The organism is Streptomyces sp. NPDC000345, from assembly GCF_042898825.1.
Taxonomy (GTDB): domain Bacteria; phylum Actinomycetota; class Actinomycetes; order Streptomycetales; family Streptomycetaceae; genus Streptomyces.
On the sequence record NZ_JBIAZE010000007.1, the window covers coordinates 318,577 to 432,471 of the forward strand.

Sequence of the window (113,895 nt, forward strand, 5' to 3'; positions counted from 1 at the left end):
ACCCGGTGCCGCCGGGCCACCCGCTCGACGCCCCGGATGATCTCGACCGCCCACATGTGCTCGAGCTCGCGGAAGACGAGTTCCACGACGTTGCTCCGGTTGGCCCCCGTGGGCTTGCGGTAGCCGTACTCCTCGACCAGCGCCTCGACCCGTGCGCGGGTGTCCGCGGAGACCCCCGACCTACCGTTGATCACCTTGGACACGGTGGGGACGGAGACGCCCGCCGACTCGGCGATGAAAGCGATGGTGACCGGCCGGGACGTGTCGCCCTGCCCGCCGTCCCGGTCCGCCGGCCCGTCCGCCGCGTGTTCCGCCAAGGTCGCCATCCCGATCGTCGAACCGCCCGTGCGCCCGGCCATTCTGGCACCTCTTGCCGACACGCCTGTGGCCTCTGACACGGCTTCATGTTAATTTCTCCGCCGCGTACAGCGAAAGTTTCCTTCACCAAGAGGCCGTTCACGGCCTGCGCCGCCCGCCCCCCATCCGGAAGGTGCACGTGATGACGAGGAGACTCGTACGGTTCCTCCCGCGACGACGCCGTTCGCCGCGCGCCCCGCGCAGACTGACGGCGCTGCTCCTGGCGGTCGTCCTGCTCCCGTTGCTCCCCGCCACCGCGCGGGCCGACGATCCGCCCGTCCCGCCGCCGAGCTCCCCCGCCGCCCGCGGCACGGTCGCGGCCATGCAGCCCGGCTGGAACCTCGGCAACACCTACGACGCCATCCCCGACGAGACGTCCTGGGGCAACCCGCCGGTGACCAGGGCACTGCTGAAGAAGGTCAGATCGCAGGGCTTCAAGAGCATCCGCCTGCCCGTCACCTGGGGCGTCCACGAGGGCGCCGCGCCCGGTCACACGATCGACCCGGTCTGGATGGCGAAGGTGCGGCAGGTCGTGGACTGGGCCCTGGACGAGGACCTGTACGTGCTGCTCAACATGCACCACGACTCGTGGATGTGGGTCGACGACCTGCCCACGGACCACGATGCCGTGTTCGCCCGGTACAGCGCCACCTGGACCCAGATCGCGGCGGAGTTCCGTGACGAGCCGTCGAGGCTGGTCTTCGAGAGCATCAACGAGCCCACGTTCAGCGGCACTTCGGGCGACGAGGAGAACTACCGGCTGCTGGCCGAGCTCAACCGCGTGTTCCACCGGATCGTGCGGGAGTCCGGCGGCGCGAACGCCACGCGCCTGCTGGTGCTGCCCACCCTGTACACGAACGCCGACCAGGGCCGGCTGGACGCGCTGGCCACCGAACTGAGCTCCCTGCGCGATCCCATGGTCGCCACCACGGTCCACTTCTACGGCTGGTGGCCGTTCAGTGTGAACATCGCCGGCTACACCCGGTTCGACGCCACCTCCGAGCAGGATCTCACCGGCACGTTCGACCGCGTGTACCACGCCTTCGTCGACCGGGGCATCCCGGTCGTCGTCGGCGAGTACGCCCTGCTCGCCCACGACCACACCCGTCCCGGCATCATCGAGCGGGGCGAGGTGCGCAAGTACTTCGAGTTCCTCGGCGACTACGCCCGCCGCCGCAGGCTCACCACGATGCTGTGGGACGCCGGGCAGTTCCTGAACCGCGACACCCTGCAGTGGCGGGACCCCGAACTGTTCGCCCAGATCAGGTCGAGCTGGACCACACGGTCGGGTACGGCCTCCAGCGACATGGTGTTCCTGCCCAAGTCCCGTCCCGTCACCGGCCAGACGCTCACACTGAATTTCCACGGCACCGACTTCCAGAGCCTGCGCCACGGTTCGCGCACCCTGGTGAAGGACAGGGACTACACGGTCTCCGGCGACCGGCTCACGCTGACGGCCGCCACGCTCACCGAGTTGGCGGGCGACCGGGCCTACGGGGTCGACGCAACCCTGGAAGCCCGATTCTCGCGCGGCGTCCCGTGGCGGATCGACGTGATCACCTACGACACCCCGGTCCTGTCGAGCGGCTCGGGGAGCACCAGCGGCCTGACCATCCCCACCGAGTTCCGCGGGGACCTGCTCGCGACCATGGAGGCCAGGTACGACGACGGGAGCAACGCGGGCCCGGCGAGCTGGACTCCGTACCAGCAGTGGGACACGGCCTTCTCGGCGTACACCGGCGACTCGATCAAGCTGACCGCCGAGTTCTTCACCTCGTTGAAGGACGACGCCCGGGTGACGCTCACCTTCCACTTCTGGAGCGGCGCCTCGGTGACCTACCACGTCACCAAGACGGGCGGCACCGTCACCGGCACAGCGGCCTGACCTCGCCCTCTGCGATCGCGACCGGGCCACCTGCCGGGCTCCGCCACCCGCGGGTTCGGCAGGGCCCACGCCGCCGCGGACGGTGTCCCGCCGTCCCCCACCGGCCACGTGTGATCGGTACGGTGGTGACCGGGACGGCGAAGGGAACGGCGCGGACTTGAGCGAGCAGGCAGGTATCAGGACGGCGAAGGAGGCCGCCGACCACGGACTCATCCTGGCGTTCGGGCGGCTCCAAGGGGCGGCCAACCGGCTGGAGTACATCCTCGGACGGGCGCTCGAGGAGGAGTGCGGCATCAGCCATCTGACGTTCGAGGTGCTGCTGATCCTCGGGCGGGCGGGCGAGCCGGGGCTGTCGATGCGGGCCATCGCCCAGGAGCAGGTGCTCACCACCGGCGGGGCCACCCGGCTGGTGGACCGCATGGAGGCGGCCGGGCTCGTGACGCGCGGGGAGTCCCCTGCCGACCGGCGCGCAAAGCTGGTGCGGCTGACCCCGCTGGGCGAGGAGACGACGGTCCGCGCGTCCGCCATCCATGTGGAGAACATCCGACGCTTCTTCGTGGACCCGCTCCCGGAGGCGGACCGTGAGCGGTTCGCGGAGGATCTTCGCATCCTCAGCCATACGGCCCGGGACGTCCTCCCCCGGCTGCCCTGACCCGTGCGCCGACGCGCACGCTGACGCATCGCCCCCGCCACACCTGTGGGGTGCGCTTCACACACACAGGAAAATATCTGACTAGTCAGTTACTGTCTTGTCAGGTGACAGCTCGGCACCCTTCTTCGTCTCGACCCGCCCCCCAAGGAGTCCCGCATGAGCACCGCTCTCTCCTTCAAGGTCCTCGACCTCGACTTCCCGGCCGCCAGCAAGAACAAGACCGCCACGCTCGTCACCGGTGAGCGGGAGGCGCTGCTGGTCGACGCCGGCTTCACCCGAGCCGACGGCCACCGGCTGGCCGCTGAGATCCTCGACTCCGGCAAGACGCTGACCACGGTCTTCGTGAGCCACGGCGACCCGGACTTCTACTTCGGTGCCGAGGTCATCGCCGACACCTTCCCGGACGCCGACTTCGTGGCCACGCCACTCGTCATCGAACACATCCGGCACTCCTACGAGGGCAAACTCAAGGCGTGGGCCGCGCTCGGCCCGAACCTCCCCACCCGCCTGGTCGACCTGACCCCGGCCACCGGTGACCTCGTCCTCGAAGGCCACCGCTTCGAGCTCAGGGGCGGCCCGGCCGCGCTGCCGGACCGCCACTACCTGTGGCAGGCCGAGCACCGCGCCCTCCTCGGCGGCGTCCTGCTCTTCCAGCAGGAGCACGTCTGGGTCGCCGACACCCCCGCCCCCGGCGCCCGCGCCGCCTGGATCGACCTGCTCGACCAGATGGCCGCCCTCCGGCCCGAGCTGGTCGTCCCCGGCCACCGTCTGCCCGACACCGCGGCCGACGCCTCCGCCATCACCGCCACCCGCGACTACCTGCTCGCCTTCGAGGAGGATCTGGCCAAGGCGGCCGACGGCGCCGCGCTCACCGAAGCCCTGGTCCGGCGCTACCCGGAGAACGGCATGCTGATCGCCGCCCGGATCGGCGCGAAGGTCGCCAAGGGTGAAATGAAGTGGGGCTGACATGAACGACTTCGCCACCTCCACCGCCCCCGCCGACGTCGTACGCCGTCAGTACCTCGCCTCGGCCGCCGGCGACCTGGAAGCCCTGCGCGCCACCCTCGCCCCCGATGTCGAGTGGACGGAGATGGCCGGCTTCCCCCTCGCCGGCACCTACCGCACCCCCCACGGCGTCACGGCGAACGTGATGGAGAGGCTCGGCCAGGACTGGGACGACTGGACCGCCCACGACGACACCTACGTCGTCGACGGCGAGAACGTCGTGGTCCTCGCCCGCTACACCGCCGTCAACAAGGCGACGGGGAAACCGCTCGGCGTCCGCGTCGCCCACCACTTCGTGGTACGCGGCGGGCTCGTCGTCCGCTTCGAGCAGTTCGTCGACACCGCCCTCGTGCGCCGGGCCGCGGGCGACTGACGCGGGCGCGGCCAGGGTCGCGGACTCCCGGGCGCACGCGGGGCTTCACCGGCGTCATTCTCCGTTCTCCTCTCCGTTCTCCTCTCCGTTCTCCTCTCCGGTCTCCGGCCGGCCGACGGCCGTCATGCCGCCGCCCCGGACCCGGCCGGGGAGCCGGTTTCGTCGCCGGTGCCGCCCTTCCCGGGGACGGCGGCCACCTCGCCCGGAGTCGCACCAAAACCTGCTCGTGTACCCCTGTTCAGCGGGGGCATGCACGATCCGCCCCGTCTGATTTCCCTCGGTTCCCGACTTGGCCCCACACTTTGTTCCGCGCTCCGGACCTGGGTTAGCCTGCGGCGTATTTCTTCATCGCGCAGATCCGTGAACTGCGGAAATGCAAGCACAGCAACCGGGCCGCCGACGTGGTCCGGGGGGGTTCCGAGTCCTCGGTAGGGAGGACTCCTGGGGAGCGGAACGAGGGTGCGCATGACCAGCAACAGCACCGGTGTCGTGGAAGCGGTGCCGGGCGATCAAGAGTTGCGGCGGCTCCTGGCGGGCCTGACAGCCGTACGGGACGGGGACTTCGGTACCCGCCTGCCGGACGACGCCGACGGCCTCATGGGCGACATCGCCAAGGTCTTCAACGGCATGGTGGACCAGCTGTCCGTGTTCACCTCCGAGGTCACCCGCGTGGCCCGTGAGGTGGGCACCGAGGGCACGCTCGGCGGACAGGCGGAGGTGCCGGGCGTCTCGGGCACCTGGGCCGATCTGACGGACTCGGTCAACGCCATGGCGGGCAACCTCACCACCCAGGTCCGCGACATCGCCCAGGTGGCCACGGCGGTGGCCAAGGGCGATCTCTCCCAGAAGATCGACGTGCCCGCCCGCGGCGAGATCCTGCAGCTGAAGGAGACCGTCAACACGATGGTCGACCAGCTCTCCGCCTTCGCCGACGAGGTCACCCGCGTCGCCCGCGAGGTCGGCAGCGAGGGACGCCTCGGCGGACAGGCCCAGGTGCCGGGTGTGGCCGGTGTCTGGCGCGACCTCACCGACTCCGTGAACCACATGGCGGGCAACCTCACGAGCCAGGTCCGCTCCATCGCCCAGGTGACCACGGCGGTGGCGCAGGGCGACCTCTCCCAGAAGATCACCGTCGACGCCCGCGGCGAGATCCTCGAACTGAAGAGCACCATCAACACGATGGTCGACCAGCTCTCCGCCTTCGCCGACGAGGTCACCCGCGTCGCCCGCGAGGTCGGCACCGAAGGACGCCTCGGCGGACAGGCGGACGTGAAGGGCGTCAAGGGAACCTGGCGCGACCTCACCGACTCGGTGAACTTCATGGCCGGCAACCTCACCGGCCAGGTGCGCAACATCGCCCTGGTGGCGACCGCCGTGGCCAAGGGCGACCTCTCCCAGAAGATCACCGTCGACGCCCGCGGCGAGATCCTCGAACTGAAGAACACCATCAACACGATGGTCGACCAGCTCTCCGCCTTCGCCGACGAGGTCACCCGCGTCGCCCGCGAGGTCGGCACCGAAGGACGCCTCGGCGGACAGGCCCAGGTGCGCGGTGTGTCGGGAACCTGGAAGGACCTCACCGACAACGTCAACGTGATGGCGTCCAACCTGACCGGCCAGGTCCGTTCCATCGCCCAGGTCGCCACCGCCGTGGCGCGCGGCGACCTGTCGCAGCGCATCACGGTCGAGGCCAAGGGCGAGGTGGCGGCGCTGGCCGAGGTCATCAACACGATGGTCGACACGCTCTCCGCCTTCGCCGACGAGGTCACCCGCGTCGCCCGCGAGGTCGGCACCGAGGGACAGCTCGGCGGACAGGCCCATGTCCCCAACGTCGCCGGCACGTGGAAGGACCTCACCGACAACGTCAACTCGATGGCCAACAACCTCACCGGCCAGGTGCGCAACATCGCGCTGGTGACGACCGCGGTGGCCAGGGGCGACCTGTCGAAGAAGATCGACGTGGACGCGCGCGGCGAGATCCTGGAGCTCAAGACGACCATCAACACGATGGTCGACCAGCTCTCCGCCTTCGCCGACGAGGTCACCCGCGTCGCCCGCGAGGTCGGCACCGAAGGACGCCTCGGCGGACAGGCCGAGGTGGAGGGCGTCTCGGGCACCTGGAAGCGTCTGACGGAGAACGTGAACGAGCTGGCGGGCAACCTGACCCGGCAGGTCCGCGCGATCGCCGAGGTCGCGAGCGCGGTCGCCGAGGGCGACCTGACCCGTTCGATCACCGTGGAGGCGTCCGGCGAGGTCGCCGAGCTCAAGGACAACATCAACTCCATGGTGGAGTCCCTGCGGGAGACCACCCGCGCCAACCAGGAGCAGGACTGGCTCAAGACCAACCTCGCCAGGATCTCGAGCCTGATGCAGGGCCACCGCGACCTGCCCGTGGTCGCCGAGCTGATCATGGACGAGCTGGTTCCCCTGGTGTCGGCGCAGTACGGCGCCTTCTACCTGGCCGAGGACGGCGACGGCGGGCCCGAACTGCGGCTCGTCGGCTCCTACGGCTACCCCGACGAGGCCGGCCGGCCCACGCGCATCGCCTTCGGCCGCACCCTGGTCGGCCAGGCGGCCCGCAGCCGGCGCACCATCGTGGTGGACGAACTGCCGCCCGGCTACGTGACCATCTCCTCGGGGCTCGGCCAGGTGGTGCCCAGCGCGCTGGTGCTGCTGCCGATCGTGGTCGAGGGCCAGGTCCTCGGCGTCATCGAGCTGGCCTCGGTCACTTCCTTCACCCAGATCCACCAGGACTTCCTGGCGCAGCTGATGGAGACCATCGGCGTCAACGTCAACACGATCGTGGCCAACGCCCGTACCGACGAGCTGCTGGTCGAGTCGCAGCGTCTGACGGGTGAACTCCAGTCCCGTTCGGCCGAGTTGCAGGTGCAGCAGGAGGAACTCCAGCGGTCCAACGCGGAGCTGGAGGAGAAGGCCTCGCTGCTGGTGGCCCAGAACCGGGACATCGAGGCGAAGAACCTCCAGATCGAGCAGGCGCGACAGGAACTGGAGACGCGCGCCCAGCAGCTGTCGCTGGCCTCGAAGTACAAGTCGGAGTTCCTGGCGAACATGAGCCACGAGCTGCGCACCCCGCTCAACAGCCTGCTCATCCTCGCCCAGTTGCTGGCGCAGAACCCCTCCCGCAACCTCACGCCCAAGCAGGTGGAGTACGCGCAGATCATCCACTCCGCCGGTTCGGACCTGCTCCAGCTCATCAACGACATCCTCGACCTGTCGAAGGTCGAGGCCGGGAAGATGGACGTCACGCCCGAACGGGTGGCACTGCGGCAGCTGATCGAGTACGTCGAGGCCACCTTCCGGCCGATGACGACGCAGAACGGCCTGGACTTCACGGTGACGACGGCTCCCGGGGCGCCCGCGGACCTGCTCACGGACGACTCCCGGCTGCGCCAGGTGCTGCGCAACCTCCTGTCGAACGCCGTGAAGTTCACCGAGCAGGGCGGCGTGGAGCTGAGCATCGAACCGGCGGCGGACGACGAGGTGCCCGAGGGGGTGATCCGGGGCGGGGCCGTGGTGGCCTTCCGGGTGAAGGACACCGGCATCGGCATCCCGGAGCAGCACCTGGAGACGATCTTCGGCGCCTTCCAGCAGGCGGACGGCACGACGAGCCGGAAGTACGGCGGCACCGGTCTCGGTCTGTCCATCACCCGGGAGATCGCCCATCTGCTCGGCGGTGCCGTGACGGTGGACAGCACGCCCGGCCAGGGCAGCACGTTCACCCTCTTCCTGCCCGTGGCCCGCCCCGACTTCGAGGAACTGATCAACCACGGCCGGACCTTGGACCGGGCCTCCGAAGAGCCTCTGCCCGAGGGATCGTCCCGGCCGGCGCCGGTGCCCCGGATCGGGCCCGGGCCGCGCCCGCGGCGGCTGCTCGTCGTGGAGGAGCGGCCGAGAGGGCTGCTGACGCTGGTCGCGGAGAGCGTCGTCGCCGATCTGACGCACGGCCGCGACGACGGCGGGCAGCGGCCCGCGGTCGACATCATCACCGCCGTCGGCGCGCAGGAGGCGGCCGGCGCCCTCGCGGCCGATCCGTGCCACTGCGTCGTCCTGGAGCGGGGCATGCGGGACGGCGAGACCTCCCGTTTCCTTCAGGCGCTGGAGGGTGACTCGGCGCTGGCCAGTGTTCCCGTGCTGGTGCACAGCGGCCACCGCACGGACGCACCGCTGGAGGAGACGCTGCGGAACCGCTCGGCGGGCGGGGCGCTGGAGGTCCTGTCCAGTCTCGACGAACTGCGCGAGCGCATCGCGCTGCACCTGTCCGCCGAGGAACCCGGGGACGTGCTGTCCCTGGTCCGGCCCGAGGAGCCGCAGCCTCTTGCGCCGCCGCTCATGGAGGAGGTGCCGGCGGGCCGCACCGTCCTCGTCGTCGACGACGACGCGCGGAACCTCTTCGCGCTCAGCGGGATCCTGGAGCTGCACGGCTTCCGGGTCCTGCACGCCGAGAACGGGCGCAAGGGCATCGAGACGCTGGTGAACAACCCGGACGTCGCGCTCGTGCTGATGGACGTGATGATGCCGGAGATGGACGGCTACACGGCGACGGCAGAGATCCGCAGGATGCCGCAGTACGCCGAGCTGCCCATCATCGCCGTCACCGCGAAGGCGATGCCCGGCGACCGGGAGAAGAGCCTCGCCTCGGGCGCCAGCGACTACGTCACCAAGCCCGTCGACACGCACGACCTCATCGCCTGCGTCCGAAGCTGGCTGCCCGCATGAGGGCACCGGTGCCCGTCCCGCCCACCGGCGGGCCGGGCGCCCCGCAGCGCCTTCCGTACCGCACCCCAGGGCCCTCCAGCCGAGGAGCATCCACGCCGTGAGCATGTCCGAGCATCAGCGTGAACCGGGTCAGGCGGGCGAGCCGCGGCTCGAGTCCGCCGCCCCGGCGCCGTCCTCCGTCCCGTCGGTCACTCCGGAGGGGCCGTCGGTGACTGCCGACGACCAGTCGGTGGCCCCGGGCGGGCCGTCGGCGACTGCCGACGAACCGTCGGTCGTCCCGGACGGGCCGTCGGCGGCCGACGAACCGTGGGAGATCCCGGGCGGACTGTCGGAGCTTCCGGACGGGCCGTCGATCACCGCCGAAGAGCTGGCGATGGCTGCCGACGTGCTGTCGGTGATTCCGGACGGGCCGCCCGCGGGTCCGCCGGGTGCCTCGCCCGCCTCTCCGGTCGGCAGGCTGGCGGCCGTCGTGGAGCGGCTCAGCCGCGAGGTGCGGGCCGCCCAGGCGGAGGCCGAGGGCCGTGCCCTGATCGAGCTCGCCAAGGGCATCCTGGTCGAACGGCTGCAGTGCGGGCCGCCGCAGGCAGCCCGCCAGCTGGCCGAGTTGGCCGAGCAGGCCCAGGTCACCCTGCTGGAACTCGCGGTCGACGTCATCAACCAGGCCGCCCGGGACCGTATGTCCGAGGTGACGGACGCGTTCATCGCCGCGACCAGGGTCTCCGAGGAAGCGGAGTCCGAGTCGGCCGCCGTACGCCTGCGTGCGGCCGAGAGCGGGGCGCTGGCCGCGAACGACACCCAGGCCGTCGCCGACGCCCTGCTGGAGCAGGCGCTGCGCCCGCTCGGCGCGGTGGCCGTGGCCATCTGGGCCGCGGGTTCCGACGGTTCGCTGTCCCTCGCGGGCAGCGCCGGGTTCTCACCGGCCGAGGCCGCGCGCTGGCGTTACGTCCCACCGGACGTGGTGACGGTGGCGCGGCGCGGTCTCACCGAGCGCGAGGGACAGTGGATCACCACCCTCGGGCAGACCGGACTGCCCAGCATCGGCCTGCACCAGCATCCGGACGGCGGCAGGGCGGCCCTGCCCGCCGGCACCGGAGGACGCATCCACGGCGTGCTGGAGATCGCCTGGCCCACTCCCCTGGCGCCGCAGCCGCCGCAGATCGTCCGTCAGGTGGAGGCCCTGGCCGAGCTGTGCGCCCACACGCTGGAGACGCGTACGCAGCCGCGGGACGAGGCCCTGGAACCGCGCATCCTGCCGGACGCCGCCGAGCTGATGGACCTGGCCGACGGGCTGCACGATCCCGCGCTGGTCCTGGTGCCCTACCTGGACGGTGGCGGACACCTGGTGGACTTCCGCATCCAGCACGTGAACAACCGTTTCCTGGACCCGGCCGGCCGGCCGCGGGCGGTCGTCAACGGCGCGCTGCTCCTCGAGGCCTATCCGATGGCCGCCGGGGACAGCGAGCTGTTCCAGCGCATCGAGCGCGTCTACGCCACCGGCGAGCCGTTCAGGACCCGCCGGATGAACCTCACCGCCCTCGTCGACCAGGTCGCCCTCTCGGCGGTCGCGGACATCAGCATCAGCCGGCACGGCAGCGCCGTACTCCTCATCTGGCGTATCGAGGACGAGACGGCGCGGCTGGCGAGCCTGCTCCAGCACGCCCAGCGGCTCGGCCGTATCGGCGGGTTCGAGGAGAACCTGCTGACCGGTGAGATCACCTGGAACGGGCAGCTGTTCGACCTCTACGGGCGTCCGCGGTCGAGCGTCCCGGTGCCGCTGGAGGAGCTGCCGGCCCATGCGCACCCGGACGACAGCGTCTCGATCCGTCGTTTCCTGCGTACGCTGCTGCACCATCGGCGGCCCGCGGCCGCGGCCTTCCGGCTGCAGCGGCCGGACGGGGTGACCCGCCACATCAGGATCGTCGCCGAACCGGTGCTCGACCCCGGCGGCCGGCTGCTGCTGCTCCGCGGCGCCTGCCAGGACATCTCGGCCCAGCACTGGACCGAGGTGGCGCTCGCCGCCACCCGTGACCAGCTGGCGCACACGGAACAGCAGGCCACCGAACGCAACCGGCTGACCCTGCAGTTGCAGCACGCCATCATGCCCCCCACCCAGGCGCCGCTGCAGGTGCCCGACCTCCAGGTGGCCGTCCGCTACCGGCCCGCGGAGACCGAACAGCTGGTGGGCGGCGACTGGTACGACGCCGTCGTCCTGCCGACCCGCATGGTGCTGCTGTGCGTGGGAGACGTGGCCGGCCACGGCATCGAGGCCGCCACCAGCATGGTCGTCCTGCGCAACGCGCTGCGCGGCCTGGCGGTGACCGGGGCCGGTCCGGGCCAGCTGCTGTCGTGGCTCAACATCGTGGCGCACCATCTGACCGGCGCCGTCACCGCGACGGCGGTGTGCGGCCTGTACGACCCCGAGCGGCGGACGCTGCGCTGGGCCCGGGCGGGCCATCTGCCGCCGGTGCTCGTCCGGGACACCGAGGCGGCCCCCCTGCCCCTGCTGAAGGGCATGCTGCTCGGGGCGGTACCCGAAGCCGGATACGAGGAGTCCGAGATCCAACTGGCTCCCGAGGACACTCTGTTGATGTACACGGACGGCCTGATCGAACGCCGCGACCGGTCCGTGGAGGAGTCGCTGACACATCTGCTGACCACCGCCAGTACGGCGCCCAGCACACTCGACCACCAGCTGGACCGCCTGCTGACCTACAGCAAGTCGGACACCGACGACGACACCTGCATCGTGGGCATACGGGTGGGGTGAGTGGCGTCCCGCGCCGGCACCGGCGCGGTGACCGGCCGCCCCGCGGGCCGAAGTCAGGAGCCGCCGGCGGGAGACGGCGGCAGCGCTGGATGACGACCGGGCTCCGCCGATCGTTCTCTCTGGAGGGCGCTGTCGCGGTCGTCTCCGTGGCGCGCTCGATCCTGCGGGCCCTGGACTGTCCGCGGCCACCGACGCCGCCACGGCAAGGGGCGCCGCACGCGAGGCCCGCCTGCTCGACGGGGTGACCGTCCCGCACCCGGAGTCGGCCCGACGACCGGCGTGACACCGCCCGGAGCGGCGGCGTACGGCAGGTCACCGGCACCGGCACCGGCACCAGCACCAGCACCAGCACCAGCACCAGCACCACATTTCGCGGGACACGTGGCTTTCCCTCACAGTGGGTGGTGGGGGAAGGACGCCGGCCGGCCCTGTGGGAGGCACGGCGGGACGGCTGGGAGCCGTACGCCCGTTGCGGCTCTTCGTGAGGAGGCCGGCATGGGTGAACAGAAGCCCCTCGCCCCCGGCGAGGCATGGCGGTCCGTGGCCGCGTGCGTCCTGTCCACCTTCGGGCTGCTCGCGCGGCAGTGGGTCCGTCTGTCGGGTGAACGGCTGGGGACGCGCCTCCGCTTCGCCGACGGCACGTCGGCCCGGGTGTACCGGGAGACCCGCCTCGGCAGCGGCCTGGCGAAGGATCCCTGCACGCTGGTCGTCACCTTCCGGCTGCGCCTGGTCCGCGGACGCGCGCACGCCCTGTTCCGTGCGGAGAGCCTGCTGAACACCCTGCTGTTCGTCGGTTTCCCCGGCTTCACCTCGAAGCTGTGGCTGGCCCATGACGAGCGCGCGCGCTACCGCGGGGTGTACGAGTGGGACGGCCCGGAGCGCGCCGAACACTACGCGCGGTCCCTGTGGCGGGTGCTGGCGCTGGTCAGCGTGCCCGGGTCGATCGGCTACACCGTCCTGCCCGGGCTGCGCCGCGACGACTTCCTCGCAGCGGCGGGGCCGGCCGGCACCCTCGCCCCGGACGAGTCCGCGGCATGGTGGCGCACCCGGGGCACGGCCTGATGGCAGCGGTGGACGTCCTCGTGGTCGGGGCCGGTCCGACCGGCCTCGCTCTCGCCCTGCAGGCACATGACCACGGGGCACGGGTCAGGATCGTCGAACGGCGCCCCGAGGCGTTCCGGCCCTCCCGAGCGCTCATCCTGCACCCCCGCACCCTGGAGGTCCTGCGTCCCCTCGGCGTCACGGACGCCCTGCTGGCGAAGGCGGACACCGCCCCGAGTGCCGTCCTCCACCTCGGCCGTCGCGCCGTCCGAGCCGGTCTCGCCGACCTCGCGCTGCCCGACACGGCGTTCCCCCACCTGTCGCTCCTGCGGCAGATGGACGTCGAGACGGTGCTGGCACGGGCGCTCGCCGACCGGGGGGTGCCCGTGGAACGGGGTACGGAGCTGGTCACCGTCCGTGATGACGGGCCCAGTGCGCGGGCCGTACTGCGCACCCCGAAGGGCGTGCAGGAGATCCGCTGTCCCTTCGTCGGGGGCTGCGACGGCCCGGCCAGTGTCGTGCGGACCTGCGCGGGTGTCGGGTGGGACGGCCGGCCTTACCCCGAAGAGGTGGTCCTGGCCGACCTCGAACTCGACCGCGACCCGGAGGGCTCCGGCGCCGAGGTGTTCCCCGGGCGGCGGGGGCTGCTGCTTCTCTTCCCGCTGGGGGAACAGGCCACCTGGCGGCTTCTGGCCACGCGGGCGTCTCCCGGCGGGTCCGGTCCGGAGTTCGGCCAGCCCGGACCCGCCGTCCCCCAGGCCGAGCTGCAGCGGCTGCTGAGCGACGCCGGGCTGGACGCACGGATCGAGCGGCTCGCCTGGTCTGCGCGGGTACCGTTGCAGTACCGCCTGGCCCGGCGCTTCCGCCAGGGGCGGCTCTTCCTCGCCGGAGACGCGGCGCACAACTACTCTCCGGCCACCGGCCAGGGCATGAACGCCGGTATCCAGGACGCGATGAATCTCGGCTGGAAGCTGGCCTTCGCCGCCGGCCGCTCCGCCGGGTCCACGAGCGGGTGGGACGCCGCAGCGCTCCTCGACTCCTACGACCGGGAGCGCAGGCCGGTCGCGTGCCGACGGCTGGTCCTCACGCACACGGCGTTCTGGGCGGAGGCGTCGACCGGTCGGATCCCCTCGTGGCTGCGGGCGGTGGCCGCGGCGCACGCAGCCCCGGCGGTGCCGGTCCTCCTGGCGCGACGGCGACTGGTCGCCGAAGGCATCCGTCTCATCTCCCAGCTACGGGTGACCTACCAGCGCGGCCCCCTGTCGGTGGAGGGGACCCCGCACCTCCGCGGCGCTCCCCGGCCGGGGGACCGCCTGCCGGACGCGACCGTCAGCACCGGCGGGCCTCCGCAGCGGCTGCACGCGCTCCTGGCCCGCCCGGGGGTGCACCTGCTGCTGCAGCGCGACGCCGAGCCGGCACCGCCCGCGCTGCTCGGCCCCCGTGTCACCGTCCTGCGCCTGACGAACAGCCCGGGCCGCGGTGTGGTGGCCGTCCGCCCGGACGGCCATGTCGGCTTCCGCTGCGCGAGCGCCGACACCGCCGCCGGGCTGGGCGACTGGCTGTCGCTGATCTGCGCGACGGCGGAGACCCAGGTCTGAGGTCGGTGTGCGCACACCGTGCCGCATCGGAGGATCGACGGTGTGACACGGCCTCCGTCGGCCCCCCGGTGCCGCGACGCGGCTACGCCTCGTTCACGGCTCTGACGTCCCTGTCCAGTTCCTTCGCTAGCACCTGGTCGTGGGATTCGTCGGCGATCTCCCTGGCCTGCGCGAAACGCCGCAGCGCCGCCGCGGTCGCGCCGTCGGCGGCGCTGACCCTGCCGAGGCCCTGCAGGGCCCTGGCCTCGCCCCGCCGGTCGCGCAGCTGCCGTGTCAGCTCCAGGCTCTTGTCGAACGACCGTGCCGCGGCGCCCAGATCGTCGGTGTCGAGCTGCGCCTGCGCGAGGCCACGCCAGGCGTAGGCCTCGGCCCTGCGGTCCCCCAGGCGCCGGAACTCCGCCAGCGCCTCCTGGAACAGAGGGATGGCCTCACCGACGCGTCCCTGGCCGCAGCGCACGACCGCAAGGCTGCGCCGGGCCTGGGCGGCGAGCCGGTGGTCCCCGGCGGCCCGCAGTCGCTCGGCCCCGTCGCTCAGCCGCTGCGCGGCGACGTCCCACGCGCGCCGGTTGCGGTGGATGATGCCCTGCCCCAGCATGACGGCGGCCCTGCCGTGCTCGTCACCGGACGCCTCGTACCCGGCCAGCGCCTCCTCGTACGCGGCCAGTGCCTCGTCGGGCCGGCCCAGGTCGCGGTACAGCGCCGCGGTGTCGAACAGCGTGATCGCCTCGGCCCAGCGGTTGTGCGAGCGGCGGGACCCGGCCAGCGCCAGTTCCTCCGCCGCCTCCCAGTCGTCCCACGTGGCCAGCATCTCGAAGAACGGCGCGGCGATGTGGGTGAGTTCCCATGCCGCGTCCCAGAGCTCGCGCTCGTACGCGAACCGCACGCACGCCACGACGTTGTACCGCTCGGCGATGAACCAGGCGACCGGGTCGCGCAGCAGCTCGTCCCGGTGCGCCGCCTCGACCGCGTGGCGCGGGTGGGCACCGGCCTTGCGCAGCTCACCGGGCTGGAACCGGTCCTCCGCCTCGGCCGCGAGCGTGAGGTACGCGCCCAGGAGCCGGCCGGCCGCGGCGGCGGCTTCGGGTTCGGGCTGCTCGCGGGCCAGCGCGCGAAGCAGGTCGTGGAAGCGGTAGCGGGCGGCGCCGGTCTCGTCGGGGCCTGTCGCGTCGAGCAGTTGTGCGGACACCAGCGCGTCGAGGTGGCGCTCCGCCTCGCGCAGCCCGACGCCCATGAGAGCGGCGAGCGGCCAGGACGTGAAGTCGGCTCCGGGAAAGAGCCCGAGCAGTCGGAACGCCCGCTGCTGAGCGTCGGACAGACCCCGGTAACTGATCATGAAAGTGGAGCGGACATCAAGATCTCCGATCTCGAGATGGTCGAGCCGGTCGCGCTCGTCGGCGAGGCGGCCGGCGAGATCGGTCACGCGCAGGTCCGGCCGCTCGGCCAGACGCGCCCCGGCGATGCGGACGGCGAGCGGCATGTGCCCGCACAGCGTGACAAGGCGCCGTGCGGCCTCGGGGTCGTCCGCCACTCGCGCTGGTCCCGCGACCCGGCTGAGCAGCTCGACCGCCTCGTCGGTCTCCAGCAGGTCGAGCACGATCGTGTGGGCTCCCTCGATGCTGCTCAGCGGGACACGGCTGGTGACGATCACCGCGGTGTCCGGGCCGCCGGGCAGGAGGGGCCGCACCTGCCGGGGCCCGTTGGCGTTGTCGAGGACGATGAGCAGGCGGCGTCCGGCCGTCAGGGTACGCAGCAACTGCTCGCGGTCGTGCGGCGCGTCAGGGATGGCGCGCGGGTCCGTGCCCAGCGCCCGCAGGAAGTTTCCGAGTACTTCGGGCGGTTCGGCGGGCAGAGGATCGTAGCCGCGTAGGTTGACGAACAGCTGCCCGTCGGGGAAGTCGGCCGCGAGCCGCTGGGCCGCCCGCACCGCGAGGGTCGTCTTGCCCAGACCTCCCTTGCCGGTGATGGCGACGAGCGGCCCGGAGGGCCGGCCCCGTCCGCGCACCAACCGGCCGATCTCGGCGAGTTCGTCGGAGCGGCCGGTGAAGTCGGATATGTCACGGGGCAGTTCCCGCGGCACCGGATGCCGCGGCGCGGCTCGTCTGTCGGCGCCGTCGGCCTGGAACCACGCGAGCGCTCCGCCGAACAGCGCGGTCACCCCGGCGAACGCGTACTGCATCAGCCCGACATCGCCCAGCACCTGCCATCCGGCGGCGACCGCGGCGAACGCTCCGGCCGCGCCCGCCAATGCCCAAAGCCGCCGTGCTCCCCCTGAGTTCACACCGCGCATGGTAGCCAAGACCGCCCCGGGGACGGCATGGCAATATCGGGCACACGGACCCTGAGAAGGCCTGGCCGTGCGTCTTCGGACGTCCCTCGGCGGATCCGGTGGGCGGGGTCCAGGACGGGACTTCCCCGCGGTGCAGGCGGCCGGAGACGACCGCGCCCGGGCGGCTCGTGCCCTCGCGCCGTCGGCCCGGCGTTCCGGGTCGGGCCGACGGCGATCTCGTCCGGCCCTCCTCGCGCGGCTCGGGCCGGCACTCCGTCGCCCGGTCAGGGGCGGCCAGGACCCGTGTCCGCGCCGCGTCCTCGGTGAAGGAGCCGATCCCGCCCCGGTCCGATCGCCGGCGTCGAGAGCCGCCCTCACGTGGCGACCGGCCGAGCCGACCCGCGCCCCCGGCCCGGCCGACGGATCGTCCCGGGCCGGTGACCTGATCCACGGGAACGGCTCAGGCGTGCGGGCCGGTGCGCAGGGCGGCGAACAGCCCCCGCACACGGGTGCCGTCCGGCGTCTGCCAGGCGCCGGCCACGTGGCCCGTCACGTGCGGCGGCAGGGGCGGCGCGCCGTCCGGGGCAGGGCGCAGGACGCGGTGCAGACGGAGGGTCGTGCCCCGCGGTCCGGGCAGGTCGGTGCCCTCCCGGTCGTCGGTGGCGGGGGTGGTGAAGTCCGCGGGGGTGAGGCCGCCGCCGGTGCAGGAGCGGGTGACCTCCCGGTCGGGGGCGCCGCTGGTGTTCTGGTCCTGGGCCGCCACCCGGCCCTCGATCAGGGCCAGCAACTGGGCGACCAGCACCGGGTCGTGGCAGCCGTCGTAGGCCCATCGCCGTCCCAGCACCCCGTGCTCCATGGTGCCGACGAGGGCGTGCTCCGCCCCGTCGAGCGGCGCACCGCGATAGGTGAGCGGCACCAGGTAAGAGGCCGGGCGGGTGCCGGAGGTGTCGGTGACCACCATGAACTCGATCCCGACCTCGCCCTGCGGGTCGTCCAGCCGGAAGCCGCCGGCCTTGGCCAGTTCCGGTTCACCCGCGCCGCCGGCGTACCAGGGCCGGGAGGGCAGCCACGTGGTGAGCAGGTCCAGCTTGGTGGGCTTGAGGGAGGTGTGGTGGATGACAGCCATGCGGAGGATCCTCTTTTCCCTTGCGCGGATGTGATCTTCGCAGCGCCGCCACGACGTCGTCCGTCTGTTCCTCGCTCTGCTCGGCGAGCGCGCGCAGCACGTCGTCCGTGGTGCCGTTCGTGACCTTGGCCGGTCTCCTCGGTGTCGGTGAGCGCGCGGTAGACAGAGGCGACGGAGGGGTGCTGTCCGGCGTACTTCCCGGTCTTGATGGTCAGCCTATTGGCGATCTCGGGGACGGATACACCTTTGTCCTTGAGGGCGCGGGCGAACAGCGGCATGTCGTCGTCGACGGCCTTCGGCCGTCCGCCGGGGTTGCCCTTGGTCGCGGCGGCGGCACCTGGCCTTCCAGGGGCTTGTCCCGGTGTCAGCGGTCGCCGGTCGCCGCAGCCCTGGCCGACCGCCTCGATGACACCGCTGTGGTGGATGTCGCAGTCCGGCTCGCCGCCGCCCGCGGTGCGCCGCTGCTGTTGATCGCAGTAATGCCCCCGCCGCCACCGAGGAAGGCGCCCCGCCCGGACGGGGTGGCGGCCCGTGCGGTGTTGGGGCGGGCGCTGCCGCGCCTGGCCCGTGCCGGGATCGCCTACCAGCCGGCCGTCTACCACCGCCCCGGCGAGCGCAACGGGCGCCTGGGTGAGGCGAAGGGCCTGCTGGACGTGACCGTCACCCATGGCTGTTCGCTGCTGGTGGTCTCGCGCAGCGGGCCGGAGGGGCTGGACGCATGCACGGTGATGCAGGCGGCCGCGATCCGCGGCGGCCCGTTCGTCCGCGCGGCCTCGCCGGTGCCCTGGGCGCCCCTGGCCGCGCCCCGCCCTCCCGCCTGACGGACGCACCCGGGGAAGGGGCCGGCCCCGGAACCGCCCTACGGGGGAGAGGGCGGCCGGGGTATGACGTCACGCATGACGTCACGCACCGTAGCGCCGCGGCGGGCTGCCGGGCAGGTGGCCTTACGAGGTGGCGCGCTCCGTGTCGGTAGCGGCGGCGGGGGTGTCCTCGCGGTGCAGGAAGGTGGCCAGCAGATCGCCGACGGGGTGGTCGGACTCGGTCGGATGGCGCAGGGCGACGGTGGGGTCGATGGTGTAGCGGTTGCGGCGGCCCACCCGGGTGCGGGTGAGATATCCGGACGCTTCGAGGTCGGCGACGATCAGCTGCACTGCACGTTCGGTGATGCCGATGAGGTCGGCGACGTCACGTCCGCGTGCTTCCGGGTCGCGGGCGAGGGCGATCAGGACGCGGGCGTGATTGGTCAGGAACGTCCAATGGTCGCCGCGCGCGGCAGAGGGCTGGGCCATGACCTTCATCATACGAAGCCGCCTTCGCATAACCAAGAACCTTTCGCGAAAAGGTATTGGCGAAAAAGTTTTCGCGTAACTCTCGACGGGAATCAAAGAGGCGCGTGACGCTGAACGCACCCCCACTCCCCCTCGACCCCGCTGAAAGGGGGCCACGATGTCCACCCAGACCGCGCCCCGCCCCGCCGCCACCGGCGCACCGGTGCTGCCGCTGTCCCTGCCGCATCCGGTCACCGCGCTGGTGACGGGCCGGCCCGACGACTTCGCCGTGGTGGACGCCGCCGTCCGCCTGGCCGCCCCTCGCAAGGCACCGGTGCTGCTGGTCGCCGTCCTGCCCCACCAGCAGATCCCGCACCGCTCCCGCGCGGACGCGCAGGCCGCCCGGGTGGTCCTGGCCCGGGTGCTGCCCCGGCTGCGGAGCGCGGGGGTCGGCTGCATCCCGGTCGCCCACCGCGTCCCGGCCGAGGGCGGCGGGCAGCCGCGGATGCCGGCCGCGGGCGGGGTGCTGGCCCTGGCCGCCCGGCACCACTCACCGCTGGTGGTCGCCTCCAGCCGGGGCCCGGCCGGGCTGGACGCGCACAGCCTCATCGGAGCCTCCGCCGTACGCGGCGGGCCCTTCGTCTACGCCGTCGCCCCCACCCGGTCCACGGTGCCCGTCGCCGGCGCCGGCCTGAGAACGGCCTTTCTGTCCCCGGCCGGGGTGCGCAACGTGTGGACGCTCGCCCGGCGCCGCCTTCCCACTGCCGCCCGACCGGTGGCTGAGGGGGCGTGATGGACGGGCTGACCGCGCTCGCGCCGTGGTGGCTGCCGGCGCTGGTGGACCTGACCGTCGGCGGTGTGTGCGTCGTGCTCGCGATGCGCCCGCGCCGCCGCACCACCGCCCGGCGACCGGCGTAACCGGGAGGTGAGCGCCTATGTGACGTCGCACCGGCGGCCCGGGCCCGGCTCTCCCTCCGTATGTCTGCCAGGGCCCGGAACCCGCCCCCTCCTCTTCCCTTCCGTGTCCTCTCCGTCCAAGGAAGCCGATCAACCATGAATGAACTGTCGTTCGCCGTCCCGCTGTGGGTGTGGGCCGCGGTCACCGTCGGCATCGGCGTGATGCTCGCCGTCGACCTGATCGCCCACCGCGACAACCACGTGATCGGCTTTCGCGAGGCCGCGCTGTGGAGCGGGCTGTGGATCGCCGTCGGCCTGGGCTTCGGCCTCATCCTCTGGGCCTGGCAAGGCGGCGAGGCGTCATCGACCTACTACGCGGGCTATCTGATCGAAAAGGCCCTGTCGATCGACAACGTCTTCGTCTTCGCGCTGGTCTTCTCGTTCTTCGCCGTTCCGGACGCCTACCAGCACAAGGTGCTGTTCTGGGGGGTGCTCGGGGCGCTGGCGGCCCGGCTGGTGTTCATCTTCATCGGCGCCGGGCTGCTGCAGGTGTTCTTCTGGACCGCCTACCTCTTCGGTGCGTTCCTGATCTGGACCGGCTGGAAGATGGCCGTCTCCAAGGACGAGGAAGTCCACCCCGACCGCAACCCGGTCGTCCGCCTGGTCAGGAGACTCATCCCGACCGATCCGCGGTTCCACGGCGACAAGTTCTTCGTCCGCGTCAGCGGCAGGCGCATCGCAACGCTGCTGTTCGTGGTCCTGGTCGCGATCGAGGCCACCGACCTCATCTTCGCCGTCGACTCCGTCGCCGCCGTCCTGGCCATCACGACCAACACGTTCATCGTATGGACCGCCAACGCCTTCGCCGTCCTGGGCCTGCGCAGCCTGTACTTCTGCCTGGCCGGACTCCTGCGCCGCTTCCAGTACCTGCACTACGGGCTCGCGGTCCTGCTCGCCTTCGCCGGCGTCAAGCTCATCCTGTCCGAAACCCCCGTCGGCAAGCTGCCCATCCCCCTCACCCTCGGCGTCATCGCCGTCACCATCACCGTGTCCATCGTCTGGTCCCTCGTCGCCACCCGCGGCCAGGACGGCGACGGCACCCCTGACCGCACCGAGCCCGCACCGGCCGGCGGCACCCGCTCCGCATCCTCCACTCCTTCGCACCACACGGAAGGACCCCCCTCATGATCACCCTCGCCCCCGGCCGGCACCCTGACGTCCAGCTCGCCGAAACCGCACCGCCGCCGTGCACACCCTGCCATCGTCCTGTTGCCCGCCCGCACCGGCCCCTCTCACCGCCTACCCGCCCGCACCCTGGCGCGGTTCGCCGCCCGCATCGGTGCCACGACCGTGATCACTCCCGTGCCCCTCCCCCCACCCGGCCAGTCGGGTGCGCGAGCCGCGCAGAACAACACCGGGCGCCGGAAGCCTCCAGATCAGGGTTCTGGGGGACTGTCCTGCGGGCGGTGTCCCAGCACAGCGAGCCGCTGTGGTCGTTGCGCAACCGCAGCCACACCGTCCCGGGGGAGATCTCGGTGGGGAAGGGTCCGCGGGCCGTCCCGGAGACCAGCGGGTACGGCGGATTCCCGGGCGCCACTCGGGCGACTTTCCGGCGGGGCGGTGGCGTGACTGCCGTGATTCCCGGCCGGCCGGGTACGACCATGCTGACGTACCGCGCGGCGCCGGCCACTGGGGAGGAACTGTGAAGCGAGAGGACGGCACAGCGGTGGCCACGGGTGTCACCGCCGAGCGCCTCGCCGGGCTCCGCAGGTGGAACCTGGGGCTCACGCTGCTGCACCTGCTCCAAGCCATGGCCATCGTCCTGCTCGCCGGAAGCTTCTCGATCACCGTCACCTCCTCCGTTCCCGAGGGGCCACCGGGAACGGCAGCGCCCGCCCCGGAAGCCTTGTTCGACGTGCCGATCGGCTGGGCCGTCGCTGTCTTCCTCATCCTCGCGGCAGTGGACCACCTGCTGACGGCGACGGTGTGCCGCGGCATCTACGAACGCGACCTCAGACATGGCATCAACCGTTTCCGGTGGCTGGAGTACGCGCTGAGCGCGACCCTGATGGTGCTCCTCATCGGCTTCTACGCCGGCATTACCAGCCTCAATGCCGTCATCGCCGTCGTCGGTGCCAACGTCGGGATGATTCTCTTCGGCTGGCTCGAGGAGGTGATGAACCCGCCGGGGCGGGCGAGGACCACGATGCTGCCGTTCTGGTTCGGGACGATGGTCGGCGTCACGCCGTGGGTCTCGATCGCGTACAACATCGTCGCGGCCGAAACCGTCCCCGGCTTCGTGTACGGAATCGTTCTCGTCCAGGCCGCCCTCTTCTTCAGCTTCGGTCTCAACCAGTGGCTCCAGTACCGCGGAGTCGGCCGGTGGTCCGACTACGCATACGGTGAAAAGGCCTACCTGGTCCTCAGCCTCGTGGCGAAGTCACTCCTGGCGTGGCAGATCTTCACCGGCTCGCTGGCTGACTGAACCTCTTTCCACCTGCGTTTGAACGGTGCAGCTGACGCATCGGCAGACTGTGTGCCTGGGAGCCGAGTCAACAAGTCAGGGGTCGGATCACCACCTGACCCGGCGCACTGCCCTCCCTTCCGTGAGCGGCAGCTCCGTGCAACGCGGCGCGAGAACGGCCTCGACACCCAGGCCGGGCACGGAGAGCAGTACAGAGGCACGGTGACCGACATCAGCCGCGTGGGCATGGAGGACCGCCGAGCCGACACAGGCCGCCGACAGCGGCGGCCGGCGCAATGCCGTCGCCGGCGAACATACTCAGACCGATTCAACTCCGCACCCGGCCGCTGCATTCGGGGGGTTGAGGACGGGAAGGGCGCGGCAGACGACGCCCCGGCTCAAGATCTGGGAGGCGCAGACGGGGGCCGCGGGGCCGGGACCGGGCCGCTGTTCCGGGGCGCGGGTCCGACGCCTCGGGTGCCGAGGTCGTCACGAGCCGCGGCAGCAGCCGGCCTGCTGGGGGTCAGGGGCATCGAACAGGATGGCGTCGCCGCAGACTCCGTTTTGGGGTGGCGCTGGTCGTGTGAACCGCCGGGGGGGGGGGGGGGGGGCCCCCCGGCCGCCCCCCCCCCCCCCCACGGGGGGCCCCCCCCCCCCCCCACCCCAGCCCCGCCCCCCCCCGGGGGCCGGGGGCCGACGGGGCGGGGCGGGCGCGGGCCCCCCCCGCGGGGGGGGGCGGCCCCCCCCCGGGCCCCCCCCCCCCCCGCCTCGAGTGTGGACGCCCCGCTCGCACCTGCCTGTTCGATGCAGCGCATCGGCGGGGCCTTGGCACGATGTCCGGCCTGCGCTCAGGCGAGCGTGGTGATGACGTCGACCGGGCTGACCAAGGTGTCTCGAATGGGCGAGCGGCTCTCGACGAGGGATATGAGTTCGTCGAGCTGCTCGCGGGGGGTGTCGGGGGCGTCGACGTGGAGACGGACGCGCACCTGCTGAAGGCCGGGGCGGATCGTGGGCTCGACGCCGAGGAAGCCACGGAGGTCGATATCGCCTTCCAGCTCCAGACGGTAGGTCTTGAGCTCGATACCCTGCGCGGAGGCGAGTGCGCTTCGGTACGCCTGACCAGGGGCGGGCGGCCCTCCACAGGCGGTGCCGTTGCCATCCGTCTGTCGCGGGCGGCCGGGCAGCTCAGCCGGAAGACGCCTGCGAACCGATGAGGTCGGGTGCGCATGGCAGGGAAGCCTCCGGGCGTCACCGTCCGGAGGCCGCGTGCCGAGCGGGTGGAGCGAGTCAGTTGCGGCCGGCCATGACGCCGCCGTCGACGTCCCAGACGGCGCCGGTGACCCAGTCGGTCCTGTCCGACAGGAGGAAGGCGACGGTGGCGGCCACGTCGTCGGGGGTGCCGGTCCGGCCGATCGGGTGGAAGTCGTCGAAGCCGTCGAGGGCGGAGTCGACGTCTGACTTCGGGATGAACTCCTCGTAGATCGGGGTGCGGACGACGGCGGGGGCGACGGCGTTGACGCGGATGCCGGCCGAGGCGAGTTCCATCGCGAGGTGCTGGGTGAGGGAGTGCAGTGCGGCCTTGGCCATCGAGTACGCCGAGGACGGGGTGGCGGCGATGGCCTGGTGGGCCCACATGGAGCCGATGTTGACGATGGAGCCCTTCGCGCCGCGGGCGATGATGTGGGTGGCGACGGTCTGGGTGAGGAAGAAGAAGGCGCGGTTGATGGCCTGGTAGCGGTCGTAGTCCTCACCCGTGTGCTCCAGGAAGGACTTCGGGGCGAAGACACCGGCGGCGTTGACGAGGAGGGTGGCGTCGGCGTGCTCCTCGGTCAGGGTGGCGCCCAGGCGGTCGACGGCGGCCGGGTCGGCCAGGTCGGCCGCCAGGCCGAACGCCTTGCCGTGGATGGACAGGGCGGCCTCGGCCTCGGCGGCGCCTGCCTGGCTTCGGCCGGTGACGACGCGGTGCCGCCGGCGTCGAGGACATGACGGGCGACTGCGTAGCCCATGCCGCTGGTGCCGCCGATGACGATGACCTTCTGGCCGGTGAAGTCGAGGGTGTTGCTGGACATGTGGTGCTCCTGTTTCAGGCGGTGCGGCGTGAAGGGGATCAGGCGTAGGGGTTGCAGACGAGGTAGCCGTCGACGCGGCTGAGCCGGTCCGATTCGGGATCGGGCGGCAGCGCGTGGCCGAGGTTGTCGGCACGGACCTCGCTGATCCACTGGTCGTGCTGGTACTCGTGGTTGATCAGCGCGACCAGCAGGTGGTTCGCGACGATGGTCAGTTGGGCCGGGGCGCCGACCCTGCCGGCGGCGATGTCACCGATACGGGCGTGGACCCGTTCGGCGACGGTGTCGCGGAAGGTGGCGAGCCGTTCGACGGTGGGCAGCGTGCCACGGAACTTCTCCGGGTTCGCCGAGTCCATGAGCCCGTCGAGTTCCGGGTCCGGGCTGGGCTCGGCCGCGGTGAGGTTACGGATCATGAAGTGGGCGACATGGGCCTGGTGGCCCAGGTGCCAGCCGATGGCGCTGGAGTCCTCGTGCGGACGCCAGGTCACCTCGTCCGGGGTGAGGTCCTGCCACAGCTCGTCGGTGTAGGCGCGGGCACGGTCGTATTCGCGCAGCAGCGCCGTGAGTTCGTGCACGGGCTCAGGCGGTGTCGTAGAGGCGCACGGCGGGGGCGGCCTTCAGCAGCGGGGACAGGCCGCCGACGACATCGCGGGTGAACAGGTCGCTCGCCAGGTACGCCTTGGCATCGGCGACGGTCCGGAAACCGTGGAGGACCTGGACGTCCTCGTCGCGGACGAGGAGTTCCTTGCTGGTGGCGCCGGGGATGGTGTCGAGGAACGGCTGCTTGTACTTCTCGTACACGCCCGCGGCCGCGACGCGGTTGGCCGGATCCACCTGCAGCGTGATCTCGAGATACGCCATGGTTATGCCTCACTCGATTGGCGGAGAGGGGACGGAGCGGCGAGTGCCGCAACGTGCCTGCCAAGTTAGGCATTTCGGGAAGGGTCCGGTAGAGGATCTCTCTGAATCAGGCTATAAGCACCGCGTATGACCCTAGGGTCGGGCGGCAGCGAGACTGTCCGCGAGACGGAGCAGGTCCGGGCCGAGCGGGGAGTCGGCGTTCCAGACGGCTTCGAAGGAGATCTGTACCTCGCGGCCCTGGTCCAGCAGAGGGCGGTGGCAGACGTCGGGCGAGGTGAGCTTGGAGCGGGGGACCATCGCCGAGCCCAGGCCGAGCTTCGTCCAGTCCTCCAGGACCCGGTAGCCGGCGGCCTCACCCGGATAGGTGTTCAGGGGCATCTCGTGCGCCTGGAAGAGCTGGGTGGTGAAGGTGGTCAGGCCGCAGGTGTCGGGGACAAGGATGAACCGCTCCTTGCCGGCCTCCGCGAGTTCGACGGGGGTCGCCTCCGCCGTGTCGGGGCTGACGACGACGATCGGCTCGACGTCGATGACCCGGTGCTCGAAGCGCGGCATCGCGGCTACGGCCGGGATCAGGATGATGTCGAGTCGGCCGGCAAGCAGGCATTCGCGCAGGTCGCGCATGTTCGCCTCGCGCAGCACGAGATCGCGCGGCGTGGGAAGGCCTTGGACCATGCTGAACGCCCGGGCGACCAGGTGCGAGCCGATCAGGGGCGAGACGCCCATGCGGATCTTCTGCTCGCCGGGTTCGGTCAGGCGCCGTGCCTCCGCCGCGACAGCGTCGAGCGCGACCAGGGCACGCTCGATCAGCGGCAGGATCCGGACGCCGAACGCGGTCTGCGTCACACCGCGCGGCGAGCGGTCGAACAGCTTGTCGCCCAGACGCTCCTCCAGCTTGGCGATGCCATTCGACAGAGCGGGCTGCGTGACCCCGTACGCCCGCGCGGCGGCGCTGAACGACTTGGTCTGCGCGACCGCTTGCGCATACCTGAGCCCTTCGACATTCAGGCGGTCCATCGTCATAGCCACGGCTTATCGCTCCATTCACTGAGGTCCCCTACCGGGCCCGACTGCCTCCGCCTACGGTTGGACTCCTGCTCATGCAGCATAACCAGCAGCTATATTGCCCAGTCCACCGTGCAGCACCTCACCGACTACTCGCTCTTCGGCCACCGCCTCTACCGACGGCCGACGCTCGACGGCCGCCTGCACTGGGCGTCGACCGAGACGGCGACCGCGTACGCCGGACACATCGAAGGCGCCCTCGCCGCCGGAGAGCGCGCGGCGCAGAGCGTCCTCGCAGTGCCCGCCGGCGCGAACGATGTCACCCTCGGCATCACCGCACCCAGCAGGTGAACCACCGGACCGACGCCCGGAGCGGCTGCGGATCGGCGCGCGGACTCCGTACGACTCACCGCACGCGGTGCCGCGCTCCTCGGCCGTGCCAGGCTTCCTCACACATCGCGACACCGCCGTCCCGGAAGAGAGAGATGACCAGCACCGCACCCGCCGGAACGACGCCCCTCATAACCGACCCGGCCCAGGCACAGCGGCGCGTCCTGCGCGTCCTGGTCGCCTCCCAGGTCCTCAGCGGCGCCGGGCTCGCCGCCGGCGTCACCGTCGGCGCGCTCCTCGCCCAGGACATGCTCGGCACTACCGCCCTCGCCGGCCTGCCCAGCGCCCTGCTCACCGCCGGATCCGCCCTCGCGGCCGTAACCGTCGGCCGCATCTCCCAGGCCCGCGGCCGACGCCCCGGCCTGGCCGCCGGATACCTCACTGGGGCGATCGGCTCGGCCGGCGTCATCGCCGCAGCCGTCCTCGACAGTCCCGTCCTGCTGTTCCTCGCCCTGTTCGTGTACGGCGCGGGCACCGCCACCAACCTGCAGGCGCGCTACGCCGGAGCCGACCTCGCCGCCCCCGGCCACCGCGCCCGCGCGGTCTCCACCGTCCTGGTCGCCACCACCCTCGGCGGCGTCGCGGGACCCAACCTCGCCGCCCCCACCGGCACCTTCGCCGAGCACCTCGGCATCCCGAACCTCGCCGGTCCGTTCATGCTCTCCGGTGCCGCCTACACGCTCGCCGCACTCGTCCTCGCCCTGTGGCTGAGACCGGACCCCCTGCTGATGGCCCGCACCCTGGCCGAGGCCGAGGAAGACGACACCTCGACCGCCCCGGTCACCACCGCCACCACCGCCACCGACAGCGCCTCGGCGGACGGCCTCGTAGGCGTGGTCATCGGTGCGCTCGTCATGGTCCTCAGCCAGCTCGTCATGGTCGCGATCATGACGATGACGCCGGTCCACATGCGCGACCACGGCCACGGCACCGCCGCCTCCGGCCTCGTCATCGCCATCCACATCGGCGCCATGTACCTGCCCTCCCCCTTGACCGGCTGGCTCGTCGACCGCTACGGCCGCATGAAGATCGCGGCCTCCTGCGGCATCACCCTCCTGGCATCCGGCGTCCTCGCCGCCGCGGCCCCCGGTGACTCGATCGCCCTCCTCGCGCTCGCTCTGGCCCTGCTCGGCATCGGCTGGAACTTCGGCCTCGTCTCCGGCACCGCGATCATCACCGACACCGTCCCGCTCGCCACCCGCGCCAAGACCCAGGGCCTGGTCGACGTCTCCATCGCCATCGCCGGCGCCACCGGCGGCATGACCTCCGGCATCATGGTCGCCGCCACCAGCTATCCCGCCCTCGCCCTCACCGGCGGCTTCCTCTCCCTCTCCCTCCTGCCCGCCGTCGCCGCTACCGCCTACCGCCGATGAGCCGGATGAACCACCAGATACCTGTTCCAGACATCACCGTCGCCGACTCGTCCTCCAGGCCCCGGCTCCCGTCATCGCGAAGGCGCTCGGCTACCACGACAAGGCCGCCACCCGTCTGGTCACCGAAGCCGGAGGAACACGGAGTCGATACGCCCCCGGCGACCACCAGCGATGAAAGCGCGGTACTCATGCCGGGTCCGCTGGGCCTCGTCTGTCCTCGACATGGACGACGTGGAGAGCGGTGCCGTCCCGGTGACGCTTGGAACGTCCGAACAGGCCGACACTGATCTGCGACTGATCCTGAGGCTCATCGGGGCCGACATAGGTAAGGACGTCGTTGTGATGCCCGGTGACGACCCATCCCTCGACGTCCTCGGGGTCGATCACCCCGAAGTCTCCTGCCGAAGATCCGGCATGCGCAGGGCCGAACTTCTTCAGGATCTCGGTGGCCTGTTCGGCAAGCTCCCCTTCCGGAGCGGTCAGTACGACACAAGTGCCATGCTCGAACAGCACCCACGACGTGCGAGGGTCAGCGAGAAGCCGCTGCCAGACGTCTACAAGTATCTCGGTGTCCATGGCGGTCATCATGCCGCAGAGCACTGACACAGGGTGACGATCGACCGGCGGCTGCGGCGCATACGCGACTCCTGAACTTGCGGGCCCACCAGCCCCAAGGCCGGATGACACGGAGGCGGGCGAGCCGGGGCCCCCCGACCGGCAGAGCGCGTCCATGCGGGTGGCAAACGCGGCCGGGGCAAGCCGACTCCGCCATGAGCGGCGTTGTACAGGGCACCCCTCCACCCCCTAGGGAAAGGTCGTCCCATGCGCCGTACCGCGCTGCTCGCCGTCTGTGCTCTCATCACCGCCGCCGCGACCGGCTTCCTCGCCACCACCGCCATCCGCAACCGCTGACGCGCCGGCGTCCCTTCGACCGGCATCGGCCCCGGCACCAGGGCCGATGCCGGCCCGCCGAAATCGAGCCCCGCATTGGCATAGACCTGACACTCTCGTCGGGCTAGGCTCTGCCGCGCACACTTGAGAGCGCTCTCACCCGACCGCTGTTCCACCCCCACTCACTGGAACGACGAAGGGCAACTCCCATGAGACGCACGAGGCTCAAGCACGTCGGCCTGGCCGTACTCCTGACACTCGCCGGACTCGGCGGCGCGGGCGCCGTCCCCGCGGCGGCGAGCGGCACCGGGACCACGGCCTCCGCTACGCCGGCCACCGGCGACGCCCCCGCCTCGGACGGTCTGCTCCACGCCATGCAGCGGGAGTTCGGACTCACCGAGGAAGAGGCAACAGCCCGGCTCGCGGCCGAACAGACCGCCACCGCACTCGAACCCGCCGTGCGCCGTGCGGCGGGTGCCACCTACGCGGGGTCGTGGTTCGACGCCGCCGACGGCCGCCTCACGGTGGCCGTCACCGCGAAGTCCTCGCCGGCCACCCGCGCGGCGATCCGCGCCAAGGGGGCCGGTGTCCGCGTCGTCGAGCACAGCGCACGGCGGCTGGACGCGGCGAAGTCCCGCATCGACGAGCTCTCCGCACCGTCGGCGGTGGGCGGCTGGCACGTGGACCCGAAGGCGAACGCCGTCGTGGTCACGGTCGTCCGCGACCGACGCTCCGACAACGATGTCCAGCGGTTCCTGACGCGGGCCCGTGCCGCCGGCCCGGTCACCGTGGAGACGGTCACCTCGGCCCCGCGCACCTTCGCCGCGGGCACGGTCGGCGGCGACCCGTACTACACCGGCAACGTCCGCTGTTCCATCGGCTTCTCGGTGTACGGCGGGTTCGTCACCGCCGGACACTGCGGTCGGGCCGGGGCGGGCGTCCGGGGCTGGGACGGCACCTACGTCGGCGCCTTCCAGGGCTCCTCGTTCCCGGGCGACGACTACGCCTGGGTGAACGTGGGCAGCGGCTGGTGGACCGTACCGGTCGTACTGGGCTGGGGCACGGTGTCCGACCAGCTCGTCCGCGGTTCGGCCGAGGCTCCCGTGGGCGCCTCCGTCTGCCGCTCCGGCTCCACCACGCACTGGCACTGCGGCACCGTCCTGGCCAGGAACGAGACCGTCAACTACAGCCAGGGCGCGGTGTACCAGATGACCAAGACCAGCGTCTGCGCCGAACCCGGCGACTCCGGCGGGTCGTTCATCAGCGGCGACCAGGCACAGGGGGTCACCTCCGGCGGCTGGGGCAACTGCTCCGGCGGCGGCGAGACGTGGTTCCAGCCGGTGAACGAGATCCTCAGCCGCTACGGACTCACCCTGCACACCTACTGACCGCGCACGCATCACCTCGGGAGGAGTCACGCGCGTCCCGGTCGGCCGGCCCGCGCCCGGTCGCCGCACCGGGACGCGCACCCCTCTCCCACCTAAATCGTTTCACACCCTCAGTAGATCCAATTCAGACCGAAGCATTGACCGTGTTCGCGCGGAGCCTTAGCCTCCGGAAAATCTGATTGAAACCTTTCACACACCGAGGGTGCACATGTCCCGGGATCTGTCGCGTCGAAGACTCCTCCAGCTCGGCGGCGCCACCGCGGCCTCGGTCGTGCTGGCCGGCCCCGCGGCGTCCGCAGCCGAGGGGCCGCGTGCCGCCGCACCGCCCGGCAGGCCCCCCGCGCCCACCGGTACGCTGGCCGACCTGCTGCCGCGGGCCCTCGCCACGAGCGCCGGAGAGCGCCCCCGGTTCAGCTGGCAGGTGCCCGACTTCGGCGCCGGTACCCTCCAGCAGGCCTACCAGCTGCAACTGGCCGCCACCCCCGACGGTTTCGAGGACGGGCGGATCGTCTGGGACTCCGGGAAGCGGAAGTCCGCCGACTCCACCGCCGTACCGTACGCCGGACCGCCGCTGCGGCCCCGTACCGCCTACTGGTGGCGGGTCGCCGGCTGGGGCGACAAGCGGTCCGCCTGGTCGAAGCCCGCCCTGCTCGCGACCTCGGTCGAGGACGAGTGGCAGGCCGAGCCGATCTGGGTGCCGGCCGGGCCGGTCATGACCGACGGCACCGTCTCCGCGCGCCTGAAGATCACCGCCGTGGCCGCCGGGCTGTGGTTCCGTGCCACGAGCACCTCGTACAACTACATGTGGCAACTGCGCGCCGGCAGCCCCGGCGTCCTGCGCAAGCACGTGTGCGTGAACGGCACGTACACCGTCCTCGGCGAGGTACGGCTGCCGTTCGCCGTCGCCACCGGACAATGGGTCGACTTCGCCGTCACCACGCGCGGTTCCACCTTCACCACGACCGTCGACGGCGCCGTCGTGGACACCACCACCGACACCCGCTACGCCTCCGGCAACATCGGCCTGCGCAACGGCTCCACCGAGTCCCAGGTCTACGACCGGGTCAGCTTCACCGCCGCCGACGGCACCGTCCTCCTCGACGACGACTTCGCCTCCGACAAGGGCACCTTCTCCGCGGGCACGGTCTCCGGCGGCACGCTCACCTTCCCGGCCGGGGCCTCCTCGCTCTCCTCCTACGGGGTCGACGACACCTGGGCGCTGCTGCGGCACGAGTACGCCACCGACACCGGGAAGAAGGTGGCCGCCGCCGTGCTCTACGTCGCCGCCACCTCGCCCGGTCCCGCCCGTCAGTACGTGGCGAAGGTGTGGAGCAACGGCACGGTGGCCGGGTACGCCTCCGTGCGGTCCGGTACCGGCACGGCGTACCAGGCGTTCGACCTCACCTCCACCGTGCGCGACGGCGGGGCGAACGCGCTCGCCGCGCTGTGCTGGACCACGTCGGAACAGAGGTTCCTGGCCCAGCTGGAGATCACCTACACCGACGGCAGCCGCACCACGGTCGCCTCGGGGGACCACTGGAAGGCGCGCCGCCAGGCCGGGTTGCTGCCGGCGAAGGGCAGCGCGGGCAGCAGCTACTACACCGTCCCGCAGGAGTACTGGGACCTGCGGCAGGAGCCCGTCGGCTGGACTTCGCCCGGCTTCGACGACGGCGACTGGCTCACCCCGGTCGTCCGCACCGCGATCGCCGGTCTCGTGCCGGCGCAGATCGAGCCGGTACGGCTCCACGACGTCACGCCCGCCTCCGTCACCAGGGTCGCCGACGGCCGCTGGCTGGTGGACCTCGGCCGGGAGATCGTCGGCGGGCTCGCCCTGGAGGTCACCGGCGCCGCGGGCGACACCGTCGAGGTGCGCCTCGGTGAGGAGCTCAACGCCGACGGCACCGTCAGGTACCAGCTGCGCGCCACCAACACCTACCGCGAGGTGTGGACGCTGCGCGACGGCGGCCAGCGCTTCGAGCACTGGGGATACCGCGGCTTCCGCTGGGCCGAACTGCGCACGTCGCTGGACCTGTCCGCGGCCCTCGTCACCGGGCGGGCCTGGCGTCTGGACTGGGACGACACGGACGCCTCCTTCCACAGCTCCGACCCCGCCCTGAACCGGGTCTGGGAGCTGTGCCGGTACTCCATCGAGGCCACCCGCGGGGATCTCTACACCGACACCCCCACCCGGGAACGCGGCCCCTACGAGGGCGACGCGCTGATCAACCAGCTCTCCGAGTACGGCGTCCAGCGCTCCTACGCCCTGGCCCGCTGGTCGAACGACTACCTGGTGCGCCAGGGCACCTGGCCCACCGAGTACCGGCTGATGTGCGCGCTCTCCGCCTGGGAGGACTACCTCGCCACCGGCGACGACCGCCTGCTCGCCAAGGACTACGACCTGCTCGCGGCCAAGAACCTCACCGCCCACCTGGACTCCCGGGGGCTGGTCCGCAAGGCGCCCGGCAGCACCAGCCAGGACCTGGGCGACCTGGTCGACTGGCCGGCCGCGAGCCGGGACGGGTACGTCTTCACGAACGTCAACACGGTCGTCAACGCCTTCCAGTACGCGGCCTTCGACGCCCTGGCCGAGTGCGCCGGCGCGCTGGGCCGGGACGACGAGGCCACGGCCCTGCGCGCACGGGCCGACACCCTCGCCACGGCCATGCGCGCCACCCTGCTCGACAGCACGGCCGGCCGCTTCCTCGACGGCGAGGGCACCACCCACAGCGCCCAGCACGCCACCGCCTTCCCGGTCGCGCTCGGCATCGCCGACGCCCTCGACGACGAGGTGCGCACCCGGCTCGGGGACACCCTCGCCGCGGGCGGCATGCGGACGAGCGTGTACGGGGCGCAGTTCCTCCTCGACGCCCTCTTCCGGCTCGGCCGCGCCGACGCCGCGCTCGCGCTGCTCACCTCCACGGCCACCCACTCGTGGCTGCACATGCTCGACGAGCTGAAGGCCACCATCGTCACGGAGGCCTGGGATCCCGCGCTGAAGTCCAACATGACGCTCTCCCACGCCTGGGCATCCGCTCCGGCCAACGCCATCGCCCGGCACGTGCTCGGCGTCCGCGTCACCTCCCCCGGCGCGGCCGCCTTCCTGATCCGCCCCAGGACCGGTGCCCTGACCGACGTGGCGGGCACGGTGCCGTCCGTGCGCGGCCCGGTCGACATCGCCGTGCACCGCTCGGCCGGTGCCCATACGACACGGGTGACGGTGCCGCCCAACTCCCGTGCCGTGCTGGAGGTGGAGATCGGCGACGCGGACCCGGCCCGGTACCGGGTGACGGCGACGGCACCCGGCCGCCGGGGGCGGGTGGAGGCCCGCCCGTTCACCGATCTCACCGGTACGGTGCTGCGGATCGGGCCCCTCGGCTCGGGCACGGCGGAGGTCGAGCGCACGGGTTCCTGACGGCGGGGCCCCGGGTCACGGCCCGGGGCCCGCTTGGCCGCCGTCGCGGAGAACTCCTGCGAAAGAACGCCCAAACTCTCGACACGCCTGGGGTAACCAGCGGTAACTTCTGGCATGTTCCCACCACAACCGCTTTCCCTCCCCAGGAGACACACCCCCATGCGCAGACTCCTCGCCTGCCTGGCGACGGCAGCCGCCGCCCTCGGCGGGCTCACCGCGGCCGCCCCGTCCGCGGCGGCCGCAGACTCGGGTACGTTCAGCGTGCTCAGCTACAACGTGGCGGGCCTGCCCGAGGCCATCTCCAGCGCGCCGACGCCCCGCGAGTCCAGCACCACGGCGATCGGCCAGCGGATAGCCCCGTACGACGTCGTCCACGTCCAGGAGGACTTCAACTACCACGCCTACCTCTACGCCGCCGACACCGCCCACGCCTACCGCACCGCCACCAGCGGCGGGGCCGGCATCGGCAGCGGACTCAACACCCTGTCGAAGACGGCCTACGACGCGGACGACTTCGAGCGGGTCGGCTGGAACTCCTGCACCTACGGCTCGGGCGACTGCCTGACCCCCAAGGGCTTCACCTTCATGCGCGAACGCCTCGCCGAGGGCGTCTACGTCGACTTCTACAACCTGCACACCAACGCCGGCACCAACGCCGACGACCTCGCCGCCCGCGCCGACAACCTCGCCCAGCTGACCGACTTCATCGCCACGCACTCCGCCGGCAACGCGGTCGTGGTCATGGGCGACACCAACACCCGCTACACCCGCAGCGGCGACACCATCGCCGAGTTCGCCGCCGCCAACGGCCTCACCGACGCCTGGGTCCAGCTGATCCGCGGCGGCACCGCGCCCGCCAAGGGAAGCGACGCCCTGGTCTGCGACCAGACCGGGACGACCGTCCCCAACACCTGCGAGGTCGTCGACAAGGTCCTCTACCGCGGCAGCACACTCGTCTCGCTCACCGCGACCTCGTACAACAACGAGCACGCCAAGTTCCTCACCGACGCCGGGCTCATGCTCTCCGACCACGACCCGATCACCGTCGGTTTCTCCTGGTCGCGCAACTCCGCCTTCCAGCTCAGCGAGCAGTTCGGCGGGCCCCACAGCTCCTACTTCAACGACATCGACAGCGTCCCGGCCGGCGCCCGCGCCACCACCGTCGCCCTGCGCTCCGGCTCCCGCGTCGACCAGATGAGCCTCACCCTGACGGGCGGCACCAGGCTCGCCCACGGCGGCACCGGCGGCACCGCCTCCTCACTGACCCTGGGCAGCGGCGAGTACGTGACCACCGCCTATCTGTGCCAGGGCCAGAAGGACGGCCATACCCGCATCTTCTACGCCAAGTTCACCACCAACCTCGGCAACACCCTGGCCGGCGGCAGCACGACCTCCGACTGCGTCACCCGTACCGCCCCCTCCGGCTGGCAGATCGCCGGATTCCACGGACGTTCCGGGGACGAGGTCGACAAGATCGGCTTCATCTACACCCGGCGCTGAACCGGCCGACGGGCATGGCCCTGCGCGCACCGACCGCACCCACGACGCACGAGGTGCTCGACGCGCACAGGGCCGTGCCCCGCGCCGACCCGCTCAGCCCTTGACGGCGGAGCTGGCCACGCCCTGGACGAACCAGCGCTGGAAGAAGGCGAAGACGATCAGTACGGGCAGGACGAGGAGGACGCCGAAGGCGAGGATCTGGCCCCAGTCCGGGGGCAACTGGGCCTGGAACACGCTCATCTCCAGCGGCAGCGGACGCACCGAGGGGTCGGAGACCATCAGGACCGGCCAGAGGAAGGACCCCCACTGGGTGAGGAAGGTCAGGATGGCCACCGAGGCGAAGGCGGGCTTCGACATCGGCACGATGATCGCGAAGAAGGTGCGCCAGGGTCCCGCGCCGTCCAGGCGGGCGGCTTCCTCGATGCTCGGCGGGATCGAGCGGAAGAACGTGTGGAACTGGTAGACCGAGAACGCGTTGGCGATGAACGGGACGGCCTGGACGAAGAGCGTGTTGCGCTGGCCGTTGAACATGTAGAAGAGCGGGACGGCCACCGACTCGAACGGGACCAGCATCAGCAGCAGAACCAGGGTGAAGACGGCGTCGCGGCCGCGCCACCTCAGCCGTGACAGCCCGTACGCCGCCATGGAGTTGACGAACAGGCCGCCGGTCACCACCACGAACGCCAGCAGCAGCGAGACACCCATGAAGCGCCAGAAGTAGCCGGTGCTGTCGGAGTCGAGACTGTCGAGGACGGCCGTGTAGTTGTCGAAGGACAGGTGGGTGGGCAGGAACCCGGAGAGGCCGTTCAGCACCTCGTCGGACGGCTTGAGGCTGCCCATGAACAGGTAGAGGACGGGCAGCACGAAGACGAACGCCAGCACGGAGAGGACGGCGTAGTCGAGGAAGCGGCGCAGGGGCGGACGGGTGAGGCCCGTGTCGGTGCTCATGGTCAGTCCTCGTTGTCGGGCCGGACGACGCGGCGCTGGATGAGGGTCAGGGCGACGACGATCAGGAAGAAGACGACGGTGATCGCGGACGCCTGGCCGACGTTGTTCTGGTCGAAGGCGGTGGTGACGGCCTGGTACATCACGGTGCGGGCCGCGTCCTCGTCGAGGCCGCCGCCGCGGATGAGGACGTAGACCTGGTCGAAGACCCGGAAGGAGAGCACCGAGGTCAGCATGGCGACGAAGACGAGGGTGCCGCGGATGCCGGGCAGGGTGACGTGGCGGAACTGCTGCCAGCGGCTCGCGCGGTCGAGTTCGGCGGCCTCGTAGAGCTCGCCCGGGATCTGCTGGAGGCCGGCGAGCAGGATGACCATCTGGAAGCCGACGCCCTGCCAGACGGACAGCACGATGACCGAGGCCATCGCGGTGGCGGAGTCGCCGAGCCAGTCGAAGGCGCCCCAGTTGCCGAAACTCACCGCGTGCAGTGCGGAGTTGAGCATGCCCTGGTCGCTGCGGGCGAGGATGAGCCGCCAGATCACGGCGACCAGCGCCATGGGGAAGACCACCGGCATGAAGAAGAGGGACCGGAAGACCCCGATCGCCTTGAGCTTGCGGTTGAGCAGGATCGCCAGCCCGAGTGCCAGGCCCGCCTGCACGGGCACGACCACTACGGCGAAGGTCAGGTTGTTCAGCAGGGCGCGCAGGAAGGGACCGGACAGGTCGGGGTCGGTGAACAGCCGCCGGTACTGCTCCAGTCCGAAGAACGTGGGTGCGAGCGGCGAGCCCAGGCGGACGTTGTAGAAGGAGAGGACGACGGCGTAGCCGAACGGGATGCCGACGAAGGCGATGAGTCCGGCGACGGCGGGCGTGGACATGAGCAGTCCGTGCAACCAGTCGCGGTCCTTGCGCACGGAGCGCGCCGGACGCGCGGGCTTGACGGCGGTCACGGGTGGGGCCTTCTCCCGAGCGTGAGGCGCGGCGTGCGCCGGTTCTACGGAGGTCACGGATGGGTCCTGTTCCCGGCGGGGGCGGACGCGGGCCCGCCCCCGGCCGTTGGTCCTACGGGATCTTGTAGCCGGCGTTGTCGGAGAAGTCCTGGTCGATGGCGCGGGCGGCCTTGGACAGGGCGCTCTCGGGGTCGGCGCCGCTGTAGACGGAGTTGAGGGCTTCGCTGAACTTGGCGGTGACGGTCGGGTATCCGGCGGTCACCGGGCGGGTGACGGCGACGCACGTCCGGGTGATGTCGCTGTCGCCGCAGGGCTTGGCGAGCTGGTCGGCGAAGAGCTGGAGCGGGCCGCCCTGCTTGTAGAGCGGGCTCGCGGCGAGCGCGCTCTTCGTGGCGGGCGGGGCGCCGTTCGCGGTCGTCATGGCGGTGACGTTGGTGTCGTTGAGGAGGTAGTCGAGGAAGGCGCCCGCGGCTTTGGCGTTCTTGGTGTCGGCGCCGATGCCCCAGGCCCAGGAGCCCTGGCCGGTCTTGGTGCCGTTCCCGAAGTCGGGCAGCGGCAGGACGACGAGGTCGTCACCGAGGGCCTTGCTGAAGGTGGGGTACATCCAGTGGCCGACCCAGCTCAGGGCGACGCGGCCGTCGGCGAAGGCGTTGCCGTCGGTGTTGGGGTCGACGTAGGTCTTCCAGGACTGGAAGGTCTTCAGCGCCGAGACCGCCGCCGGGGTGTCGAGGGCGCCCTCCGCCTTGCCGTCCTTGAGGAGGGAGCCGCCCGCCGACCAGACGACCGGGGCGAAGCCGTACGTCCCCCACTCGGTGGCGAGACCGTTGTTCTCCTGGATGTCGAGGGTCTTGCCGTCGGCGTCCTCGGCCTTGAGCGCCTTGAGCGCGGCGGTGAACTCCTCCGCCGTCCAGGCGTCGTCCACGCTCGTCGGGTAGTCGATCCCGGCCGCGTCCAGCAGCTTGTTGTTGCCGTATATCCCGAGGCCCGAGTCGTACATGCCCAGCCCGTAGTGCTTGCCGCCGATCTCGCCCTGGGACTTGGCGGCGTCGGTGGCGTTGGACATCGTCTTGGCGGAGACGTAGCCGTCGAGGGCGGCGAGCTTCTTGTTGTAGACGAAGTTCGCCATGGTCGGGCCGTCGAACTCCAGCACGTCCGGCAGCTCGGAGGCGCTCGTGGCGGTGACGGTCTTGGTGTAGTCGTTGCCCGGGATCAGCTTCAGCTCGACCTTGATGTCGCTCTGCGAGGAGTTGAAGGACTTCACCGCGGCCTGCACGGCGGCGTCCTCACTCTTCTGGCCCTGGTGGGCCCACACGCTGATGGTGCCCTTTCCGCTGCCGGCCTCCGCGGCGGCGTCGGTGCCGCCGCCCCCGCCGCAGGCGGCCAGTGCCGCCAGGGGCAGGACGAGAGCCAGTCCCGTACAGGCTGTGCGGCGGTACCTTCTGCTGGTCGAGCTCATGATGGCGTGCCTCCGTGCTGTGGCGAGGGTGGTGGTACGGATGTGCTTGCGACGCGTGGGGGTGTGGGGCTCAGGGGGGCTATTGCGGTCCGCGCGGACGGGGCGGGGCCGTGGTCTCACGCAGGACGAGGCGGATGGGCATCTGGACGTGCCCCGCCGGCTCGGCGGCGGGTTCGTCGAGCTGGTGCAGCAGCAGCCGGGCGGCCTCGGCGCCCTGTTCGGCCACCGGCTGGGCGACGGTGGTCAGGCCGACCACGTCGGAGAGTTCGTGGTCGTCGAAGCCGACGACGGACACGTCGTCCGGGACCTTGAGCCGGTGGCGGCGCAGCGCCCGCAGGGCGCCCATCGCCATCTCGTCGGACTGGGCGAACACGGCGGTCGGCGGGCGGGAGGCGGCCAGGAGTTCGGTCATGGCCCGCTCACCGCCCTCGACGGTGTAGTCGCCGTCGGCCTCCAGTGCCGGATCGTGGGTGATCCCGGCATCGGACAGCACGTCCAGGTAGGCGTTGCGGCGCTCGATGGGGGTGGTCCAGTGCAGCGGCCCGCTGGCCCCGCTGATCATTCCGATGCGGCGGTGACCGAGGTTCACCAGATGCCGTACGGCGCTCTCGGTGCCGGCCCGGTCGTCGATGCCGACGACGGTGAAGCCGGGGCGGGTGCCGCCGACCGTGGTGGCGAGCGGCACGCCCAGTGAGCGCAGCGCGGCCGCCTCCCCCTCCTCGGGGATGATCAGCGACAGCACCGCGTCCACCCGCTTGCGGACCGGCAGTTTGGTGAAGAAGCGCTTGCGTGTCTCCGGCGAGCCGAGGTTGTACAGCAGCACGTCGTACCCGGCGGCGCTGAACACCTTCTCGGCCGCGTCCAGCACGGTGCCGAAGAACCAGCGGCCCACGTAGGGGACCAGGACCCCGATGGTGTAGGTCCGGCCGCTGGCCAGGCTGGAGGCGGAGCGGGAGGCGGTGTAGCCGAGCTGGGCGGCGACGGCGTTGATCTGGTCCCGCACCTCGTCGGAGACCCCCGGCCGGCCGCGCAGGGCGCGGGACACGGTGGAGGCGGAGACGCCGGCGGCGCGGGCGACGTCGTTGATGCTGGCCGTCACGGGGTGGTTCCTCCCGTAGTTTTCACGTCGGTGTGATCTGTGAGTGACGTGACCGTAAACCCGTCCACCTTGTTGCGCAAGCGTTTGCGTTCATATTTACTTGGGCCGATTCCAAAGTGAGTCCGTTTTGATCGATGGTCAGCGCACGCGTTTGGGCGCTGTGAGCCGACAGGAACTGTGCATGCGATACGCCCCGCCCGGCCTCTGCGTGAACGACTTCGCCCTGCTGCGGAACGAGGACGGCACCTACACCGTGCTGCATCTGCAGGGGCCCTGGACGGCCGGGTTCGACCATCTGCGGATGGAGACCTCCTACGGCCGGGCCACCTCCACCGACCTGGTCGGCTGGCGGCCGCAGGGCAGCGCGTTCGGCGTCGGTCTGCCCGGCCGCTTCGACCAGCAGGCCGTGTGGACCATGCACCCCGTCCGGCACGGCGAGGGAATGGCGATGTTCTACACGGGCGTGGGCGCGCTGACGGCGGACGGCTGGCCCCTGCAGTCGGTCGGGCTGGCGTACTCCGACCGCACCGACGGCACCGGCTGGCGGCGCCACGGCACCGCACCGGTCGTGGAGGCGGACCCGCGCTGGTACCGCACCGGTGAGCGGATGGCCTGGCGCGACCCCTTCGTGGTCCGCGACGACGAGACGGACGGCTGGGTGATGGTCGTCTGCGCCGCCGACGCCTCGCTGCCGGTCGAGGTCGGCGGCTGCGTCGCCTGGGCCACCTCCGACGACCTGGAGCAGTGGACGGTCCAGCCGCCGCTCGTCTCGCCGGGCGACGTCGACGAGCTGGAGTGCCCGGTCCTGGAGCGCCTCGACGACGGCAGCTGGCTTCTGCTCGGCTCCATCGGAGCGACCCGCGGCTTCGAGTCATGGACCGCCCCGAGCCTGCGGGGACCGTGGACGCGGCGCGGCCCCCTCGGGCCCCCCGGCAGTTACGCCCCCCGTGTCGTCGCCGCGCCCGACGGCTCCCGGGTCGTGCTGCACACCACGCCCCGGCGGGTCGGTCTCACCGACGCCGGGGAGCGCTGCCGCGGCATGCTCGCCCAGCCGAAGCTCCTGGTCACACCCGAGGACGGGGCACCGCGCCTGGAGTGGTGGCCGGGCCTGAACGCGTGGCTCGGCGAGGAAACCCTGCGGCCCGGCCTGCACGCGGTCGGCGACCTCGCCATGACCGGCCCCGTCGAGATCACCCTGCGCACCCTCGACGAGCGGGGCGAGCAGCCCGCCCTCGTGGTCGGCTGCGACGGCAAGGACCTGTGGGTCACCGGGCCGGACGGCGCCCGCCTCGGCGAGACGGTGCTCGCCGGTCCCGCGGCGACGCTGCGCATCCTCACCGTCGGCGAGTACGTCGAGGTCTACGCCGACGGCGTCTTCGTCCTGACCACCCTGTGCTACTCGGGGCACCCCGCCCCGTGGACCGCGGTCACCGACGACGACACCCGCACCCTCCCCGTCCGCCCGATCCGCCTTCCCGACCCCGCCCGTGACGACGCGTCGGCCGTCTGGCCCGGCCCGGCACACCCCTGACCCCGCTCGGCCGGGCCGAGCCGGGGGGGCTGAGCCGGGCCGGCGGAGCCAGGCAGGCCCAGCCAGGCGGCCGAGCCAGGCAGGCCAAGCCTAGGGAGCGGAGCCGGACAGGCCGTGCCGGACAGGCTGAACCGGGCAGGCCGAGCCAGGCAGGCCGGGCCGAGCGAGCGGAGCCAGGCAGGCGCCGAACCGGACAGGCCGAACCGGGCAGGCGTTCCGGCCATCGCCGGGGACCGGTCGCCCGGCGGGCGCCGGTCCGGGTGTGGCCGTCGCCCGCACCGTCAGGAAGCAGCCGGTTCGTCCACGCGGACCGGGCTTCCCGTCGTGACGGAGCGGGCAGCGGCGAGGGCGCCGGGCAGAGCGGCGCGTGCGTCCGCGCCGGTGGTGACGCGCCCGGTACGGCCGGCGAGTTCGGCCGCGCAGGCGTCGCGGAAGAGGCGCTGGTCGTGGGTGACGCCCTCGGCGACGGCACCGTCCGGGCCGTGTGCGGTCGGACGGGTGCGGCGGACGTCGCCCGTGCTGGGCGGCGCCGACGGCTCCGCCCGCGCGACCGTGGTGGGCCCCACCGGCTACCGCTTCGCCCCGGCCACCGGCAACACGGTCGCCGTCTCCCCGCCCGGCGGCACCGTCCTGCGTCACCCGCCGCTGGCCGTCGGCGCCAACACCGGCCGGTCTGCGGGGCGGTTCAGCGAGGTGGAGGCGTATCTCACTCCACGACGTCGCGCCCGGAGAAGTGGAGTACCAGCTCCTGGGTGAACACCTGTGCGGCCGGTGCCGTCCACCGTCTGCGGTGGCGGGCCAGCCGCACGGGTACGTCCGCGAACCGCGGGCCGCGGACCCGCGCCAGCCGTCCCTGGCGCAGGTGCTCCCGCGCGGTCGTGAGCGGCAGCAGGGTCAGGCCCAGGCCGGCGGCGACGCAGGAGCGTGCCGCGTCCACGCTGCCGAACCGGGTCAGCCGCGGCCGTGCACCGGGCACGGCGAGCAGCCGCCGCTCCAGCTCGTCGCTGTAGGAACAGCCCTGCTCCAGGAGGAAGAAGGGCTCCGCCGCGAGTTCCGCCCAGGTCGCCGCACGGGCCCGCGCGGCGAGCGGATGGCCGGGAGCGCAGAGGAGGGCGAGGGGCTCGCGGGCGACCTGCTCGGTCGTCAGATCGGGGAAGTCCGCCTCCTCCTCCAGCAGCAGCGCCAGGTCCAGGCGTCCGGACCGCACCCCCTCGACGCACTCCGCGGTGCCGGCCGCGTCCAGCCGGACGTCCACCTCGGGGTGGCTGGTGCGCAGGGCGGCGATCAGGTCCGGCAGCCGGCTGGAGCACAGCGACTCAGGAGTGCCCACGACCACCCGCCCTCCCACCGCGCCGTCGCCGGAACCGGCGGCCTTCAGCCGGGCCACGGCGTCGAGCACCTCCTCGGCGCCGTCCAGCAGCCGTCGGCCGGATTCGGTGAGCAGCGCGCCCGTGGGCAGGCGGTCGAAGAGCCGGGTGCCGAGCTCCCGCTCCAGGGTGCGGATGTGCACGGTGACCGTGGACTGGGCCAGGTGAAGCTCGGCGGCGGCGGCGGTGAAGCTGCCCGTGCGGGCGAGTGCGGCGAAGGTGTGCAGCAGGCGGGTGTCCACGAACGCCATGCTATGCGACATCCCGATCGACGGGATCGGGCTTCATCGTTGGACTCGATGGACCCGGGATGGCAGCGTGGAGCCATGACCACCGACGTGAGCGGGACGAACCCCGTGAGCCACCCCGAGCCGCACGCCGACACCCTGCGCTACACGGCCTTCACCGACGACCCGGCGGGAGGCAACCCCGCCGGGGTCGTACTCGACGCCGCCGGGCTGGACGAGGCGGCGATGCTCGCCGTCGCCGCCGAGGTCGGCTACTCCGAGACGGCCTTCGTGACCGGCCGGGACGAGGTGGCGCGCCGTTTCCGGGTGCGCTACTTCAGCCCGCTCGCCGAGGTGGCCTTCTGCGGGCACGCGACCGTCGCGCTGGCGGTCGCCCTCGCCGAGCGGCTGGGCCCCGGGGAGATCGTCCTGGACACCGCCGCGGGCGAGATTCCCGTGGCCACCAGGGTGGACGGCGAGGGCGCGGTACTGGCCGCGCTCACCAGCGTCGCGACGCGATCGCGCCCCGCCTCGAGCACCGAGCTGGACGCGGCGCTGAAGGCCCTGGGCTGGGCCCCCGGCGACCTGGACCCGGCGCTGCCTCCGCATGTGGCGTTCGGCGGCAACGACCACCTGGTCCTGGCCGCCGCCTCACGGGCGCGGCTGGCGGACCTGGACTACGACTTCGACGGACTCGCCGAGGTGATGCGGCGGTACGGCTGGACGACCGTCCACCTCGTGTGGCGTGAGTCGCCGGAGCACTTCCACGCCCGCGACCCCTTCCCCGTCGGCGGCGTCGTGGAGGATCCGGCGACGGGGGCGGCCGCCGCGGCGTTCGGCGGTTACCTCCGCACGGTGGGCCTCGTCACCGGCCCGGCCAGGATCACGATCCGCCAGGGGGAGGACATGGGCCGCCCCAGCGACCTGCTGATCGAGGTGGGCCCGCGGGACCCGCGCGTCCGGGTCACGGGGCGGGCCGTGCCGATCGGCTAGGAGGGCGAGGGGGCGCGGGGTGCGGGTTCCTCCGGGAGGCCCGTCGCCCGCGTCGTCATGCCGCGCAGGAGCCGGTCGGCGTAGGCGTGGAAGCGGGCCGGCATGTCGAAGCCCTTGGGGTCGAGGACCCACTGGAGCTGCAGGCCGTCCATCACGGCGGCCGTCTCCTCGGCCACCCCGACGACATCCGTTCCCGGCCTCAACTCGCCGCTCTCCACGCCTCGTTGCAGCGAGGCCGACATGACCGAGACGAGTTCGGCGTAGCGCCGGACGAAGTAGGGGTGGGCGGGGTGTCCCGGGTCGCCCGCCTCCGCGGCGAGCACGTTGGACATACGGGTGCGGCCGAGGCGGGCGGCGTTGTACTCGGTGAGCCGGAGCAGGCTCACGTAGCACTCGGTGACGTGGAGAACTCCTCCCGGAAGAACCTCTCCGAGGGGCCTGGCCCGAACCGCTGGGCCTGGCCGCGATCGGTGATCCGGCGCTGGTGGAGAGGTTCGCCGACACGGTCCGCCGCGAGTACCTGGCGGTCGGCTTCCGGGTCGCCCCGCACCCGCAGATCGACCTGGCCACCGAGCCCCGCTGGTCCCGCCAGTCGGGCACGTTCGGCTCCAGCGCGCAGGTCAGCGGCGAGCTGGCGGCCGCGTACGTGCGGGGGCTGCAAGGCCCGCGCCTCGGCCCGCGGTCGGTCGCCGCGATGGTCAAGCACTTCCCCGGCGGCGGGCCCCAGAAGGACGGCGAGGACCCGCACTTCCCGCACGCAAGGAGCAGGTGTACCCGGGCGGCATGCGCGAGTACCACCTGGCCCCGTTCCGGGCGGCCGTGGAGGCCGGGTGCTCGCAGGTGATGCCGTACTACGGCCAGCCCGTCGGCACCGACTGGGAGGAGGTCGGTTTCGGCTTCAACAAGGATGTCCTGACCGGCCTGCTGCGCGAACGCCTCGGCTTCGACGGCATCGTCTGCACCGACTGGGGCCTGCTCAGCGACGCGGAGATCATGGGCCAACCGGCCGAGGCCCGCGCCTGGGGCGTCGAGCACCTGAGCGTCGCCGAACGCGCGGCGAAGGCGCTGGACGCGGGCACCGACCAGTTCGGCGGGGAGCAGTGCCCCGAGGTGATCGTCGAGCTGGTGCGCACCGGCCGCGTCGCGGAGGAGCGGATCGACGCCTCCGTACGGCGGCTGCTGCGCGAGAAGTTCGTGCTGGGGCTCTTCGAGAACCCGTACGTCGACCCGGACCGCGCCGAGGAGACCGTCGGCGCCCGTGAGTTCACCGCCCTGGGCGAGGCGGCCCAGCGGCGCTCGCTCACCGTGCTGGAGAACCGCGGCCTGCTGCCCCTGCGGGGCCGTCCCGAGCTGTACGTCCAGGGGATGAACCAGGAGGCGGCCGCGGCCTACGGCAACATCGTCACCGACCCGGCCGACGCGGACGTGGCCGTCCTGCGCCTGCGCACCCCCTACGAGCCACGCCCCGGCGCCTTCGAGTCGTTCTTCCACGCGGGTTCCCTGGCGTTCCCGACGAGGAGCTGAAGGAGATCCTGCGGCTCCTCGACACGGTGCCCACGCTGGTGTGCGTCAACCTCGAACGGCCCGCCGTCCTCCCGGAGATCGCGGAGCGTGCGGCCGCCCTGGTCGCCGACTACGGCGCCTCGGACGCGGCACTCCTGGACGTGGCCTTCGGCCGGGCCCGTGCCGAGGGCCGCCTCCCGTTCGAACTGCCGCGTTCCATGGCAGCGGTGGAGGCGTCCCGGCCGGACGTGCCCAACGACACGCAGGACCCTCTCTTCTCGTACGGCCACGGCATCGGACTCCCGTGAGCCGCTCCTGCGCCGCGTCCCGCCGGCGGACGGCGCCGCACCGTGTGCGAGACATACGGCCCGCGGCGGCGGATCACGTCGCGGGCGAGCCACCTTCACCGGCCCGTAGGTCCGTGTGCCCGTGCGGTCAGCGGGCGGCGAGGAGTTCGAGGGTGTCGATCACGCGGTTGGAGAAGCCCCACTCGTTGTCGTACCAGGCGACCACCTTGATGTGGCGGCCGTCGACGCGGGTGAGGGCCGAGTCGAAGATCGACGAGGCCGGGTTGCCCGTGATGTCGGACGAGACCAGGGCGTCCTCCGAGTATTCGAGGATGCCGGCGAGCGGGCCCTCGGCGGCGGCACGGTACGCGGCGAGCACCTCGTCGCGTGTCACGTCGCGGGCGACGGTCGTGTTCAGCTCGACGATCGAACCGACCGGGACGGGCACGCGGATCGAGTCGCCGGACAGCTTGCCGTCCAGGTTCGGCAGCACGAGGCCGATCGCCTTGGCGGCGCCCGTCGTGGTCGGCACGATGTTGACCCCGGCGGCACGGGCGCGGCGGGGGTCGCGGTGCGGGCCGTCCTGGAGGTTCTGCTCCTGCGTGTAGGCGTGCACCGTCGTCATGAAGCCGTGCTCGATGCCGGCGAGGTCGTCGAGGACCGCGGCCAGCGGGGCGAGCGCGTTGGTCGTGCAGGAGGCGTTCGAGACGATCGTGTGCAGGTCCGCGTCGTAGGCGTCGGTGTTGACCCCGTAGGCGAGCGTGACGTCGGCGCCGTCCGAGGGCGCGCTGACGAGCACCTTCCTCGCGCCCGCGTCGAGGTGGGCGCGGGCGGCCTTGGCGGAGGTGAAGCGGCCGGTCGCCTCCAGCACGATGTCGACGTCGAGCGCGGCCCACGGCAGGTTGGCCGGTTCGCGCTCGGCGAGCACCTTGATGCGACGGCCGTCGACGACGAGGGCGCCGTCGTCGACGGTGACCGGGCGGCCAAGCCGGCCGGCCGTCGAGTCGAAGGCGAGCAGCCGCGCGAGGGCGGTGGGCTCCGTGAGGTCGTTGACGGCGACGATCTCCAGGTCGCTGTCGCGTTCGAGGAGCGCGCGCAGCACGTTGCGTCCGATGCGGCCGAATCCGTTGACGGCGATGCGAGTCATGAGTGGTGTCCCTTCGGTTCGCCACCAGCCTCGCGTGCGGCGGGCGCCCGTGACCGGGGCGCGAGCGCCATGGTTCGCAAGGATCTCGCCAGCCAGGGCCGGCAAGCGGCTACGCGCCGCGGGTGAAGGTGCGGCGGTATTCGCTCGGGGTGGTGCCGAGGATCTGCTGGAAGTGCAGCCGCAGGTTCGCTCCGGTGCCGAGGCCGACGTCGTTCGCGATCTGTTCCACGCCGCGCTCGGAGCGTTCGAGCAGTTCGCGGGCCCGGTCGATGCGGGCGCGCATCACCCACTGCATGGGCGTGTATCCCGTGTCCTCGACGAAGCGGCGCGAGAAGGTGCGGGGCGAGACCGCCGCGTGCCGGGCGAGCGTCTCGAGGGTGAGGGGTTCGTCGAGCCGGTGCAGGGCCCACTCGCGGGTGGCGGCGAACCGTTCGCCCAGCGGCTCCGGCACGCTGCGCGGCACGTACTGCGCCTGGCCGCCGCTGCGGTAGGGCGCCGCGACCAGGCGCCGGGCCGCGTGGTTGGAGGCGGCCACGCCGAGGTCGCCGCGCAGGATGTGCAGGCACAGGTCGATGCCCGAGGCGGCGCCCGCCGAGGTGAGCACGCTGCCCTCGTCGACGAACAGGACGTTCTCGTCGACCCGCACGAGCGGGTGCTTCGCCGCCAGCGCCCGCGCGTAGTGCCAGTGCGTGGTGGCGCGTCTGCCGTCGAGCAGGCCCGTGGCGGCGAGCGCGAAGGCCCCCGTGGAGATGGCGGCCAGCCGGGCGCCCCGGGCGTGGGCGGCGAGCAGCGCGTCGACGACCGCCCGCGGCGGGTCCTCACGGTCGGGGGAACGGTAGCCGGGGATGAAGACGATCTCGGCCCAGGCGAGCGCCTCCAGGCCGTGCGCCACGTGGTACGACAACCCGTCGCCGCCGGTCACCAGCCCGGGCGCGGCCCCGCACACGCGTACCTCGTACGGCATGCTCGCGCGGGTCGTGAACACCTGCGCGGGGATGCCGACGTCGAGCGGCTTGGCGCCTTCGAGCACGAGGACGGCGGCACGGCGGAGGGGGGTGGGCGGCACGGGGAAAGGGTACGGGGCGTGAGCGGTACGGCCGCGACGCGCCGAACACGGCGGCCCGGCTCCCGGGGTGTCCGGGAGCCGGGCCGGCCGGGGGCCTGTCACCGGATGTCTCTCAGCCCTGGCGGGCCTTGAAGCGGGGGTTCCTCTTGTTGATCACGAAGGTCACGCCCCGTCGGCGGACCACCTGTGATCCCGGCTCGGCCTTCAGCGAGCGCAGGGATCTGCGGACCTTCACGGCGATGTCCTCCTTCGTACGGGCCCGCCGGCGGCGGGGATGTTCAGCGCTCCTCGCGGAACGCGACGTGGCGGCCGGCCACCGGGTCGTACTTGCGCAGGACGAGGCGGTCGGGGTCGTTGAGACGGCTCTTGCGGGTCACGTAGGTGACACCGGTACCGGCCGTCGACTTCAGCCTGACGACAGGGCGCGTGGTGGTGCGTGCCATGGCGTCCTCCCTTCGCTTTCGACTGACCCGAACATGTCAGTCGCGGGCTGCAACAAGGGACCCGGCCCCCGCATTCCCCGTGGATCGAGCACGTGCCCCCGGCATGCTCCCGTGCGCCTCCCCGGCGCCGGTACGTCTCCCCCCGTCGCGTCGTTCGCGACAGGGAAGGCGAACCGATCACGGGCACGGGGGTTCCGGCATGTGGGCAGCACTACGAGAGGCTCGGGTGCAGCGGTGCGTCGGCCTGGGCGCCGTCGCCCTGGCGCTGACCGCGCTGACCGTGGTCCTGGCGGCCGGGGGCGGGGACGCGGACGCGACATCGATGTGGATCTCGGCGGTCTCGGCGTTCGTCTCGGTCTGTGCGCTCGCGGCCGACCTGCTGCGGGAGCCGGCGGCGGACCCGGCCGCCGGGCCCGAGCGACGGCGACGGGCGACCGACGAACTCTCCCGGGCCGTGCTGGCCCAGTGGGCGCCGGAGGCCCGCAGGCGCCGGCTGCAGGACCCGGCGCCGCTCGACGTCCGCTGGACGCGGGTGGGTCCGCCGCTCGCCGACCACGAGCACAACGTCCGGCCCGGGCGGCCGCTGCCCGCTCCGCGCGACGGGGACCAGCGGCTCGACCGCATCGCCGGCACCTTCCGTGACATCCCGTCCCGCCGGCTGGTCGTGCTCGGCGAACCCGGCGCGGGCAAGACCGTTCTCGCCCTCCGGTTCGTCCTGGACCTGCTCGGCACCCGGCAGCCCGCGGACCCGGTCCCCGTCCTCCTCCCCCTGGCGAGCTGGGAACCCGGCGCCGTCGGCCTGCGCGCCTGGCTGGCCGAACGGCTGGCCGCCGAGTACCGGCCGCTGGCCGCCGTGCGAGGCGGCCGCACGCTGGCTCGCGAACTGCTGGACGAGGGGCTCGTCCTGCCGGTGCTGGACGGCTTCGACGAGATCCCCCGGGCGTCGCACGCTCGGGCGCTGAGCCGGCTCAACGCGGAACTCGACGAGCGGCTGCCCGTCGTGCTGACCTGCCGCGACGAGGACTGGGGCCGTGCACTGGGCGAGGCCGGAGGAGACGTCCTGACGGCCGCCGAGGTGATCAGGCTGCGTCCGCTGGACCCGGAGACCGCCAGGGAGTATCTGGAGAGCACCGCGCGCCCGATCGGGGGGACACGTCCGAACGGCCGTCCGGTGACCGTCTGGACGGCCGTCCTCGACGCGCCGACCGCCCCGCTGACCGCCGTACTGAGGTCACCGCTGATGGTGGCGCTGGCGCGCACGGTGTACGGGGACACCTCCCGCGACCCGTCCGAGCTCACGGAGCCCGCCCGCTTCCCCTCGGCGTCGGCCGTCGAGGGACACCTGCTGGACTCCTTCGTCCCGGCCGCCTTCGCCGACGAGGACGGGATCTGGCGCCCGGACGCCGCGCACCGGTGGCTGCGGTGCCTGGCCCGGCTCCCTTCGGGCGCCCGGGCCATGTGGCAGCTCGGCTGGTGGGAGCTGCCGTCCGCGATGCCGCCGTGGCTGCGCGTGCTCGGTCCCGCCGGCTCGGCCCTGCTCGCCACCGCCGCGGTGCTCGTGCCGCTGGCCCTGTACGGCGGTGGCGTCGTCGGCAACTGGGACAGCGTCCTGTCGGCGGTGCTCAACCTCGCGGGACTGCTGGCCGGCCTGTGCTTCGGACTGGCCCGGATGCTGCCCGCCGAGCCCGCGGCACCGCCCGGGCCACGGCAGCTGACGCGCACGGCGCTGACGATGACGGTCGCGGCGGCACTCCTCGCCCTCGTGACGGGCTGGTGCGTCCCGCCCCTCGTCGGCGCGCGGCTCGGGGCCGTGATCACGCCGAGGCCCGCCTGGTTCCTGAACGGGTGCGTCTTCGGGCTGGTCCTGTCCCTGATGTTCGCCGTCGGCGGGCTGCCCCGCCGGCCCCTGCCGCTGAGCCTGCCGTGGACGGGCAGCCCGAGCGGCCCGCGGGCCGTGCGCGCACTGGGCGGTGTGATCCTCTTCGCCGGTCTCGCGAGCTACGGCTATTTCCGGGCGGCCGTCCCGGCGGTGACCTGCTGCCTGGCCGGGCTGCTGCTGACGCTCGCCGGTCAACCGCGGCGCGGGGCCCGGGGCGTGGAACCGTACGCGGGTCCGGCCGCCGTCCTGCGCGGCTTCGCCCGTGGGCTGGGGCGGGGTCTGCTGGCCTGCACCCTGATCGGCGTCTGCGCCGGGGCCGTCGTCGGCGGTGTCACGGGCGCCTTCGCCGCGTACGAGATCCACCATCCGGCCGGGGCGCGGGTCACGGCCGGCGCGGAGGTCGACGGCTGGCGCCTCGGCATGACCGACGGACGGCGGTCGGTCGAGTCGGCACGGCCCCGGCGCGTCGAGCTGGTGAGCCGGACCGCGCTCGCCCGTCCGTTCGCCGTCCACGAGGGTGCCCGGATCTCGTGGGACGAGCGGCGCGGAACGTACGAGGGGACGGTGCGGATCCAGGCGCGGGGGGACCGTTGGGTGCTCGTGTGGCAGGGCACACCGCAGAGCTGGCGGGGCCGGGCCGTCGACGCCCACAACCTGGTGGTCGCCCTGCCGCGCGACGTCGAGCTCTGGCTCGTGCACCGCGGCACCGCGGCACCGGCGCGATCGTCCGGGACGCCGTGGAGCCGTTCGTGGCCTTCGGCGTCCTCGTCGGCGCGATCGGCGGCTGCGCCTCCGGTGTCTTCCTCGCCCTCAACACCCCTGCCGACACCATCCGTGCCGCCGACCCGCCGAGCACCCTGCGCACCGACCGCGCCGCCACCCTCGCGCGCAGTGCCGTCGCGGCGCTCGTGGCGGGCGGCGGCTGTCTGGCGTTCATCTCGGCCACCGGCCGGGGCACCACCCTGGGCACCATGCACACGGAGGTGTGGGTGCCGGTGGGCACCAGCGCGCTCGCGCTCAGCGCCTGGGGCCGGCTGGGCACGGCGCGGATCTGGCTGGCGGTCACCGGGCGGGCGCCCTGGCGGCTGATGCGGTTCCTGGAGGACGCGCACCGGCGGGGCGTGCTGAGGCACTCCGGGGCGCTCTACGAGTTCCGGCATGTGCGCCTGCAGGAACGGCTGGCGGCACGGACCACCGAGGAGACGGCCGCTGGGCAACCCGGCGGGCGGCCTCCCGCGCCCCGCCCGCAGGACTCCCCCGGACAGCACCAGCCACAGCCCTGACCGCGAGGCGGCGTGCGCCGGGTCCCACGAGGACCCGGCGGTGGCCGGCGGCGCTCGCGGTGTCCCGTGCCGGCTCGGCGGGGCGTCGGCCCGCGCGTTGTTTCGCACCGACTCGGCGGGCGTCGGCCCCCGCGCTGTCGCACTCCGACGGGCCGGTCGGGCAGCCGGGCGGCCGGAGGGCCAGAGGCGCGTGGTGGGGCGGCGGCCGGGCGTCGGGCCGTCGGGAGCCGTGCGCCCGGGTGTCGCCGCGGGGACAGGAACGATCCTTCCGTGTACGGAAGTTGAACACTGGGCGCGAGGCCCGTGGCCCGCCTCCCGGCGTCCTTACGCTGACGCGCGTGCGAGATCAGCGGCAGGCGGGCTACGACCGCCACGGCAGTCCCCGCGAGCAGTCCCCACGGACGGTCCCGGCACCCCGCGCGGCCGGTCCGAGCGGTCGCCCGAACCCCCTGCTGGGGCTTCAGCAGACCGCGGGCAACGCCGCCACCGTCGCGGCCATGAGCGCGGCGGGGCCGTCCACCGCCCGCAGGCGGTCCCCCGGGGCACAGCTGCCGACCGTGGTCGAGGAGGACGCCCTGCAACTCCCGCCGTATCTGCGGGACATGGAGGCGCCGGGACTGTCCACGGCATACGGGCTCACCGGCCACGAGTTCGTCACCGCGACACTGGCGGGCGTGGTCGGGCACCGCGACGGCGTGGTCGCCGGGATCGCCGCCGAGCTCGCGGGGCGGCCCGAGTCCTTCTACGGGAGCGGGCGGGCCTTCGCCGTCACCGGTGTACGGGGCACGGACCGCTACGACGTCACGGTACGGGTCTCCCCCGCCGACGACGACCGTCCCGGCCTCTTCTCTCCCGAGGGTCCCGACGCCGAGGGCGCCGCCACCAAGGTGGACGTGCAGCACCACACCGCCGCCACGGTCGCCCACGGCACGGGCTCGTCCGCGTCGAAGGGCGCCGCGTTCACCGCGTTCGGGCTGGCGCCCGTGGCGCCCGGCGTCTGGCTCGGCGGGGCGGCGACCGTCAACGCCCAGCCCTTCCAGTCGTCCCGGGACTCCCGCACCCAGCGGAACATGGCGGAGCCGCGCGTGCTGCGCAGCGACAAGGGGTCCGTCGAGGTCCCGCGCCGGGTCCGCTACGGCGTGCGGATCATGAAGGACGGCGAGCGTGCCGCTCGGGAGTCCAGTGGGGCCGGCACCCTCACCATGCGGGTGCCGGTGGAGCATCTGGTGCCGGCCGCCGCCGGGCCGGCGCCCCGGCCGGCTCCGGTGTCCCCCGAGACCGCCCGGGCGGTGTCGCTGGCCGACTCCATGGCCCCGCTCGCGGTCTCGGACACCGCCGCCCCGCACCAGGGCGGGGGCGGACTGTTCGACGCGGTCGCCTCGGCCCTGCACCCGTCGCTGACCTGGCCCGGCGCCCCCGGCCGGGCGCGTCTGTACGAGGCCACCGCCACCGCGACCGTGCTGGAGGACCTGCCGCGGCTGCTGCGGGACGGGGTGGTGGGCGAGGACCTGACCAGCCGGGACGGCACCACCACCGGCACCTACCGGATGCACGCCACGATCACCGGGCTGGCCCCCGGCTGGAGCACCGGCAGGACGCAGCTGCGTACGCACCAGCAGACCCAGCACGCGGTCACGGACACGGCGGGGAAGGGCCGCGGCGGCGCCTTCGGCATCGGCCCCGCGGCGGGGTTCGGTGTCCTGGGCAACGCGGCCGCCGTGCGCGGCACGGTCATGCCGGTGGCCGGGGCGCGGCAGACCCGGTTCAGCGTGGCCGAGCAGACCGTGGCCAGCCGGCAGGGCGCGGAGGTGCGCGGCGACAAGGTGCTCTACCTGGGGACCGTGCTCTTCACCGTCGAGGGCAGCGGGCCCTCGACGCCGCTCACCCGGGCGCGGGGCGGCGGCCGTACGGCGCACCACACGATGCGGGTCTGGATCAGCCTCCGTGCCGACGAGGCCCAGGAGCTGGGGCTGCCGCTGCCGGAGGGCGTGACGGCCGAGGAGTTCGTCAGACGTCCGCAACGGCCCCCGGGGGACACCGAGGGCGAGAGTCGGGGGAAGGGCAAGGGAAAGGGCGGCATCAGGTCCACGGAGGCCGCCGAGGCCGCCGAGGCCGCCGAGGCCGCCGAGGCCGCCGAGGCCGCCGAGGCCGCCGAGCGAGACGCTGCCGGGCGAGACGCTGCCGGGCAAGGGGCCGCCGGGCGGCAGGCGGCCGCAAGCGCGGCCCCCGGACATGTCGTTCGGCATCTGCCCTTCGGCGCGATGGGCTCCAGCGTGGCGATCAGCCGCCTGGACACCGCCCCGATGATGCGGGCCGTGCGGAACCTGTTCGCCACCGATCCCCGGCTCGGCGGCTTTCTGCCCGCCTTCGGGGAGGAGGCGCAGCCGCGCGAGCCGAGCCCGGAGGAGGCCGAGGTCCAGCGGCGCAACTACCGTGAGCTGGTCACCGTCCTGTCGGAGACCAACCTGCGCGTCCACAAGGACCAGTTGCTGTCGACGGGCATCCGGGTCCGGTTGCGCCGCAAGTCCCGTTTCCACACGCACGACGTGCAGCTGAAGGTGACCGGCTCGCTCCGGGAGACCGGCCATCTCGGCGACACCAAGGACTGGCTGGTGCGCAGCCACTCGGGGGTGACCAGCAACCTGCAGAGCGGGCGCGCCAGTTCGCGCAGCGTCGGCGGGACGGCACTCGGTCAGTTCCGGCTGATCCCCGGCGCCCTGACCCTGTCGGCGCGCGCCGAGAAGGGCCGTACGACGACCCGGCGCGGCCAGGCGGGGCCGACGCTGCGCACCGACGTCCTCACCAACGGCTCCGAGGACGCGAGCGTGTTCGGCGGGGCGCTGCGCCTGAACGTCGGTGTCACCATGACGACCCGGCAGCGCAAGGCGGCCCGCTCCCTCACCCCGGGTGCGCCGGGCCGGGACGTACCCACCGCCGAGGAGCTGGCGACACTGCCCCTCGACGCGCAGGACGTACGGCTGCTCACCCCCACCGCCTTCACCTTGGACGACGACGCCAAGCGGCGGCTGGACGCCGGGACCGCAGCGCGCACCGCTCGGCACCGCGACCTACGCACCGAGTTCGCGGCATCGGGGATCGGCGACCTGGCAGGGCTGACCCCACGGCAGATGGGCGGCCGGGGCGTGCGGGAGTGGACGCTGGTGGAGACGGTCGGCGACGGGCAGCCGGTGCGGGACCTGGCGTTCGAGCTGCTGGCGCGGGCGGCCGCCCGCAACAAGGAGGCGCGGGAGGACCGGGCGCTGCAGACGGAGGGGCTGGCGCCGCGGCTCGCGATCGAGGAGCGGTTCGCTCCGCAGGCGGTGACGGCGGCGCTGCGGCAAGCGGTCTCGGCGGGCTGGGTGGTGCGGAACCTGCGGTACGCGCGGCGGCTGGCCGGGCTGAACGGCGCGGTCGGCACCCGGTTCGCGCTGACCGCGCCGCGGATCGTGCACCAGGGCACGGGAGCGGGCACCGAGACCTTCGTCCTGGGCGGGCACCAGGTCACCGGACAGGAGGGCACGAGTCACAGCACCTCGGTGCAGGGCGGCCTGACGGGAGCGGAGAACGGCACCGACTGGCGCATCGCCGAGGGGGTCGCGGCCGGCCGCTCCCTGGGCAGCGGCGACACGACGGCGTCCACGCTCGTCGGCACCGTCGAACGCAACGCGCACACCTCGCGCAAGAGCCCGTTGTACCTGGTCCGCTGCGACCTGGTGGTGCGGATGGTGGCCGAGGTCGCGGTGACCGGCGGCGGTCCGTACGTGGCGCGGGGCGGCCGTACGGTGCCGGCGGCGGTCGGCGTGTGGCTGACCGAGCGCCAGCTGCGGGCGGCGGGACTGAAGGTGCCGGGCGAGGAGGAGCGGGAGGCGTCCGGGCCGGCGAAGGCGGCCGCACCGGGGAAGGCGGCCGGGCCGGCGAAGGGAGCCCAGGAGTCCTCGCGGTCCGCGCCGGCGCCGGCGGCGAGGGCCGAGGAGGAGCGCGCGGAGTCCTCCGGCGGCGCGCCGAAGAGCGGGTCCCTGCTGCCGCCGGCGCCCGTCCCCGCCCTGGCCCAGGCCCTGCCGCTCGGCTTCGGCATGGTCGAGGACCTGCCCGACTTCCTTCCGCTGCTGGAGCGGATCCGCGGCAGGCTGGGCGCGTCGCTCGCCGACGACCTGCTGCCGCGCACCCGGCTGACGGACCGCAACGACAATGTGCAGCGACTGCTGCGGGTGCTGGACCGGGACGGCTCGGCGGGCCTGCTGTCGAGCGCGATGGACGGTGGCGTGGGCGTAGAGCTGTTCGACGGGCGCACGCGGCCGTACCGGGCGGTGTTCAGTGTCCGCAGGACCGGTCGGGGCGGCTACGCCGAGACCGCCTCCGACGGCCGGGACATGGAGTACATCACCTCCGCCGCCGCACAGCGGGCCGCCGCACACGACGAGAGCGACAGCCGGGGTGTCGAGGCGGTCGTCGCCGGTTCCGGGAAACCCGACGGCGGCGCCGGCCCGCTCAAGAGCACCGGCGCGGCGGCCGGCCTCGGCCTCTCGGCGAGCGACTCGCGCCGCTCGGCGAGCGTCGGGCGGGCCCAGCTGGGCGTGAAGACCGTCGCCGAGGCGTCGTCCGCTCCGTCGGCCCGGATGCACCTACCGGTCGAGGCGACCTTGGAGATCTTCTCGGGCAACCGCCGGGTGGCCCTCGCGCGCCTGGACGGCCTGCACCTGACCCATCGTGTCCTGGCCGCCGACCTGCACGCGCTCTCCCGGCTCGCCCCGGTCCCGCCCGAGCAGGCCGGCCGGCGCGCGGTACCCGCCGAGGAGGGCGGCGCCGACCGGCTCGGCCCGTGGCGGCGCGGCGGGCTGCGGCTTCCCATGGAGGCCCAGGTCAACGGCTTCCGGGGGACGCCGAGGGTGCGGCAGGTGGTGGACGAGGCGGTCGAACGGGCGGGCGGGAACGCGCGCTTCCGGACCGGCGGCGAGGCGGCCTTCCATGTGCTGCGCGAGGCCGTCTCGACGGAGTGGCTGATCGCGGCGCTGCCCCTGCTGACCGCCGCGGGCGTGGATCTCCCGCCGGTGCACGCGACCGGTGCCTCCGGCCAGGACCTGCGCACCTCCCTGCACGCCCGGCTGCGGGCGGGACGGGTGCTGGGCGTCGGCGACAAGATGACCTTCGAGACGGTCGCGCAGAGCGGTCTGGAGGCGCCGCGTCCGACGGGTACGGACGGCCAGCAGGCGAACGAGCACGGCAACTCGGCGCGGGGCCTCTTCGGCGCGGGGGTGCTGAACGCCGACGCGTTCCGGTTGAACCAGTTCCTCGGTGTCGTGGACGGCTCCGGCAGTGCCGCCGCCACGGCGGCGAACGCGGCCGGCTCGATGCCGCTGCACAAGCCCAAGTCCGAGTCGGTGCTGGTGCAGTTCACGCTGGACGTGCGGGTGGTGGCGGAGGTGAGCGACCGGGTGCGGCCCGGACGGCGGTCGACGGCCGTGCGGGAGGTGACGCTGCCGGACCCGGTGGTCGTCCGCATGCCGGCACCCGCGGTACGCCGTCTGCTGGCCGACCCGGCGCACCGCGGTCTGCTGCGGGATCCGGAGGACCACCTGAGGCTCCGCGCCCGCCCGGACGGCGCGTGACGGGGCGCCCTCGCGCAGGCCGGTCCGGGTCGCCGGGCGCGTGTCACAACGGCGCGCGCTCCCGCGGTCGTTCGCCGGGTGTCCGGCCCGGGCGTGCGCGGCCGGTCCGGCTGCCGTCGGAAGCGCCGAAGGAGCAGCGGGTCCCCGGTCGCCGCGGTGCTGCCCGGTCGGGGGTACCGGTGCCGTGTGCGGCGGTGGCCGTCTCGCATGGTCGAGGGCGGCCGTCGGTGCGACGCTGGAGGTGAGAGGCGTCCTAGGAGAAGCCGGGAGGACCGATGGGACGCGATGTCCCGGCGCTGGTCTTCACCCGCGAGGACCGCCGCCGCTACCGGATCAAGATGCAGCAGTGCCTGGACGTCCTCGCCCAGATGCTGCGCGAGGACCGGTTCGAGTCCGAGCGACCCCGGGTGGGGCTGGAGATCGAGCTGAATCTCGTCGACGGCGAGGCCGAGCCGGCGATGCGCAACAGCGAGGTGCTGGAGGCGATCGCGGACCCGGCCTGGTCCACCGAGCTGGGTCGGTTCAACCTGGAGATCAATGTGCCGCCCCGTCGTCTGACGGAGGGCGGACCCGATGCCTGGGAGTCCGAGATCCGCGCCGCGCTCAACCACGCCGAGGAGCGCGCGACGACGGCCGACGCCCATCTGATCATGGTCGGTATCCTTCCCACGCTGCGGCAGGAGGACGTCGGCGAGGGGGCCCTGTCGGAGAACGCCCGCTACCGGATGCTCAACGACCAGGTCTTCGCGGCGCGGGGCGAGGATCTGCGGATCGAGATGGACGGCGTGGACCGGCTGCGCACCTACGCCGACACGATCACTCCGGAAGCCGCGTGCACCAGCACCCAGTTCCACCTCCAGGTCTCCCCGGACGAATTCGCCCGGTACTGGAACGCGGCACAGGCCATCGCCGGGGTCCAGGTGGCGCTGGCGGCCAACTCGCCGTTCCTGTTCGGCAAGGAACTGTGGCACGAGACCCGGATCCCGCTGTTCGAGCAGGCCACCGACACCCGCCCGCAGGAGATCAAGGCGCAGGGGGTACGTCCGCGGGTGTGGTTCGGCGAGCGGTGGATCACCAGCGTCTTCGACCTGTTCGAGGAGAACCTGCGCTATTTCCCCGCGCTGCTCCCGCTGTGCGACGAGCAGGACCCCGCACAGACCCTGGACGAGGGCGACATTCCCGAGCTGGGCGAGCTGACCCTGCACAACGGCACCATCTACCGCTGGAACCGGCCGGTCTACGCGGTCGCCCACGACCAGCCCCACGTGCGGGTGGAGAACCGCTGTCTGCCGGCGGGACCGACCGTCGCCGACACCCTCGCGAACGGCGCCTTCTACTACGGGCTCACCCGCGCCCTGGTCGAGCAGGAGCGGCCGGTGTGGTCGCGGATGTCCTTCCAGGCCGCCGAGGACAATCTGCACGCCGCCGCACGCTTCGGCATCGACGCGCCCCTGTACTGGCCGGGCATGGGCGAGGTGCCGGTCCCCGAACTCGTCCTGCGGCGTCTGCTGCCGCTCGCGCACCACGGGCTGGAGCAGTCGGGCATGGACGCGACGTGGCGGGAGCCGCTGCTCGGGGTCATCGAGCAGCGGTGCGTGACCGCCCGGAACGGGGCGGTCTGGCAGAAGGAGATGTTCCATCACATCAGCGCCGCCGATCACACGGACCGCCATGAGGCGTTGCGGCGTATGACCCGGCAGTACATCGACTACATGCATCTCAACGCGCCCGTCCACACCTGGCCGGTCGACTGATCCGGGCGCTTCTCGCTGACCGGCCGTCAGCACGGTCGCCGGCGTCCCGTGCGGGCCGGGGCGGCCGGGTGCGCGGGGCCCGGCTCGCGGGGCGGGTGCCGCGGGGTGACCATGGAGTGGGACCAGGCCGGGGGGGGCAGGCGCTGGGAGGCACCCGTGGCGCACACGCCGACCACCGAGGTACTGATCGCGGGAGCGGGCCCGGTCGGGCTGAGTGCCGCCGCCGAGCTGCGGCGGCACGGGGTGCGCTGCCGGCTCGTCGACCGGCTGCCGGCGCGGCTGCCGTACGCGAAGGCGGTCGGCCTCCAACCGCGCACCCTGGAGATCTGGGACCGGATCGGGCTCGCCCGTGCCGTGCTGGAGTGCGCCGCCGTGCTGCGCGGCCAGCTGGTCTACGTCAACGGGCGGGAGACGGCGCGTCTGGACCTGGTGCTGCCGCCCGAGGTGCCGTACGGCTTCGCCGCGTTGCCGCAGTACGAGACCGAGCGGCTGCTGGAGGACCACCTCGCCGGACTGGGCACGGTGATCGAGCGCGGCACCGAGCTGCTGTCGTTCACGCAGGACCCGGACGGGGTCACCGCCCGGCTGCGGACCGCCGCGGGTGCGGAGGAGGAGGTGCGTGCGGGGTATCTCGTCGGCTGCGACGGGGCGCACAGCGTGGTCCGCAAGGGGCTGGGGCTCGCTTTCGCGGGGGACGCCTTCGCCGAGGAGTACATGCTGGGTGACGTCGAGGCGGACTGGGATCTGCCGCACGGGTACGGCATACGGTCCAGTCATCGCACCGCCGACGGTGTCACCGACGACGCGCTGGTGTGCGTCCCGCTGCCCGGCTCCGGCCGTTACCGCATGTCGATGCTGGTCCCGCCCGAGCTGTCCACGCGGACGGCCGGCCAGGGGGCCGGGCCCGGCGGCGACGGTGTGGCGCACGGTCTGGAGGGCGGGCGTGCCCCGGAGCTGTCCCATCTGCAGGCCGTGGTCGACCGGCTCGCCCCGAAGCCGGCCCTCCTGTCCCGGCTGCGGTGGTCCTCCGTGTTCCGGATCAGTCATCGCATCGTGGACCGCTACGGCGACGGACGGGTCTTCGTCGCGGGCGACGCCGCCCACATCCACCCGCCCACGGGCGCCCAGGGCATGAACACGGGCATCCAGGACGCCTGGAACCTGGCCTGGAAGCTCGCCCTCGTGGTGCGCGGGAATGCGGGGCCCGGGCTGCTGGAGACGTACGACGCGGAGCGCCGGCCGGTCGGTGAGGAGGTCGTCGGGCGGACCGTGCGGCACGCCCGGGGCGGTTTCGAGGCCGACCCCGACGACGCGCGGACCGTCATGCTGCGGGAGGCCCAGCTCCTGGTCGGCTACCGGCACGGCCCGCTCGCCGGGCGCCCGTCCGGGCCCGCGGACGCGCCCCAGCCGGGCGACCGGGCGCCGGACTGCACGGGGCTGACGCTCACCGCGGCGGCCTGCCCGCTGCGTCTGCTCGACGTTCTGCGCGGCCGCGCCGGGCACGTGGTGCTCCTGTACGCGGCCCACCTCGACGACCTCGCCGGGGCGGCCGGCGCCGCCGAGGCCGTCGTGGGGACACCGGCAGCCGGCGGCCAGGGGCCGGGCGGTCCCGGGCGGTCCGCCCCGGGCCTGACGGAGTCCCCCGCCCTGCCCGGCACGGCGATCGTCGCCGTCCTGGCCCGGGAGGCCGCCGCGGCCGCCCCCGACACCCTCGCCGTCCCCGCGTACCGCGACGCGGCCGGGGAGTTCGCCCGCCTCTACCGGCCCGACGGCCCGACCGGCTTCGTCGTCCGTCCGGACGGGTACCTCGGCTCACGCTTCCCGCTCGCCGACGCCGCCGCCGCGCTGTCCGACCAGCTCGCCGCCCTCTCCGTGCGGACGGCGGTGCCCATGCGCTGACCTGGCGCGGGTCCTTGCGCCCGGTGGTCGTGTCCCGCTCCCCGCGGAAACAATGTTGTGCAGTTTCTTGACGAGAGTAATCACAGAGCCTAACTTCGCGGTGTCCTTCCCCCCCGGTCAAGGGAGACCGCGATGTCCCCGTCCCCCGTCGCTGCACCGTCCACCTCCCCCGAACAGGCCCGGCAACTGCGGAGGGTCGCCCTCTCCGGGCTGCTCGGCACCGCCGTGGAGTTCTACGACTTCCTCGTGTACGGCACGGTCGCCGCCCTCGTCTTCGGAGAACTGTTCTTCCCCGGCGCCGACCCGGCCGTCGGCACCATCGCCGCGTTCGGCACCTTCGCCGCCGGTTACGTCGCCCGCCCGCTCGGCGGCATCCTCTTCGGGCACTTCGGCGACCGGCTCGGCCGCAAGTCGATGCTGCTGCTCACGATGGGTCTGATGGGCGGTGCCAGCTTCCTCATCGGCCTGTTGCCCACGTACGACACCATCGGCGTGTGGGCGCCGGTCCTGCTGATCACCCTGCGGGTCCTGCAGGGCATCGCCATCGGCGGTGAATGGGGCGGGGCTACGCTGATGGTCGTCGAGCACGCCGGGGAGCGGCGGCGCGGCCTGTGGTCGAGCTTCACGCAGATGGGAGCTCCGCTCGGCTCCCTCGTCTCCGCCGCCGTCGTCGCCTTCGTCGTCGCCCTTCCCCGGGACGAGTTCACGGCGTGGGGCTGGCGTGTGCCGTTCCTGCTGAGCGTGCTGCTGCTCGGCGTGGGCCTGTTCGTGCGGCTCCGGGTGGTGGAGAGTCCGCTCTTCGCCGAGGTGAAGAAGGAGCGCACCGAGGCGCGGCTGCCGATCCTCGACGTGCTGCGGCACCCGCGTCCCGTGCTGCTCGCCTGCTGTGTCGGCATCGGCGCCTTCACCGCCCAGTCGCTGCTGACCAGCTATCTGATCGCCTACGCCACGGGCATCGGCTACGCCCGGCCGCAGGTGCTGACGGCCCTCACGGTGTCCGCCGCCGTCGCCCTGGTCGTGCTGCCCTGTGTCTCCGCGCTGTCCGACCGGGTCGGCCGCCGCCCGGTCGTGCTGGCCGGCGCCCTCGCCTCCGCGGCTCTCGCCTTCCCCGTCCTCGCCCTGGTGGACTCGAAGTCGCCGGGCCTGCTGATCCTCGCGGTCGTCCTCGGCCACGGCATCGCCCAGTCCACGATGTACGGGCCGCTGGGCGCCCTGTTCAGCGAGATGTTCGGCACCCGGGTCCGCTACACCGGCGCCTCCCTCGGCTACCAGGGCGCCACGCTGATCGGCGCCGGCTTCTCCCCCATGATCGCCGGCAGCCTGGTCGCCGGCAGCCACAGCAGCACCCCCGTCGCCCTGCTGCTCTGCGGCGGCTCCCTCATCACCGCGCTGACCGTGTGCTTCGTGCGCGAGACCAGCCGGGCGTCCCTCGCCGGCACCACGCAACGCCCGGCCGTCCCGCACACCCAGGAGGTCTCCGCGTGACGCGCACGCAAGGCGCCCGCACCGGCGGCCACCGGCGGGCAACGGTCACCGCATCCCCCGACTCCCTTCCGGTGGCGGCCGGTTCCCCTGTGCCCGACCGCTCCCGCGTGCAGCGCCCCGCGCCGTGCCCGCGGCCCCACGCCTTTGCCCGCCCCTCCGACGGCCAGTGACCTGGCACGACCGCCCGCCGCGCCGCCGGCGGGCGGTCGTACGCTTGCTCCCGTGGCGGACGACGACTTCCTGGACTCCTCGGACGGCGACACCCCGGACGGCCCGCAGCCGCGCCCGCAGTCGCTCATGCTGGCCTTCTTCGGCAACCACGTGCTGGACGAGGGGGAGCTGTGCGTGTACTCGGGCAGCATCATCGACGTCCTCGGCCGGGCCGGGGTCGGTGAGCAGGCCGTCCGGTCCACGCTGACCCGGATGGTCAACCGGGGTCTGCTGCGGCGCCAGCGGGAGGGCCGCAGGATGTACTTCGGGCTGACACCGCAGGCGACGCGCATCCTCGACGGCGGCCGCACCCGGATCTGGACGCAGGGCGCCGTCAACGACGACTGGGACGGCTCCTGGACACTGCTGGGCTTCTCCCTCCCCGACTCCTGGAAGCGTCAGCGCCACGACCTGCGTTCACGGCTGACCTGGTCCGGGTTCGGCGCGCTGTACAGCGGGCTGTGGATCGCCCCGGGGGACGTCGACGTCTCCGCCGTCGTCTCGGAGCTGGGGCTCGCCGACCACGTCAAGATCTTCCACGCCCGGGCCGACCAGGCCACGGACATCGAGCTGATGATCCGTGACACCTGGGACCTGGAGAGCATCGCCGCCCGGTACGTCACCTTCGACAAGCGCTGGACCGCCCACCTGGGCGGCGGCTCCGGGGACGATCCGATCGGGACCCGGCTGCGGCTGGTCAGCGAGTGGCTGGGGACCATCCGCACCGACCCCCGCCTCCCCGCCCGGCACCTGCCTCCCGCCTGGCCGGCCCGCGCCGCCCAGGAGACCTTCCGGCAGGTCGCGCGGCAGACCGAGGCTCCCGCGCTGCGCATGGCCCGCGACCTGCTGGAGACCGCACCCTTGCGATAGGGCCCGTCCGGCGGACCGTGCCGGACGGGCCCTGGGCGGCCCCCGCACCGCTCCTCGTCCGGCGACGGCCTCCGCCCCCCTCACTCCCGTGCCGGAAGACCGTCCAGGCCGGTGTCACGCATGACGCGGTCGACGGTCTCGGTGAGGGTGCTGTCGGCTCCGATGACGGTCTCGACGCCACCGGGCAGCAGATCGAGCTCCCGGTACCAGTCGCGCAGAGCGCTCTCGCCGACCTCGTGCGCGATCGGCTTGGTCCGGTGCCGGGCGAGGGTCTCCTCCCACGGCACGTGCAGGTAGTAGGCGTGGGTGGGGCCGCGGTGGTCGCCGCGCAGCCGGGCGAGCATGTCTCCGTAGCGGTCGGCGTACAGGATGCCTTCGAGTACGACGTGGTAGCCGGCGTCGAGGGCGTAGCGGGCCACGGTGTCGATGAGGCCGATGTTCGCCGCGCCCGGCCGGTCCCGCTCCCTCAGGACGGTCCGGCGGAGGTTGTCCTGGCCCACCAGGGCCAGCCCGCGTCCGAACCTTTCGCGGAGAGCGGCCGCGACCGAGGACTTCCCGGAGGCCGAGTTGCCGCGCAGCACGACGAGCCGGGTGTGTTCGGTGCCCACTGTCATCCCGGGCACACTACCGGCGGGCAGAAGGGGCGCCGGTGCTGTTCGAACCCACAGGAAACATGAACTGGTGTACGTAAACGGGTCGTTGGGACGTAAGTTGTGCGGTGACTGATCCACTCCTCGATGGGAAGACGGACGCTCCTCATGACCGACCACGTGACCACCCCCGGAGCGGCGGGGCACCAGAAGATCGACACATCCGTGCCGCACTCGGCCCGGATCTGGAACTACTGGCTGGGCGGGAAGGACAACTACCCCGTCGACGAGGAGGCCGGCGACGCGTACACGGCCGTGTTCCCCGGCATCGTGACCATCGCCCGCAGCAGCCGGGCCTTCCTGCAGCGCAACATCACCTACCTGGTGGCCGAGGCGGGCATCCGCCAGTTCCTGGACGTCGGGACCGGTCTGCCGACCGCCGACAACACCCACGAGGTCGCGCAGCGGATCGCCCCCGAGACCCGGATCGTGTACGTCGACAACGACCCGATGGTGCTGGCGCACGCCCGTGCCCTGCTCTACTCCTCCCCGGAGGGCGCGACCGCCTACGTCGACGCCGATGTGCTCGACCCGGACCGGATCCTGGCGGCCGCCGCCGAGACCCTGGACTTCAGCCGGCCCACCGCCCTCATCCTCAGCAACATCCTGGGCCACATCGGCGACTACGACCAGGCGCGCTCCGTCGTCGACCGGCTGATGGGCGCCCTGCCGTCCGGCAGCTACCTGTCCGTCAACGACGGTTCGCTGGGGATCGACCCCGTCTTCGAGCAGGCCCAGGAGGCCTACAACGCGAGCGGAGCCGTCCCCTACAACCTCCGTACGGCCGAGCAGATCACGTCCTTCTTCGACGGGCTGGAGCTGCTCGAGCCGGGCGTGGTGTCGGTCACCCAGTGGCGCCCGGACGTCTCCTCCCCCGCCCCCGTGGTCATCGCGGAACACGGCGGTCTCGCCCGCAAGCCGTAGCGGGAACCCGGTGCGCCGGTCCCCGTGAAGAAGCGGGAGCCGGCGCAGCGGCCGCTACTCCCCGGTGCCGAGGTAGTCGGCGACCGTCGCGGCGAACTCGTCCGGGGTGGCGAGGCGGATGCCGAGGGTCTCGGCCTTGGTCCGCTTGGAGCCGGCGCCCTCTCCGGCGACGACCAGCGCGGTCTTCTTGGAGACGCTGGAGGAGGCGCGGCCGCCCGCGCGTTCGATGAGCTCGTTCATCTGGTTGCGGCTGAGCTTCTCCAGCGGGCCCGTCATCGCGCCCGTGACCACCACCGCCATGCCGGCGAGCGGACCGGCGGCGGGCTCGGGAGCCGCGCCGTCGGTGCCGGCCGCGGTGTCCTCGGCGGGCGGCGGGGTGGCGCCCGGCTCCGTCATGTTGACGCCGGCCGCGACGAGTTTGTCGATGAGCGGGGCCAGGTCGGCGAGTTCGGCGACGATGGACGGCGCCTTCTCGGTGCCGATGCCCTCAACCCGCTGGACCGCTTCGGCGTCGGCCGCGCGCAGGGCGTCCATCGTCGCGAAGTGCCGGGCAATGCGGCGGGACATGGAGCGGCCGGTGCCGCGGACGCCGAGTGCGCACAGGACGCGCGACAGGGGCCGGCCCTTGGCTCTGGTGAGGGCGGCGAGCAGGTTGTCGGTGCTGGTCTCCCCCATCCGCTCCAGGCCGAGGAGCTGGTCGCGGGTGAGAGTGAACAGGTCGGCGAGATCGGCGACCAGGCCGGCCTCGACGAGCTGCACCACACGGGTGTGGCCGAGGCCTTCGATGTCGAGCTGGTCGCGGCCGGCGGCGTAGGACAGGGAGGCGACGAGATGGCAGTTGCGGCCGTTCTCGCAGCGCCAGCGCTGCTCGCTGCTGTCGATGCCGGAGCCGCACCGGGGGCAGGACGCCGGGAAGGCGATGGGCTGTTCGTCGCCGGTGCGCAGATGGGCAACGGGGGCTTCGATGCGGGGGATGACGTCACCGGCCCGGTGGACCATGACGTGGTCGCCCAGGCGCAGGTCGCGGCGGGTGATGTCGGCGGGGTTGTGGAGGGTGGCGTAGGTGATGGTGGAGCCGTCGATCTCGACCGGTTCGAGGACGCCGCGCGGGGCGATGATGCCGGTCCGGCCCACGTTCCACTCGACCGCGATCAGCCGGGTGATCTTCTCCACGGCCGGCAGCTTGTAGGCGATCGCCCAGCGCGGGGCGCGTGAGCCCGAGCCGGCGGCCCGCTGGTCGGCGGCCAGGTCGGCCTTGACGACGATCCCGTCGATGCCGAACGGCAGCCGGGCGCGCAGGGCGGCGATCTCCTGGACGCGGGCCAGGACCTCCTCGGCGGTCCCGGCCGTGGTGCCGGGCACGGCGGTGGTGGCGGTGGTGTTCACGCCGTAGGCGCCGGCGAGCGTCATCAGATCGCTGTGCGCGCCGTCCGCGAGGGTTTCGGCGAGGGCGGGTTCGGTGGCGGGCAGGGGCAGCAGTCCGTAGCCGAAGAACGTCATGGGGACCGTGTAGGCGCGGTCCTTGGCGCGCAGGGTGCCCGCGGCGGCGTTGCGGGGGTTCGCGAACGGCTGTCCGCCGTGCGCGGTGCGCACCTCGTTGGCGTGCTCGAACTGGGCGGTGGTCATGAGGACTTCGCCGCGCACCTCCACCGTGACCGGTTCGGTCAGCCGGTCCGGGAGGCCCTCTATCGTGCCCGTCGCGTGCGAGACGTCCTCCCCGGCCGTCCCGTCGCCCCGCGTGATCAGCCGGGTCAGGCGGCCCTCGGTGTAGCGGGCGGCGATCGCGAGACCGTCGAGTTTCGGCTCCACGCTGTAGCGGGTGACGTCGTGTCCGACGCGCCGGGCCAGTGAGGCGGTCCACGCGGTGAACTCCTGCGGCGAGAACACGTTGTCCAGGCTCAGCATCGCCACCGTGTGGGGCACGTCCCCCTCCGCGGCGCCGCCGGCCACCTTCCCGGTCGGCGTTGCGGGCAGCACGTCCTCGGGGTGAGCGGTCTCCCACTCGGCGATGGAGCGCACCAGGCGGTCGTAGGCGTCGTCGTCCAGCACCGATGTGCCGCCCGCGTAGTAGGCGGCGGCCGCCCGCACCGCGTCCTCGACCGCCTGCGCGTAGGCCACGGCGTCCACAATCACTGCACCAGGTGTCGTCATGTCCCTCATCCTGCCTGGCACCACTGACAATGCCCCTGCGCGCGGGGAGGGGCGCCGCACCGTCGTCCGGTCCGACCGGGCAGGGTGGGCGGGTGGACAACTCCGGGCCGGTGGAAGAGAACCGCGCTGCCGAGTGGTACGGCCGCCCGAGGATGCGCACCGACGACCTGGGCCCGGCGGGCCGGCTGACCCGCCGCACGCCGGGACACGGCGCCTTCGGCACGGTGGCGGGGGTCGCCGCGCCGGGCTTCGCGGAGCGGAGGGGCACCGGCTGATCGGCTGGGACCGCGACAGCCACGACGCGTCCGAGTACGGTCTGCCCGGCGTCTGGGACGAGCATCCCGCGGAGGGACCGGCCCCGCCGGAGGTGAGGCCCGCCCTCCCGGCAGCACGCGGTCGCCGGGCGCTGCTGGTTCGGACCCAGGGGCCGGGTCCCTCAGGCCACGCGGCGCAGCCGGGCCCGCACCGGGCGCACGGGCACGGGCGCGAGCCGCGAGGCCGCGGCCGGGACACGCACCGGCCGGACCCGGTACACCGTCCTGGAGGGGTCGGTGACGGGGTCGCCCAAGGCTATCCGGCCCGTCTCCTTCAACTGGTCGCACACGGCGGTGGGCAGGGCCACGTAGCAGCCGCCTCTGCCGGTGACCGAGTCCAGCGGCCGCCAATAGCTGTACCGGCGGCGCCCGTTCGCGTGCACGGTGACGTACACGGCGTGGCGTGCGTCGCAGATGATCCGCAGGACGTCGGCTTCGACGTGGGTCAGCGAGGCGTTGCGGGGTGGCTGGTCGGCGGCGAGCGGCATCGGCGGTGACCTCTTTCAGGGACGACGGCACATGACCGCCTACCCCGTGCGGGCGTAGTTGATCTCTATGCGGCACATTCTTCAACAGACCACTGACATTCCCCCAAGGGTTTCCCCTCAGCCGGTCGTGTCGTCGGGCCGGCACGCCGGATAGAACGGGGCCAGGCCGGTGTGCGGGAGCCTTTCCGGGCTGCCGTGGTCCGTGTCCTCCACGGTGAACTCGCCGGTGTCCGGACCGAGTCCGCGGGCGGATTCGCCGAGACGGGCCTGGGTCGCGTAGGTGCCGTCGCCGGTGTAGGTGTACGCCGCCAGGTCGGGGTGGCGGTCGTGGTCGTAGTCGGCGACGGCGATGTTCCGGGTGGGCCCCAGGTCGAGCCGGACGGTCTTCTGGCCCCGGCCGGTGTTGGAGAACGGACCGAGTCTCAGCTCGGCGAGCTCGGGGGGAACGGGGTCGTCCCCGGCCTGGTTCCGTCCCGCGACGACGACCAGGTCGCTCCACCCGTCGCGGTCGAAGTCGGCCACGGCGACCCGTACGTAGTTCTGGTGCTCCCCGGCGTGGTCGGCCAGGGCACGGGGCCCGGCCTTGTTCTCGTGGGCCGAGCCGGCGGCGAAGGTGATGGTCAGGTCGACGCCCTGGCCCGTCGGGTCGGCGACGCGGTCCGCACGGCCGTCGTCGTCGAGGTCGGCGATCAGTTCGCCGTGCGCCGTCACACAGGCCCTGACCGCGGACGGCCCGTCCGGCGGCAGGGGCGGTGAGCCCAGTTCCTCCTCGCAGCCGGCGCAGAGCAGGAGGCCGAGCCCGACGAGGACAGCGGCGTTCCTGCGCCGTCTTCCGCTCTCGGTCAGGGGCGGCAAGCCGTGTGCCACGGAGATCATGGCGCCCCACTATCGCACAGGGGTTCGCCGCCGATCGGGTGCCATTGCCTCGGCCGCTGCAACCGCGACGGCCGAAAACGTGTCTCAGGAGCCGTGACCCGACGCTCCTGGGGGTCACACGGGCGCGGGCGCGCCGAGGCAAGGGGGGATGGCGATGAGCACATGGGCGGTACCGGGGTACTCCGAGTCGCTCGAACTCGGTGCCGGGGCCAGTGGGCGGGTGGTGCTCGCCGTGCACGAGCCGACCGGTCTGCCGGTGGCGGTGAAGTACCTCAGTGAGTCGCTCAGGACACGACCGGGCTTCGTCCGCGGCTTCCGCGCCGAGGCGGAGCTGCTGGGCGGTCTGGACAGCCCGCACGTGGCGGGCTTCTACGAGTACGTGGAGGCGACGGAGGGCGCCGCCATCGTGATGGAACTGGTGGACGGCGTGTCCCTGCGCACGCTGCTCGCCCGGCAGGGCCCCCTGTCGCCGGAGTCGGCGCTGACCGTGCTGAAGGGTTCGCTGCTCGGTCTGGCCGACGCGCACCGGGCCGGTGTGGTCCACCGCGACTACAAACCGGCGAACGTCCTGGTCACGCCGGACGGCGTGTCCAAGCTCGTCGACTTCGGCATCGCGGTGGACGCCGGTCTCAGCGCGGGCGTGGCGGGCACGCCGGCCTACATGGCTCCGGAGCAGTGGACCGGTGCGCCCGCCTCTCCCACCGGGGACGTGTACGCGGCCACCGCCACGTTCTTCGAGTGCCTGACGGGCCGTAAGCCCTACCCGGGCGACAACATGGCCCAGTTGGCGCTGCAGCACGCGGAGGAGCCCGTCCCGGCCGAGGAGGTGCCCGAGGCCGTGCGCGCGCTGGTCCGGCGGGGGCTGGCCAAGACGGCGGCGGAGCGCCCCTCGGACGCGGCGGCCTTCGTGGCGGACCTGGAGCGGGCCGCCCTGGCGCACTACGGCGAGGACTGGGAGGAGCGCGGCCGGGGCCGGCTGGCCGCCGCCGTGGCGCTGCTGCTCTTCCTGCTCCCCTCCGGGCGCACGGCGTCCGGGGCCACCACCGACGAGGCACGGACCGTGCTCGGCCGGGACGCCACCCCCGGACGGCTGCACGCGTGGCGGCCCACCTGGCCGGGAGTGGCCGCGGCGACCGCCGCCGTGCTGGCCGCGCTCCTGCTGGGCCAGGGCGTCGGGCAGGGGGCGGGAGCCCAGTCCCGGCAGGAGACGCAGGCCCTGGCCACCACCAGTCCCACGCCGCCGGGCGGCGCCGGCCCGCTGCCGTCGGCCTCGGCGTCACCCACCCCGTCGGAGAGCACCGGCTCCCCGTCGCCCAGCGCCTCGCCCTCCGGTTCCGAGGGCGGCGAGCCCAGTTCGTCGCCGTCGGGCACCACCGACCCGGCGACCTCACCGGGTGCCTCGCCGAGCGACTCCACCCCACCGGCCTCGCCCAGTGCGTCGACGAGCGCGTCGGAGTCCCCCGCCGTCTCCACCGCCGTCAAGGACGTCACGGTGTCCGGTTTCCGGCAGACGGGCCCCGCCACGGCCAGCACCACGGTCACGGTCACCACGGACGGCACGGGCCCCGTCTCCGTCACCCTCGCCTGGTTCACCGGAGACACCGCCGGGCAGGCCGGGGCCGCGGACGGGGCGCCCGTCTCGTACCGGCGCGGCGGCGCCACGCAGTACACGCTGACCGTCGACCACACCTTCCAGGGAACGGGCTGCTACTGGACCGTGCAGGCCTCCACCAGCCCCGCCGCCGCGGACGGCGGCGCGTCCCAGCAGCTCCTCACCCGGCGGTGCGACATCCGATGACCACCCCTCACGACCACCGGCCCGCGCCCGGCGAGACGGCAGACCCTGTGCCCCTGGAGAGAACCAGGGTCGAGGACCAGGACGACTACAGCGCCACCGTGCTGGGCAGTCACTGGATCCAGCGCCCCGACGACGACACGGCGGCCCTGAGCCCCCACGGCGACCAGGCCCCGACGGCGCTGGGCCCGCCCGGCGACCAGGCTGCGACGGTGGTGAGCCCGGACGGCGACCCGGCCACGACGGCGCTGGGCCCGCGCACCTGCGACGGCACGACGCCGGTGCGTCCGGGCGACGGCCCGCCCGCCCCTGGTCCCGGCGACGGGACGGTCCTGCGCTTCGGCCCGGGCGTCACCGCCGCGCGGGGCCTCACCGCGGCCCTCCCGTCCGGGACCCACACGGTGCCGCACGTCCCCGCCGCGCCCGCGCCCGCCGGGCACCGCCGCCTGCGCCGGCACGCGCTGCCGGCCCTCGTGCTGATCGCCGCGCTCGTGTTCCTGCTGTGGAGAGACGCCGCACCCGGCCTCTCGGTGCGCGAGGTCACGGTGGCGGCCGCCCAGGACAGCACCGGCTGCGACGGCACCGCGGACGTCGTCGGTGTGGTCCGCACCGACGGCCGCGCGGGTGAGCTGTCCTACCGCTGGGTCCGCAACGACGGCACCGCCTCCGACGTCCTGCACGCGACGGTGGCCGAGGGCCGGCGGGTGGTGCGGCTGCATCTGCTGTGGACCTTCCAGGGGCAGGGCAGTTACGCCGCCGCGGCGGAGCTGCGTGTGCTGTCCCCGGGCGGTGGGACGGCGAGGACCGCGTTCACGTACGACTGCTCCTGATCTCCCCGATGCGCGGGAAGGCTCAGCGCGCACGCCCCGCGGCGCTTGCGCGCGCCTCGCGAGCCCATCGCTCGACCACCGGTACGCAGGTCTCGGCGAAGTGCTCGTAGTCCTCGGGGGTGTTGTAGACGTGAGCGGACAGTCTGAGGTAGCCGAGACCGCCGAAACTGGTGAACGCGGCCTCCACGCCCAGTTCGGCGGGGGCCCGGTCGCGGAGCGCGTCGGCGGCGATCCGGCTCGTGCCCAGACCGTCGGGCAGCCGGACCAGCCGCATGCCGGGGACGGGCATGCCGACGTCGACGGGGTCCGGAGGGGTTCCGGCGCGGGCGAAGGCGGCCGCGACGACGCGGGCGCCGTACTCGGCCAGTTCGTCCACGTGGCGGCGGGCCGTGTCCCAGCCCCAGGTGTCGTCGATGAACCGGAGCGCCGTGGGCGCGGCCAGGACGCCGGTGGCGTCGAGGGTGCCCTGATGGTCGAAGCGCTCGGGGAAGGGCTCGGCAGCTCCCCAGGAGTCGATCAGGGGGTGGAGTTCCTCCCGCAGGGGACCGCGGGCGACCAGCACGGCCGAGCCGCGCGGGGCGCAGCCCCACTTGTGCAGGTTGCCGATCCAGGCGTCGCACTCCAGGCCCGTCAGGGGCTCGGCGAGGAGACCGGGGGCGTGCGCGCCGTCGACGAGCAGGGTGATCCCGCGCCGTGCCGCCTCGGCGCCGACGCGCTCGACGGGCATCAGGCGGGCCGTGGCCGAGGTGATCTGGTCCAGGACGATGAGGGCGACCTCGTCGTCCACCTCCGCAAGCACGGCCTCGTAGGCTTGTTCGGCGTCGGCCGTCAGCGGTACGCGGGCCGTGCGCACACGGCTGCCCCAGCGGCGGGCGAGCCGCTCGGCTCCCATCGTGACGGCGCCGTAGCCGTGGTCGGTGACGACGATGTCCCCGCCGGGCCGTGCGGCCAGCGCGGCGTGGACGACGCTGGCGCCGGCGCCGGCGTTCGGGACGAGAGCGAGGTCCTTCGCGTCGGTCCGCAGGCGGCGGGCGATCTCGGCACGGGCCGCCGCGAGGCGCTCGGGCAGCGTCGCGAACCAGACGACCGGGGCGCGTTCCATCTCCGCGCGCAGCGCGTCCTGCCGCTCCTGTGCCGCCTTCGGGACCGCGCCGAACGACCCGTGGTTGAGGTGGCGCAGGCCGGGGTCGAGGGTCCAGCCCGCCATCGCGGGCCGGCCGTCGGGCAGGGTCAGCGGACGGGGCGCGGTGACGACTTCGCCCTCGCTCATGGTGATCCCTCTCCGGGCGGGGACGGCGTCAGGAGAAGAACGACCTCTGTGCGGGCAGGCCGGGAGTGAGCGCGGGGCCGCCGGTCATGACGCGGTCCAGGTCGCGCTTGATGCGTTCGGCCTCGCCGCGCACCTGGGCGGGCACGTCACCGCGTTCGGTGACGAGGCGGTGGTAGATCGGCGTGTCGTCGAAGACGGAGAACACGGGAGAGGCTCTGCTTTCGTGGACGGCCGGGCGGGCCCGACGCGGCGGAACGAACTTCGGACACGGCACCGACCCGGCGGGCGGATCCACGCTGCCGTGACGTCGCCGACGGCCCCGTAGCGAGAACGGTGTCGGCGACATCATCGCATTGTCCCCGCTTCGCCCCGTGCTCATGACCATGGATGACCGCCCACGACCATTCGGAGGGGTGCATTCCGGAACCTGGTGCACCGTCAGTGTGACCATGCGCTAAGCTGAAGCAACAGCTGAAGGGCGGAACCCCCGCTCCTCGGTGACGCGTTGGTGGTCCAAGGAAAGACGCCCCGCTTCCTGCGGGGAAATGCAGGTGCAAGGCCTGCCCGGCGCTCGGATGCGGACCCCGTACCCCTTCTGGTGGTGCGGGGTCCGCGCGTTTCCCGTGCTCATGCCTCCGGTTCGGGCGCACCGCCGTCGGCATCCTCCTCGGCCTCCTCGTCCACCGCCTCCAGGAGCGCGGGCGGCCGCAGCACCACGAGGCGCTGCACCTCGTACGACATCTCGGTGGTCCTGGGGGTCGGCGGCGGGTGGTAACGGCCGGCGCAGACCGACAGGTTGACGATGAGATAGGCGTGCCAGCCGCGCCCCACCCCCTGCCGGTCGGCGAACACCTGCCGGCCGTTCACCCACCAGACCACGGACCGTCTGCCGAACTCGACCCGCAGATCGATCCAGGCGCCCGGGCGGATCGCCGGGTCGCGGTGGTAGAGGCTTCCGCCGCGGACGTGGTTGCTCAGCTCCAGCAGGTCGGGGTTGTCGGGGTGGTACTCGAAGACGTCGATCTCCTGATCGCCGTCCCGCCAGGTCCAGATGGCCGGCCAGGCCCCGATCTCGTACGGCAGTCTCACCCGCGCCTCGAGCACGTCCCCCGTCCGGACGGTGAAGGCCTCCTCACTCCCCTCCGTGGTGAGCAGACCCGTGTTCCACCGCCCGTCCGGCCGACGGGTCGCCCGGAAGGTGCCCGAGCGGCTGTAGGCGGGATCGGACACCAGGTAGTCCAGTTTGTTGTCGCCGGGGTTGATCGGTCCGCCGTTCGGATACGCCCACGAACGCCCGGCCACCCACTGACGGGTGGAGGTGAAGTCCGCCGTGAAGACGGGCTCGGGTCCGCGCAGGGCCGCCTCCGTCGGCGGCGGGCTGTCGGATGCGGGATTCTCCATGGGCGGATGCTGCTCCGCGCCGGACCCGGACATGCGGGTGCGGGCTGATTCCGCCTCCAGGACAACCCGTGTGAGTGAACCACGCCCGGTGAGGGGCGCCTCCGGGCCCGCCGCAGGTCAGGCGATGCCGCCGTTGGCGAACAGGACCTGCCCGTTGACCCAGCGTCCCGGACCGGCGAGGAACGCGACCGTCTCGGCGATGTCGTCCGGGGTGCCCAGCCGCTCCAGCGGGGGCTGGGCGGCGAGACGGGCGATCGTCTCCTCGTCCTTGCCCTCGAGGAAGAGCGGGGTGGCGGTGGGGCCGGGGGCCACGGTGTTCACCGTGATGTCGCGGCCGCGCAGCTCGCGGGCCAGTACGGGCGTCAGGGCCTCCACGGCCCCCTTGCTCGCCGCGTAGGCGGCGTACCCGGGGAAGGACAGGCGGGTCACCGAGGTGGAGAAGGTGACGACGGCGCCGCCGGCGCGGACCCGCCGCGCCGCCTGCCGGGCCACCACGAAGGTGCCGCGCACATTGGTACGCGTCAGCCGGTCGAACGCGTCCAGGTCGTAGTCGGCGACCGGACCGAGGACCATGACGCCCGCGGTGTGCACCACGACGTCGATCCCGCCGAAGGCCCGCTCCACCGCGTCGAACGCCGCGGCCATGGCGCCGTCGTCGGCCACGTCCCCGGCCACCGCGACCGCCCTGTCGCCGCCGGCCTCGACCGCGGCCACGGTCTCGTCCGCCGCCGCCTTGTTGCCCGCGTAGTGGACGCCGACGGCCATGCCCGCGGCGGCGAGCCTGCGGGCGACGGCCCGGCCGATGCCGCCGGAGGCACCGGTGACGAGGGCGACCCGCGCGGTGCCGGTGGTCTCGGCGACCTCTGTGATCTCGGACATGATCTGCCTCCCGCTGAGTGATGAACGAGGTTCTTTATGAACGCCACGTTCATATAAACACGTTGTGGACGCCGCGTCCATATGTCAGGGTGGACCGGTCGGACGGAACTCGGGAGGTCGGCGCAATGCCGGAGCGGACGGAACGCGCAGGGGCCGCGCGGGTGCGGCGGGGCCGTGGACGGCGTCCGGCGGACGAGGTGCGCGCCGACGTCCTCGAGGCGGCCGGCGCCCTGCTGCTCGACGAGGGCATGGGCGCGTTCACGATCGAAGCGGTCGCCGACCGGGCCGGCGTCAGCAAGACCACGATCTACAAGTGGTGGCCGTCGAAGGGCGCCCTCGCGCTGGACGGCTACTTCCACGCCGTGGAGTCCGCGCTGGCCTTCCCCGACAGCGGCGACCTGGAAGCCGACCTGACGGCGCAGCTCCGGGCGTTCGTACGGGTACTCACCGGAACCCCGGCCGGGAGGGTGATCGCCGAGCTGATCGGCCAGGCGCAGACCGACCCCGACCTGGCCGCCGCCCTGCTGGAGCGCTACTCGGGCCCGCGCCGGGAGCTGGCGGTCCTGCGGATGCGGCAGGCACAGCGGCGGGGGGAGCTGCGTGCCGACGTGGATCCCGAGATCCTCGTGGACCAGCTCTGGGGCGCCTGCTACCACCGGCTGCTGCTGCCCAACCTCCCCCTCACCGAGGAGTTCGCGACGGGCCTGGTCGGCAATCTGATGCGGGGCGTCCGCACCTGATCACGACGGCGGCCGGGGGCCGCCGCGCGGGGGGCGGCTCAGCCGCAGGCTCCGGCGCTCGCCCGCCGTCATCGCGCCCCACACCCCGTCGGTCTCGTTGTGCCGGACCGCCCAGGCCCCGCAGGCCCTCATCACCGGGCAGCGGTGGCAGACGGCCCGCGCCCGCTCGATCTGCCGCCGCGACAGGCCGTCCTCGCCGATCGGGAAGAAGAGTTCGGGGTCCTCGGAACGGCAGGCAGCGGCTTCGCGCCAGTTCGTGGAAGGGAAGGACGTCATCGGTACCTCCGGCGATCACTTCGCCGACTTCGGCGGGGCAGCCCGGCTCAGCGACGCACGTCGCATCCCCGGACCCGGCAGAGGTAGAAAGAAATATAGGCACTTTCAACCGTTTCGGCCATGGCTGAGATGCACGGACCGGGGCGCGGGCGGCGAACGGGCACGCACCGCGGCCGCGTGAGCGCCAGGACCGGCCCAGAGGAGGTCACCGCACCCATGAGACGCACCGAAGCCGAGGGCCGCGGCCCCAGGGAGCGGCTGGGCCAGGGCCTCTTCAAGCGCGTCGCGGGACCGGACGGCCCCCGCGTCCGGGCTCGCATCCACGGCACTCCCGGCCCGCGCTGGTTCGGGCCGGAGCGCCCGGTCCGGCGGGTGCACGGGGATGCCTCCATGTTCATCGGCGGGCTGTCGGCGCTGCTGCTCCAGTCGCTGCACCCCCTCGCCATGGCGGCCGTGGCCGCCCACTCCGGCTACCGGGGCGACCCCTGGGGCCGGCTCCAGCGCACGAGCACCTTCCTCGCCACGACGACGTACGGCACCGCGGAGCACGCCGGGCAGGCGTGCGCCCGGGTGAGGGCGGTGCACGCGCGGGTACGGGGTCTGACCGAGCGCGGTGAGCCGTACCTCGCCTCGGATCCGCATCTGCTCGGGTGGGTGCACGTCGCCGAGACCGACAGCTTCCTGCGCGCGCACCAGCGCTACGGAGCGTGTCCCCTGTCGGACGACGAGTGCGACGGCTATGTCGAGGACATGGCGCGCGTCGCCGTCGAGCTGGGCATCCCCGATCCGCCCCGCAGCAGGGCCGAGCTCACCGAGCGGCTGGCCGCCTACCGGCCGGAGCTGGAGGTCACCGCGCAGGCGCGGGAGGCCGCCCGCTTCCTGCTGCTGCACCCGCCCGTGCCGCTCGTCGCCCGGCTGCCCTACGGGGTGCTCGCGGCCAACGCCGTGGCGCTGCTGCCCCGTTGGGCCACCGAAGAACTGCGGCTGCCCAGGCTGCCGGTGGTCGAGGAGGTGTGCCTGCTGCCGCTCGGCCGCGCCACCACCGCGACGATCCGGTGGGCGATGGCGCCGGCCCGGCAGCGGGTGACGACCGCCACCGGCTGACACCGGGGCCGGGCAGCGGATTCTCCTCGACTCCCCTCACCTCCCGCCTGAACGCGCGAACGTACTCCGTCACGCCTATGGCCCTCGCGGCCTACCCGGCGGTATACAAACTCCGGCGCACAGTACGGCGGCCGTAGGCGGCGCCGGCGCCGGCCCGGGTGGGCTCGGGGGGAGGAGCGCGATGGAGCGCGGAATACGCGGGGGAGCATCAGCCGGACGGCGCCGCAGAGGCGCCGCACTCGTGGCCGCACTGGGGGGCTGCGCTCTCGTCGCCGCTGCGCCGGTGCCCGCGGCGGAACACGGCCAGGGCGGCGGGAAGGCGAAGGAGTACGTGGCGCTCGGGGACTCCTACACCTCCGGTCCCCTCATCCCCCGGCAGGTGGACGCCCATTGCGCACGCTCCGACCACAACTACCCCTCCATCGTGGCCGCACGGCTCGGCGCGACCCCCTTCAAGGACGTCAGCTGCTCCGGGGCGACGACCGAGAACATGTGGAAGGCGCAGGGGACCAACGGCCCCCAGCTGGACGCCGTGCGCCGGAACACCGACCTGGTGACCGTGCAGATCGGCGGCAACGACATCGGCTTCGGCTCCATCATCGCCACCTGCGCCCAGCTGTCCGCTCAGGACCCGGCCGGCAACCCGTGCCAGCGGTACTACGGCTCCTCCGGAGTCGACGGGTTGAGCGTCGCGATCGCCCGGACCGCGCCCAAGGTCGCCCAGGTGCTGCGGGACGTCCACAGACGGGCGCCGCACGCGCGTGTGCTCGTCGTCGGCTATCCGGACCTGCTGCCCGACGACGGCAGCGGCTGCGCGCCCTCGGTGCCGTTCGCGGCCGGGGACTTCCCCTACCTCCGGGACACCGGCAAGCGCCTCAACCACATGCTGCGCCTGGTGGCGCGCTGGAACCGCGCGGAGTACGCCGACACCTACGGTCCCACCATCGGCCACGACATGTGCAAGCCGGAGGCGGACCGTTGGATCGAGCCGTTGCGGCCCACCTCCCCGGCGGCTCCCGCCCACCCCAACGCCCAGGGCGAGGCCGCCATGGCCGAGGCCGTGCTGGACCGCCTGGACCAGGGACGACACGGCCACTGACCGACGACCCCACCGGCGGCGGCCCACACCCGGGGCCGCCGCCGGCCCGCGAGCCGCCCGCGCCGGCGGCCCCGGTCAGCCGACCACTCTCCGGGCACAGGGCACCAGGCGGACCGGGCCCACCAGCCCGTGGTCCTGGCGGGGGACGGCGCCGAAGACGGCGGGCTGGGCGACGCGGAGGCGGTTGACGAGTGGCGTCGCCACCTCCACCTCGACGACGGGGTGGAGCCGGTCGACCACCGGCGCGTCCAGCCGAGCGGGACGCCGGTCGCGGTGAACCACGAGGCTCCGATGCCGGTGGCCGTGTGGCCGGTCTGGCGGAAGATCGCGACGTCCGCGCGGGCGGTGCCCGCCTGGAGGACGGTGTGGACGCGGCCCAGGTGGTCGGCGATGTCGTTCACATGCCGCCAGGTCGGCTGGCGCGGGCCCCATGCCGCGTCGAACCGGCCGCGCGGGGCGGCGGCCCCATGGTGCCGCCGTCCACGACCGTCGCCCCGCCGCCCTCAAACACGGCGCTGATCTCGGCCATCCGCTCCGGACTGACGGCGTTGGCGTCGACGTAGACGCCCCGGAATCCGGCCGCAGCGACCTGCCCGGCGACGTCGAGCGCGGCGGCGGGCGGGCACACGCTCAGCACGACCTCGCACGTCGCGGCCAGTTCCGCGAGGCTCCCCGCGGCCCGCAGTCCGAGTCGCCCGGCCCGCTCCCCGGTGGCGGGCGAGCGGCCCCGCGGCAGCCACCGGACCGTGGCACCCTCCGCCACGGCCTGCGCCGCCACGCCCGCGCCCATGGCGCCCGGATGCGGAATCCCCACGTCTCCCAGAACCATGGGCGGGCCCTGACCCGGCACCCGCGGGCCCGGCGACGACGGTCCGTCCGGCCCGGCGGCCCGGCGGCCCGGCGGCAGGAGGTTCCGGTCGCTGTCCCCCGACGCCCCACGACGGGACAGCCCCGCGAACACGCCGGCCCGGCACCCTCGTGCCCGCCGCGACTGGGGAAGGACGACCTTCCGGCACCGGTCCGCGGGGTGAGTCGAGCGGATCGGGCGTACGGCGGGCCCGGCGCCGTATCCGCGTCGCGCGGGCGTCTCCGCCGCCGCCGAACTCGCCGAAGGAGTCCGGTGCGGTTGCCGCGGGATCCATCCCGAGGAAACGGCCCTGTGTCCTGGGCTCCCGGGGCCTTCCGGGGTCAGACCCCCGCCGGAGGTCCCGCCCCGCCCTTGAGGCGCTCCAGGTCCGAGGGCCTTACCTGGATCACCACGATGGCGATCAGGGCGGCGACGACGGTGAAGATCGCCGCCATGACGAAGGCGGCCGAGACGCCGGAGGCGAGGACCTCGTCCGACCAGGGCGGGGGCAGTTCACCGGTGCGCTGGAAACGCAGGCGTTCGGCGGGGGTGGCCTGGGCGAGGAAGGCGGGCACCTGCTGGTCCGCCTCGTTGCGGCTGGCCGTGCCGAACATGGTGACCAGGATGGACAGGCCGAGCGAACCGCCCACCTGCTGGGTGGCGTTGAGCAGTCCGGAGGCGGCGCCGGTCTCGGGTGTGGGCACGTTGGACAGCGCCATGAGCGTGAGCGACACGAACTCCATCCCCATGCCCAGGCTGAAGACCAGCATCGGGCCGAGGATGCTGCCCGCGTAGGTGGAGTGGACGTCGGTGAGGGTCAGCCAGGCCAGGCCCGTCGCCGCGAGGATCGCGCCCACCACCATGAAGGGCTTCGGCCCGTACGTCGGCAGGAACCGGGAGGCCAGCCCGGCGCCCACCGCGATCACCGCGCTGACCGGGAGGAACGCCAGCCCGGCGGCCAGAGGGCTGAAGTCGAGCACGTTCTGGACGAAGAGCGTGAGGAAGAAGAACATGCCGAAGATCGCGGCGGCGAGGCACAGCATGATGCCGTAGGTGCCCGCACGGTTGCGGTCGGCGAACATGTGCAGGGGTGTGATCGGCTGCTTGGACCGGCGTTCGACCAGCACGAACACGGTCAGGACGACGACGGCCGCGCCGAACGAGGCCAGCGTGAGGGCGTCCCGCCAGCCCTCCTGGGCGGCGCGGATGAAGCCGTACACCAACAGCACCATGCCGACGGTCGAGGTCAGCGCGCCCGTGATGTCGAAGCGGCCGGGATGGCGCTCGGACTCCTTGATGTAGCGGGGTGTGGCCAGCGCGATGAGCAGGCCGATGGGGACGTTGACGAAGAGCACCCACCGCCAGTTCAGCCACTCGACGAGGATGCCGCCGGCGAGCAGGCCGATCGCGCCGCCGCCCGCCGAGACCGCGGCGAACACGCCGAAGGCGCGGTTGCGTTCGGGTCCCTCGCGGAACGTGGTGCTGATCAGGGCGAGGGAGGTCGGGGAGGCGATGGCCCCGCCGACGCCCTGCAGGGCGCGCGCGGAAAGGAGTTGGACCTCGTTCTGGGCGAGGCCGCCGAGCAGGGAGGCGAGCACGAACAACAGGACGCCCACGACGAACACGCGCCGCCTGCCGAGGATGTCACCGGCCCGGCCGCCGAGCAGCAGCAGCCCGCCGAAGGTGAGGGTGTAGGCGTTGACGACCCACGACAGGCTGGTCGTGGAGAAGTCCAGCGAGCGCTGGATGTCGGGCAGCGCGATGTTCACGATGGTGATGTCCAGGACCACCATCAACTGGCAGGACGCGATGACCAGCAGCGCCATCGCGTTTCCGCCGCCGCCCTGTTGCCGGGCGGAGGTCTGCGTCGCGGGGGTGGGCTGCGGAGCTCTGCTCATGACGTGTGCCGCCCGCCCGCAGGCGGGCCCGATGGGAGGCGCGGGGGACGGAGGGCGTCCACCGCCGTGTCCACCGCCCCACCGTACGCCCGGGGCGTGGCCGTCACCACTCGATCAACGGCCTGTCATGACGGCGGTGCCGAGCCAGGACTCCCCCGCGGTCCTGGCCCGGCACCGGGCCCCGCGGACGTCCGGTCCGCGGTGATCACCAGGATGCGACAGAGACCGCCGGTGTGTCGTTGGCGTACGGTCCACTGCTCGTTGGCACCGCGTCCACATCCGGCGCGCCGCCGTCCACGTCCGGCGCTTCACCGCGCCCGCACGGCTCGTACGGTCTGTCGAGCGTGGGGGTTCGAGCACCCGCAGTCATATTACTGAACCGTAACCTACCGGGCAGTACCCGCGGTAACCGTCCGGTCGGTACCGTCCTGACAGTTCGTCTAAGAACGGTACGGGGCAGCGGTTGGGACGACCGGGGCTCCGTGCCGTCCCCCACCCGAGCCGCAGAGGAAGGCTCGGGCCTCCCTTCTCCCCCGGAGGTCCGCCATGCCCGCCCCCACCAGACTGCTGGCCACGGCCGTGACCGTGGCGGCCTGCCTCGGCACGACGGCCGTCCCGGCCACCGCCGCCACCGACACGGACGCCGTGGTCTCCCGCGGTGTCACCATCCCGGCGTTCTACAACCCGCCCGCCACGCTCCCGGCGGCGGACGGCACGCTGGTACGCACCGAACCCCTCCCCCTCGCCCTGAGTCTGCCGGGCGTCGACGGCCCGCTCCCCGGCACGGCGACCCGCCTGATGTACAAGTCCACGGACTCCGCAGGGCAGCCCGTCGCGGTGACCGGCGCCTACATCGAACCCACGGCCGCCTGGAAGGGCAGCGGGGCGCGTCCGCTGGTCGTGGTCGCGCCGGGCACCATGGGACAGGGCGACCAGTGCGCCGCCTCCCTGGGACTGGAGCATCCGCTCACCGTCAACTGGCAGACCCTGTCGGTCGGTTACGAGGACCTGGCGATCTACCGCCTGCTCGCGCGGGGCATCGCCGTCGTGGTCACCGACTACGCCGGGCTGGGCGCGACGGACCGGCTGCACACGTACGTCAACCGGGTCGACGAGGCACATGCCGTCCTGGACGCCGTCCGCGCGGCCCGCTCCCTGCGCGGCACGTCGCTCACGGCCGGCTCCCGGGTCGCGCTGTACGGCTACAGCCAGGGCGGCGGGGCCACGGCGGCGGCCGCCGAACTCCAGCCCTCCTACGCCCCCGACGTCACCCTCGCCGGGACCTACACCGGGGCGCCGCCCGCGGACCTGGCCGCCGTCACCGCGGCCATCGACGGCAGCGACCTGGCCGGAGCGCTGGGCTGGTCGGTCAACGGGTTCGTGCAGTCCGACCCCGAGCTGAAGCCGATCGCGGACGCGCATCTGAACGCGGCCGGCAAGGCGGCCCTGAAGGACTTGTCGACCATGTGCGTGGGCGACGCGCTGCTGGCCTACAACTCGGCGCGCAGCACCTCCTGGACCACCGACGGGAGCTCCATCAGCGACCTCGTCCGGTCGGAGCCCGCCCTCTCGGCGTTCCTGGCCGAACAGCGCATCGGCACCATCAAGCCGGCGTCACCGGTGCGCCTGGCGACGGGTACCGCCGACGATCTCGTACCGCACGCGCAGGCGCGTGCGCTCGCCGTCGCCTGGTGCGCGAAGGGCGCCGACGTCACGTACAAGCCGGTGGTGCTGCCCAGCCTGGGCCGGTCGCTGATCAACCACTTCACTCCGCTGCTCACCGACCAGGGTGACGCGATCGCGTGGCTGTCCGACCGGCTCGACGGCAGGCCGGCGACGTCCAACTGCTCGACGCTGCCGCTGAGGCCCTGACCCGGGCCGCCGCGTCCGGAACACACGGCGCGGACGGCCGGCGCACCCTTCCGGGGCACCGGCCGTCCGCGTCCGCTCGCGGCCCGGAATGGGCCCTAGGCTGGATCCCATGACCGAGGTCGAGGTGGTGGAGTTGCTGGTGTCGTCGGCGCACCGGTTGGCGGGGCGTCCCTCGGACGGGCCGGCGGACGGGCCCACGGACGAACTGGTGCGGCAGGTGGAGGTCCGCGCCGGCCTCGGACTGGTCGGCGACCGCTACTTCGGCCGTCCGGCCCATCGCGACGCGGCGGTGACGCTCATGACCGCCGAGAACCTGCCGGTGCGCCTCAACGCCTCCGTCGGTCTGACGCACACTCGGCGCAACATCCTGCTGCGGGGCGTCGACATCGACTCCTTCGTCGGTTCGACGATCGTGCTGGACAGCGGCGCGGGCCCCGTGGTGTTCGCCGTGAACCGTCCGGCACGGCCCTGTGCCTGGATGGACGTGACGGTCGCGCCGGGGGCGCAGCGCGCGCTGCGCGGCAAGGGCGGTGTGCGGTGCACGCCGCTGTCCGACGGTGTGCTGGCCGTCGGGCGGGCCGCATTCGACGTCAGGGAGGCGTGACCCCCGCTCCGGTCAGAGGGCGAGGCGCGCGACGATCCGTTTGCCGACCGGCTCGCGTACGGCGTCGAGCCGCTGCGCCACGGCCCGGACGATCTCCAGGCCGTGCTGGCCCACCCGGGTCGGGTCGGGCGGGCGGGGCACGGGTAGAGCCGGGTCGGTGTCCCACACCGCGATCTCGACCGTGTCGTCGACGATGCGCAGGTGCAGCAGGACCGGGCCGGGCGCGTGTCTGAGCGCGTTGGTGACCAGCTCGCTGACCACGAGCTGGGAGAGGTCCACCACCCTGGCCGGCACCGGAAGGCCGTGCCCACGGCGCACGCGGGTGAGGAACTCGCCCGCCAGACGCCGCGCGCGGGCGATACAGCCGTCCTTGCCGTCCAGGGCCACCGTCGTCTCGAACGGGATGCCACCGGCCCCGATGGCATCCTCGCCGGACGGACCGGAATCCCGCCGGACCGCCTTCGCTGCCCCGTCCATGTCGGCGCGGCTACCCACGAACCCGTCACCTAAGCCCCAGGAGCACCACCCGCGGGGAGCGGTTCGCTCCGCCCCCCGCACTGCCTCCGGCCGGCTGTACCGGGCCAGGTCAGTCGAGGTGGTAGCGGTCGCCGTAGACCTTCCAGTCCAGGGGTGTGGCGAGGTCGAGGTTGCCCTTGCGGAGGAAGACGCGCTGGGCGGTGTCGACCCGGCTGGTGTCGCTGTGCGCCTCCTCCTGCTTCATCGCCCAGACACGCGCGTCGAGGAAGGCGTGGAGGTACGCGGTCTCGTCGCCGCCCTGGGCCGGCGGCTTCGCCTTGTTCAGCGCGCGCTTGCGGATGTTGCGGAAGCTGGTGGCGTCGGTGCCGTCGCCGTGCATGACGATCGCGTCGTAGTAGATGAACTGGCCCAGGGTGCGCAGGCCGTCCGCCCTGCCCTGCTTGACGGCCGGGTTGAAGTAGACGCGGTCGCGCTCGTCGTTCTGCGCCTGCTGGAACGCGGTGTCCTGGGCGGCCTTGCGCCAGTCCCTGGGGTAGTCCGGGTCGAGTCCGGCGTGCGAGTCGGTGCCGTCGACGGCGCGCAGGGCGGGAAGGTACCTGGCGAGGACGTTGCCCGGCCTGCGGCCGGCGTAGAGCTCCACGAGGTCGAGCATGTCGCCGGTGCCGGAGCAGAAGCCGATGATGCCGGCGGTGTAGCCGCGACCGTCGCCGATGTCCTCGATGTACTTGTACTGGGCCTTCCAGTCGAGCGAGGAGTTCTCCGCGCTCGACACCAGCTTCATGGCGATCTCCTTCTTCGCCGGGTCGTCGAGCCCGGCGGCGGCCGCCGTCGCCCGCGGGGAGGGGAGCAGCGGGGCGGCCGCCAGGGCCCCGGTCAGGGCTGCGGTGAGGGTGAGGAAGGTGCGGCGGGAGGTGGGTGTGTGCACCACAGTGGCTCCAGGTGGGAGTGGGGGGTGAGGTGGCTCTGTGTGCGAACTGACAGGAAAGTTTCCTATCAGGAGCGGGGGCGCAGAGGTAACCCACCGCAATGAGGTTCGTACGATCGAACAAACGAGCCACGCCACCACCCGGCACGACCGGGTGCCGGCGGCCGGATCAGGCGGTGCCGGGCGTGTCGCACCGCCAGTCGAACCGGCGGCCGTCCGCGTCGCGCCGTACGTACAGGGCCCGGCCGCCCGGGCCGTAGCGGCCTATCTCCGTGGTCAGCGCCACCTCGCGTGGTTCGTGGCCGGTGCGGCCCGTCACATCGAGCAGCAGACCGTCGAGCGGGCCGCCCACCAGCTCGGCGTACACGCGGTCGGGGCGGGGGCCCGCGTCGTCGTGATCGGCGCCGTAGACCCGGCCCCGCAGGAACTCAGCCTCGTCCATGACCAGCAGCCTGGCATCCCCCACTGACAACGCCCCCGGCGGACGACCCGGGCCCGCGCGGGGCAGGGCGGTCTTCGGCCAAAGTCCGCGGCGGAAGGGGGCGCATGGAGGCATGTACCGAATCCGCCCCTCCTCCACGGGTATGCCGCCCTCACTCGCACATCGCTGTGTACGGGCTGGGGGGCCGACCTTGATGGCAGGCGGGCGGGAGCGGGCGGCACACGGCGAGTCGGCGTGGGTCCGGCGCCGCCGGACCGTGCGGGAGCTGCGCGCGGCGGGCCGTTACGGGCCGAGGCTGCGGGAGGTGCTGCCCGCGCTGGCCCTGCTGGTCGTGGCCGTGTGCGCGGTGGTGGTGGGGCTCGCGCTGGTCTCCCGGGCCTTCGGGGGCTGGGCCTGCGTCCCGTTCCTGGTGGCGTTCGCCCTCGCCGCGGAAGCCCTGCGCCGCCGGTCCCGCCCGCTCGCCCGTCGGCGCGGCGGGCGCTACACCGCGAAGGAGCTGGCCGAGCTGGACATGCCGGCGCTGGTGCTGGCCGTGGCCCGGATGCTGCGGCGGGACGGCTGGCGGGTCCTGGCGCCGTCCCGGCACGACGCCCCGCACCTGGCCGCCCGTGACCGCCGGGGCCGGCTGCTCGATGTGGCGTTCCGTCCGGTGGCCGAGCCGCTGCCCGGCGAGGAGGACGCCTGTTCGTGCCGGGCGCGGCTGCCGGAGCGGGTGCGGACCGGGCCGGCGCTGCGGCTCGTCGTGCACCGGGGCACGTTCACACACCGCGACGAGGTGTGGGCCGCCCGCCAGGGCAACACCTGTCTGATCGACGGCCCGCGTCTGCTGCTGTGGGCGCGCGGCACACCACTGGCCCAGCTCGCCGTCGGCCCGGCTCCTCCGCCTCCGCGCACGTAGCGCCCTCATGACAACGGGCCGCCGCCCGGACCCTCAAGGCCCGGGCGGCGGTCGTCCGGTGCGGTTCTGCCGGAGATCAGGCGGTCACGGAGTCAGCTGCCAGCGCTGGATGTAGCCCACGTCGATCGACGCGCGGTCCTGGACGCGCAGCTTCCAGGTGCCGTTGAGGGGCTGGGCCGAGGCGTCGACCGTGAAGGTCTGGTCGACGTTGTCGGCGGAGGCGCCGCTGCGGTTGAGCAGGGAGTAGACGGTGCCGTCGGGGCCGACCAGGTCGACGGTCAGGTCACCGCGGTAGGTGTGGACGATGTTGACGTACACCGAGGTGGTGGCGGAGGCGTTGCCGTCCCGGCCGGCGATGGTGACCGGGGACTCCACGGCGGCGCCGTTGTCGGGGATGTCGACGCGGGTGGCGTTGGCGTAGACGTACGCGATCCGCCAGGTGAAGGTGTCCGTGACGGAGGCGCCCGTGCTGTCGGTGACCTTGACCGTGACGTCACTGGCGCCGAGGGTGGTCGGCGTCCCGGAGATCAGGCCGCTCGCGCTGATGTCCAGGCCCTCGGGCAGGCCGGTCGCCTCGTAGGTCAGGCCGGCACCGGAGTTGGTGGTGTAGGCGTCCACCTGGAGGCTGACGGCCTGGCCGATGCCGCTGGTCTGGTCGGCGATCGGGGCGACGTTGACGCCGAGGGCTATCCGGCTGCCCACGTTGACGGCGGCCCAGGCGTCGGCGACGGCCAGGTAGGTGGGGCTGTAGGCGCCGAAGAGGTCGGCCGCGGCCGACAGGGTGGCGGTGCGGGCGCCCGCGTAGTTCGTGGACGAGGTCATGTACGTCGTCAGCGCCCGGTACCAGATCGCCGCGGCGTTCTCGATGCCGATGCCGGTGACGGCCTGCCCGTCGTAGGTCGGGCTGTCGTAGGCGACGCCGTTGACGGTCTTGGCGCCGCTGCCCTCGGAGAGGAGGTAGAAGAAGTGGTTCGCGGGGCCCGAGGAGTAGTGGACGTCGATGCCGCCCAGGGTGGAGGACCAGCTGTCGCGCGAGGAGCCGTCCTTGGAGGGCTTGTCCATGTAGCGCAGCGGGGTGCCGTCGCCGTTGATGTCGATCTTCTCGCCGACCAGGTAGTCGCCGGGGTCGGCCGGGAGGTTCTCGTAGAACTCGACGGCGGCGGCGAAGATGTCCGAGGTCGCCTCGTTCAGGCCGCCGGACTCGCCCGAGTAGGTCAGGTTGGCGGTGGCGGCGGTGACGCCGTGGCTCATCTCGTGCGCGGCCACGTCGAGGGCGGTCAGCGGGTGGGTGTTGCCCGAGCCGTCGCCGTAGGTCATGCAGAAGCAGCTGTCCTGCCAGAACGCGTTGACGTAGTTGTTGCCGTAGTGGGCGCGGCTGTAGGCGGCGACGCCGTCGTTGCGGATGCCGTTGCGTCCGTACACGTTCTTGTAGTAGTCCCAGGTGGCGGCGGCGCCGAAGGCCACGTCGACACCGGCGGTCTGGCGGTTGGACGGCGTGCCGTCGCCCCAGACATCGTTGTCGTCCGTGAACAGGGTGCCGGTGCCCGAGGTGCCCTGGTTGAGGTCGTAGGTGCGCTGGTTCGCCCGGTCCGGGTCGACGAGCTGGTACGTCGATCCCGACAGGGTCGAGCCGAGCGGGACCGTGCCGCTGAACTGACCCGTGCCGGTGCCGGTGTGTACCTTCTCCGCGGCGAGGAGCTGCTTGCCCGTGGTCGCGTCGGTGACGACCTGGAGCTCGCTCGGGGTGCCGTCCCGCTGTACGCCCTCGACGAGGGTCTCCCAGGCCAGGACGGGCTTGCCCGCGCCGGCCCAGATGACGAGCCGGGGGGCGTCCTCGGCCTCGGGGCCCTTGACCTTGGCGTTCCTCGCGGCGGAGAGCGCCTTGTCGTCGGCGCCGGCCGCTGAGAGCTTCGGGGTGAGGGACGGCACCCGGAGGGTGGCCCCACTCGCCCTGCTCACGGTGGTGCGGCCGCTCTTGACGTGGACGACCAGGTCGCCGCCGAGGACGGGGAGTCCGGCGTAGGTGCGCTCGTAGCGGGTGTGGGTGGTGCCGTCGGCGTCCTGGATGACGTCCTTGACCAGGAGTTTCTCCTGGCCGCCGAGGCCGAGCCGCTGGGCCGTCGTACCGGCCGCGGTCTGCGCGCTCCTGATCAGCGAGGCGCGGCGGGCCGGGGAGAGCGCGGTGGGCTCGGCGCCGGCGCGGGGCTTGGCGGTGATCTTGGCGGGGCCGGGGTCGGCCGGCTTCGCGGAAGCGGCGCCGGTCTGGATCCCGAGGGTCAGCAGGGTGCCGGCGGTGGTGAGGGCGAGAAGCGCGGCACGTCTGCGCCGGGGGGTGGGGTGGTGTCGCCGGGGCAACGGGTTCTCCTTCGGTGCGACGGTCGGCCCCCGAGGGAGGCCGAGGGGGGTGGCCCGCAGGTGGGCCGGGTCCGGAGCGCTGCACGGCATGCGGGTGGAAGGAGGTGGGGGGTGGAGGGGGTGGGGGTGGAGTGGGGGGTGGACGGGCGTGCACCTCATGAGGCGCATGTGAAGGAAGGGTGAACGCCCGCAGAAGCGTGGCACCGCGTCCACAGGTTTGTCATGGGAATGCCAAAAGATCGGCTGGAAATGACCATGGCCGGCTGGGGATTCGGCCCGGTGGGCGCAGGTTTTCAGCCGCGGGTGCGCGGACCCGGCGGCCCGGCGCTACTCCGTTCGAGTGGTCCTCGTCCGCGCATCGTCGTAGCGTCGAAGTGCATCTCCGGGGGCGTCCCCGGGATGAGGACCGACGAAGACCGGCGGGTCCCGGGACGGGCGGCGGGAGCGGACATGCGACACATCACGAGGACAGCGGTGATGCTCTGTGCGGCGCTGGGACTCACCGCGGCGATCGGCACCGCCTCGGCCGCGCCCGGCGCGCCGCCGTCCGCCCCACGGCAGGTGGCCGTGCCCGTCCTGGTGGACTGCCTGTGGCATCCGAAGGTACGGCCGGTCGACTTCCTGCTGGCCTGCGGCGACGGCAACAGCCGTCTCGTCTCGCTGCACTGGACCCACTGGGGCTCCCAGTCGGCGCGGGCGACCGGGGTCAACGCCGTCAACGACTGCAAGCCGTACTGCGCGGTGGGCCACTTCCACCGGTACGCGGTGGCGGTGAAGCTGGACCACCCCAAGCCATGGAAGAAGCACCCCCAGGTGCAGCACTACACCCGGATGGTCCTCACCTACCCCGGAGACCGGCCGGAGCAGTTCCCGCGCGTGGTGACGTACCCCCTGTGGGACTGAGGTCCCGGCTCACTCCATGAGGCCGGCGGCCACCGTCGCCCCGAGTTCCCAGCAGGCCTCCGTGTCCGCCTTGCCCGGTTCCCCGGTGACCGTGACCGGCTCGGCCGCGCGCCGCCAGCCCAGACCGGTGGTGATGGCCTCGACGGCGCGTACGGCGCCGGTGACGTCGTTGCCGCCGTGCACGTAGTAGCCGAAGGGGCGGCCCCGGGTGGTGTCGAGGCAGGGGTAGTAGACCTGGTCGAAGAAGTGCTTGAGCGCGCCCGACATGTAGCCCAGGTTGGCCGGGGTGCCCAGCACAAGGGCGTCCGCCTCCAGGACGTCGGAGGCGGTGGCGGCGAGCGCGGCCCGCCGTACGACGCGGACGCCCTCGATCTCCGGTGCCGTCGCACCCGAGACGACCGCCTCGAACAGCGCCTGGCAGTTGGGGGACGGGGTGTGATGAACGATCAGCAAGGTGGCCACGCCACCGAACCCTGCCCGGTCGGTGGACCCCTCGCAAGCGGCGCGCGTCCGGGCGGCGGGGTGCCGGGACGCGGACGCCGGACGGGCAGGGGACGCCAAGACGCTCAACTCCCGTATGCGCACGGTCAAAAGATCGCGCGGATCTTCGTGTTTCGAACGTCCTTGGGCCAGTCCCGGAGCATGCCGTCTGCGCGGGGGGCGCGCTCCGTACGTTCGGAGCACCAGCGGGGCCGGAGGAGCCCGGGCCCGTGCAACCGGCAGGAGGAGCGCCATGGCGAATGTGGAGATCTCTCTGAAGGAGATGATGACCGCGGTGGAGGGTGCGATGGGAGCCGCCGTCGTGGACTACACGAGCGGTATGGCCCTGGGCACGATGGGCGGCGGCAAGGACCTCGACCTGGCCGTGGCCGCCGCGGGCAACACGGATGTGATCCGGGCCAAGGTCCGCACCATGGAACACCTGGGTCTGAAGGGCGAGATCGAGGACATCCTGATCACCCTGGGCAGCCAGTACCACCTCATCCGGCTCGTCAAGGGCCGGACGGGCAGCGGGCTGTTCATCTACCTCGTCCTGGACCGGGAGCGCTCCAACCTGGCGATGGCCCGTCACCAGCTCAAGCGCATCGAGAACGAACTCGAGGTGTAGGCACCTCCGTGGTCCGCGGCTTCGCATGCCCTCGAATTGAAGATTTCTTCATCTCGACACATCCAGATCAGCGCATCACACGGGTGTGCGGAGCCCGCAGCCACGAGGATCGTGACCGACGCAGGAACCTCACGCGCGGCGGCGGAGGCGGGCCGCCGCGCCGACGGGAACCATCCAGCGAACGCGGCAGGAGCGAGCGATTGACCATGCAGGTCCCCCTCTACCAGGCCAAGGCCGAGTTCTTCCGCATGCTCGGGCATCCGGTGCGCATCCGGGTCCTCGAACTGCTGCAGGGCGGCCCCGTCCCCGTACGGGACCTGCTCACCGAGATCGAGATCGAACCGTCCAGCCTGTCCCAGCAGCTGGCCGTGCTGCGCCGGTCCGGGATCGTGGTGTCGATCCGGGAAGGGTCGACGGTCAGCTACGCGCTGGCCGGCGGCGACGTCGCAGAGCTGCTGCGGGCGGCCCGCCGCATCCTGACCGAACTCCTCGCGGGGCAGAACGAGTTGCTGGCCGAGCTGCGCCAGGCCGACCCGCCGCTGCCGGTACCGCACGGTGGCGCCCGGCGGACATGACGGGCGGCCCGCGGCCGGCTTCAGGTTCCCTTCAGGTACGTCCAGAAGCCTCGGCCCCATGCACGGACACCGACCTCGTACCCCCGAAGCCGAACGCAGCCGCCGCTGGTTCATGAACAAGGCGCTGCTCGCCGGCGGAGTCGCCGCGGTGGCGACCATGACCGGATGCTCCTCGAGCTCCTCCGACACGGCGGGCAGCGCCGCCTCCTACGGCGGCCCGGGCGGCGGTGCGCCCTCGGGCATGCCCTCCGGAGGGCCCGGCGGCATGGGCCCCGGGGCGAGCGAGGTCAAGTACGCCGACTTCGTCGGGGTCACCACCGACGGCAAGGTCGTCGACGACCTCTACTCGATCCACTCCACCGACGTCTCCACCGACAAGGTCGTCAAGGCCGCACAGGCCTTCCTCGACGGACTGACCTCGAAGGAGCGCAAGGCCTCCGTCTTCGAGGTGGACGACGACGAGTGGCTGGCCTGGAGCAACGTCGACGGCTACCAGCGCGAAGGCGCCCGGATGGGCGACCTGACCGAGAAGCAGCGCGACCTCGGGTACGCCCTGCTCGGCGCCGCCCTGTCCGCCGACGGGCTCACCCAGACCCGCAACATCATGAAGCTCAACGCGTTCCTGGGCGACTACAACGGTGGCGGCCGGGACACGCTCACCGAGGGCGCGTACTTCTTCACGTTCATGGGCACCCCGTCGACCACCCGGCCGTGGGGTTTCCAGTACGAGGGCCACCACGTGGCGATCAACTACTTCGTGCTCGGCGACCAGGTCGTCATGACCCCCACCTTCATGGGGTCCGAACCCACCTCGGCCACCTACGGAGGCGAGAAGATCACCCTCTTCGAGAAGGAGACCAGGGCGGGCCTCACCCTGCTGCGCTCGCTCACCGCGGCACAGCGGGCCAAGGCCGTCTCCTCGGAGTCGAAGGCCGGCGACAACCTGAAGGCCGGCGCGGGCCAGGACAACCTCCGGCTCGCCTACCAGGGCCTGGTCGCCAAGGGGTTCACCGACACCCAGAAGGACAAGCTGCTGGACCTGGTACGGGTGTACGTCGGCAACCTGGCCGACGGGCACGCCGACGTCAAGATGAAGGAGGTGCAGGACCACCTCGACGAGACGTACTTCTACTGGATCGGCGAGACCGAGGATTCCTCCGCGTTCTACTACCGCGTGCACAGCCCGGTGGTGCTCATCGAGTACGACGCCCAGTCCCCGCTCGCCTACGGCACCGAGGACAGCAACGGGGGCGGCGGCATGGGCGGTCCGGGCGGGACACCCACCCAGCAGCACATCCACACCGTCGTCCGCACCCCCAACGGCGGCGACTACGGGGTGGACCTGCTCAAGCTGCACCTGGAGAACGACCACTAGACACGCGTCCCGGGGCAGCCCGACAGGCCGCCCCGGGGCAGGGTGCCGGTCAGCCGAGACGGCTGCGCAGCAACTCCTTGCCGAGTTCGGCGCCCTTGCGGCTGTCCGCCTGGGCCTTGCGGAACAGCTCCGCGACCGCGGAGTCGTTGTCCCGCTCGGCGTCCCGGATGTAGGTCTCCAGCCGGAGCGCGTTCTCCAGGCACGCCTCGACGTACCAGAGCAGGTTGTAGTCCTTGTCCCGGGTCCCGGTCACCTCACCGGTCTCGGTGTGCGTGGCCATGCGGGGCCTCCTCCCAGAGTGGTCTGCCTCGTGCTTGCGGGCCGGGTACCCCCGGATCACGTCCCATACCGGACATCGCCTGCCGAACAGGCACGCCAAACTCGAACGAAACAGACCCAAACGCCAGGGTTCGCCACCCCTTCCGCCATGTAGAAATATCTACCAACATGCATACGCCGAGGCCGCGATCATGGGCCGACGGCTGTTGCCCGGTGCCGCGCCCGCCCGCGCGCCGCCGGGTCCTGGGGACAGCAGACGGAGCCGGACGATGAGCGATGCGATGTGGGAACGCGGCGTGGAGTGGCTCTCCGCCGCCGCCAGGGACCCGAGGGTCTGCAAACGCGAGTGGGACCAGGGCGACGGGATCGCCCTGCTGCAGGCGGGCCGGTACTGGGACGTGCTCAGCGTCCCGGACCGGCTGGGCCTGCTCACCCTGGACCTGCTGTGGCAGTCGGCACTGCCGGTACCGGGGCCGACACTGGTGGACACCGCGGCCCACCGGGTGGGCTTCTTCCTGCCGCCCGATCCCGGCACCCGGTGGATCGGGGCCGGGCTTCGGCACGCCGGCCGGGGTTCCTGGGTGGCGGTGCCGCCGCCGTACCGGCCCGCCCGGTTCCTGGAGTGGCTCGTGCCACCGGACGGCACCGGCTCACTGCACGCACCGGTCACGCTGGAGCTGGCGCTGCGGCAGGCCAACGGCACGCTGGCCGTCCTGACGCCGCTGGGCGCCGACTAGCGCTCGGGACTCTCATCCGAGTCCCCCGCGCGGCGTTTCAACTGACCTGCCGCGCAAGGCATTTCAGGCACTCGGCGCAGAAGCGAACAGATGGCGGGCATTTTCGGCGCGAAGTCTCGCTCAACCGTGCGAGATCGATCAATGACAGTGTGTACTGTGCTGCGAGTACCCGATGCGACCCCCCTGGAATCCGAGTCGATGATCGAATTACCGGACCTGGTGGCGGGCGGCCTGGCCGCCGGCACACTGTCCGCGCTCGCCCTGGCCGGCGGGCTGCTGCGGCTGCGCCGGCAACAGACCCGGCAGCACGCGGAGATCGCCGCCCTGCGCACCCAACTGGACGGCACGGTGCGGGCGTTCACGGCCGAGGTCGAGCATCTCGCGGCGCACCGGGTGCCCGCCGCCGCCCGGCAGGTCGCCCATCCGCACCTCGAAGTGCCCGGCCCCCTGCAGCCGTTGACCGTCGGCACGCCCCTGGGCATCGCCCTGGAGAACGTGCTTCTCGCGCTGCAGTCCGAGGTGGTCGCCCAGCGCACCCGGGTCGACGCCGCCGCCCAGGCCGGGATGCGGGGCGCCACCCGGGAGATCCAGGCCGCCCTGTACCGGCTCCAGGACGCCCTGCGCGTCCTGCAACAGCGCTACGACGACCCGGAGCTGGCGCAGACCCTGTTCCGGCTCGACCACGAGAACGAGCAGTCGCTGCGCCGCGCCCAGGTCACCGCGGTGGTGTGCGGGGCCTGGGTCGGGCTGGCCCGCGAGGAGTCCCACGTCGTGGACGCGGTGACCGGCGGCCAGGCACGCCTTCCGGGCTACCGGCGGGTCCGGGTCCACAACCATCTGGAGCCCGGCACCGCCCTGGTCTCGCACGCCGTCGAGCCCGTGGCCATCATCGTCGCCGAGCTGCTGGACAACGCCCTGCGGCACTCCTCGCCCGACACCGAGGTCGTGGTCAGCCTGCAGCACGTCCACCACGGTGTGTGCGTCACCGTCGACGACGCGGGCCTCGGCATGACGCGCGACGAACGCGACCGCGCCCAGCGGCTGGTGGCCGGAAGCGAGCCGATCCTGCTCACCGCGCTGGGCGATCCGCCGCGCATGGGGCTGGCCGCGATCGGCCGGCTCACCCGTCAGTTCGACCTGGGCGTGGACGTCTCCTCCGCCTCCCCGTACGGCGGGGTGCGGGCGGTCCTGCGGATCGACAGCCACCTGCTCAGCCGCATCGATCCCGAGCTGCGGCCGCCGTCGGCCAGCGCCCCGCGTACGACCCGCAGGGCGGTCCCGGAGCGGCCCGCCCCCTCGCACACGTACGGAAGCGAGGACCCGGTCCTGGAGACCGCCGCCGGGCATCAGGGCGCGCCGGAGGCCGACGGCCTGCCGCAGCGCCGCCGCCGTACCCGCGCGGCCGCACAGGAGGACCCCGCCCCCACCCGCCCGGCACGCCGTCCCGAGGAGGCCGCGGCCGCCCTCGGCGCGCTGCAGTCCGGCACCGCGGCGGCCCGCTCCGGCAAGAGCGAGGCGACCGCCGCGGATACGGCGGTCCCGGAGACGGCTGACGCGGACCCGGCGGTCCCGGAGACAGCCGACCCGGGACCGGCCGTCCCGGAGACAGCGGCTGCGGAGACGGCCGCAGAAGCGGCGATTCCGGTGACGGCCGACGTGGGACCGGCCGGCACAGAAGCGGCAGACGCGGGAGCCGCCGTCCCGATGACGGCCGACGCCGGAGCCGCCGTCCCGATGACGGCCGACGCGGGAGCCGCCGTCACAGAAACGGCTGACGCGAACGCGGCCCTTGCGGGAGCGACCGTCGCGCACGCGGCCTCCGCGAACACCGCCCACGCGCAAGCAACCGACGCACACACGGCCACCGCACAAGCAGCCCACGCGGAAGCAGGCGACGCACGGGCGGCCACCGCGGGCGCGGCCGACGACACCGACCAGACCGACCACATAGAAGGGGGAGCGGCCCGATGACCAGCCGCGACACGGGCGACACCGCATGGGTGCTGGAACCGATCCTGCAGGTGCCGCACGTGGTGGCCGCCGTCATGCTGACCCGGGACGGACTCGTGACGGGGTACACCGACGCGCTGTCGCAGCCGTCGGCCGAGCGGGTGGCCGCCATCACCAGCACCGTGCAGGGGGCGTGCCGTACGGCCGCGGCCGCGTTCGCCGACCGGGAGCGGGCGGAGGTGCGGCAGATCGTGATCGAGTCCGACCACGGGTACGTGCTCATCGTGCCGACGGACCACGGCACCTGTGTGGCCGCGTACGGCGACGGCGAAGTGCGTCTCGACCTGCTGGCGCACCGGGTCCACTCCCAGGTGGCGCGCCTGGGCGAGAAGGCCATGGCGGCCGCGCCCCGAGGAGCCGACGACAACGCGCCGGCATGACCGCACGTCCGGCCGGCCGCCCCCTGGTTCCCGCCTATCTGTCGACCGGTGGGGTGGCCCGTCCCAGCCGCCCTCACATGGAGCGGCTGACGGTGCTCGCCCTCAGCGGCGAGCCGCGGCCCGGTGACCGGCCCGACGGTCTGCCCGCCGCCGGACTCGCCCTGCTGGAAGCCCTGGAGGGCGGCTCGCTGGCGGTGGTGGAGGCGGCGGCGCTGCTCCGGCTGCCGGTGTCCGCGGTGCGGGTGCTGGCGGCCGACCTCGCCGACCGGCAGCTGGTCCTGACCCGGCCGCCGATCCCGCCCGCCCGACGGTTCGACCCCGACCTGCTGAAGAGAGTGGCCGATGGCCTCCGCGCCCTCAAGCACGACTAGCGCCGCCCGTACGCCCCGTACGTCCGAGCGCGTCCATCTTCCCGACACCGCTCGCGACCTGGTGAAGATCCTGGTCGCGGGGCCGTTCGGCGTGGGCAAGACGACGCTGATCGACTCGGTGTCCGAGATCCGGCCGCTGCACACCGAGGAGCGGCTGAGCGAGGCGTCCGCGGCGGTGGACGACCTGGCGGGGGTGCGGGAGAAGTCGACGACGACCGTCGCCATCGACTTCGGCCGGCTCAGCCTGCCCGGCGGGGTGGTGCTGTACCTGTTCGGGACGCCCGGTCAGGAGCGGTTCCGGGCGTTGTGGGACGACATCGCCTACGGGGCGCTCGGTGCGCTCGTGCTGGTGGACAGCCGCCGGATCGACGCGTCGTTCGACGTGCTGGGGCTGGTGGAGGAGAGCGGGCTGCCGTACGCGGTGGCCTTCAACGAGTTCCCGGACGCGCCCCGGCACCACGGTGAGGAGCGGCTGCGCCGGGCCCTGGACCTGGAGGCGGGCACGCCGATGGTGACGTGCGACGCGCGGGACGCGAACTCCTCGATCGACGCGCTGCTGGCGCTGGTCGACCATCTGATCGCCCGTGACCCCGTGGAGGCTCCGTGAGCACCTATCCCCCGGACCAGCGGGACTTCTCGCGCTCGGCGCCGGTGCGTCTGTGGGAGGACGGTTTCGCCTCGGATCCGCGACGGTACTACGGCGCCCTGCGCGCCCAGGGGCCCGTCGGCTGGGCGGAGCTGGCCCCGGGGGTGCCGGCGTACGTCGTCACGGACCGGCGGGCCGCGCTGGACGTGCTGCACGACGACGGGACGTTCTCGCACGACCCGAGGGCGTGGGAGGCGACCGTTCCCGCCGACTCGCCGGTGCTCGGCATGATGCGGTGGCGCCCCAACGCGCTGTTCGCCGACGGTGCCGCCCATGTCCGCTACCGCACCACCCTGATCGACGTGTTCGACCTGGTGGAGCCGCACGATCTGCGTGAGCGTGTGCACCGTGCCGTGCGGCTGCTCGCGGGCCGGATCGGCCCGCGCGGTGAGGCCGACCTGGTCGGGGACTTCGCGCGACCGCTGATGGCGCTGGTGCTCAACGACCTGTTCGGGCTGCCGGACCACGAGGGCGACCGCCTCAACGAGGGCCTGGGCAAGATGATGGAGGGCGGCGCGCAGGCGGCCGAGGGCGAGGCCCAGTACGGCCAGTACGTGCTGGAACTGATCGCGGCCAAGGCCGCGCGGCCCGGCGACGACCTGCCGAGCCGGCTGCTGGACCATCCGGCCCGGCTCACCCGCGAGGAGGTCACCTGGCAGGTGTTCCTCACCCTCGGGGCAGGCTACGAGCCGACCGCGAACCTGCTGTCCAACACGCTGTCCCGGATCCTGGGCAACCCGGCCTACTACTCCACCCTCACCAGCGGCGCCCGCCCGGTCCTGGACGCGGTCGTGGAGGTGCTGCACCACGAGACCCCGCTCGCCAACTACGGCATCTACTACGCGCGCAGACCCGTCTCCTTCCACGGGGTGTGGCTGCGGGACGCGGTGCCGGTGGTCGTGTCGTACGGGGCGCTCGGGCTGCCCCCCGGTCCGCGGGGCACGGCCGGCACCCCCGTCTCCGGGCGGGAGGCAGGCGACGGCCGGCATCCGAACGACGCCTCGCACCTGTCGTGGGGCGCGGGTCCGCACGCCTGTCCGGTCAAGCAGCACACCTTGCTGCTCGTCACCGAGGCCATCGAGCGGCTCACCCAGTGGCTGCCCGACCTGGATCCGGTCCTGCCGCGGGAGCGGCTGGCCTGGCGGCCCGGACCGTTCCACCGCTCGCTGACCGCTCTGCCCGTCCGCTTCAGCCCTCGCTCCCCCTCTTCCGACCAGCCAGGAGTCCCGTCGTGACCGTGACCGACCGCATCGCCCTCGACCCCCTCGGCGCCGACATCGCCGCCGAGAGCGCCAGGCTGCGCGCCCTCGGCCCCGTCGTGCCCGTGGAGCTGCCGGGCGGGATCCCCGCCTGGGCGCCCACCGGCTACGACACGCTCAAGCAGCTGATCCTCGACCCGCAGGTCAGCAAGGACCCGCGCCTGCACTGGCGGCTCTGGCCGGAACTCGGCGAGCACCCGTCCTGGGGCTGGATCCTGGGCTGGGTCGGCGTGGTCAACATGCTCTCCACGTACGGCGCCGACCACACGCGGCTGCGGAAACTGGTGGCGCCGAGCTTCACGCACCGGCGCACCGAGGCGCTGCGGGATCGGGTGGAGGCCATCACCACCGAGCTGCTGGACGCCCTGGAGCGGGGCGGTGAGGTGGTGGACCTGAAGGCGGGGTTCGCGCATCCGCTGCCGATGCGGATCATCTGCGAACTGTTCGGCGTGCCCGAGGAGATGCGGGAGGCCACCGCCCGGCTGATCGCGGCGATCATGGACACCTCGGATCCGAGCCCGGAGCACGCCGCGTTCGTGCAGGAGCAGATCGGCGCGGTCCTGGGCGGGCTCATCGCCCACAAGAGCGAGCATCCCGGCGACGACATGACGACCGAGCTGATCCGGGTGCGCGACGAGGACGGGGACCGGCTGAGCGACGAGGAGCTGCTGTACACGCTGCTGCTGGTCATCGGGGCCGGGTTCGAGACGACCGTGAACCTCATCGGGAACGCGGTGGTGGCGCTGCTGGGCAGGCCCGAGCAGCTGGCGGCGGTACGCGGCGGGGAGATCTCCTGGGACGCGGTGGTGGACGAGACCCTGCGGGCGCACCCGTCGATCGCCTCGCTGCCGCTGCGGTTCGCGGTGAGCGATCTGAAGGTGGGCGACGTGACGATCCCGGCCGGGGACGCGATCATCACGACGTACGCGGCCGCGAACCTGGACCCGGGTCACTACGGTGCGGACGCGGACGTGTTCGACGCGACGCGCGCGGCGGAGGACCATCTGTCGTTCGGGATCGGTGTGCACCGGTGCATCGGGGCGCCGCTGGCCCGGATGGAGGCGCTGACCGCGCTGGAGGCTCTGTTCGAGAGGTTCCCGGATCTGACGCCGGCGCAGGGGGAGCTGACCCAGGTGCCCTCGTTCATCGCGTACGGCTGGCAGGAGATCCCGGTCCGGCTGCGCGGGTGACGGCCGCGGGGGTGCGACCAGTCCCCCGTGCCGGTCGCTCCCCCGCGGTCCCCCGAACGTACGTGCCTGGTGGTCGGCTTGTGAATCGTGCCGATGCCCGTTCCGGGGGCGGGAGGGCTCACCTGTGCACAGATGAGTCCGGATGGCCCGATTCCGGTACCGGCTGGTGGTCCCCGTGCAGGTCGGGGTGGTCGAGTTCGCGGGTGGCGAGGTGGGCGAGGACCACCTCGTAGAGGTCGCTGCCTGAGGCGAGGAGCTGGCGTTCGAGGACGGGTTCGGCGCTGCGGACGTGCTCGCGGACGGTCTGGGCGTGGACGCCGAGGAGTTGTGCGGCGCGTTCGGAGTTGCCGCCGGCGGCGATCCAGGCGCGCAGGGTGCCGCGCAGGTCGCGGCCGTCGGTGTCCAGGCGGGACAGCAGGTCCTGGGCCCAGGTGCGCAGGGCGGGGCCGGTGAGCAGTTCGCCGAGGCGGGCCGGGGCCGCCGTGCCGGCGGTGCGGTCCTCGGCGATGCCGACCTGGGTGTTGAGGGCCAGGTGGACGGTGGCCCGCACCCTGAGGTCGGAGAAGTCGGTGCCCAGCAGGGTCTCGACGCGGTCCATGCGGGCGCGGACGGTGTTGCGGCTGACGCCGAGCACTTTCGCCGCGCTGACGGCGGTGAACTCCAGGCCGAGCCGGGTGGTGGCGAGGAGTTCGGCCCGGGTGTGGTGCGGGAGGGTGTCGAGGGGGCGCAGCAGCCGGGTGGTCCAGGAGTGCAGCACCTCCGGGTCCATCAGGCGTTCGGGGTGGGTGCGTTCGGCGTAGACGGCCGTCTTGTCGGGGCGGAAGTGGGCGACGGCGAGGGCGCTGACGGCCTGTCCGTAGGCGGTGGCGGTGCGGGCGAGGTTCTGGCGGGCGCTGCCGCCGAGGAACACGCGGGAGTGGCGGTGGCACAGGGCACGCAGTGCGGCGCCGACGGCGTCGTCGGGGACGACGACGATGACATGGCCGTCCATGGCGGGGCAGCGGACGACGAGGGCCTCGTCGTGGGTGGCCGCCAGGCAGTCCTCGGCGAGCCGGTCGCGTTCCCCGGGCGCGCTCTCGACGACGTAGACGCAGGCGGTCTCGGTGTCGAGGAGGCCGGGCCACAGGCCGGCGGCCACCCGGCGGGCGGCCACGATGTCCTCGACCATGAGCAATTGCAGGATGGCCAGGCGCAGGTCGGAGGTGGCGCGGGCGAGGCGGTCCCCGGTGGCCGCGGTCTGCTGGGCGCGCAGCAGCAGTTCCAGGACGGTCGCGGTGTGGGTGAGGATGTCGGCGGCGCGCCGGTCGAAGGGGGCGGTACGGCTCACGGCGAGCACACCGGCCGTGCCCGGCCCCGGGAGTTCGACCCTGACGAGGCGCAGGTGGCGGCCGTCGCCCTCGCAGGCGGCGGAGGCGAGGCGGCCGCACACGAGGTCGGCGACCAGGTCCTGGTCGAGCGGCATCGGCGCTCCGGCGAGCGGGGTGCCGCTCGCGTCGAGCAGGGACACGGTCGCGTCGAGTGTCGTGGAGAGCCAGCCGGCGATCCTGCGGACGCCGGACCGGGCGGGGCGCAGGTGCTCGAGGAGTTCCTGCGCCCATGTCGGGTCGGCGCCGCCCGTCACCTCGGTGTGGCGGTTCCCGTCGTCCCGGCCGGCCATGTGCGTGCTCTCCTCGTCCCTCCCGGCCCCTCGCGGGCCGATCCAGTCATATCGGTCGGGGACGTTACCTCACACGGCCGGCGGGTCCGGCCTCAGTGGGCCGGGGTGGACCGCCGGATGCCGGCGGCGGCGAGGAGTGCTCCGAGGAGGCACAGCAGTCCGGTGACCACGACGGCCGCGTGCACACCGTTCATGAAGGCCTGGCCGCTGCCCTCGACGACGGCGGCGCGCAGGTGCGCGGGCATGGCGCCGGAGACGGGCGCGACGCCCATGGCGACGGCGTCCTCGGCCTGAGCGAGGCCGGCGGCCGTGGCGGCGGGGACCCCGGCGTCGGTGAGTTCGCCGCCGAGGGTGGAGCCGACCCGGGCGCTGATCACGGACACCAGGACGGAGGTGCCGAGCGCGCCGCCGATCTGCAGGGTGGTGGCCTGCAGTCCGCCGGCCACCCCGCCGTCCTGGACGGGGGCGTTGCCGACGATGGCGTCGGAGGAGGCGGACATCACCATGCCGACGCCGAGGCCGAGCGCGATGAACGGCGGCCACATGGTGGGGTAGGCGGAGTCGGTGGTCCAGGTGAGCATGCCGAAGCAGGAGGCGGCCTGGAGGATCATGCCGAGCGGCATGACGATCCGGGGGCCGAACCGGCCGGTGAGGGCGGCGCCGAGCGGGGAGGCGACGAGTGAGGCGAGGCTCAGCGGGAGGGTGCGGATGCCGGCCTCGACGGGGGTGTGGCCGCGGACGTTCTGCAGGTAGAGCATGACGAAGAAGATCGCGCCGAGCATCCTCTGCCGGCGCTCCAGGTCGCCCGCCTCGGTGAGCTGGGAGACGAGGGCGCTGACGTTGTTGGGCTTCATCAGCAGGGCCTCGGCGGCCTCGCGCACGGTGGCGCCCTCCTGCTGGGCGACGAACTTCAGCAGCAGAAGGCGGCCCTCGGGGGGCTTGGGGTGCGCGTAGGTGGACGCGACCCGGCGGTCCAGGGTCCGGTGCAGCGCGGGGAGGCAGTCCGCGAGCTCGGAGGCCACGCGGTCGATGCCCCGGGAGGGCGCGCTGGTGTCGGACACGTCAGCGAGGACAGGTATCTCGCCATAGGTATGTCAATCGAGGCAGGTCCCGGTCGGGGCGGGACGGGACCGAGCCAGGTCATGATCGAGGCGGGGCGGGGTCGACGCGGGCCCGGACCGGGCCGGCCGCCGCCGCACGGCATAAGCTCGGCCAATGGCCAAGTACTACGACGTGCACCCCGACAACCCCCAGCCGCGCACCATCGCACAGGTCGCGCAGGCCATCCGGGAGGACGCTCTCATCGCGTACCCGACGGACTCCTGCTACGCGCTGGGCTGCCGGCTGGGCAGCAAGGACGGCATCGACCGGATCCGGGCCATCCGCAAGCTGGACGACCGCCACCACTTCACCCTCGTGTGCCAGGACTTCGCGCAGCTCGGGCAGTTCGTACGGGTGGACAACGACGTGTTCCGCGCCATCAAGGCGTCGACGCCGGGCAGCTACACCTTCATCCTCCCGGCGACGAAGGAGGTGCCGCGCATGCTCCAGCACCCGAAGAAGAAGACGGTGGGGGTGCGGATCCCGGACCACGTCGTCACCCAGGCCCTGCTCGCCGAGCTCGGCGAGCCGCTGCTGTCCAGCACCCTGCTGCTGCCCGGCGAGGAGGAGCCGATGACGCAGGGCTGGGAGATCAAGGACCAGCTCGACCACGTGCTGGACGGGGTGCTCGACTCCGGGGACTGCGGCACCGAGCCGACGACGGTCATCGACTTCTCCGAGGGCGAGGCCGAGATCGTGCGGCGCGGGGCCGGCGACCCCTCGCGGTTCGAGTGACCTGCCCGCCGCCGGGGGCCGGCGGCGCGGGCGCGGACCTCCTTCCGGTGCGGCCGGGGCCCTCGCGGGCGGTTCGGTGGTGCGTGCAACGATGGGCGCGGACCGGCCCGGCCGGCCCGGTCGACCGCCCGTCGTGCACCGCGCAGAGAGGCACCCCCATGACCTCCGTACAGGGAACAGCCGTGGACATCCCCACCGAGGACGGCGTCGCGGACGCGTATCTGGCCCACCCGGGCGACGGGACGCCCCGGCCGGGCGTGCTGCTGTACCAGGACGCCTTCGGGCTGCGTCCGCACCTCAGGTCGATGGCCGACCGGCTCGCCGGGGCCGGCTACACGGTGCTGGTCCCCAACGTGTTCTACCGTCACGGGCGCGCCCCGGTCGTGGAGTTGCCCGAGTTCATCGACCCCTCCGCCCGCCCGGACGTCTTCGCCGGTCTGCGGCCGGTCATGGAGTCCCTGACGACCGACCTGGCCATGCGGGACGCGGGGGCGTATCTGCGCCGGCTGGAGGAGAGCCCGCTGGTCGCGGACGGGCCGGTCGCGCTCACCGGGTACTGCATGGGCGCCCGGCTCGCCCTGCTGACCGCCGGCACCCACCCGGAGCGGGTCGCGGCGGCGGCCGGCTTCCACGGCGCCCATCTCGCGACCGACGCTCCCGACAGCCCGCACCTGGTGGCCGGACGCGTCACCGCCGAGCTGTACTTCGGCCACGCCGACGACGACCCGTCGCTGCCGCCCGAGCAGATCCGCCTCCTGGAGGACGCCCTCACCGCGGCCGGGGTGCGGCACACCTGCGAGGTGTACACGGGCGCCCACCACGGTTTCACCCAGGCCGACACCGCCGCGTACAGCGAGGAGGCCGCGGAGCGGCACTGGGCGGCCCTGCTGGACCTGCTCGAGCGGACTTTCTGACCCGCACGGGAGCATCCGGGCGCGTCCGCGGCGCCTCCGAGGCCGCGGGCGCGCTCGTTCGTTCACGTCGCCTCTGTTCACATCGTTGACATGAGCACACCGCGGTGCGACTTTGAGAGCGCTCTCAAAGAGGTATGGACCAACCCCACAGGTCTACCCGCACGGAGGTGGAGAGTGCTCGCAAGGATCACCACGGCACTGCTCGGGGCGGTCGCGCTCGTCGGCGCGCTGCTCACTCTGGGACCACCGGCCGGGGCCGCCGTCCCCGACACGGTCCCGCTGAAGATCACCAACAACTCGGGCCGCGGCGAGGCCCTCTACGTCTACAACCTCGGCACCCTGCTGACGACGGGTCAGCAGGGCTGGGCGGACGCGAACGGGACCTTCCACGCGTGGCCCGCCGGAGGAATCCCGCCCACACCGGCGCCGGACGCCTCGATCCCCGGCCCGGCCGCCGGCCAGTCGGCCACCATCCGGATCCCCAAGTTCTCCGGCCGGATCTACTTCTCGTACGGCCAGAAGCTCGTCTTCAGGCTCACCACCGGCGGGCTGGTGCAGCCGGCCGTGCAGAACCCGAGCGACCCCAACCGCAACATCCTCTTCAACTGGTCGGAATACACCCTGAACGACTCGGGACTGTGGCTCAACAGCACCCAGGTCGACATGTTCTCCGCGCCGTACGCGGTCGGGGTGCAGCGCGCCGACGGCAGCACGGTCAGCACGGGGCACCTCAAGGCGGGCGGCTACAACGGGTTCTTCAGCGCCCTGCGCGGTCAGCCAGGCGGCTGGGCGAACCTGATCCAGACCCGGTCCGACGGCACCGTGCTGCGGGCGCTTTCGCCGCTGTACGGCGTGGAGACCGGCGCCCTGCCGGCCACCGTCATGGACGACTACGTCAACCGCGTCTGGCAGAAGTACGCGACCACGACGCTGACCGTGACGCCGTTCGCCGATCAGCCCGGCACCAGGTACTACGGCCGGGTCTCGGGCGGCGTCCTGACCTTCACCAACGCCTCCGGGGCGGTGGTCACCAGCTTCCAGAAGCCGGACGCCGCCAGCATCTTCGGCTGCCACCGGCTGCTGGACGCCCCGAACGACGCCGTGCGCGGGCCGATCTCCCGCACGCTGTGCGCGGGCTTCAACCGGTCCACGCTGCTGGTCAACGCCAGCCAGCCGGACACCACCACGGCGAACTTCTACCAGGACACGGTGACCAACCACTACGCCCGCAAGATCCACGCGCAGATGGCCGACGGCAAGGCGTACGCGTTCGCCTTCGACGACGTCGGACAGCAGGAGTCGCTCGTCCACGACGGTTCCCCGCGCCAGGCGTATCTGACCCTGGATCCGCTGAGCTGAACGCGACGACGTCCCGCACGCGGAGGGAGCCCGCGCGCGGGACGTCGGTCGGACGGAACGGATCAGCCGGTCGTGACGGCGGTGTCGTCGATGACGAAGCTGGTCTGGAGCGAGGAGTCCTCGACGCCGGTGAACTTCAGGGCCACCGTGGACCCCGCGTAGGAACCGAGGCTGAAGGACTTCTGCACATAGCCGGAGGCCGCGTTGAGGTTGGAGTACGTGGCCAGGGTGGTCGACCCGGCGGTGACCGTCAGCTTGTCGTACTGGGTGCTGGTGGAGGTCTCGGCCGTGTCGATGTGGAGGTAGAAGGTGAACGTGGTGTTGGTGCAGCCGCTCGGGATCGTCACCGACTGGGACAGCGTGTCGGTGTGGGTCGATCCGTAGCCGTCGAGCCACGCCTTGTAGGAGCCGGTGCGGGCCGCCTGGCTGCTGGAGTTGGTGATCACGCCGCTCGACGCCGTCCAAGTGGTGTTGCCGGACTCGAAGCCGTTGTTGCCGAGGAGCTGGGTCGAGGTGCAGGAACCGCCGCCGGTCGAGCTGACCGTCCAGGTGAAGGCCGCGGTGCCGGTGGCGCCGGTCGAGTCGGTCACCGTGACGGTGGTGCTGTAGGAGCCGGCCGTGGTCGGCGTACCCGAGATCAGACCGGTGGAGCTGCTGATCGACAGGCCGGTGGGCAGGCCGGTCGCGGCGTAGGTCAGGGAGCCGCTGTTGGTGCTGCTCGCCGAGATCTGCAGGCTCACCGCGGTGCCGACGGTGGCGGACTGGCTGCCCGGGTTGGTGACCGTGACGCCGGTCGACGGGACCGTGATGTGGCTGCCGACGTTGATGCCGGCGAAGGCGTTGCCGACCCCGGCGTACTGGGTGGAGCTGGAGCCGTACAGGGCCGCGGCGGCGTTGAGGGCGGCGGTGCGGGCGCCCGCGTAGTTGGTGCTGGACGTCATGTACGTCGTCAGCGCCTTGTACCAGATCTGCAGGGCCGCGGCCCGGCCGATGCCGGCGACGGCGACACCGTCGGAGGTGGTGCTGGTGTAGGTGACGCCGTTGATGGTCTTGGTGCCGCTGCCCTCGGAGAGCAGGTAGAACATGTGGTTCGCCGGGCCCGAGGAGTAGTGCACGTCGAGGTTGCCGACACCGGAGTACCAGCTGTCCGCGGACGAGCCGTCCTTGCTGGGCTTGTCCATGTAGCGCAGCGGGGTGCCGTCGCCGTTGATGTCGATCTTCTCGCCGATGAGGTAGTCACCGACGTCGGAGGAGTTGTTGGCGTAGAACTCCACACCCGTGCCGAAGATGTCGGAGGTGGCCTCGTTCAGACCGCCCGACTCACCCGTGTAGTTGAGGTTCGCGGTGTTGGAGGTGACGCCGTGGCTCATCTCGTGACCGGCGACGTCCAGCGAGGTCAGCGCGTGGGTGCCGCCGGAGCCGTCGCCGTAGGTCATGCAGAAGCAGTCGTCGTCCCAGAAGGCGTTGACGTACGACGAGCTGTAGTGGACGCGCGAGTAGGCGGCCACGCCGTCGTTCTTGATGCCGCTGCGCCCGAAGGTGTTCTTGTAGAAGTCCCAGGTGACCTGCGCGCCGAAGTGGGCGTCGACCCCGGCGGTCTGGGTGTTGGAGCCGGAGCCGGTCCCCCAGGTGTCGTCGGTGTCGGTCATCAGGGTGCCGGTGCCCGACGTGCCGTTGTTCAGGCTGTACGTCTTGTGACCGCCGCGCGTGGTGTCGTACAGCTGGTAGGTCGAGCCGGACAGCGTGGTGCCGATGGTCACCGTGCCGCTGTACTGGCTGTTGCCGGTGCCGGTCTCGACGCCCTCGAACTGGGAGAGCTTCTCGCCGGTGCGGGCGTCGGTGATGACGTGCAGCTTGCTCGGCGTGCCGTCGTCCTGCAGCCCGCTGACCACCGTCTCCCAGGCGAGCTTCGGCGTGCCCTCGCCCGCCCAGATCACCTTGCGGGCGCTCTTGGCGGCGGGGTCCTTCGCGTCGAGCGCCCTGGCCGCCTTCAGTGCCTTGGTCTCGGCGGACGCCTTGCTGTACGTCGCCTTCGTCGACTTGACCGAGACGGTACGGCGGTTGTTGTTGAACGTCGTGCTCACCGTGCCGGCGGCCAGCGAGGCCGGCGGCGTGTGCACGACGAGGTCGCCGCCGAGGACGGGCAGACCGGCGTAGGTGCGCTCGTAGCGCGTGTGCACCGTGCCGTCGTTGTCCTTCGCGACGTCCTTGACGACCAGCTTCTCCTTGGCGCCGAGGCCAAGGGTCTCGGCCGTCTGCGGCGTCTTCGCCTCGGCGCCCTTGATCAGCGTCATGCGCTGCGCGGGCGTGAGGTCGGCGGGCAGACCACCGGTGCGTAGGGGGCTGGGGTGGGGGGCCGCGGGCTTCGCGGCCGCCGGAACCGCCTGGACGCCGAGGGCCAGAAGGGCGGCGGTGGAGAGCAGGGCCGCTCCGACCGCGGTCCGCTTGCGGGGGTTGGGTCTCACTCGTTCTCCTACTGCGGCGGCCGCGGGGTACGGCCGGTGACAGACCGGGCAGACGGGTGTGCTGTCCGGGACGAGCTGAGTTGTGCGGGACCGTGCAACACGTGAGGGCAACATGCCGCTGGTGTGCGGCAGTTGGGAGGGAGAATGACAGGCTTGACAGTGGCATGTCAGCCAAAGCCGGGCGCTTCGAGGGTTATCCCTCGGTGACATGAGGGACCGGGGCCGTCCCGCCCGGCATTCCTGTGCGTGAGCTGTGCGTCTGCCGATCCGCCGCCGTCGGTCCCCGAAGTCGCGCTGCTCGGCGCGGCGTTGTGACCGGCGGCCGGGCTGTCGGCCGCGTCACCCGCCTCCTGACGCCACGTCGGTCATTGCTACGGTGCAGCCCGTGTCTGAATCCTCACGTGATACCGCCGAGGGTGCCGGCTGGGGCGAGGCCGAAGCCGGGGCGTACCGGCAGTTGATGCCGGACCGCGTCCGGAAGATCTCGTGGCTCGACCCCCGGATGCTGTGGGCCGCCCGCAACGGCGTGCTGGCCTCGTGGTTCGGGGACCCCACCGGGCGTACCCGCGGCCGGTGGGTGGCGCAACGGGAGGCGGCCGGGGCGCCCGCCGACAAGGTGATCCGGCGCTCGGACCCGGACCGGTTCTCCTTCATGGTCATCGGCGACACGGGAGAGGGCGACGATTCCCAGTACGCCGTCGTACCGGGCTTTCTGAAGGTGAGTCAGGGCACGGCGTTCACCGTCCTCGCCAGCGACGTCATCTACCCCGTCGGCGGCGTGGACGACTACGGCGCCAAGTTCTTCCGCCCGTACCGGGACTACCGGGCCCCCATCTACGCGATACCGGGCAACCACGACTGGTACGAGGACCTCGGCGGGTTCATGCGGGTCTTCTGCGACGACGCGCCACCCCTGACCGCCGAACCCGCGCCGCGCCCGCTCACCCGTGCCTGGCTGCGCTCCCTGCTGTGGCACCGGCCGCGCCCGCACGACGAGCGACTGCTCTCCGAAGCACGGGAGTTGCGACAGTCGGCGGACCAGCGGGCCGTGCAGCCGGGGCCGTACTGGGCGATCGACGCCGGGCCGGTGCGGATCATCGGCGTCGACACCGGCCTGCTGGGCACCCTCGACGCCGCACAGGGCGCCTGGCTGCGCGAGGTGTCCCAGGGGCCGAGGCCGAAGATCCTGGTCACCGGCTCGCCGCTGTACGTCGACGGCGAGCACCACCCGTGCGCCATCGAGGGCGGAGGCACGGTCGACGACATCGTCCGCGCGCCCGAGCACCACTACGTGGCGGCGATAGGCGGCGACATCCACAACTACCAGCGCTATCCCGTGCGGCTGGAGGACGGCCGCACCCTGCAGTACGTCGTGGCGGGCGGTGGGGGCGCCTTCATGCACGCCACCCACACCATCCCCCGGGTCTCCGTCGCCGGCGTCACCGAGCGGGACTTCCGCTGCTACCCGCTGCGCGGTGACTCGCTCGCCTTCTACAGCAGGCTGTACGGCCGCCGGCTGCGGCTGCGCCGCTTCTTCGCCCTCACCGCGGCCGAGGCCCAGGCGGTCGTCGCCGAGCGGCTCGGCATCCCGGCGACCCGCACGCCCGGCCCGGAGGTCAGGATCACCCGGCGGATCCGGCTGATCGCCGGCCTGCTGGGCACCGGAAGCCGCCCGGACCGCCGCAGACGCCTCCGGCTTCCCGTGCGCAAGATCTACACCCAGCTGTTCTCGCCGAGTTCGGCGACGTACAGCCCGCCCTTCTTCAAGTGCTTCCTGCGTCTGGACGTCACCCCGGAGGCGATCCGGCTGCGCTGCCACGCGGCCACCGGCAACCGTGCCCAGGAGCTCCGTCCTCCGGTCGAGGACGAGGTCCTCATCCCGCTGACCTGACCCCGGACTGCGCCAATCGGACAGGACCGCTGATCGGCCCGCCGTGGACGATGGAGGAAGCCCGTGCCGACGATCTCCCGCCCGCTGCGGAAGCTGGGCTTCCTCACCATCGGCCTGTTCGACGGGGACGACCCGGGCCAAGGGCACGAGACCACGCTGGAGATCATCGAGCTGGGCGAGCGGCTCGGCTTCGACAGCGCCTGGGTGCGACACCGCCATCTGCAGTACGGCATCTCCTCCCCCGTCGCCGTCCTGGCGGCCGCCTCGCAGCGCACCCGCCGTATCGAGCTGGGCACGGCGGTGACCCCGCTCGGCTGGGAGAACCCGCTGCGGCCGGCCGAGGACCTGGCGACGGTCGACATCCTGTCCGGGGGGCGGCTCAATCCGGGCGTGAGTGTCGGCCCGCCGATGCACTACGACCAGGTCAAGGAGGCCCTGTACCCGGACACGGCCGACGCCGAGGACTTCGGCTACGAGCGGGTGCGGCGGCTGCTGGACCTCGTGCGGGGCAAGCCGGCGACGGACTTCAGCGGGGTCGAGGGGTTCGAGGTGTTCTCCGACCGGGTCCAGCCGCACTCCCCCGGCCGCGGCTCATCCCCGGAGGACGGCCGACCGGCCGGGATCGACGCGCGGGAGGACGGCCCGGCGGCCCTGGAGGACGTTCCGGCACGGGGACTGCCCGGCGAGACCCGCTCCCGGGCGGAACATCGTCCAGGCAGGCGGCCGGCGCGGCCTTCACCCGCACGACAGCCCCCAGGCAGACTCCCCGGCAAGGACCCGCTCCCCCGCAGGCGGGCCGGCGGAGGTCGCGGCGGCCGGGGCCCGGTCCGGGGTCACCAGCGGCCGGGTCCGGGGCCGGTCAGGGGGGCGGACGGGCTGCCGTCCGTGCCGACGGGTACGTCGCCGGTGAGCATCACGCGGTGCATGGTGCGGGGGAAGCCGAGGTGGGCGTTGTCGCTGGGGGCGAGGTGGATGGTGGCCCTGTTGTCCCAGAAGGCCACGCTGCCCGGTTCCCAGCGGAAGCGGACGGTGTACTCGGGCCGTACCGCCTGGTCCAGCAGCATGTCGAGGAGCGCCCGGCTCTCCGCCCGGGAGACGCCGGCGATCTGCTCGACGTAGTAGCCGTTGACGTACAGGATCCGCTCCCCCGTCTCCGGGTGGACCCGCACCAGCGGGTGCAGTGAGGCGACCTGATGGTCGAGCAGGTGACGGACGTAGGCGTCCTCGCCCGGCCTCGGCTGGTACCCGACGCCGAGCCGGTGCTCGGCCCTCAGTCCGTCCACGAACTCCCGGACCGGCGCGGACAGTCCCGCGTACGCGGCCGCCAGGTTGGACCAGGTGGTGTCGCCGCCGTACGGAGGCACCGTCTCGGCGCGCAGGATCGTCGCGGCGGGTGGGTCGATGCGCGCGCCGTGGTCGCAGTGCCAGCCGCGCAGCAGGGTGTGCCGCCTGCGCTGGAGCCATTCGTCGTGTTCCATGCCGAACTTCCCGCCCAGCTCCAGCCGGTCGGCGGTCGTCTCGATCTCCGGGTGGTCCGGCGGCGAGGCGCCGCCGCGCCTGCGCAGGACGACCGGCTCGCCGAAGCGCCGCGCGAACGCCACGTGTCCGGCGTGGTCGAGTCGCTGCCCGCGGAAGAACACCACCTTCCAGCGCAGCACGGCCGCCCTGATCGCGGCGACCTGCGCGTCGTCCGGGCCGGCGGCCAGGTCGACGCCCTCGATCTCGGCGCCTATGTGCCCGGCGACGGGTTTCACCTCGACCCCGGCCGCCTCCGTCACCTGGCTGTCGAAGTCCGTCGTCATGCCCGCTCCGATCGTCGTGGGTACGCCTCAGGGAAGATCGTGACAGCGAATGGGGGGCGTGGCGACAGTGCCTCGGGAGGGCTCTGCGGGAGGTGTCGGTCACGGGTCCGCCGTCGAACCGGTCGCGGCGCCGGCCCGACGGCCGGGTGGCCCGCTTGATCGAACCTTCCTCGTCCCTGAGGCTGGAGTGACGAGACACAGTCCAGGGGAAGGCCAGACGGTGATCGACATCCCGGTGCACACGCTCAACGACGGTACGCGGCTCCCGGCCCTCGGACTGGGCACCTGGCCGATGGACGACGCGCAGGCGGAGGAGGCGGTGGCCGGGGCCCTCGGGCTCGGGTACCGGCTGATCGACACGGCGACGAACTACCGCAACGAGAGCGGGGTCGGCCGGGGAGTGGCGCGCGGCGGGGTGCCGCGCGAGGAGATCGTGGTCACGACCAAGCTCCCCGGCCGCCACCACGGCTACGAGGAGACCCTCGCCTCCTTCGAGGAGTCGCGTCGGCGCCTCGGCCTCGAGTACGTCGACCTCTACCTGATCCACTGGCCGCTCCCCCGTGTCGGCAGGTACGTCGACTCCTGGCGGGCGATGATCAAGCTCCGTGAGGAGGGGCTGGTCCGCTCGATCGGCGTCTCCAACTTCACGCCCGAGCACATCGAGCGCCTGGAGAAGGAGACGGGCGTCCTGCCGTCCGTCAACCAGATCGAGCTCCACCCGCTCTTCCCGCAGGACGCGCTCCGGGCCTTCCACGAGACGAAGGGCGTCGTGACGGAGAGCTGGAGCCCGCTGGGCCGCGGCTCGGCCCTCCTGAAGGACCCCGCGGTCGTCTCCGTCGCCGAGGCGCTCGGGGTCACCCCCGCCCAGGTCGTCCTGCGCTGGCACGTCCAGCTCGGCGCGGTGCCCGTCCCGAAGTCCGCCGACGCCGGCCGTCAGCGTGCCAACCTCGACGTGTTCGGCTTCGAACTCGGACAGCCCCAGGTGAGCGCGATCGCGGACCGGGCACACCGGCGGCTGGGCGGGGACCCGGAGACGCACGAGGAGTTCTGACCCCCGCACGGGCCCGACTGCCCTGGACGCGGAGGGGGTACCCGGGGCCCGCGGAAGGGAGGGTCCGGTGAGTGAGCGGCTGAAGGAGTACCGCGGCAGGCGGGACTTCCGCAGGACCCGGGAGCCGGCGGGGCCGGGGGCCGGGGCGGGGACGCGCGGCGGTTCGTCGTGCAGATCCATGACGCGAGCACCCCGCACTTCGACTTCCGGTTGCGGGTGGGGGACGTACCGAAGTCGTGGTCGGTCCCGAAGGGGCCCTCGGCGCGGCCGAAGGACAAACGGCTCGCCGTGCCGACGGAGGACCATCCGCTGGAGTACGAGGAGTTCGAGGGGGTGATCCCGGCGGGCGAGTACGGGGGCGGCACGGTGATCGTGTGGGACCGGGGGACGTACGAGCCGCTGAGCGGTGACGACGGGGTCGAGGAGGCTCTGCGGCGGGGGCACGTGTCGTTCCGGCTGCACGGGGAGAAGCTGCGTGGCTCGTACGCGCTCACCCGGTTCCGGGACGGGAAGGGCGGTGCGGGCGACGAGGCGGAGGCGTGGCTGCTGGTGAAGTCCGGCGGGAACGCCCGGCGCGACACCCCGGACCCGCGACGAGCCCGCTCGGTGCGGACCGGGCGGACCCTCGCCCAGGTGGCCGCCGGGAAGTGACGGGCGGCGGACGAGCGGCGGGGAACCACCCGTGAGAAGTACTGGAGACGGCGGACTCACCCCCGCGTCCCGACCCGCATCCGGAATCCGGAAACCGGCCCCAACTGCCGTGCTGTACCTCTATGTTCGCAGCCAGGCGTCGTCATCGCCCGCCCATGTGAGCACGAGCAGAGGGGACTTTTCCGTATGCGTGTCCGCATCCCGCTTCGAGCCGCGACGGCCGGGGCGATCGTCGTCGGTGCCGTCCTCGCCGGCCCGGCCGCCGCCCACGCCACCCCACCGGGTCCCGGGGTCACGGCCCGGCTTCTCGCCCAGAAGACCGTCGGGGACACCGACTACACGCTCAGGGAGATCACCATTCCGCCCGGTCAGGCGACCGGCTGGCACTATCACGACGGTCCGCTGTACGGCGTCGTGAAGTCGGGCACGCTCAGTCACTTCGCCTCGACGTGCGTCTCCGACGGCGTGTACCCGAAGGGCAGTGTCATCCGCGAGCCGGCCGGGCCGGGGAACGTGCACCTCGGCCGGAACCTGGGCGACACCCCGGTCGTCCTGGAGGTCCTGTACGTGCTGCCGCACGGCTCGCCGTTCTCCGAGGACGCGCCGAACCCGGGCTGCCCCTTCGAGTGAGCCCGGCGCTCACCGCGGCTCGAGCAACTGTTCCGCCCAGATCGTCTTGCCCCGGTCGGTCTGCCGGCTCCCCCAGCGCTGGGTGAGCTGGGCGACGAGCAGCAGGCCGCGTCCGCCCTCGTCGAAGGCGTGGGCGCGGCGCAGGTGCGGGGAGGTGGAACTGCCGTCGGAGACCTCGCAGATGAGGGTGCGGTCGCGGATCAGCCGGAGCTGGATGGGGGGTTCGCCGTAGCGGATGGCGTTGGTGACGAGTTCGCTGACGACGAGTTCGGTGACGAAGGCGGCCTCCTCCAGTCCCCACTCGGTGAGTTGCTCGGTGGCGGCCTGCCGGGTGGCGGCGACCTGGGCGGGGTCGGGTTCCACGTCCCAGGTGGC

At 72.8% G+C, this 113,895-nt stretch carries 100 protein-coding genes and 3 pseudogenes (2 of these 103 cut by a window edge); 59 read left to right on the forward strand and 44 right to left on the reverse strand.

The window, feature by feature from the left end:
• A protein-coding gene (locus tag ACFY30_RS19420) for a LacI family DNA-binding transcriptional regulator (protein ID WP_390846386.1) crosses the window boundary here: on the reverse strand, positions 1-359 show its beginning. Its footprint begins 733 nt before the window's first position; only the first 359 of its 1,092 coding nucleotides appear in the window; it begins with the start codon at positions 357-359; its stop codon lies beyond the left edge, outside the window.
• A 140-nt stretch (positions 360-499) separates the two neighbouring features.
• Here ACFY30_RS19420 and ACFY30_RS19425 point away from each other — a divergent pair, with 140 nt between their 5' ends.
• From ACFY30_RS19425 to ACFY30_RS19460, 8 genes are all read left to right on the forward strand, one after another.
• The gene (locus ACFY30_RS19425; protein ID WP_390846387.1) at positions 500-2,242 is read left to right on the forward strand and encodes a cellulase family glycosylhydrolase; all 1,743 of its coding nucleotides are present in this window, start codon (positions 500-502) and stop codon (positions 2,240-2,242) included.
• Positions 2,243-2,399: 157 nt separating this feature from the next.
• Positions 2,400-2,894, forward strand: coding sequence for a MarR family winged helix-turn-helix transcriptional regulator (locus tag ACFY30_RS19430; RefSeq protein WP_390846388.1), 495 nt, complete (start codon positions 2,400-2,402; stop codon positions 2,892-2,894).
• Between the two features lie 156 nt (positions 2,895-3,050).
• The gene (locus ACFY30_RS19435; RefSeq protein WP_390846389.1) at positions 3,051-3,860 is read left to right on the forward strand and encodes an MBL fold metallo-hydrolase; all 810 of its coding nucleotides are present in this window, start codon (positions 3,051-3,053) and stop codon (positions 3,858-3,860) included.
• A 1-nt stretch (position 3,861) separates the two neighbouring features.
• Positions 3,862-4,272 carry a nuclear transport factor 2 family protein gene (locus tag ACFY30_RS19440; RefSeq protein ID WP_390846390.1) on the forward strand — a complete coding sequence of 137 codons (411 nt, stop codon included), beginning with the start codon at positions 3,862-3,864 and terminating at the stop codon, positions 4,270-4,272.
• A gap of 465 nt (positions 4,273-4,737) precedes the next feature.
• Positions 4,738-9,009 (forward strand): HAMP domain-containing protein, encoded by a 4,272-nt coding sequence (locus ACFY30_RS19445; protein WP_390846391.1) that lies wholly within the window; start codon positions 4,738-4,740, stop codon positions 9,007-9,009.
• 373 nt (positions 9,010-9,382) lie between these two features.
• Positions 9,383-11,776, forward strand: a complete 2,394-nt coding sequence (locus ACFY30_RS19450; RefSeq protein ID WP_390846509.1) for a SpoIIE family protein phosphatase — start codon at positions 9,383-9,385, stop codon at positions 11,774-11,776.
• A gap of 495 nt (positions 11,777-12,271) precedes the next feature.
• Positions 12,272-12,838: a hypothetical protein gene (locus tag ACFY30_RS19455; protein ID WP_390846392.1), complete on the forward strand. Its 567-nt coding sequence runs from the start codon at positions 12,272-12,274 to the stop codon at positions 12,836-12,838.
• Positions 12,811-14,415, forward strand: coding sequence for an FAD-dependent monooxygenase (locus ACFY30_RS19460; RefSeq protein WP_390846393.1), 1,605 nt, complete (start codon positions 12,811-12,813; stop codon positions 14,413-14,415). The genes ACFY30_RS19455 and ACFY30_RS19460 overlap by 28 nt, the downstream gene beginning before the upstream one ends.
• 82 nt (positions 14,416-14,497) lie before the next feature.
• Here the strand turns inward: ACFY30_RS19460 and ACFY30_RS19465 are convergent, their stop codons facing one another.
• Positions 14,498-16,693, reverse strand: coding sequence for an ATP-binding protein (locus tag ACFY30_RS19465; protein WP_390846394.1), 2,196 nt, complete (start codon positions 16,691-16,693; stop codon positions 14,498-14,500).
• A 448-nt stretch (positions 16,694-17,141) separates the two neighbouring features.
• Positions 17,142-17,807, reverse strand: coding sequence for a 1,4-alpha-glucan branching protein (locus ACFY30_RS19470; RefSeq protein WP_390846395.1), 666 nt, complete (start codon positions 17,805-17,807; stop codon positions 17,142-17,144).
• A gap of 419 nt (positions 17,808-18,226) precedes the next feature.
• On the opposite strand from ACFY30_RS19470, the gene ACFY30_RS19475 reads away from it, so the two are divergent.
• A complete protein-coding gene (locus ACFY30_RS19475; protein ID WP_390846396.1) occupies positions 18,227-18,628 on the forward strand; it encodes a universal stress protein in 402 nt (133 codons plus the stop codon).
• A gap of 123 nt (positions 18,629-18,751) precedes the next feature.
• Here ACFY30_RS19475 and ACFY30_RS19480 read toward each other — a convergent pair whose 3' ends face one another.
• Complete coding sequence (locus ACFY30_RS19480) at positions 18,752-19,096, reverse strand: helix-turn-helix transcriptional regulator (protein WP_390846397.1); 345 nt, start codon at positions 19,094-19,096, stop codon at positions 18,752-18,754.
• A 157-nt stretch (positions 19,097-19,253) separates the two neighbouring features.
• Between ACFY30_RS19480 and ACFY30_RS19485 the strand changes: the two genes are divergently transcribed.
• From ACFY30_RS19485 to heR, 4 genes are all read left to right on the forward strand, one after another.
• Positions 19,254-19,868, forward strand: coding sequence for a universal stress protein (locus ACFY30_RS19485; RefSeq protein ID WP_390846398.1), 615 nt, complete (start codon positions 19,254-19,256; stop codon positions 19,866-19,868).
• Positions 19,868-19,993, forward strand: coding sequence for a hypothetical protein (locus ACFY30_RS19490; RefSeq protein ID WP_390846399.1), 126 nt, complete (start codon positions 19,868-19,870; stop codon positions 19,991-19,993). Before ACFY30_RS19485 ends, ACFY30_RS19490 begins: the two co-directional genes overlap by 1 nt.
• Before the next feature lie 135 nt (positions 19,994-20,128).
• Positions 20,129-21,160, forward strand: a complete 1,032-nt coding sequence (locus ACFY30_RS19495; protein WP_390846400.1) for a TerC family protein — start codon at positions 20,129-20,131, stop codon at positions 21,158-21,160.
• A gap of 514 nt (positions 21,161-21,674) precedes the next feature.
• Complete coding sequence (heR, locus tag ACFY30_RS19500) at positions 21,675-22,457, forward strand: heliorhodopsin HeR (protein ID WP_390846401.1); 783 nt, start codon at positions 21,675-21,677, stop codon at positions 22,455-22,457.
• An 827-nt stretch (positions 22,458-23,284) separates the two neighbouring features.
• Here heR and ACFY30_RS19505 read toward each other — a convergent pair.
• From ACFY30_RS19505 to ACFY30_RS19525, 5 genes are all read right to left on the reverse strand, one after another.
• Positions 23,285-23,620, reverse strand: a complete 336-nt coding sequence (locus tag ACFY30_RS19505; protein WP_390846510.1) for an OsmC family protein — start codon at positions 23,618-23,620, stop codon at positions 23,285-23,287.
• Between the two features lie 103 nt (positions 23,621-23,723).
• A complete protein-coding gene (locus tag ACFY30_RS19510; protein WP_390846402.1) occupies positions 23,724-24,638 on the reverse strand; it encodes an SDR family NAD(P)-dependent oxidoreductase in 915 nt (304 codons plus the stop codon).
• Positions 24,544-25,077, reverse strand: coding sequence for a DinB family protein (locus ACFY30_RS19515; protein ID WP_390846403.1), 534 nt, complete (start codon positions 25,075-25,077; stop codon positions 24,544-24,546). The genes ACFY30_RS19510 and ACFY30_RS19515 overlap by 95 nt, the downstream gene beginning before the upstream one ends.
• 4 nt (positions 25,078-25,081) lie before the next feature.
• Positions 25,082-25,363: a hypothetical protein gene (locus ACFY30_RS19520; RefSeq protein ID WP_390846404.1), complete on the reverse strand. Its 282-nt coding sequence runs from the start codon at positions 25,361-25,363 to the stop codon at positions 25,082-25,084.
• Between the two features lie 132 nt (positions 25,364-25,495).
• Positions 25,496-26,383: a LysR family transcriptional regulator gene (locus ACFY30_RS19525; protein WP_390846511.1), complete on the reverse strand. Its 888-nt coding sequence runs from the start codon at positions 26,381-26,383 to the stop codon at positions 25,496-25,498.
• 114 nt (positions 26,384-26,497) lie between these two features.
• Between ACFY30_RS19525 and ACFY30_RS19530 the strand changes: the two genes are divergently transcribed.
• Positions 26,498-26,716: an FAD-dependent oxidoreductase gene (locus ACFY30_RS19530; RefSeq protein ID WP_390846405.1), complete on the forward strand. Its 219-nt coding sequence runs from the start codon at positions 26,498-26,500 to the stop codon at positions 26,714-26,716.
• Between the two features lie 134 nt (positions 26,717-26,850).
• Complete coding sequence (locus ACFY30_RS19535) at positions 26,851-28,128, forward strand: MFS transporter (RefSeq protein ID WP_390846406.1); 1,278 nt, start codon at positions 26,851-26,853, stop codon at positions 28,126-28,128.
• Positions 28,129-28,314: 186 nt separating this feature from the next.
• Here ACFY30_RS19535 and ACFY30_RS19540 read toward each other — a convergent pair whose 3' ends face one another.
• On the reverse strand, positions 28,315-28,713 hold the full coding sequence (locus ACFY30_RS19540) for a hypothetical protein (RefSeq protein ID WP_390846512.1): 399 nt from the start codon (positions 28,711-28,713) through the stop codon (positions 28,315-28,317).
• Between the two features lie 515 nt (positions 28,714-29,228).
• On the opposite strand from ACFY30_RS19540, the gene ACFY30_RS19545 reads away from it, so the two are divergent.
• The 3 genes from ACFY30_RS19545 (at position 29,229) to ACFY30_RS19555 (ending at position 35,319) form a co-directional block, all read left to right on the forward strand.
• A complete protein-coding gene (locus ACFY30_RS19545) occupies positions 29,229-30,407 on the forward strand; it encodes a S1 family peptidase (RefSeq protein ID WP_390846407.1) in 1,179 nt (392 codons plus the stop codon).
• Between the two features lie 208 nt (positions 30,408-30,615).
• Complete coding sequence (locus tag ACFY30_RS19550; RefSeq protein WP_390846408.1) at positions 30,616-33,819, forward strand: family 78 glycoside hydrolase catalytic domain; 3,204 nt, start codon at positions 30,616-30,618, stop codon at positions 33,817-33,819.
• Between the two features lie 159 nt (positions 33,820-33,978).
• A complete protein-coding gene (locus ACFY30_RS19555; RefSeq protein ID WP_390846409.1) occupies positions 33,979-35,319 on the forward strand; it encodes a jacalin-like lectin in 1,341 nt (446 codons plus the stop codon).
• A gap of 93 nt (positions 35,320-35,412) precedes the next feature.
• Here the strand turns inward: ACFY30_RS19555 and ACFY30_RS19560 are convergent, their stop codons facing one another.
• The 4 genes from ACFY30_RS19560 to ACFY30_RS19575 form a co-directional block, all read right to left on the reverse strand.
• Positions 35,413-36,267 (reverse strand): carbohydrate ABC transporter permease, encoded by an 855-nt coding sequence (locus ACFY30_RS19560; RefSeq protein WP_390846410.1) that lies wholly within the window; start codon positions 36,265-36,267, stop codon positions 35,413-35,415.
• Positions 36,268-36,269: 2 nt separating this feature from the next.
• Positions 36,270-37,268: a carbohydrate ABC transporter permease gene (locus ACFY30_RS19565; protein WP_390846411.1), complete on the reverse strand. Its 999-nt coding sequence runs from the start codon at positions 37,266-37,268 to the stop codon at positions 36,270-36,272.
• A 55-nt stretch (positions 37,269-37,323) separates the two neighbouring features.
• A complete protein-coding gene (locus ACFY30_RS19570; RefSeq protein WP_390846412.1) occupies positions 37,324-38,667 on the reverse strand; it encodes an ABC transporter substrate-binding protein in 1,344 nt (447 codons plus the stop codon).
• Positions 38,668-38,746: 79 nt separating this feature from the next.
• On the reverse strand, positions 38,747-39,766 hold the full coding sequence (locus ACFY30_RS19575) for a LacI family DNA-binding transcriptional regulator (RefSeq protein WP_390846413.1): 1,020 nt from the start codon (positions 39,764-39,766) through the stop codon (positions 38,747-38,749).
• Between the two features lie 181 nt (positions 39,767-39,947).
• Here ACFY30_RS19575 and ACFY30_RS19580 point away from each other — a divergent pair, with 181 nt between their 5' ends.
• On the forward strand, positions 39,948-41,297 hold the full coding sequence (locus tag ACFY30_RS19580) for a mucin-1 (RefSeq protein ID WP_390846414.1): 1,350 nt from the start codon (positions 39,948-39,950) through the stop codon (positions 41,295-41,297).
• A 281-nt stretch (positions 41,298-41,578) separates the two neighbouring features.
• Here the strand turns inward: ACFY30_RS19580 and ACFY30_RS19585 are convergent, their stop codons facing one another.
• Together ACFY30_RS19585 and ACFY30_RS19590 are read right to left on the reverse strand one after the other, a co-directional pair.
• The gene (locus tag ACFY30_RS19585) at positions 41,579-41,863 is read right to left on the reverse strand and encodes a hypothetical protein (RefSeq protein ID WP_390846415.1); all 285 of its coding nucleotides are present in this window, start codon (positions 41,861-41,863) and stop codon (positions 41,579-41,581) included.
• 140 nt (positions 41,864-42,003) lie between these two features.
• The gene (locus ACFY30_RS19590; protein ID WP_390846416.1) at positions 42,004-42,906 is read right to left on the reverse strand and encodes a LysR family transcriptional regulator; all 903 of its coding nucleotides are present in this window, start codon (positions 42,904-42,906) and stop codon (positions 42,004-42,006) included.
• An 84-nt stretch (positions 42,907-42,990) separates the two neighbouring features.
• Here ACFY30_RS19590 and ACFY30_RS19595 point away from each other — a divergent pair, with 84 nt between their 5' ends.
• Positions 42,991-43,884 carry a PhzF family phenazine biosynthesis isomerase gene (locus ACFY30_RS19595; protein ID WP_390846417.1) on the forward strand — a complete coding sequence of 298 codons (894 nt, stop codon included), beginning with the start codon at positions 42,991-42,993 and terminating at the stop codon, positions 43,882-43,884.
• Here the strand turns inward: ACFY30_RS19595 and ACFY30_RS19600 are convergent.
• Entirely contained in the window at positions 43,881-44,270 is a 390-nt protein-coding gene (locus ACFY30_RS19600; protein WP_390846418.1) for a TetR family transcriptional regulator C-terminal domain-containing protein, read from the reverse strand. The genes ACFY30_RS19595 and ACFY30_RS19600 overlap by 4 nt on opposite strands.
• 98 nt (positions 44,271-44,368) lie before the next feature.
• Between ACFY30_RS19600 and ACFY30_RS19605 the strand changes: the two genes are divergently transcribed.
• From ACFY30_RS19605 to ACFY30_RS19615, 3 genes are read left to right on the forward strand one after another with little or no spacing between them, the layout of a single operon-like run.
• A complete protein-coding gene (locus tag ACFY30_RS19605) occupies positions 44,369-44,728 on the forward strand; it encodes a glycoside hydrolase family 3 N-terminal domain-containing protein (RefSeq protein WP_390846419.1) in 360 nt (119 codons plus the stop codon).
• Positions 44,668-45,408 (forward strand): glycoside hydrolase family 3 N-terminal domain-containing protein, encoded by a 741-nt coding sequence (locus tag ACFY30_RS19610; protein WP_390846420.1) that lies wholly within the window; start codon positions 44,668-44,670, stop codon positions 45,406-45,408. The genes ACFY30_RS19605 and ACFY30_RS19610 overlap by 61 nt, the downstream gene beginning before the upstream one ends.
• Positions 45,409-45,434: 26 nt before the next feature.
• A complete protein-coding gene (locus ACFY30_RS19615) occupies positions 45,435-45,695 on the forward strand; it encodes a glycoside hydrolase family 3 C-terminal domain-containing protein (protein WP_390846421.1) in 261 nt (86 codons plus the stop codon).
• A gap of 127 nt (positions 45,696-45,822) precedes the next feature.
• Here the strand turns inward: ACFY30_RS19615 and gap are convergent, their stop codons facing one another.
• The 4 genes from gap to rpmG form a co-directional block, all read right to left on the reverse strand.
• Entirely contained in the window at positions 45,823-46,821 is a 999-nt protein-coding gene (gene gap, locus ACFY30_RS19620) for a type I glyceraldehyde-3-phosphate dehydrogenase (protein WP_390846422.1), read from the reverse strand.
• Positions 46,822-46,930: 109 nt separating this feature from the next.
• The gene (locus ACFY30_RS19625; RefSeq protein WP_390661544.1) at positions 46,931-47,887 is read right to left on the reverse strand and encodes a GlxA family transcriptional regulator; all 957 of its coding nucleotides are present in this window, start codon (positions 47,885-47,887) and stop codon (positions 46,931-46,933) included.
• 112 nt (positions 47,888-47,999) lie between these two features.
• A complete protein-coding gene (gene ykgO, locus ACFY30_RS19630) occupies positions 48,000-48,122 on the reverse strand; it encodes a type B 50S ribosomal protein L36 (protein ID WP_390846423.1) in 123 nt (40 codons plus the stop codon).
• Between the two features lie 43 nt (positions 48,123-48,165).
• The gene (gene rpmG / locus ACFY30_RS19635; protein ID WP_390846424.1) at positions 48,166-48,330 is read right to left on the reverse strand and encodes a 50S ribosomal protein L33; all 165 of its coding nucleotides are present in this window, start codon (positions 48,328-48,330) and stop codon (positions 48,166-48,168) included.
• 226 nt (positions 48,331-48,556) lie between these two features.
• Between rpmG and ACFY30_RS19640 the strand changes: the two genes are divergently transcribed.
• From ACFY30_RS19640 to ACFY30_RS19670, 7 genes are all read left to right on the forward strand, one after another.
• Positions 48,557-51,298 (forward strand): NACHT domain-containing protein, encoded by a 2,742-nt coding sequence (locus ACFY30_RS19640; protein WP_390846425.1) that lies wholly within the window; start codon positions 48,557-48,559, stop codon positions 51,296-51,298.
• Complete coding sequence (locus ACFY30_RS19645; RefSeq protein ID WP_390846426.1) at positions 51,205-51,492, forward strand: hypothetical protein; 288 nt, start codon at positions 51,205-51,207, stop codon at positions 51,490-51,492. Before ACFY30_RS19640 ends, ACFY30_RS19645 begins: the two co-directional genes overlap by 94 nt.
• Before the next feature lie 338 nt (positions 51,493-51,830).
• Positions 51,831-57,098, forward strand: a complete 5,268-nt coding sequence (locus ACFY30_RS19650; RefSeq protein WP_390846427.1) for a hypothetical protein — start codon at positions 51,831-51,833, stop codon at positions 57,096-57,098.
• A 275-nt stretch (positions 57,099-57,373) separates the two neighbouring features.
• A complete protein-coding gene (locus ACFY30_RS19655) occupies positions 57,374-58,852 on the forward strand; it encodes a glutamate-cysteine ligase family protein (RefSeq protein WP_390846428.1) in 1,479 nt (492 codons plus the stop codon).
• A 156-nt stretch (positions 58,853-59,008) separates the two neighbouring features.
• On the forward strand, positions 59,009-60,751 hold the full coding sequence (locus ACFY30_RS19660) for an FAD-dependent monooxygenase (protein WP_390846430.1): 1,743 nt from the start codon (positions 59,009-59,011) through the stop codon (positions 60,749-60,751).
• Positions 60,752-60,883: 132 nt separating this feature from the next.
• Positions 60,884-62,236 carry an MFS transporter gene (locus ACFY30_RS19665; RefSeq protein WP_390846431.1) on the forward strand — a complete coding sequence of 451 codons (1,353 nt, stop codon included), beginning with the start codon at positions 60,884-60,886 and terminating at the stop codon, positions 62,234-62,236.
• Between the two features lie 222 nt (positions 62,237-62,458).
• Positions 62,459-63,316 (forward strand): PaaX family transcriptional regulator C-terminal domain-containing protein, encoded by an 858-nt coding sequence (locus tag ACFY30_RS19670; RefSeq protein WP_390846432.1) that lies wholly within the window; start codon positions 62,459-62,461, stop codon positions 63,314-63,316.
• A gap of 80 nt (positions 63,317-63,396) precedes the next feature.
• On the opposite strand, the gene ACFY30_RS19675 is transcribed toward ACFY30_RS19670, so the two are convergent.
• Entirely contained in the window at positions 63,397-63,930 is a 534-nt protein-coding gene (locus ACFY30_RS19675) for an AAA family ATPase (RefSeq protein WP_390846433.1), read from the reverse strand.
• Between the two features lie 144 nt (positions 63,931-64,074).
• Here ACFY30_RS19675 and ACFY30_RS19680 point away from each other — a divergent pair, with 144 nt between their 5' ends.
• On the forward strand, positions 64,075-64,890 hold the full coding sequence (locus ACFY30_RS19680; protein WP_390846434.1) for an SAM-dependent methyltransferase: 816 nt from the start codon (positions 64,075-64,077) through the stop codon (positions 64,888-64,890).
• Between the two features lie 54 nt (positions 64,891-64,944).
• Here ACFY30_RS19680 and ligA read toward each other — a convergent pair whose 3' ends face one another.
• On the reverse strand, positions 64,945-67,050 hold the full coding sequence (gene ligA / locus ACFY30_RS19685; RefSeq protein WP_390846435.1) for an NAD-dependent DNA ligase LigA: 2,106 nt from the start codon (positions 67,048-67,050) through the stop codon (positions 64,945-64,947).
• Positions 67,051-67,133: 83 nt separating this feature from the next.
• Between ligA and ACFY30_RS19690 the strand changes: the two genes are divergently transcribed.
• Complete coding sequence (locus ACFY30_RS19690; RefSeq protein ID WP_390846436.1) at positions 67,134-67,316, forward strand: hypothetical protein; 183 nt, start codon at positions 67,134-67,136, stop codon at positions 67,314-67,316.
• A gap of 161 nt (positions 67,317-67,477) precedes the next feature.
• Here the strand turns inward: ACFY30_RS19690 and ACFY30_RS19695 are convergent, their stop codons facing one another.
• Together ACFY30_RS19695 and ACFY30_RS19700 are read right to left on the reverse strand one after the other, a co-directional pair.
• Entirely contained in the window at positions 67,478-67,843 is a 366-nt protein-coding gene (locus tag ACFY30_RS19695) for a hypothetical protein (RefSeq protein WP_390846437.1), read from the reverse strand.
• A 117-nt stretch (positions 67,844-67,960) separates the two neighbouring features.
• The gene (locus ACFY30_RS19700; protein WP_390846438.1) at positions 67,961-68,719 is read right to left on the reverse strand and encodes an FG-GAP repeat domain-containing protein; all 759 of its coding nucleotides are present in this window, start codon (positions 68,717-68,719) and stop codon (positions 67,961-67,963) included.
• 154 nt (positions 68,720-68,873) lie between these two features.
• On the opposite strand from ACFY30_RS19700, the gene ACFY30_RS19705 reads away from it, so the two are divergent.
• Both ACFY30_RS19705 and ACFY30_RS19710 read left to right on the forward strand, forming a co-directional pair.
• On the forward strand, positions 68,874-70,517 hold the full coding sequence (locus ACFY30_RS19705) for a serine/threonine-protein kinase (RefSeq protein ID WP_390846439.1): 1,644 nt from the start codon (positions 68,874-68,876) through the stop codon (positions 70,515-70,517).
• A complete protein-coding gene (locus ACFY30_RS19710; RefSeq protein WP_390846440.1) occupies positions 70,514-71,344 on the forward strand; it encodes a hypothetical protein in 831 nt (276 codons plus the stop codon). Before ACFY30_RS19705 ends, ACFY30_RS19710 begins: the two co-directional genes overlap by 4 nt.
• Before the next feature lie 22 nt (positions 71,345-71,366).
• Here ACFY30_RS19710 and ACFY30_RS19715 read toward each other — a convergent pair whose 3' ends face one another.
• From ACFY30_RS19715 to ACFY30_RS19730, 4 genes are all read right to left on the reverse strand, one after another.
• Entirely contained in the window at positions 71,367-72,614 is a 1,248-nt protein-coding gene (locus ACFY30_RS19715) for an aminotransferase class V-fold PLP-dependent enzyme (protein WP_390846441.1), read from the reverse strand.
• A 28-nt stretch (positions 72,615-72,642) separates the two neighbouring features.
• A complete protein-coding gene (locus ACFY30_RS19720; protein ID WP_390661527.1) occupies positions 72,643-72,819 on the reverse strand; it encodes a hypothetical protein in 177 nt (58 codons plus the stop codon).
• Between the two features lie 422 nt (positions 72,820-73,241).
• Entirely contained in the window at positions 73,242-74,015 is a 774-nt protein-coding gene (locus ACFY30_RS19725; protein ID WP_390846442.1) for a beta-glucanase, read from the reverse strand.
• Positions 74,016-74,132: 117 nt separating this feature from the next.
• Positions 74,133-74,894 carry an SDR family oxidoreductase gene (locus ACFY30_RS19730; protein ID WP_390846443.1) on the reverse strand — a complete coding sequence of 254 codons (762 nt, stop codon included), beginning with the start codon at positions 74,892-74,894 and terminating at the stop codon, positions 74,133-74,135.
• Between the two features lie 125 nt (positions 74,895-75,019).
• Between ACFY30_RS19730 and ACFY30_RS19735 the strand changes: the two genes are divergently transcribed.
• Positions 75,020-75,634, forward strand: coding sequence for a TetR/AcrR family transcriptional regulator (locus tag ACFY30_RS19735; RefSeq protein WP_390846444.1), 615 nt, complete (start codon positions 75,020-75,022; stop codon positions 75,632-75,634).
• Here the strand turns inward: ACFY30_RS19735 and ACFY30_RS19740 are convergent, their stop codons facing one another.
• A complete protein-coding gene (locus ACFY30_RS19740; RefSeq protein WP_390846445.1) occupies positions 75,635-75,910 on the reverse strand; it encodes a WhiB family transcriptional regulator in 276 nt (91 codons plus the stop codon).
• A gap of 216 nt (positions 75,911-76,126) precedes the next feature.
• Between ACFY30_RS19740 and ACFY30_RS19745 the strand changes: the two genes are divergently transcribed.
• Positions 76,127-77,014 (forward strand): oxygenase MpaB family protein, encoded by an 888-nt coding sequence (locus ACFY30_RS19745; protein WP_390846446.1) that lies wholly within the window; start codon positions 76,127-76,129, stop codon positions 77,012-77,014.
• A gap of 181 nt (positions 77,015-77,195) precedes the next feature.
• Positions 77,196-78,113 (forward strand): SGNH/GDSL hydrolase family protein, encoded by a 918-nt coding sequence (locus ACFY30_RS19750; RefSeq protein ID WP_390846447.1) that lies wholly within the window; start codon positions 77,196-77,198, stop codon positions 78,111-78,113.
• A 75-nt stretch (positions 78,114-78,188) separates the two neighbouring features.
• Here the strand turns inward: ACFY30_RS19750 and ACFY30_RS19755 are convergent, their stop codons facing one another.
• The 3 genes from ACFY30_RS19755 to ACFY30_RS19765 all read right to left on the reverse strand — a co-directional run bounded on the left by ACFY30_RS19755 (position 78,189) and on the right by ACFY30_RS19765 (position 80,786).
• Positions 78,189-78,395: a hypothetical protein gene (locus tag ACFY30_RS19755; protein WP_390846448.1), complete on the reverse strand. Its 207-nt coding sequence runs from the start codon at positions 78,393-78,395 to the stop codon at positions 78,189-78,191.
• A 115-nt stretch (positions 78,396-78,510) separates the two neighbouring features.
• A complete protein-coding gene (locus ACFY30_RS19760; RefSeq protein ID WP_390846449.1) occupies positions 78,511-78,942 on the reverse strand; it encodes an NAD(P)-binding domain-containing protein in 432 nt (143 codons plus the stop codon).
• A 359-nt stretch (positions 78,943-79,301) separates the two neighbouring features.
• On the reverse strand, positions 79,302-80,786 hold the full coding sequence (locus ACFY30_RS19765) for an MFS transporter (RefSeq protein WP_390846513.1): 1,485 nt from the start codon (positions 80,784-80,786) through the stop codon (positions 79,302-79,304).
• A 618-nt stretch (positions 80,787-81,404) separates the two neighbouring features.
• Between ACFY30_RS19765 and ACFY30_RS19770 the strand changes: the two genes are divergently transcribed.
• Both ACFY30_RS19770 and ACFY30_RS19775 read left to right on the forward strand, forming a co-directional pair.
• On the forward strand, positions 81,405-82,730 hold the full coding sequence (locus ACFY30_RS19770) for a lipase family protein (protein ID WP_390846450.1): 1,326 nt from the start codon (positions 81,405-81,407) through the stop codon (positions 82,728-82,730).
• 109 nt (positions 82,731-82,839) lie between these two features.
• The gene (locus tag ACFY30_RS19775) at positions 82,840-83,334 is read left to right on the forward strand and encodes a molybdenum cofactor biosysynthesis protein (RefSeq protein WP_390846451.1); all 495 of its coding nucleotides are present in this window, start codon (positions 82,840-82,842) and stop codon (positions 83,332-83,334) included.
• Between the two features lie 12 nt (positions 83,335-83,346).
• On the opposite strand, the gene ACFY30_RS19780 is transcribed toward ACFY30_RS19775, so the two are convergent.
• The 3 genes from ACFY30_RS19780 to ACFY30_RS19790 all read right to left on the reverse strand — a co-directional run bounded on the left by ACFY30_RS19780 (position 83,347) and on the right by ACFY30_RS19790 (position 85,178).
• Positions 83,347-83,811, reverse strand: a complete 465-nt coding sequence (locus ACFY30_RS19780; protein ID WP_390846452.1) for an ATP-binding protein — start codon at positions 83,809-83,811, stop codon at positions 83,347-83,349.
• Positions 83,812-83,920: 109 nt separating this feature from the next.
• The gene (locus tag ACFY30_RS19785; RefSeq protein ID WP_390846453.1) at positions 83,921-84,736 is read right to left on the reverse strand and encodes a chitosanase; all 816 of its coding nucleotides are present in this window, start codon (positions 84,734-84,736) and stop codon (positions 83,921-83,923) included.
• Between the two features lie 169 nt (positions 84,737-84,905).
• Positions 84,906-85,178 (reverse strand): hypothetical protein, encoded by a 273-nt coding sequence (locus ACFY30_RS19790; protein WP_390846454.1) that lies wholly within the window; start codon positions 85,176-85,178, stop codon positions 84,906-84,908.
• Between the two features lie 193 nt (positions 85,179-85,371).
• Here ACFY30_RS19790 and ACFY30_RS19795 point away from each other — a divergent pair, with 193 nt between their 5' ends.
• Entirely contained in the window at positions 85,372-86,076 is a 705-nt protein-coding gene (locus ACFY30_RS19795; RefSeq protein WP_390846455.1) for a hypothetical protein, read from the forward strand.
• Positions 86,077-86,160: 84 nt separating this feature from the next.
• On the opposite strand, the gene ACFY30_RS19800 is transcribed toward ACFY30_RS19795, so the two are convergent.
• Positions 86,161-88,431: a M4 family metallopeptidase gene (locus tag ACFY30_RS19800; RefSeq protein WP_390846456.1), complete on the reverse strand. Its 2,271-nt coding sequence runs from the start codon at positions 88,429-88,431 to the stop codon at positions 86,161-86,163.
• Between the two features lie 450 nt (positions 88,432-88,881).
• Here ACFY30_RS19800 and ACFY30_RS19805 point away from each other — a divergent pair, with 450 nt between their 5' ends.
• Positions 88,882-89,334 (forward strand): hypothetical protein, encoded by a 453-nt coding sequence (locus ACFY30_RS19805; RefSeq protein ID WP_390846457.1) that lies wholly within the window; start codon positions 88,882-88,884, stop codon positions 89,332-89,334.
• A gap of 9 nt (positions 89,335-89,343) precedes the next feature.
• Here ACFY30_RS19805 and ACFY30_RS19810 read toward each other — a convergent pair whose 3' ends face one another.
• Positions 89,344-89,796 (reverse strand): flavodoxin family protein, encoded by a 453-nt coding sequence (locus ACFY30_RS19810; protein ID WP_390846458.1) that lies wholly within the window; start codon positions 89,794-89,796, stop codon positions 89,344-89,346.
• Positions 89,797-90,067: 271 nt separating this feature from the next.
• Here ACFY30_RS19810 and ACFY30_RS19815 point away from each other — a divergent pair, with 271 nt between their 5' ends.
• The 3 genes from ACFY30_RS19815 (at position 90,068) to ACFY30_RS19825 (ending at position 92,392) form a co-directional block, all read left to right on the forward strand.
• The gene (locus tag ACFY30_RS19815; protein WP_133916664.1) at positions 90,068-90,442 is read left to right on the forward strand and encodes a hypothetical protein; all 375 of its coding nucleotides are present in this window, start codon (positions 90,068-90,070) and stop codon (positions 90,440-90,442) included.
• A 206-nt stretch (positions 90,443-90,648) separates the two neighbouring features.
• Positions 90,649-91,017, forward strand: a complete 369-nt coding sequence (locus ACFY30_RS19820) for an ArsR/SmtB family transcription factor (RefSeq protein ID WP_390846514.1) — start codon at positions 90,649-90,651, stop codon at positions 91,015-91,017.
• 58 nt (positions 91,018-91,075) lie between these two features.
• A complete protein-coding gene (locus ACFY30_RS19825; RefSeq protein WP_390846459.1) occupies positions 91,076-92,392 on the forward strand; it encodes a DUF3500 domain-containing protein in 1,317 nt (438 codons plus the stop codon).
• Positions 92,393-92,441: 49 nt separating this feature from the next.
• Here ACFY30_RS19825 and ACFY30_RS19830 read toward each other — a convergent pair whose 3' ends face one another.
• Complete coding sequence (locus ACFY30_RS19830) at positions 92,442-92,672, reverse strand: hypothetical protein (RefSeq protein ID WP_390661510.1); 231 nt, start codon at positions 92,670-92,672, stop codon at positions 92,442-92,444.
• A 268-nt stretch (positions 92,673-92,940) separates the two neighbouring features.
• On the opposite strand from ACFY30_RS19830, the gene ACFY30_RS19835 reads away from it, so the two are divergent.
• From ACFY30_RS19835 to ACFY30_RS19865, 7 genes are all read left to right on the forward strand, one after another.
• Entirely contained in the window at positions 92,941-93,408 is a 468-nt protein-coding gene (locus ACFY30_RS19835) for a hypothetical protein (RefSeq protein ID WP_390846460.1), read from the forward strand.
• Positions 93,409-93,606: 198 nt separating this feature from the next.
• Entirely contained in the window at positions 93,607-95,379 is a 1,773-nt protein-coding gene (locus ACFY30_RS19840; protein WP_390846461.1) for an ATP-binding protein, read from the forward strand.
• Positions 95,376-95,798 (forward strand): roadblock/LC7 domain-containing protein, encoded by a 423-nt coding sequence (locus ACFY30_RS19845; protein WP_390661507.1) that lies wholly within the window; start codon positions 95,376-95,378, stop codon positions 95,796-95,798. Before ACFY30_RS19840 ends, ACFY30_RS19845 begins: the two co-directional genes overlap by 4 nt.
• Positions 95,795-96,169, forward strand: a complete 375-nt coding sequence (locus tag ACFY30_RS19850) for a DUF742 domain-containing protein (RefSeq protein ID WP_390661506.1) — start codon at positions 95,795-95,797, stop codon at positions 96,167-96,169. The genes ACFY30_RS19845 and ACFY30_RS19850 overlap by 4 nt, the downstream gene beginning before the upstream one ends.
• Complete coding sequence (locus tag ACFY30_RS19855) at positions 96,141-96,776, forward strand: ATP/GTP-binding protein (protein WP_390846462.1); 636 nt, start codon at positions 96,141-96,143, stop codon at positions 96,774-96,776. The genes ACFY30_RS19850 and ACFY30_RS19855 overlap by 29 nt, the downstream gene beginning before the upstream one ends.
• Positions 96,773-98,050, forward strand: coding sequence for a cytochrome P450 (locus tag ACFY30_RS19860; protein ID WP_390846463.1), 1,278 nt, complete (start codon positions 96,773-96,775; stop codon positions 98,048-98,050). The genes ACFY30_RS19855 and ACFY30_RS19860 overlap by 4 nt, the downstream gene beginning before the upstream one ends.
• Positions 98,047-99,264 (forward strand): cytochrome P450, encoded by a 1,218-nt coding sequence (locus tag ACFY30_RS19865; protein ID WP_390846464.1) that lies wholly within the window; start codon positions 98,047-98,049, stop codon positions 99,262-99,264. The genes ACFY30_RS19860 and ACFY30_RS19865 overlap by 4 nt, the downstream gene beginning before the upstream one ends.
• A 118-nt stretch (positions 99,265-99,382) precedes the next feature.
• Here ACFY30_RS19865 and ACFY30_RS19870 read toward each other — a convergent pair whose 3' ends face one another.
• Both ACFY30_RS19870 and ACFY30_RS19875 read right to left on the reverse strand, forming a co-directional pair.
• On the reverse strand, positions 99,383-100,921 hold the full coding sequence (locus ACFY30_RS19870) for a helix-turn-helix domain-containing protein (protein WP_390846465.1): 1,539 nt from the start codon (positions 100,919-100,921) through the stop codon (positions 99,383-99,385).
• Positions 100,922-101,013: 92 nt separating this feature from the next.
• Positions 101,014-101,703, reverse strand: a pseudogene (locus ACFY30_RS19875) (MFS transporter); the annotation flags it as partial.
• Positions 101,704-102,136: 433 nt separating this feature from the next.
• Between ACFY30_RS19875 and ACFY30_RS19880 the strand changes: the two are divergent.
• From ACFY30_RS19880 to ACFY30_RS19890, 3 genes are all read left to right on the forward strand, one after another.
• Entirely contained in the window at positions 102,137-102,757 is a 621-nt protein-coding gene (locus ACFY30_RS19880) for an L-threonylcarbamoyladenylate synthase (RefSeq protein ID WP_390846466.1), read from the forward strand.
• A gap of 158 nt (positions 102,758-102,915) precedes the next feature.
• Positions 102,916-103,671, forward strand: a complete 756-nt coding sequence (locus ACFY30_RS19885; protein ID WP_390846467.1) for a dienelactone hydrolase family protein — start codon at positions 102,916-102,918, stop codon at positions 103,669-103,671.
• 174 nt (positions 103,672-103,845) lie between these two features.
• On the forward strand, positions 103,846-105,030 hold the full coding sequence (locus tag ACFY30_RS19890; protein WP_390846468.1) for a glycoside hydrolase family 64 protein: 1,185 nt from the start codon (positions 103,846-103,848) through the stop codon (positions 105,028-105,030).
• 62 nt (positions 105,031-105,092) lie between these two features.
• Here ACFY30_RS19890 and ACFY30_RS19895 read toward each other — a convergent pair whose 3' ends face one another.
• Entirely contained in the window at positions 105,093-107,495 is a 2,403-nt protein-coding gene (locus ACFY30_RS19895; RefSeq protein ID WP_390846469.1) for a M4 family metallopeptidase, read from the reverse strand.
• A gap of 385 nt (positions 107,496-107,880) precedes the next feature.
• Between ACFY30_RS19895 and ACFY30_RS19900 the strand changes: the two genes are divergently transcribed.
• Positions 107,881-109,386 (forward strand): metallophosphoesterase family protein, encoded by a 1,506-nt coding sequence (locus tag ACFY30_RS19900; protein ID WP_390846470.1) that lies wholly within the window; start codon positions 107,881-107,883, stop codon positions 109,384-109,386.
• Between the two features lie 63 nt (positions 109,387-109,449).
• Positions 109,450-109,977: pseudogene (locus ACFY30_RS19905) on the forward strand (LLM class flavin-dependent oxidoreductase); the annotation flags it as partial.
• A gap of 242 nt (positions 109,978-110,219) precedes the next feature.
• Here the strand turns inward: ACFY30_RS19905 and ACFY30_RS19910 are convergent.
• Complete coding sequence (locus tag ACFY30_RS19910) at positions 110,220-111,188, reverse strand: TauD/TfdA dioxygenase family protein (RefSeq protein ID WP_390846471.1); 969 nt, start codon at positions 111,186-111,188, stop codon at positions 110,220-110,222.
• 220 nt (positions 111,189-111,408) lie between these two features.
• On the opposite strand from ACFY30_RS19910, the gene ACFY30_RS19915 reads away from it, so the two are divergent.
• From ACFY30_RS19915 to ACFY30_RS19925, 3 genes and pseudogenes are all read left to right on the forward strand, one after another.
• The gene (locus ACFY30_RS19915) at positions 111,409-112,239 is read left to right on the forward strand and encodes an aldo/keto reductase (RefSeq protein ID WP_390846472.1); all 831 of its coding nucleotides are present in this window, start codon (positions 111,409-111,411) and stop codon (positions 112,237-112,239) included.
• A 67-nt stretch (positions 112,240-112,306) separates the two neighbouring features.
• Positions 112,307-112,890, forward strand: a pseudogene (locus ACFY30_RS19920) (DNA polymerase ligase N-terminal domain-containing protein).
• A gap of 186 nt (positions 112,891-113,076) precedes the next feature.
• A complete protein-coding gene (locus ACFY30_RS19925) occupies positions 113,077-113,520 on the forward strand; it encodes a cupin domain-containing protein (RefSeq protein WP_390846473.1) in 444 nt (147 codons plus the stop codon).
• A 9-nt stretch (positions 113,521-113,529) separates the two neighbouring features.
• On the opposite strand, the gene ACFY30_RS19930 is transcribed toward ACFY30_RS19925, so the two are convergent.
• Positions 113,530-113,895, reverse strand: partial view of a SpoIIE family protein phosphatase gene (locus ACFY30_RS19930; RefSeq protein WP_390846474.1) — the final stretch only. It continues 1,977 nt past the right edge of the window; only the last 366 of its 2,343 coding nucleotides appear in the window; the start codon falls outside the window, past its right edge — the gene reads right to left on this strand; its stop codon occupies positions 113,530-113,532.

Excerpts from the sequence above, each read along its gene's own strand:
- ACFY30_RS19470 (WP_390846395.1), bottom strand. The coding sequence starts at position 17,807 with ATGGCTGTCATCCACCACACCTCCCTCAAGCCCACCAAGCTGGACCTG.
- ACFY30_RS19455 (WP_390846392.1), top strand. The coding sequence starts at position 12,272 with ATGGGTGAACAGAAGCCCCTCGCCCCCGGCGAGGCATGGCGGTCCGTG.
- ACFY30_RS19555 (WP_390846409.1), top strand. The coding sequence starts at position 33,979 with ATGCGCAGACTCCTCGCCTGCCTGGCGACGGCAGCCGCCGCCCTCGGC.
- ACFY30_RS19700 (WP_390846438.1), bottom strand. The coding sequence starts at position 68,719 with ATGATCTCCGTGGCACACGGCTTGCCGCCCCTGACCGAGAGCGGAAGA.
- ACFY30_RS19830 (WP_390661510.1), bottom strand. The coding sequence starts at position 92,672 with ATGGCCACGCACACCGAGACCGGTGAGGTGACCGGGACCCGGGACAAG.
- ACFY30_RS19715 (WP_390846441.1), bottom strand. The coding sequence starts at position 72,614 with ATGAGCGAGGGCGAAGTCGTCACCGCGCCCCGTCCGCTGACCCTGCCC.
- ACFY30_RS19870 (WP_390846465.1), bottom strand. The coding sequence starts at position 100,921 with ATGGCCGGCCGGGACGACGGGAACCGCCACACCGAGGTGACGGGCGGC.
- ACFY30_RS19775 (WP_390846451.1), top strand. The coding sequence starts at position 82,840 with ATGACCGAGGTCGAGGTGGTGGAGTTGCTGGTGTCGTCGGCGCACCGG.
- ACFY30_RS19725 (WP_390846442.1), bottom strand. The coding sequence starts at position 74,015 with ATGGAGAATCCCGCATCCGACAGCCCGCCGCCGACGGAGGCGGCCCTG.
- ACFY30_RS19445 (WP_390846391.1), top strand. The coding sequence starts at position 4,738 with ATGACCAGCAACAGCACCGGTGTCGTGGAAGCGGTGCCGGGCGATCAA.
- ACFY30_RS19495 (WP_390846400.1), top strand. The coding sequence starts at position 20,129 with ATGAATGAACTGTCGTTCGCCGTCCCGCTGTGGGTGTGGGCCGCGGTC.
- ACFY30_RS19845 (WP_390661507.1), top strand. The coding sequence starts at position 95,376 with ATGACCAGCCGCGACACGGGCGACACCGCATGGGTGCTGGAACCGATC.
- ACFY30_RS19435 (WP_390846389.1), top strand. The coding sequence starts at position 3,051 with ATGAGCACCGCTCTCTCCTTCAAGGTCCTCGACCTCGACTTCCCGGCC.
- ACFY30_RS19795 (WP_390846455.1), top strand. The coding sequence starts at position 85,372 with ATGGCAGGCGGGCGGGAGCGGGCGGCACACGGCGAGTCGGCGTGGGTC.
- ACFY30_RS19665 (WP_390846431.1), top strand. The coding sequence starts at position 60,884 with ATGTCCCCGTCCCCCGTCGCTGCACCGTCCACCTCCCCCGAACAGGCC.
- ACFY30_RS19440 (WP_390846390.1), top strand. The coding sequence starts at position 3,862 with ATGAACGACTTCGCCACCTCCACCGCCCCCGCCGACGTCGTACGCCGT.
- rpmG (WP_390846424.1), bottom strand. The coding sequence starts at position 48,330 with ATGGCACGCACCACCACGCGCCCTGTCGTCAGGCTGAAGTCGACGGCC.
- ACFY30_RS19675 (WP_390846433.1), bottom strand. The coding sequence starts at position 63,930 with ATGACAGTGGGCACCGAACACACCCGGCTCGTCGTGCTGCGCGGCAAC.
- ACFY30_RS19485 (WP_390846398.1), top strand. The coding sequence starts at position 19,254 with ATGTCCACCCAGACCGCGCCCCGCCCCGCCGCCACCGGCGCACCGGTG.
- ACFY30_RS19710 (WP_390846440.1), top strand. The coding sequence starts at position 70,514 with ATGACCACCCCTCACGACCACCGGCCCGCGCCCGGCGAGACGGCAGAC.
- ACFY30_RS19735 (WP_390846444.1), top strand. The coding sequence starts at position 75,020 with ATGCCGGAGCGGACGGAACGCGCAGGGGCCGCGCGGGTGCGGCGGGGC.
- ACFY30_RS19425 (WP_390846387.1), top strand. The coding sequence starts at position 500 with ATGACGAGGAGACTCGTACGGTTCCTCCCGCGACGACGCCGTTCGCCG.
- ACFY30_RS19490 (WP_390846399.1), top strand. The coding sequence starts at position 19,868 with ATGGACGGGCTGACCGCGCTCGCGCCGTGGTGGCTGCCGGCGCTGGTG.
- ACFY30_RS19680 (WP_390846434.1), top strand. The coding sequence starts at position 64,075 with ATGACCGACCACGTGACCACCCCCGGAGCGGCGGGGCACCAGAAGATC.
- ACFY30_RS19750 (WP_390846447.1), top strand. The coding sequence starts at position 77,196 with ATGGAGCGCGGAATACGCGGGGGAGCATCAGCCGGACGGCGCCGCAGA.
- ACFY30_RS19520 (WP_390846404.1), bottom strand. The coding sequence starts at position 25,363 with ATGGCGTATCTCGAGATCACGCTGCAGGTGGATCCGGCCAACCGCGTC.
- ACFY30_RS19780 (WP_390846452.1), bottom strand. The coding sequence starts at position 83,811 with ATGGACGGGGCAGCGAAGGCGGTCCGGCGGGATTCCGGTCCGTCCGGC.
- ACFY30_RS19805 (WP_390846457.1), top strand. The coding sequence starts at position 88,882 with ATGCGACACATCACGAGGACAGCGGTGATGCTCTGTGCGGCGCTGGGA.
- gap (WP_390846422.1), bottom strand. The coding sequence starts at position 46,821 with ATGACTCGCATCGCCGTCAACGGATTCGGCCGCATCGGACGCAACGTG.
- ACFY30_RS19610 (WP_390846420.1), top strand. The coding sequence starts at position 44,668 with ATGCGCGAGTACCACCTGGCCCCGTTCCGGGCGGCCGTGGAGGCCGGG.
- ACFY30_RS19550 (WP_390846408.1), top strand. The coding sequence starts at position 30,616 with ATGTCCCGGGATCTGTCGCGTCGAAGACTCCTCCAGCTCGGCGGCGCC.
- ACFY30_RS19740 (WP_390846445.1), bottom strand. The coding sequence starts at position 75,910 with ATGACGTCCTTCCCTTCCACGAACTGGCGCGAAGCCGCTGCCTGCCGT.
- ACFY30_RS19815 (WP_133916664.1), top strand. The coding sequence starts at position 90,068 with ATGGCGAATGTGGAGATCTCTCTGAAGGAGATGATGACCGCGGTGGAG.
- ACFY30_RS19765 (WP_390846513.1), bottom strand. The coding sequence starts at position 80,786 with ATGGCGCTGCTGGTCATCGCGTCCTGCCAGTTGATGGTGGTCCTGGAC.
- ACFY30_RS19910 (WP_390846471.1), bottom strand. The coding sequence starts at position 111,188 with ATGACGACGGACTTCGACAGCCAGGTGACGGAGGCGGCCGGGGTCGAG.
- ACFY30_RS19770 (WP_390846450.1), top strand. The coding sequence starts at position 81,405 with ATGCCCGCCCCCACCAGACTGCTGGCCACGGCCGTGACCGTGGCGGCC.
- ACFY30_RS19460 (WP_390846393.1), top strand. The coding sequence starts at position 12,811 with ATGGTGGCGCACCCGGGGCACGGCCTGATGGCAGCGGTGGACGTCCTC.
- ACFY30_RS19535 (WP_390846406.1), top strand. The coding sequence starts at position 26,851 with ATGACCAGCACCGCACCCGCCGGAACGACGCCCCTCATAACCGACCCG.
- ACFY30_RS19925 (WP_390846473.1), top strand. The coding sequence starts at position 113,077 with ATGCGTGTCCGCATCCCGCTTCGAGCCGCGACGGCCGGGGCGATCGTC.
- ACFY30_RS19855 (WP_390846462.1), top strand. The coding sequence starts at position 96,141 with ATGGCCTCCGCGCCCTCAAGCACGACTAGCGCCGCCCGTACGCCCCGT.
- ACFY30_RS19450 (WP_390846509.1), top strand. The coding sequence starts at position 9,383 with ATGGCTGCCGACGTGCTGTCGGTGATTCCGGACGGGCCGCCCGCGGGT.
- ACFY30_RS19655 (WP_390846428.1), top strand. The coding sequence starts at position 57,374 with ATGGGACGCGATGTCCCGGCGCTGGTCTTCACCCGCGAGGACCGCCGC.
- ACFY30_RS19480 (WP_390846397.1), bottom strand. The coding sequence starts at position 19,096 with ATGGCCCAGCCCTCTGCCGCGCGCGGCGACCATTGGACGTTCCTGACC.
- ACFY30_RS19820 (WP_390846514.1), top strand. The coding sequence starts at position 90,649 with ATGCAGGTCCCCCTCTACCAGGCCAAGGCCGAGTTCTTCCGCATGCTC.
- ACFY30_RS19570 (WP_390846412.1), bottom strand. The coding sequence starts at position 38,667 with ATGAGCTCGACCAGCAGAAGGTACCGCCGCACAGCCTGTACGGGACTG.
- ACFY30_RS19885 (WP_390846467.1), top strand. The coding sequence starts at position 102,916 with ATGACCTCCGTACAGGGAACAGCCGTGGACATCCCCACCGAGGACGGC.
- ACFY30_RS19525 (WP_390846511.1), bottom strand. The coding sequence starts at position 26,383 with ATGACGATGGACCGCCTGAATGTCGAAGGGCTCAGGTATGCGCAAGCG.
- ACFY30_RS19760 (WP_390846449.1), bottom strand. The coding sequence starts at position 78,942 with ATGGTTCTGGGAGACGTGGGGATTCCGCATCCGGGCGCCATGGGCGCG.
- ACFY30_RS19835 (WP_390846460.1), top strand. The coding sequence starts at position 92,941 with ATGAGCGATGCGATGTGGGAACGCGGCGTGGAGTGGCTCTCCGCCGCC.
- ACFY30_RS19545 (WP_390846407.1), top strand. The coding sequence starts at position 29,229 with ATGAGACGCACGAGGCTCAAGCACGTCGGCCTGGCCGTACTCCTGACA.
- ACFY30_RS19695 (WP_390846437.1), bottom strand. The coding sequence starts at position 67,843 with ATGCCGCTCGCCGCCGACCAGCCACCCCGCAACGCCTCGCTGACCCAC.
- ligA (WP_390846435.1), bottom strand. The coding sequence starts at position 67,050 with ATGAGGGACATGACGACACCTGGTGCAGTGATTGTGGACGCCGTGGCC.
- ACFY30_RS19730 (WP_390846443.1), bottom strand. The coding sequence starts at position 74,894 with ATGTCCGAGATCACAGAGGTCGCCGAGACCACCGGCACCGCGCGGGTC.
- ACFY30_RS19790 (WP_390846454.1), bottom strand. The coding sequence starts at position 85,178 with ATGGACGAGGCTGAGTTCCTGCGGGGCCGGGTCTACGGCGCCGATCAC.
- ACFY30_RS19840 (WP_390846461.1), top strand. The coding sequence starts at position 93,607 with ATGATCGAATTACCGGACCTGGTGGCGGGCGGCCTGGCCGCCGGCACA.
- ACFY30_RS19540 (WP_390846512.1), bottom strand. The coding sequence starts at position 28,713 with ATGACCGCCATGGACACCGAGATACTTGTAGACGTCTGGCAGCGGCTT.
- ACFY30_RS19580 (WP_390846414.1), top strand. The coding sequence starts at position 39,948 with ATGCGATACGCCCCGCCCGGCCTCTGCGTGAACGACTTCGCCCTGCTG.
- ACFY30_RS19595 (WP_390846417.1), top strand. The coding sequence starts at position 42,991 with ATGACCACCGACGTGAGCGGGACGAACCCCGTGAGCCACCCCGAGCCG.
- ACFY30_RS19745 (WP_390846446.1), top strand. The coding sequence starts at position 76,127 with ATGAGACGCACCGAAGCCGAGGGCCGCGGCCCCAGGGAGCGGCTGGGC.
- ACFY30_RS19705 (WP_390846439.1), top strand. The coding sequence starts at position 68,874 with ATGAGCACATGGGCGGTACCGGGGTACTCCGAGTCGCTCGAACTCGGT.
- ACFY30_RS19825 (WP_390846459.1), top strand. The coding sequence starts at position 91,076 with ATGCACGGACACCGACCTCGTACCCCCGAAGCCGAACGCAGCCGCCGC.
- ACFY30_RS19880 (WP_390846466.1), top strand. The coding sequence starts at position 102,137 with ATGGCCAAGTACTACGACGTGCACCCCGACAACCCCCAGCCGCGCACC.
- ACFY30_RS19850 (WP_390661506.1), top strand. The coding sequence starts at position 95,795 with ATGACCGCACGTCCGGCCGGCCGCCCCCTGGTTCCCGCCTATCTGTCG.
- ACFY30_RS19560 (WP_390846410.1), bottom strand. The coding sequence starts at position 36,267 with ATGAGCACCGACACGGGCCTCACCCGTCCGCCCCTGCGCCGCTTCCTC.